The 115,343-nt window shown below is 36.3% G+C and carries 109 protein-coding genes and 2 pseudogenes (1 of these 111 cut by a window edge); 28 read left to right on the top strand and 83 right to left on the bottom strand.

All coding sequences use genetic code 11. The annotated features are described in order from the left end of the window. The 3 genes from ACQKN2_RS01325 to ACQKN2_RS01315 all read left to right on the top strand — a co-directional run. A protein-coding gene (locus ACQKN2_RS01325; RefSeq protein WP_427413314.1) for a tyrosine-type recombinase/integrase crosses the window boundary here: on the top strand, positions 1-983 show its 3' portion. The gene continues 223 nt to the left of window position 1, outside the view; only the last 983 of its 1,206 coding nucleotides appear in the window; the start codon falls outside the window, past its left edge; the stop codon is at positions 981-983. A gap of 425 nt (positions 984-1,408) precedes the next feature. Next, positions 1,409-1,516: a YjcZ family sporulation protein gene (locus ACQKN2_RS01320; protein WP_082172721.1), complete on the top strand. Its 108-nt coding sequence runs from the start codon at positions 1,409-1,411 to the stop codon at positions 1,514-1,516. Between the two features lie 635 nt (positions 1,517-2,151). Beyond that, positions 2,152-2,745, top strand: coding sequence for a YdeI/OmpD-associated family protein (locus tag ACQKN2_RS01315; RefSeq protein WP_427413500.1), 594 nt, complete (start codon positions 2,152-2,154; stop codon positions 2,743-2,745). Positions 2,746-2,889: 144 nt separating this feature from the next. On the opposite strand, the pseudogene ACQKN2_RS01310 reads toward ACQKN2_RS01315, so the two are convergent. The 16 genes and pseudogenes from ACQKN2_RS01310 to ACQKN2_RS01235 form a co-directional block, all read right to left on the bottom strand. After that, a pseudogene (locus tag ACQKN2_RS01310) lies at positions 2,890-3,507 on the bottom strand (NUDIX hydrolase). A 70-nt stretch (positions 3,508-3,577) separates the two neighbouring features. Continuing rightward, entirely contained in the window at positions 3,578-4,234 is a 657-nt protein-coding gene (locus ACQKN2_RS01305) for a GAP family protein (RefSeq protein WP_427413313.1), read from the bottom strand. Positions 4,235-4,257: 23 nt separating this feature from the next. Continuing rightward, positions 4,258-4,998, bottom strand: coding sequence for a MerR family transcriptional regulator (locus tag ACQKN2_RS01300; RefSeq protein WP_427413312.1), 741 nt, complete (start codon positions 4,996-4,998; stop codon positions 4,258-4,260). Positions 4,999-5,016: 18 nt separating this feature from the next. Then, a complete protein-coding gene (locus ACQKN2_RS01295; RefSeq protein WP_370047503.1) occupies positions 5,017-5,166 on the bottom strand; it encodes a hypothetical protein in 150 nt (49 codons plus the stop codon). Positions 5,167-5,422: 256 nt separating this feature from the next. Next, positions 5,423-6,016, bottom strand: a complete 594-nt coding sequence (gene lepB / locus ACQKN2_RS01290; RefSeq protein WP_427413311.1) for a signal peptidase I — start codon at positions 6,014-6,016, stop codon at positions 5,423-5,425. Between the two features lie 238 nt (positions 6,017-6,254). Then, positions 6,255-6,488, bottom strand: coding sequence for a hypothetical protein (locus ACQKN2_RS01285; protein ID WP_427413310.1), 234 nt, complete (start codon positions 6,486-6,488; stop codon positions 6,255-6,257). 14 nt (positions 6,489-6,502) lie between these two features. Next, a complete protein-coding gene (locus ACQKN2_RS01280) occupies positions 6,503-6,706 on the bottom strand; it encodes a hypothetical protein (protein ID WP_427413309.1) in 204 nt (67 codons plus the stop codon). Between the two features lie 253 nt (positions 6,707-6,959). Beyond that, entirely contained in the window at positions 6,960-7,397 is a 438-nt protein-coding gene (locus ACQKN2_RS01275) for a TetR/AcrR family transcriptional regulator (RefSeq protein ID WP_427413308.1), read from the bottom strand. A gap of 817 nt (positions 7,398-8,214) precedes the next feature. Further along, positions 8,215-9,027, bottom strand: coding sequence for a hypothetical protein (locus ACQKN2_RS01270; protein ID WP_427413307.1), 813 nt, complete (start codon positions 9,025-9,027; stop codon positions 8,215-8,217). A gap of 33 nt (positions 9,028-9,060) precedes the next feature. Further along, a complete protein-coding gene (locus ACQKN2_RS01265) occupies positions 9,061-10,581 on the bottom strand; it encodes an aldehyde dehydrogenase family protein (protein WP_427413306.1) in 1,521 nt (506 codons plus the stop codon). Between the two features lie 14 nt (positions 10,582-10,595). Beyond that, positions 10,596-11,141, bottom strand: coding sequence for a hypothetical protein (locus ACQKN2_RS01260; RefSeq protein WP_427413305.1), 546 nt, complete (start codon positions 11,139-11,141; stop codon positions 10,596-10,598). Between the two features lie 21 nt (positions 11,142-11,162). Next, positions 11,163-13,109, bottom strand: a complete 1,947-nt coding sequence (locus ACQKN2_RS01255) for a primary-amine oxidase (protein ID WP_427413304.1) — start codon at positions 13,107-13,109, stop codon at positions 11,163-11,165. A gap of 152 nt (positions 13,110-13,261) precedes the next feature. Beyond that, complete coding sequence (locus tag ACQKN2_RS01250) at positions 13,262-13,453, bottom strand: hypothetical protein (protein WP_427413303.1); 192 nt, start codon at positions 13,451-13,453, stop codon at positions 13,262-13,264. 87 nt (positions 13,454-13,540) lie between these two features. After that, positions 13,541-14,086, bottom strand: coding sequence for an N-acetyltransferase family protein (locus ACQKN2_RS01245; RefSeq protein ID WP_427413302.1), 546 nt, complete (start codon positions 14,084-14,086; stop codon positions 13,541-13,543). A 35-nt stretch (positions 14,087-14,121) separates the two neighbouring features. Then, positions 14,122-14,649 carry a cysteine hydrolase family protein gene (locus ACQKN2_RS01240; protein WP_427413301.1) on the bottom strand — a complete coding sequence of 176 codons (528 nt, stop codon included), beginning with the start codon at positions 14,647-14,649 and terminating at the stop codon, positions 14,122-14,124. 288 nt (positions 14,650-14,937) lie between these two features. Next, on the bottom strand, positions 14,938-15,870 hold the full coding sequence (locus ACQKN2_RS01235) for a stalk domain-containing protein (protein WP_427413300.1): 933 nt from the start codon (positions 15,868-15,870) through the stop codon (positions 14,938-14,940). Positions 15,871-16,062: 192 nt separating this feature from the next. Here ACQKN2_RS01235 and ACQKN2_RS01230 point away from each other — a divergent pair, with 192 nt between their 5' ends. Next, positions 16,063-16,494 (top strand): hypothetical protein, encoded by a 432-nt coding sequence (locus tag ACQKN2_RS01230; RefSeq protein ID WP_427413299.1) that lies wholly within the window; start codon positions 16,063-16,065, stop codon positions 16,492-16,494. Here ACQKN2_RS01230 and ACQKN2_RS01225 read toward each other — a convergent pair. After that, a complete protein-coding gene (locus ACQKN2_RS01225) occupies positions 16,474-18,246 on the bottom strand; it encodes a glycerophosphoryl diester phosphodiesterase membrane domain-containing protein (protein ID WP_427413298.1) in 1,773 nt (590 codons plus the stop codon). The two genes, ACQKN2_RS01230 and ACQKN2_RS01225, sit on opposite strands and share 21 nt — an antisense overlap. A gap of 257 nt (positions 18,247-18,503) precedes the next feature. On the opposite strand from ACQKN2_RS01225, the gene ACQKN2_RS01220 reads away from it, so the two are divergent. Continuing rightward, positions 18,504-18,722 (top strand): hypothetical protein, encoded by a 219-nt coding sequence (locus ACQKN2_RS01220; RefSeq protein ID WP_427413297.1) that lies wholly within the window; start codon positions 18,504-18,506, stop codon positions 18,720-18,722. 83 nt (positions 18,723-18,805) lie between these two features. Here ACQKN2_RS01220 and ACQKN2_RS01215 read toward each other — a convergent pair whose 3' ends face one another. Both ACQKN2_RS01215 and ACQKN2_RS01210 read right to left on the bottom strand, forming a co-directional pair. Continuing rightward, entirely contained in the window at positions 18,806-20,380 is a 1,575-nt protein-coding gene (locus ACQKN2_RS01215; protein ID WP_427413296.1) for an amidohydrolase, read from the bottom strand. 11 nt (positions 20,381-20,391) lie between these two features. Beyond that, on the bottom strand, positions 20,392-20,943 hold the full coding sequence (locus ACQKN2_RS01210; protein ID WP_427413295.1) for a biotin transporter BioY: 552 nt from the start codon (positions 20,941-20,943) through the stop codon (positions 20,392-20,394). A 533-nt stretch (positions 20,944-21,476) separates the two neighbouring features. Here ACQKN2_RS01210 and ACQKN2_RS01205 point away from each other — a divergent pair. Continuing rightward, positions 21,477-21,686: a hypothetical protein gene (locus ACQKN2_RS01205; protein ID WP_376076707.1), complete on the top strand. Its 210-nt coding sequence runs from the start codon at positions 21,477-21,479 to the stop codon at positions 21,684-21,686. A gap of 29 nt (positions 21,687-21,715) precedes the next feature. Beyond that, the gene (locus ACQKN2_RS01200) at positions 21,716-22,702 is read left to right on the top strand and encodes a DUF2167 domain-containing protein (protein ID WP_427413294.1); all 987 of its coding nucleotides are present in this window, start codon (positions 21,716-21,718) and stop codon (positions 22,700-22,702) included. Positions 22,703-23,010: 308 nt separating this feature from the next. Here ACQKN2_RS01200 and ACQKN2_RS01195 read toward each other — a convergent pair whose 3' ends face one another. From ACQKN2_RS01195 to ACQKN2_RS01175, 5 genes are all read right to left on the bottom strand, one after another. Further along, positions 23,011-23,673, bottom strand: coding sequence for a TIGR04104 family putative zinc finger protein (locus ACQKN2_RS01195; RefSeq protein ID WP_427413293.1), 663 nt, complete (start codon positions 23,671-23,673; stop codon positions 23,011-23,013). Next, positions 23,660-24,175, bottom strand: a complete 516-nt coding sequence (locus tag ACQKN2_RS01190; RefSeq protein WP_427413292.1) for a sigma-70 family RNA polymerase sigma factor — start codon at positions 24,173-24,175, stop codon at positions 23,660-23,662. Before ACQKN2_RS01190 ends, ACQKN2_RS01195 begins: the two co-directional genes overlap by 14 nt. Positions 24,176-24,557: 382 nt before the next feature. After that, positions 24,558-26,006: a tetratricopeptide repeat-containing diguanylate cyclase gene (locus tag ACQKN2_RS01185; RefSeq protein ID WP_427413291.1), complete on the bottom strand. Its 1,449-nt coding sequence runs from the start codon at positions 26,004-26,006 to the stop codon at positions 24,558-24,560. Between the two features lie 459 nt (positions 26,007-26,465). Then, the gene (locus ACQKN2_RS01180; RefSeq protein ID WP_427413290.1) at positions 26,466-27,674 is read right to left on the bottom strand and encodes a hypothetical protein; all 1,209 of its coding nucleotides are present in this window, start codon (positions 27,672-27,674) and stop codon (positions 26,466-26,468) included. Beyond that, on the bottom strand, positions 27,667-28,173 hold the full coding sequence (locus ACQKN2_RS01175; RefSeq protein ID WP_427413289.1) for a sigma-70 family RNA polymerase sigma factor: 507 nt from the start codon (positions 28,171-28,173) through the stop codon (positions 27,667-27,669). The genes ACQKN2_RS01180 and ACQKN2_RS01175 overlap by 8 nt, the downstream gene beginning before the upstream one ends. Before the next feature lie 170 nt (positions 28,174-28,343). On the opposite strand from ACQKN2_RS01175, the gene ACQKN2_RS01170 reads away from it, so the two are divergent. From ACQKN2_RS01170 to ACQKN2_RS01160, 3 genes are all read left to right on the top strand, one after another. Then, entirely contained in the window at positions 28,344-28,784 is a 441-nt protein-coding gene (locus ACQKN2_RS01170; protein ID WP_427413288.1) for a MerR family transcriptional regulator, read from the top strand. After that, entirely contained in the window at positions 28,771-29,124 is a 354-nt protein-coding gene (locus ACQKN2_RS01165; protein WP_427413287.1) for a DUF4260 domain-containing protein, read from the top strand. Before ACQKN2_RS01170 ends, ACQKN2_RS01165 begins: the two co-directional genes overlap by 14 nt. Positions 29,125-29,196: 72 nt before the next feature. Next, a complete protein-coding gene (locus ACQKN2_RS01160) occupies positions 29,197-29,526 on the top strand; it encodes a YrdB family protein (RefSeq protein ID WP_427413286.1) in 330 nt (109 codons plus the stop codon). A 117-nt stretch (positions 29,527-29,643) separates the two neighbouring features. Here the strand turns inward: ACQKN2_RS01160 and ACQKN2_RS01155 are convergent, their stop codons facing one another. From ACQKN2_RS01155 to ACQKN2_RS01125, 7 genes are all read right to left on the bottom strand, one after another. Further along, positions 29,644-30,591, bottom strand: a complete 948-nt coding sequence (locus ACQKN2_RS01155; RefSeq protein WP_427413285.1) for an MBL fold metallo-hydrolase — start codon at positions 30,589-30,591, stop codon at positions 29,644-29,646. Positions 30,592-30,695: 104 nt separating this feature from the next. Continuing rightward, positions 30,696-30,917 carry a hypothetical protein gene (locus ACQKN2_RS01150; RefSeq protein WP_427413284.1) on the bottom strand — a complete coding sequence of 74 codons (222 nt, stop codon included), beginning with the start codon at positions 30,915-30,917 and terminating at the stop codon, positions 30,696-30,698. 11 nt (positions 30,918-30,928) lie between these two features. Next, on the bottom strand, positions 30,929-31,996 hold the full coding sequence (locus ACQKN2_RS01145) for a DUF4367 domain-containing protein (RefSeq protein WP_427413283.1): 1,068 nt from the start codon (positions 31,994-31,996) through the stop codon (positions 30,929-30,931). A 2-nt stretch (positions 31,997-31,998) separates the two neighbouring features. Next, on the bottom strand, positions 31,999-33,444 hold the full coding sequence (locus tag ACQKN2_RS01140; RefSeq protein WP_427413282.1) for a HAMP domain-containing sensor histidine kinase: 1,446 nt from the start codon (positions 33,442-33,444) through the stop codon (positions 31,999-32,001). Beyond that, complete coding sequence (locus ACQKN2_RS01135; RefSeq protein ID WP_427413281.1) at positions 33,441-34,139, bottom strand: response regulator transcription factor; 699 nt, start codon at positions 34,137-34,139, stop codon at positions 33,441-33,443. The genes ACQKN2_RS01140 and ACQKN2_RS01135 overlap by 4 nt, the downstream gene beginning before the upstream one ends. Positions 34,140-34,509: 370 nt before the next feature. Next, entirely contained in the window at positions 34,510-35,526 is a 1,017-nt protein-coding gene (locus ACQKN2_RS01130) for an inorganic phosphate transporter (RefSeq protein WP_427413280.1), read from the bottom strand. Positions 35,527-35,541: 15 nt separating this feature from the next. Next, on the bottom strand, positions 35,542-36,162 hold the full coding sequence (locus ACQKN2_RS01125; RefSeq protein ID WP_427413279.1) for a DUF47 domain-containing protein: 621 nt from the start codon (positions 36,160-36,162) through the stop codon (positions 35,542-35,544). 743 nt (positions 36,163-36,905) lie between these two features. Between ACQKN2_RS01125 and ACQKN2_RS01120 the strand changes: the two genes are divergently transcribed. The 3 genes and pseudogenes from ACQKN2_RS01120 to ACQKN2_RS01110 all read left to right on the top strand — a co-directional run. After that, complete coding sequence (locus ACQKN2_RS01120; protein ID WP_427413499.1) at positions 36,906-37,673, top strand: sulfite exporter TauE/SafE family protein; 768 nt, start codon at positions 36,906-36,908, stop codon at positions 37,671-37,673. Between the two features lie 122 nt (positions 37,674-37,795). Next, a complete protein-coding gene (gene nhaC, locus ACQKN2_RS01115; protein ID WP_427413278.1) occupies positions 37,796-39,178 on the top strand; it encodes a Na+/H+ antiporter NhaC in 1,383 nt (460 codons plus the stop codon). Positions 39,179-39,371: 193 nt separating this feature from the next. Further along, positions 39,372-40,067 (top strand): annotated as a pseudogene (locus ACQKN2_RS01110) (copper amine oxidase N-terminal domain-containing protein); the annotation flags it as partial. A 438-nt stretch (positions 40,068-40,505) separates the two neighbouring features. Here the strand turns inward: ACQKN2_RS01110 and ACQKN2_RS01105 are convergent. Then, positions 40,506-41,132 (bottom strand): hypothetical protein, encoded by a 627-nt coding sequence (locus tag ACQKN2_RS01105; RefSeq protein ID WP_427413277.1) that lies wholly within the window; start codon positions 41,130-41,132, stop codon positions 40,506-40,508. Between the two features lie 296 nt (positions 41,133-41,428). Here ACQKN2_RS01105 and ACQKN2_RS01100 point away from each other — a divergent pair, with 296 nt between their 5' ends. Then, a complete protein-coding gene (locus ACQKN2_RS01100; RefSeq protein ID WP_427413276.1) occupies positions 41,429-42,313 on the top strand; it encodes a LysM peptidoglycan-binding domain-containing protein in 885 nt (294 codons plus the stop codon). A gap of 508 nt (positions 42,314-42,821) precedes the next feature. On the opposite strand, the gene ACQKN2_RS01095 is transcribed toward ACQKN2_RS01100, so the two are convergent. From ACQKN2_RS01095 to ytaF, 4 genes are all read right to left on the bottom strand, one after another. Then, positions 42,822-43,337, bottom strand: a complete 516-nt coding sequence (locus tag ACQKN2_RS01095) for a hypothetical protein (RefSeq protein ID WP_049663462.1) — start codon at positions 43,335-43,337, stop codon at positions 42,822-42,824. 630 nt (positions 43,338-43,967) lie between these two features. Beyond that, positions 43,968-44,690 carry an LCP family protein gene (locus tag ACQKN2_RS01090; RefSeq protein WP_427413498.1) on the bottom strand — a complete coding sequence of 241 codons (723 nt, stop codon included), beginning with the start codon at positions 44,688-44,690 and terminating at the stop codon, positions 43,968-43,970. Between the two features lie 234 nt (positions 44,691-44,924). Next, entirely contained in the window at positions 44,925-45,575 is a 651-nt protein-coding gene (locus ACQKN2_RS01085; RefSeq protein ID WP_427413275.1) for a DUF1232 domain-containing protein, read from the bottom strand. A 173-nt stretch (positions 45,576-45,748) separates the two neighbouring features. Next, positions 45,749-46,381: a sporulation membrane protein YtaF gene (gene ytaF / locus ACQKN2_RS01080; RefSeq protein ID WP_427413274.1), complete on the bottom strand. Its 633-nt coding sequence runs from the start codon at positions 46,379-46,381 to the stop codon at positions 45,749-45,751. An 810-nt stretch (positions 46,382-47,191) separates the two neighbouring features. Between ytaF and ACQKN2_RS01075 the strand changes: the two genes are divergently transcribed. Next, on the top strand, positions 47,192-48,646 hold the full coding sequence (locus ACQKN2_RS01075; protein WP_427413273.1) for a copper amine oxidase N-terminal domain-containing protein: 1,455 nt from the start codon (positions 47,192-47,194) through the stop codon (positions 48,644-48,646). 300 nt (positions 48,647-48,946) lie between these two features. Here ACQKN2_RS01075 and ACQKN2_RS01070 read toward each other — a convergent pair whose 3' ends face one another. Next, on the bottom strand, positions 48,947-49,897 hold the full coding sequence (locus ACQKN2_RS01070; RefSeq protein WP_427413272.1) for a sensor domain-containing diguanylate cyclase: 951 nt from the start codon (positions 49,895-49,897) through the stop codon (positions 48,947-48,949). A gap of 609 nt (positions 49,898-50,506) precedes the next feature. Here ACQKN2_RS01070 and ACQKN2_RS01065 point away from each other — a divergent pair. The 4 genes from ACQKN2_RS01065 to ACQKN2_RS01050 all read left to right on the top strand — a co-directional run bounded on the left by ACQKN2_RS01065 (position 50,507) and on the right by ACQKN2_RS01050 (position 53,036). Further along, on the top strand, positions 50,507-51,697 hold the full coding sequence (locus ACQKN2_RS01065; protein ID WP_427413271.1) for an MFS transporter: 1,191 nt from the start codon (positions 50,507-50,509) through the stop codon (positions 51,695-51,697). A gap of 21 nt (positions 51,698-51,718) precedes the next feature. Further along, the gene (locus ACQKN2_RS01060) at positions 51,719-52,132 is read left to right on the top strand and encodes a hypothetical protein (protein WP_427413270.1); all 414 of its coding nucleotides are present in this window, start codon (positions 51,719-51,721) and stop codon (positions 52,130-52,132) included. Between the two features lie 146 nt (positions 52,133-52,278). Further along, a complete protein-coding gene (locus ACQKN2_RS01055) occupies positions 52,279-52,476 on the top strand; it encodes a class I SAM-dependent methyltransferase (RefSeq protein WP_427413269.1) in 198 nt (65 codons plus the stop codon). Then, positions 52,473-53,036: a class I SAM-dependent methyltransferase gene (locus ACQKN2_RS01050; RefSeq protein ID WP_427413268.1), complete on the top strand. Its 564-nt coding sequence runs from the start codon at positions 52,473-52,475 to the stop codon at positions 53,034-53,036. The genes ACQKN2_RS01055 and ACQKN2_RS01050 overlap by 4 nt, the downstream gene beginning before the upstream one ends. 121 nt (positions 53,037-53,157) lie before the next feature. Here ACQKN2_RS01050 and ACQKN2_RS01045 read toward each other — a convergent pair whose 3' ends face one another. The 26 genes from ACQKN2_RS01045 to ACQKN2_RS00920 all read right to left on the bottom strand — a co-directional run bounded on the left by ACQKN2_RS01045 (position 53,158) and on the right by ACQKN2_RS00920 (position 80,698). Then, on the bottom strand, positions 53,158-53,571 hold the full coding sequence (locus ACQKN2_RS01045) for a GNAT family N-acetyltransferase (RefSeq protein WP_427413497.1): 414 nt from the start codon (positions 53,569-53,571) through the stop codon (positions 53,158-53,160). Positions 53,572-53,718: 147 nt separating this feature from the next. Further along, the gene (locus ACQKN2_RS01040) at positions 53,719-54,324 is read right to left on the bottom strand and encodes a zf-HC2 domain-containing protein (RefSeq protein WP_427413267.1); all 606 of its coding nucleotides are present in this window, start codon (positions 54,322-54,324) and stop codon (positions 53,719-53,721) included. Next, complete coding sequence (locus ACQKN2_RS01035) at positions 54,314-54,829, bottom strand: RNA polymerase sigma factor (protein WP_427413266.1); 516 nt, start codon at positions 54,827-54,829, stop codon at positions 54,314-54,316. The genes ACQKN2_RS01040 and ACQKN2_RS01035 overlap by 11 nt, the downstream gene beginning before the upstream one ends. Positions 54,830-55,021: 192 nt before the next feature. Beyond that, positions 55,022-55,345 carry a YnfA family protein gene (locus ACQKN2_RS01030; RefSeq protein WP_427413265.1) on the bottom strand — a complete coding sequence of 108 codons (324 nt, stop codon included), beginning with the start codon at positions 55,343-55,345 and terminating at the stop codon, positions 55,022-55,024. Between the two features lie 669 nt (positions 55,346-56,014). Then, positions 56,015-56,584 (bottom strand): hypothetical protein, encoded by a 570-nt coding sequence (locus tag ACQKN2_RS01025; RefSeq protein WP_427413264.1) that lies wholly within the window; start codon positions 56,582-56,584, stop codon positions 56,015-56,017. 144 nt (positions 56,585-56,728) lie between these two features. Next, the gene (locus ACQKN2_RS01020) at positions 56,729-57,604 is read right to left on the bottom strand and encodes a LysR family transcriptional regulator (protein WP_427413263.1); all 876 of its coding nucleotides are present in this window, start codon (positions 57,602-57,604) and stop codon (positions 56,729-56,731) included. Positions 57,605-57,877: 273 nt separating this feature from the next. Further along, positions 57,878-59,587 (bottom strand): phosphoenolpyruvate--protein phosphotransferase, encoded by a 1,710-nt coding sequence (gene ptsP, locus ACQKN2_RS01015; RefSeq protein ID WP_427413262.1) that lies wholly within the window; start codon positions 59,585-59,587, stop codon positions 57,878-57,880. After that, positions 59,584-59,850, bottom strand: a complete 267-nt coding sequence (locus ACQKN2_RS01010; RefSeq protein ID WP_427413261.1) for an HPr family phosphocarrier protein — start codon at positions 59,848-59,850, stop codon at positions 59,584-59,586. Before ACQKN2_RS01010 ends, ptsP begins: the two co-directional genes overlap by 4 nt. After that, a complete protein-coding gene (locus ACQKN2_RS01005; protein ID WP_427413260.1) occupies positions 59,847-60,551 on the bottom strand; it encodes a glucosamine-6-phosphate deaminase in 705 nt (234 codons plus the stop codon). The genes ACQKN2_RS01010 and ACQKN2_RS01005 overlap by 4 nt, the downstream gene beginning before the upstream one ends. Positions 60,552-60,595: 44 nt before the next feature. Continuing rightward, the gene (gene nagA, locus ACQKN2_RS01000; protein WP_427413259.1) at positions 60,596-61,741 is read right to left on the bottom strand and encodes an N-acetylglucosamine-6-phosphate deacetylase; all 1,146 of its coding nucleotides are present in this window, start codon (positions 61,739-61,741) and stop codon (positions 60,596-60,598) included. 213 nt (positions 61,742-61,954) lie between these two features. Continuing rightward, positions 61,955-63,898, bottom strand: a complete 1,944-nt coding sequence (gene nagE, locus ACQKN2_RS00995; RefSeq protein ID WP_427413258.1) for an N-acetylglucosamine-specific PTS transporter subunit IIBC — start codon at positions 63,896-63,898, stop codon at positions 61,955-61,957. Between the two features lie 263 nt (positions 63,899-64,161). After that, the gene (locus tag ACQKN2_RS00990; protein ID WP_427413257.1) at positions 64,162-65,109 is read right to left on the bottom strand and encodes an ABC transporter permease; all 948 of its coding nucleotides are present in this window, start codon (positions 65,107-65,109) and stop codon (positions 64,162-64,164) included. After that, entirely contained in the window at positions 65,078-66,001 is a 924-nt protein-coding gene (locus tag ACQKN2_RS00985) for an ABC transporter ATP-binding protein (RefSeq protein ID WP_427413256.1), read from the bottom strand. Before ACQKN2_RS00985 ends, ACQKN2_RS00990 begins: the two co-directional genes overlap by 32 nt. A gap of 5 nt (positions 66,002-66,006) precedes the next feature. Next, positions 66,007-66,702, bottom strand: coding sequence for an ATP-binding cassette domain-containing protein (locus tag ACQKN2_RS00980; RefSeq protein ID WP_427413255.1), 696 nt, complete (start codon positions 66,700-66,702; stop codon positions 66,007-66,009). 10 nt (positions 66,703-66,712) lie between these two features. Then, positions 66,713-67,069 carry a GntR family transcriptional regulator gene (locus ACQKN2_RS00975; RefSeq protein ID WP_427413254.1) on the bottom strand — a complete coding sequence of 119 codons (357 nt, stop codon included), beginning with the start codon at positions 67,067-67,069 and terminating at the stop codon, positions 66,713-66,715. After that, positions 67,066-67,845, bottom strand: a complete 780-nt coding sequence (locus tag ACQKN2_RS00970; protein ID WP_427413253.1) for a hypothetical protein — start codon at positions 67,843-67,845, stop codon at positions 67,066-67,068. Before ACQKN2_RS00970 ends, ACQKN2_RS00975 begins: the two co-directional genes overlap by 4 nt. A 578-nt stretch (positions 67,846-68,423) precedes the next feature. Continuing rightward, entirely contained in the window at positions 68,424-69,974 is a 1,551-nt protein-coding gene (locus ACQKN2_RS00965; RefSeq protein ID WP_427413252.1) for a hydantoinase/oxoprolinase N-terminal domain-containing protein, read from the bottom strand. Next, the gene (locus tag ACQKN2_RS00960) at positions 69,967-71,070 is read right to left on the bottom strand and encodes a DUF917 domain-containing protein (protein ID WP_427413251.1); all 1,104 of its coding nucleotides are present in this window, start codon (positions 71,068-71,070) and stop codon (positions 69,967-69,969) included. The genes ACQKN2_RS00965 and ACQKN2_RS00960 overlap by 8 nt, the downstream gene beginning before the upstream one ends. Next, positions 71,067-72,335 carry a cytosine permease gene (locus ACQKN2_RS00955; protein ID WP_427413250.1) on the bottom strand — a complete coding sequence of 423 codons (1,269 nt, stop codon included), beginning with the start codon at positions 72,333-72,335 and terminating at the stop codon, positions 71,067-71,069. The genes ACQKN2_RS00960 and ACQKN2_RS00955 overlap by 4 nt, the downstream gene beginning before the upstream one ends. A 133-nt stretch (positions 72,336-72,468) precedes the next feature. Next, positions 72,469-74,070: a PucR family transcriptional regulator gene (locus ACQKN2_RS00950; protein ID WP_427413249.1), complete on the bottom strand. Its 1,602-nt coding sequence runs from the start codon at positions 74,068-74,070 to the stop codon at positions 72,469-72,471. Between the two features lie 137 nt (positions 74,071-74,207). Next, a complete protein-coding gene (locus tag ACQKN2_RS00945) occupies positions 74,208-74,381 on the bottom strand; it encodes a hypothetical protein (protein ID WP_427413248.1) in 174 nt (57 codons plus the stop codon). Positions 74,382-74,579: 198 nt separating this feature from the next. Continuing rightward, the gene (locus ACQKN2_RS00940) at positions 74,580-75,455 is read right to left on the bottom strand and encodes a hypothetical protein (RefSeq protein ID WP_427413247.1); all 876 of its coding nucleotides are present in this window, start codon (positions 75,453-75,455) and stop codon (positions 74,580-74,582) included. A gap of 235 nt (positions 75,456-75,690) precedes the next feature. Beyond that, a complete protein-coding gene (locus ACQKN2_RS00935) occupies positions 75,691-76,449 on the bottom strand; it encodes an ABC transporter ATP-binding protein (protein ID WP_427413246.1) in 759 nt (252 codons plus the stop codon). A 3-nt stretch (positions 76,450-76,452) separates the two neighbouring features. Beyond that, positions 76,453-78,771 carry an ABC transporter permease gene (locus tag ACQKN2_RS00930; RefSeq protein WP_427413245.1) on the bottom strand — a complete coding sequence of 773 codons (2,319 nt, stop codon included), beginning with the start codon at positions 78,769-78,771 and terminating at the stop codon, positions 76,453-76,455. Next, a complete protein-coding gene (locus ACQKN2_RS00925) occupies positions 78,756-80,066 on the bottom strand; it encodes an MFS transporter (RefSeq protein ID WP_427413244.1) in 1,311 nt (436 codons plus the stop codon). The genes ACQKN2_RS00930 and ACQKN2_RS00925 overlap by 16 nt, the downstream gene beginning before the upstream one ends. Positions 80,067-80,068: 2 nt before the next feature. Continuing rightward, complete coding sequence (locus tag ACQKN2_RS00920) at positions 80,069-80,698, bottom strand: TetR/AcrR family transcriptional regulator (protein WP_427413243.1); 630 nt, start codon at positions 80,696-80,698, stop codon at positions 80,069-80,071. A 256-nt stretch (positions 80,699-80,954) separates the two neighbouring features. Between ACQKN2_RS00920 and ACQKN2_RS00915 the strand changes: the two genes are divergently transcribed. Further along, positions 80,955-81,818, top strand: a complete 864-nt coding sequence (locus tag ACQKN2_RS00915; protein ID WP_427413242.1) for a pentapeptide repeat-containing protein — start codon at positions 80,955-80,957, stop codon at positions 81,816-81,818. Positions 81,819-82,046: 228 nt separating this feature from the next. On the opposite strand, the gene ACQKN2_RS00910 is transcribed toward ACQKN2_RS00915, so the two are convergent. From ACQKN2_RS00910 to ACQKN2_RS00890, 5 genes are all read right to left on the bottom strand, one after another. After that, entirely contained in the window at positions 82,047-82,334 is a 288-nt protein-coding gene (locus tag ACQKN2_RS00910; RefSeq protein WP_427413241.1) for a hypothetical protein, read from the bottom strand. 261 nt (positions 82,335-82,595) lie between these two features. Then, a complete protein-coding gene (locus ACQKN2_RS00905) occupies positions 82,596-83,228 on the bottom strand; it encodes a type 1 glutamine amidotransferase family protein (protein WP_427413240.1) in 633 nt (210 codons plus the stop codon). Between the two features lie 75 nt (positions 83,229-83,303). Continuing rightward, positions 83,304-84,266 (bottom strand): helix-turn-helix transcriptional regulator, encoded by a 963-nt coding sequence (locus ACQKN2_RS00900; RefSeq protein WP_427413239.1) that lies wholly within the window; start codon positions 84,264-84,266, stop codon positions 83,304-83,306. A gap of 463 nt (positions 84,267-84,729) precedes the next feature. Further along, positions 84,730-85,137 (bottom strand): hypothetical protein, encoded by a 408-nt coding sequence (locus ACQKN2_RS00895; RefSeq protein ID WP_427413238.1) that lies wholly within the window; start codon positions 85,135-85,137, stop codon positions 84,730-84,732. A gap of 151 nt (positions 85,138-85,288) precedes the next feature. Continuing rightward, complete coding sequence (locus ACQKN2_RS00890; RefSeq protein WP_427413496.1) at positions 85,289-86,680, bottom strand: PLP-dependent aminotransferase family protein; 1,392 nt, start codon at positions 86,678-86,680, stop codon at positions 85,289-85,291. Positions 86,681-86,892: 212 nt separating this feature from the next. On the opposite strand from ACQKN2_RS00890, the gene ACQKN2_RS00885 reads away from it, so the two are divergent. Together ACQKN2_RS00885 and ACQKN2_RS00880 are read left to right on the top strand one after the other, a co-directional pair. Then, positions 86,893-88,125 (top strand): MFS transporter, encoded by a 1,233-nt coding sequence (locus ACQKN2_RS00885; RefSeq protein WP_427413237.1) that lies wholly within the window; start codon positions 86,893-86,895, stop codon positions 88,123-88,125. A 550-nt stretch (positions 88,126-88,675) separates the two neighbouring features. Further along, positions 88,676-89,779 carry a hypothetical protein gene (locus ACQKN2_RS00880; protein ID WP_427413236.1) on the top strand — a complete coding sequence of 368 codons (1,104 nt, stop codon included), beginning with the start codon at positions 88,676-88,678 and terminating at the stop codon, positions 89,777-89,779. An 82-nt stretch (positions 89,780-89,861) separates the two neighbouring features. Here ACQKN2_RS00880 and ACQKN2_RS00875 read toward each other — a convergent pair whose 3' ends face one another. Next, positions 89,862-94,337, bottom strand: coding sequence for an endonuclease (locus ACQKN2_RS00875; protein WP_427413235.1), 4,476 nt, complete (start codon positions 94,335-94,337; stop codon positions 89,862-89,864). Between the two features lie 433 nt (positions 94,338-94,770). On the opposite strand from ACQKN2_RS00875, the gene ACQKN2_RS00870 reads away from it, so the two are divergent. Then, positions 94,771-95,025, top strand: coding sequence for a hypothetical protein (locus ACQKN2_RS00870; RefSeq protein WP_427413234.1), 255 nt, complete (start codon positions 94,771-94,773; stop codon positions 95,023-95,025). On the opposite strand, the gene ACQKN2_RS00865 is transcribed toward ACQKN2_RS00870, so the two are convergent. From ACQKN2_RS00865 to ACQKN2_RS00815, 11 genes are all read right to left on the bottom strand, one after another. After that, positions 95,000-96,715, bottom strand: a complete 1,716-nt coding sequence (locus ACQKN2_RS00865; protein ID WP_427413233.1) for an FTR1 family iron permease — start codon at positions 96,713-96,715, stop codon at positions 95,000-95,002. The genes ACQKN2_RS00870 and ACQKN2_RS00865 overlap by 26 nt on opposite strands. Beyond that, on the bottom strand, positions 96,690-97,949 hold the full coding sequence (efeB, locus tag ACQKN2_RS00860) for an iron uptake transporter deferrochelatase/peroxidase subunit (RefSeq protein WP_427413232.1): 1,260 nt from the start codon (positions 97,947-97,949) through the stop codon (positions 96,690-96,692). Before efeB ends, ACQKN2_RS00865 begins: the two co-directional genes overlap by 26 nt. A 31-nt stretch (positions 97,950-97,980) precedes the next feature. Continuing rightward, entirely contained in the window at positions 97,981-98,847 is an 867-nt protein-coding gene (efeO, locus tag ACQKN2_RS00855) for an iron uptake system protein EfeO (RefSeq protein WP_427413231.1), read from the bottom strand. 162 nt (positions 98,848-99,009) lie between these two features. Further along, positions 99,010-100,209, bottom strand: coding sequence for an MFS transporter (locus ACQKN2_RS00850; protein WP_427413230.1), 1,200 nt, complete (start codon positions 100,207-100,209; stop codon positions 99,010-99,012). Positions 100,210-100,220: 11 nt separating this feature from the next. After that, positions 100,221-100,649 carry a MarR family winged helix-turn-helix transcriptional regulator gene (locus ACQKN2_RS00845; protein ID WP_427413229.1) on the bottom strand — a complete coding sequence of 143 codons (429 nt, stop codon included), beginning with the start codon at positions 100,647-100,649 and terminating at the stop codon, positions 100,221-100,223. Positions 100,650-100,908: 259 nt separating this feature from the next. Then, positions 100,909-101,859 carry a nuclease-related domain-containing protein gene (locus ACQKN2_RS00840; protein WP_427413228.1) on the bottom strand — a complete coding sequence of 317 codons (951 nt, stop codon included), beginning with the start codon at positions 101,857-101,859 and terminating at the stop codon, positions 100,909-100,911. Positions 101,860-102,048: 189 nt separating this feature from the next. Next, positions 102,049-102,582, bottom strand: a complete 534-nt coding sequence (locus ACQKN2_RS00835; protein WP_427413227.1) for a hypothetical protein — start codon at positions 102,580-102,582, stop codon at positions 102,049-102,051. 64 nt (positions 102,583-102,646) lie between these two features. Next, positions 102,647-103,654 (bottom strand): FecCD family ABC transporter permease, encoded by a 1,008-nt coding sequence (locus tag ACQKN2_RS00830; RefSeq protein ID WP_427413226.1) that lies wholly within the window; start codon positions 103,652-103,654, stop codon positions 102,647-102,649. Then, positions 103,647-104,648, bottom strand: a complete 1,002-nt coding sequence (locus tag ACQKN2_RS00825) for a FecCD family ABC transporter permease (protein WP_427413225.1) — start codon at positions 104,646-104,648, stop codon at positions 103,647-103,649. Before ACQKN2_RS00825 ends, ACQKN2_RS00830 begins: the two co-directional genes overlap by 8 nt. Positions 104,649-104,673: 25 nt before the next feature. Beyond that, positions 104,674-105,591, bottom strand: coding sequence for an iron-hydroxamate ABC transporter substrate-binding protein (locus ACQKN2_RS00820; RefSeq protein WP_427413224.1), 918 nt, complete (start codon positions 105,589-105,591; stop codon positions 104,674-104,676). 14 nt (positions 105,592-105,605) lie between these two features. Continuing rightward, a complete protein-coding gene (locus tag ACQKN2_RS00815) occupies positions 105,606-106,394 on the bottom strand; it encodes an ABC transporter ATP-binding protein (RefSeq protein ID WP_323646389.1) in 789 nt (262 codons plus the stop codon). 148 nt (positions 106,395-106,542) lie between these two features. Here ACQKN2_RS00815 and ACQKN2_RS00810 point away from each other — a divergent pair, with 148 nt between their 5' ends. Both ACQKN2_RS00810 and ACQKN2_RS00805 read left to right on the top strand, forming a co-directional pair. Continuing rightward, entirely contained in the window at positions 106,543-107,589 is a 1,047-nt protein-coding gene (locus ACQKN2_RS00810) for an NAD(P)/FAD-dependent oxidoreductase (protein ID WP_427413223.1), read from the top strand. Between the two features lie 516 nt (positions 107,590-108,105). After that, a complete protein-coding gene (locus ACQKN2_RS00805; RefSeq protein WP_427413495.1) occupies positions 108,106-108,852 on the top strand; it encodes a class I SAM-dependent methyltransferase in 747 nt (248 codons plus the stop codon). Positions 108,853-109,017: 165 nt separating this feature from the next. Here the strand turns inward: ACQKN2_RS00805 and ACQKN2_RS00800 are convergent, their stop codons facing one another. Both ACQKN2_RS00800 and ACQKN2_RS00795 read right to left on the bottom strand, forming a co-directional pair. Further along, complete coding sequence (locus ACQKN2_RS00800; RefSeq protein WP_427413222.1) at positions 109,018-109,605, bottom strand: WHG domain-containing protein; 588 nt, start codon at positions 109,603-109,605, stop codon at positions 109,018-109,020. A 4-nt stretch (positions 109,606-109,609) separates the two neighbouring features. Beyond that, positions 109,610-110,332 (bottom strand): MBL fold metallo-hydrolase, encoded by a 723-nt coding sequence (locus ACQKN2_RS00795; RefSeq protein WP_427413221.1) that lies wholly within the window; start codon positions 110,330-110,332, stop codon positions 109,610-109,612. Positions 110,333-110,590: 258 nt separating this feature from the next. Here ACQKN2_RS00795 and ACQKN2_RS00790 point away from each other — a divergent pair, with 258 nt between their 5' ends. The 3 genes from ACQKN2_RS00790 (at position 110,591) to ACQKN2_RS00780 (ending at position 113,452) form a co-directional block, all read left to right on the top strand. After that, a complete protein-coding gene (locus ACQKN2_RS00790; RefSeq protein WP_427413494.1) occupies positions 110,591-111,721 on the top strand; it encodes a DUF418 domain-containing protein in 1,131 nt (376 codons plus the stop codon). Between the two features lie 268 nt (positions 111,722-111,989). Beyond that, complete coding sequence (locus ACQKN2_RS00785) at positions 111,990-112,850, top strand: histidine kinase (protein ID WP_427413220.1); 861 nt, start codon at positions 111,990-111,992, stop codon at positions 112,848-112,850. Beyond that, positions 112,847-113,452, top strand: coding sequence for a response regulator transcription factor (locus ACQKN2_RS00780; protein WP_427413219.1), 606 nt, complete (start codon positions 112,847-112,849; stop codon positions 113,450-113,452). Before ACQKN2_RS00785 ends, ACQKN2_RS00780 begins: the two co-directional genes overlap by 4 nt. Before the next feature lie 58 nt (positions 113,453-113,510). On the opposite strand, the gene ACQKN2_RS00775 is transcribed toward ACQKN2_RS00780, so the two are convergent. After that, entirely contained in the window at positions 113,511-114,866 is a 1,356-nt protein-coding gene (locus ACQKN2_RS00775; protein ID WP_427413218.1) for a PepSY-associated TM helix domain-containing protein, read from the bottom strand. Positions 114,867-115,343 lie beyond the last annotated feature (477 nt).

The raw sequence follows: 115,343 nt of genomic DNA, 5'->3' as shown, positions 1-115,343 counted from the left end.
ATGATAACCTAACTGTCGGACAATGGCTAGATATGTGGTTTGAAATGAATAAAGGAAAATGGAAACCTGCTACAATTGAACAACGTGAGATTTTTATAAAGCTTTATTTAAAACCCTATCTAGGGTCATATAAGATACAAAAACTAGATAAAAATATTTATCAAAAAGTATTTATAAATGCCTTAGAAACAAAATTAAAGCCTTATTCAATTCATTCCTTGCATAAGACTTTTAGGACTGCCATTAATGCAGCTGTAGCAGATGAAATTTTATTACGTAACAAACTACATGGTGTTGCCCTACCCTCTATAAGAAATAGAGAAGCTGAAAAGAATTACCTTACACCATTGCAACTAAATATATTGCTAGATCATATTAAGCGTAACGAAAATATAGCCTACTATACTTTATTTTTAACAATTGCCTATACTGGCATGCGAAAAGGTGAAGCTTTGGGGCTTCAATGGCGTAATATGGACTTTGATAATCGAACAATCACTATTGAGCGTCACAGAGGAAATAACGGTATTGGAACCACAAAGACACAAAACAGTGAGCGTACCATAAAAGTTGATGATATTGTCTTGCAGCAGTTAAAGAGTTATAGAACGGCTGTCAAAGCTTTGTTGCTATCATATGGCCGTAGATTAAATGATAATATTTCGAAAGATGACTCTTTTGTTTTCATATCTCCTTATAATGGTGAACCTTTCATTCCCACAGGGTTAAACGCAAAATTTAATCGTGCAGTAAAGGCAGCTGGACTTCCAGCGACTACAATACATGGATTACGGCACACACATGCCACAATTTTGATGAATAACGGTATCCCTGTTAAAGCAATTGCTGATCGTTTAGGAAATACGCCTGAAATGATTCATACTGTTTATGGTCATGTTCTTCAGGAGTTGGAGGAACACACTATATCAGTATTTAGTCAAAGCTTAAAAGAAAATGGGGCTAAAAGTGGGGCTAATATATAACAAAAACTCATCTAACTCTTTATATATCAACGTTTATAGATATTCAATTATTTTACCAAATGTAAAGTGACCTAAGCGCACATTTCGGGGGCAAGATTGGGGCTATATAATTTGGTGTTTAATGTGTAGGATTGGGGTTAATTCTCCAGTCCTTTTTATTTTCCCTTCCACAAAAAAACTGCCACATTTATAAGAACATGGCTAATCTTCACAAACTGCTAAATATTTCCTCATAGGCACCGTCAGCATCCATTTGGTTAACCTCCTATTAAGGATAATAAAAAGCCACGACTCATAGCGAGTATGACTTTAGTTAGTACCTAAACAGTGTATTTTTAAATCTTTTACTAAGCATCCCTAAGACAAATATCTCAGTTCCGTTTGACAACTGTACATATAATAATTTATAGAGAGGAGGCTATATTATGTCTGAATATTACGGAAGTGGAACTGGTTCAGCATTTGCGCTAATTGTTGTTCTATTCATTCTTCTGATTATTGTCGGCGCTACTTTCATGAATAAAGGTTATTAATACCCAATACCTCCTATATGCTCATAACTGTTGTAAGGAAATACTAATTTAACCTTACACCTTCAAATCTTTACTAAGGGTCACTATCCTCCGGGTGATCCTTTTAAATTTTCCTCTTTCAAGATTCTGTGCCTTATGCCCTCTCGGAAAAAATTTGCTCCAAGCCATAGAGCCCCCCTATTTGCATGTTAACAAACCAAATAAAATAGACCCTTAACAAATATTTATTAAGAGAGCTTTATAAAATCTTAATTTATCACTTATCTCCAACTGACTTTAATAAATTCACAAAACAAATGTCGATTCGTATTTGTCATCTAAATTTCAAAGTTATTAACGGATAGTTTTTCCCTTCCATATTTTTTGTTAGCTCAAAACGCACGTCTTTTTCGCTTCTTTTCGTCTCAGCGATATTAATATCTGTTCCTGGGAGCTTTTCTCAAATTGACGGCAATCAAATGGCAAAAGCACAATACTTCAACATTTGCCCATTATTTGTATCTAAAAAAGAAGCACTCGTTCCACTGAAGTGTTTTCCGTAATGAGCGAAATTAGTTCCCTATTTTTAGCTAGACATGACACTAATTAATGTTTTATTATAAATCGATTAGATAATTGTAGAGGGGTGTTCCTTGATGACAAATAGTAGTATGAATCCGAAGGTTGATGAATTTTTAAATAAAACTAAAAAGTGGCAGGAAGAATATTCGGTGTTGAGAAATATCGTTCTTGACTGTGAGCTGACTGAAGAATTTAAATGGATGCATCCTTGTTACACGCTTGGAAACAAAAATGTCGTGTTAATCCATGGATTTAAAGATTATTGTGCGCTTCTGTTTCACAAAGGTGCCTTGTTAAAGGATACCCATGGGATTTTAATTCAGCAAACGGAAAATGTACAGGCCGCGCGCCAAATTCGTTTCACTAGCGCTCAAGAAATAGTTGGAATGGAAACCATCATAAAAGATTATATTCATGAAGCCATTGAAGTTGAAAAAGCAGGTATAGAAGTGCCAATGAAAGAGCATAAGGAATACATCATTCCTGAAGAACTTCACAATAAATTTAATGAAATGCCTGCCTTAAAAACGGCTTTTGAAGGATTAACGCCAGGGCGACAAAGAGCATATATTTTAAATTTTTCTCAGCCTAAACAATCCAAAACTCGCGTGTCAAGAATTGAAAAATACACACAGCACATTCTCGATGGCAAAGGATTAAATGATTAAGTTTCTTATAGTTGTTTTACACTATAAATATAAAAGTCCAATTTCTTAAACATTATTATTAAGAAATTGGACTTTTATCATTTTATAGAAATAGTACCGATTGTTTATCATAGTTAGTTCAACGCTTTCATTAACTTATCATTATTAATCAAATATTGTATCTTTAGTAGGGTCCCTCAAAAATTCAAAAAGCATTTTGATTTGAGTATCTGTATTTCTCCCTAAAGAAAGCTTCGGTAAATGATCTTCATTATAAAATTTTACTCCTTTTGTTTCCAAACCATTTCTTGCTTGCCCGCCAATAATCTCACATTGAACAAATAATTTATAATAATGATATGGTTGAGGTGGATGAGGATGCTTATTCATATCCAATAAAGCAAGCAATTTCGTAGGAACTACATCGTATCCAGCTTCCTCTTTAATTTCTTTCACTATGTTTTCACTAGGCGATAAACCTATATCACAAAAACCACCTGGCAAAGACCATTTATCATCAATTTTTTCTTCTACCATTAGTATTTGATTGTTTTGAAATACTACTCCTCGAACATCTATTTTAGGTGTTTGATAACCCGTTTCATTCGTAAATAAATCCTTGATTTTTTTCATTTCTAACCCAGTGTATTCTCTCATTATCTGAGCACTTAAATTTCTTAATTCTTCTTAACGTTCAATATCGTAAACATCTTTTGAAAAAGTTAATCCTGCCTGGGAAATTGATTGTATCTTCTTAGCCCATTCTAACCATTTATAACTCATGGCGAATACCTCCCTTTATTAAAATCAACAAAATGATAGACGCTGTAAAAAAAAGAATTATCCGTTACATTCACAAATAATCAATAGTGTAAAAAATTAATATCACCCCTACTATACACATCATCCAGGATAAGGCAGAACTTGAACTGCTTGTTATTTTATTCCGAAGATTCACTAAGGTAGGGTTTATCCACTTTCCAAACAATTTATATCCTAAAAATATAAACAGCGCTGGTAGAACCATAATAATATTGTATGCTGCTATAATTGGAAGCCACTGATGAAAAGGCATATTTATTGTCGTTAATAAGCCAATAGCGGCAAAATACGGTAAAGCCATGCCTGCCTCAATGATAAATGTTGTAATACCAATAATAATAATTGAGAATATGCTTTGAGTTTTAGGCTTTGGGATATTACTTTTTTTATTAGCAGGGATAAAAAAACTAGCAGTAAATAATATCACCCCTACTATAAAGATGACCCAGCTAACTATTTTATTTTGAAAAATGTTAGAGAATGCTTCTATAATAAAATTTAAGCCTAACATCATGACGATACCTAATGAAAAATAGAGTAGCCCAACCGTAAGAAGATATGCTAATAATCTTGATGTTAAATTTCTATTGTCTGTTAAAACGAGAAATAGAGTAACACCAATAATCGTAGGGCTTATTGTATCTAAAAGAGCTAAGCCACCCAAATAAATTAATATATCTGTTCCCATCTTTCCCTCCACATTTCAAATAACTATGATTTATGTCCGAGATAATATATATATGCCTTTTCCATAAAGTTAAGGATTTCCTTATCCAATGGATATAAATTATATTTTTCGGATTCCTCAGGTGAAATTCTAATGTCCCAAAGTTTATCTAAAAAAGCATCTTCGTCATTAAAGTCTTCACCTTTTTTTACATCCATTCTCTTAATGATATTTTGTATTCGTGTATGACTATAACCAAGGTGCATATGTTTTTTTAATTGCCCTACTAAAGCAATCCACTCTAAAGAGTCTGGATCACTACTACCCATTTTCGGAAGTTTTCCTAGTACTTCCGTGTTTTTAAAATTTAATGTATCTCGATTATTTTTTAACACTTCTTTAGAATCCTCATTATTATATAAATCCATAATTTTTTTAATCCTAAATTCTTCACCATCAATCGCTATACCGTTTATTAGTTCCCTTAAACTAATTTCTATCTTTGAAAGACGGTCCTGTTCACTTATCACATAAGATAGTTGTTTAATTAAACTATTGGACCAATCCCATTCTTCGGACTCTAACATCATTTTAATCTCACTTAATTGAAATCCTATAGTTTTAAAGAATTGTATTTGCTGAAGTTTCTTTAACTCAGTGTATGAGTATAACCGATGACCTCCTTCAGTTTTTGAGACAGGTTTCAGAAGTCCAATTTTGTCATAATATCTAAAGGTTCTAACTGATACACCACTCAGTTTTTTAAATTCGTTAATATGAAACAAGTTAATACCCCTACTTTCTTATTCATTTGTTTTATTAAAAAACATGGTTTTTAACAAGTAACCAATTCCTAAGCCGATTAGTACCCCCGGAAAAGCATTATCAATCAATAAACCGACTCCTGCTCCAATAATAACGCAAGCATAAATAATAATATCGTCTTTCTTCATAATAGGATTCTCCTTTTAAATGAGTGTTAAAGTAAAAGCTCTACTAACAGTATAAAAGATGACGTAAGGTCACTTTCAAGTCATTTAAACATCCTATTGCATAAAATTTGAAACTGGCCCAATGATACCCTTTGTGTGTCTGCTTTCCACAGATGTTAATTTAACAAATGACAATACAAAAAAACCACTCATTGTGGAGTGGTCATGTTTATTATCTTTATCATGTTTTTAGACTTTGGATAAGTCTTGTTCAATTCTAGTTAAAGTTAAGGTCAATATGCTTAGGCGGCCAACAGACGATACTTGTTGTACCCATTATTTTTTCTTTAGGGATGAAACCTACCACAGGATTTCTACTATCATTACTTACACGACGATTATCACCTAATACAAAATAATGTCCTTCAGGTACCGTAGTTTCACCTAAGAGTTGATCTAGCGTAAAATCATAAGTGAGTGATCCAGTATCTTTTAATTCCTTCTTGAATTGTTCTAAATAAGGTTCACTGAACTTCTCTCCGTTTATGTATAATTGATCATCCTTATACTCGATTTTATCTCCTGGTAGACCAATGATACGTTTAATAATATTTTCTTCTTCATTTTTGTTAAGAAGAACATTTTCAACAACAACAACGTCAAATCGATCAATAGACTTAAATTTCGGACCGATTCTGTTAATAATAACACGGTCGTGGTCTTCAAGTGTCGGCATCATAGAAGCACCTTTTACGAGTACTGGCGTAAATAAAAACTGTTTGATGACAAACGACACCAATAAAGCGAATGCAATCGCCTTTATCCATTCAACTAACTCATTCTTTTGTTTTCCCTGTACTTTTTCTTCCAAAATTTCACCTCCTACTATTTCTCTTATTTAATACGTAAAAAAGTGGAAAAAGTTTCAATTTTCTATTCATATAATTAAATATTTATTCTCAAAAAACATCAAGAAATCATTTTATGCGATTGATGCTATATCCATTAGTATCGCTACCAGAAACGATTAAACGACCTGAGCACTTAAAATTCAGCACTCAAGCCGCTTCATACATCTTTTATCCCCTGACCAGGTTAATTCAGTCATTCTAATATTTTCTTATTTCATTGGTTGTTGCAATAGAACTTAAAATACCTATTGTCCCGAGAACTAACAACGATTTCGAGGGACCAATAATTCCCAATGTTAATCCTCCAACTCCTACGACAGTTGTAAAAAACCTACTATATTTAAGTTTTGATGTTGTTACTTTCGACGTTTTCACATTTACCCCACCCATCTTATTTACCTTAATCAAAGCAGTATCTAATTGTTTAATCATTTAAATTACCTCCGTTAGAATTGATTTAATAAATAATCAATAACTGGATTAATTAATAGCAAGAAGCTGGAGGCCAATACATATACGCCATATTTTTTCTTTGTTAAAATACAAAACAAGCCAATAATAAATACCACAATTGCTAGTCCAATTGATATGTAGCTGAATATTCCTAAATTATTATTTTGTTGCAAGATATCTAATATTAAATTTTTCAAAGCAAATACCCCCAATTTTAATGTTTGTTTCTGCTAGTTAACACAATGGTCAATATTAGTATTTTTGTTTGCTAAAGAAGACGAATTTGCAAAAATTTTATCTATTGAACTTTCGAGTAGAAAATTGAATATTTCGCATTTGTTATAAACTAAATCTGTTTTCATCGCTGCGGTATATAAAAGTGTACAAAAGATTCCATATGCTCTTTCCTTGGAAATTCTCACATCTAGATTTGAACGCTCTAAAGCATCCTCAAAAAAATTTCTTATCATTTTCTCTTAGACTTTCAATTTTTTCTTTAGGTAGCTTTTTTAAAAACAAATGGTAATCTGGATTATTGAAATTATATAATGTAGGATGCTTTACATACTCTTCAAAAAGCCCGTTCATAGCTCTTTTAAACCCTTCTACACCTGAGTTAGTCTTTATCATAGAGTGCCATTGTTCTTTCAATTGATTTTGAATCATTGACAGTACTTCTAGAAAGAGTTCTTCTTTTGATTTATATAGCCTGTAAAAAAATTCAGTTGATATGCCAACTTCATTCGTAAGTGTATCGATGCTAGTTAATTTGTACCCTTTCATTTTCCAACTCTGAGCACAACTTTCACGTAACTTTTGTTTAAGCAATGGAATTTCTTCATCAGTAAAATTTTTAGCCTTTAGATCGGTTCCTCTAATTAGTATCATTTAGATCAGTCCCTTTCATTTCGTACTTTAATTGTAAGAATCGATATTCTCTTTTTTCTTACTCATTCCTTACAAGTTTATTAATTTTATAAAGCTAAAGGTGAACTAAATTGAAAAAGTAGAAATATGGATTAGGCTTAATCAAGCTGAAAAAAGCCCTCCACAGAAGATTGCGGAAGGCAAAAGAAATATTTTCATTCGAAACTTGTCCTTATAAATATTTAAAGGGAGACAAGCTTGCCTCCCTCTCCATCAAAATTTAATATAGGGCGGTTTATCAAAACCCCCGCCTCGTGCCAATACTTCTACCGCCGTCATTTTCCCAACGATCAATGTCCCAAACAACATCAACATCTTCCCTGCCGTCATGTATTTCTCCGTTAGGAAGGGTACCAGTTCTTACTATAGAAATAATACATCATCCTTTTTTTATCAATTTCGCCTTGGCGTAATTGAGTCCGGATTTTGAATTGTGCCAGCACAATTCATTCCTTTCAAAATCCATGACATCCGCCGGAGGCTTTATCTTCATTCAGTAGGTGTTTGACTGAATGAAGATAAATATTCCATGTTTCTATTTTATGTAATGTTTTTTGTTTTGTTCATCGCCAAATATGGAGGGTTGGAGCTAATAATCCAACAGCCACAGAACATAGAACATAGAACCATTTAAGTATCGCTGAACTGCTTGAAATCGTTGTTCAGCATTTACTTTTGTCATAAAAAACCCCCCGTAAAAGTTAGATTGATGTCTAACTTTTACAGGGCAGTTCACATTAGTATGTTTTTTATAAGAAAGAGTGAAAGCTTTGAGGGGCTAATAAGATAGAAACTTTCGTTTTATATTTTTCCAACCTAAAAATTCTTTTATATATTCAGCAGGTGTAATTACAAGTAAGCTTTTAAATTCTTTGTAATAATGTGAAGGATCATAGTAACCATATTGGTCAATGTTTACAGGTGTCTCTTCAAAAGAAAAATGTTGAAGTAAGAGTTGAATACGTATGAATTTACTTAGTTTTTTTGGTCCAAAACCTGTTTTTTTGTAGAAAAGTTCTCGGATATATCGCTCAGAATAACCTGTTTTATGCTGAATTACATCTGGTAAGAACAGCCCATAATTTTCAATAATAGAATCAAAACAAGTAGCGAATATTTCATCACCCAAGCTTTTTTCCTTTTTTTGAGAGCAAAAATACTCATTACAAATCTGCACTCTTTGTTCGAAATCTCCTGCTTCAAAAACAGCTTGTATAAATTTAGAGTCTAGTGTGCAGCCTAATTCAACATTAACAAACTGTTGTTGAACAATTTGTTTTAATGCGCAATTGTATTGAATAACTGTTTGTTTTGGATTTAGACGAACACCAAAATATTTACCTTTTGGGGTAAATGAATAAATTTCACGTGTAGTCGGGGTATTCCCTAAGACAACCTTTTGATCTTTGCCCATGTAAAACATTAAATCTTGGCAAGCATCAGGAATGACATGAATATCACTATTAATGCCTATTGGTTCAAACTCATAATAAAATAGTATATCCTGGTTTAACTTGCTGTTTGGAGTCAGTTCTCTATAAGAATACGTTTTTTGGACCAATTCAGGTTGGATTGGATAATAGCTACTCAATAAGCCGCCCCCTCACTTCACTCTTAGGTAAAATTAAAAGAATCCTTGCGCCTGTTCATTGTAACTAGCTAAGACACATTTAGTTGATTGATACGATTCTAAAGCTTTTAAATGATTTTCTCGACCGACGCCTGACTTTTTGTAGCCGCCAAATGCTGCACCAGCAGGGTATTGGTGATACGTATTTATCCAAACACGTCCTGCTTGGATCTCTCGACTCGCTTTATAGGTAACGTTTGTATTACGTGACCATACAGCTGCCCCTAATCCATACATCGTATCATTTGCAATTTCAATCGCTTCCTCGAAGGTTTTAAACGTAGTCACTGCCAATACAGGACCGAAAATTTCTTCTTGGAAAATACGCATTTTGTTATTGCCTTTAAAAATAGTTGGTTTAATAAAATAACCATCTAAATTATCAAGGTGATTTTCGGCGCCACCGATTAAACATTCTGCGCCATCTTGTTTGGCAATTTCAAAATAAGAAAGAATTTTTTTATGTTGTTCTTCTGAAGCCTGTGCACCCATCATTGTTTCAAGTTCGAATGGATCACCAACTTTAATTTGCTTTACTCGTTCAATGGCTTTTTCCATGAAACGATCATAAATAGACTCATGGATCAAGGCTCTAGATGGACAAGTGCAAACTTCACCTTGATTTAAAGCAAACATAACTAATCCTTCAATCGCCTTATCTAGATATCCGTCATCAGCATCCATGACATCTTCAAAGAAGATATTAGGAGATTTGCCACCTAACTCTAGTGTAACAGGAATTAGATTCTCAGATGCATATTTCATAATCAGTTTGCCGACATCTGTAGAACCCGTAAAGGCCACTTTGGCAATACGAGGGCTGGAAGCTAACTCTTTCCCTGCCTCTATACCAAAACCATTAATGACGTTTAATACACCTTTTGGTAATAGGTCTTGAATAAGTTCAACTACGAATAAGAATGATACCGGCGTTTGTTCTGCTAATTTTAATACAACACTATTTCCCGCAGCAAGTGCTGGCGCCAATTTCCAAGCTGCCATTAAAATAGGAAAGTTCCATGGAATGATTTGGCCAACTACACCAATAGGTTCTTGGTAATGATAAGCTACTGTATCCTCATCAAAAGGTGTCATTTGCCCTTGTTGTGCGCGAATGGCACTTGCAAAATAGCGGAAATTATCAATTGCCAATGGAATATCAGCATACATAGTTTCACGAATCGCTTTCCCATTATCCCAAGTTTCTACCCTTGCAATTTTTTCAAGGTTTTCTTCCATACGATCAGCAATGGCTTGTAAGATACGTGCCCGTTCTGCTACGGGTGTTTTCCCCCAAGTTTTTTGGGCTTCATGAGCGGCATCTAATGCTAGCTCTACATCTTCTTTTGTTGAACGAGCTACACGTGTAAATACTTCTTTCGTGATAGGCGTAATATTATCGAAATACTCTCCATTTACAGGTGCTACCCATTCACCACCAATAAAATTGTCATATTTCTTTTTAAATTGAATTCCAAATTCTTCAATATTCGGTTTAACATTTACCTTTACCATAATTATCGACCCCTTTAATGATGATTATGATGCTGTTGTTCTTCTTTGACAGGTACCTCATTTTGAATCTCAAAACTACTTAATACTAGTACACAAATTATTAAACCAGCCACAATGTAAATATGCTTTGGAATGGCTTTTATAAAGATAGGAAACATCTCACGATTCCATACACCGATAGAAATGATAGCACTTACAATAAACATCATTGTAAAAAAGATAATGCTTAACGTTAAATATTGGGTGGTCATTAATGTTAGCATTGCGCCCATCATTGCTCCCATAAAACTAGATCCTACACTTTCCATGAATAGGTACATTGGTAAGCCTATTGACAGTAAATAGCCTAATGCAATAGAAATAATAATAGATGCTATTGCACCTAGTACCATATCGGGAAGCCAGGTAGCCATATTCATCCCAACAGCAGTACTCATTGTCATAGAAATCAGCATTATACAGCACTTGGCCATGCCATGATTAGCAAAACGCTGTTTTAATAAACGGTTAGTGATTACCGTAAAAGTAACAATCACCAACATGCTTAGGAATGGTAGCATATAATCACTCCTTTAAGAGTTTCATTGTATATGACAAGACGAAGTTGTGTGACACTTCTTGTCCGGTCTAGGAACGTCTAATGCTGGGTTTCGATCAAAGAATCCAACTGGTTTTAATTGGAAATTAATATATGCAGTTGGCATTACAGGCCAATCTTCAGGGCGCGGAATATGATGATGGCCCATTGTGTACCAAACGACGATATCTTCATCATCAATTGAACGGTTATTCTCAACGTATTTTGGAAGTCCGTCTCCTCCAGCATGTTGATTTGGATACATACCTGTTGCATATTTTTCATTTTCATCAAATTGCGTAACGTGTAAATGATGTTTAAGGAAACCAGCACGTTTCATAACGCTTGCTTCTTCATGAGCAAATGGGAAGCAATTTTCGCCAGGCAAAATTTTATATCCAACAGGTTGATTCACTCGGTTAAGTGAGTTTTTATTGATAATTTTCCAAGTACGCTGAGTTTTTAAATCTAAATTACGTAACGCTTCCTTCTCCGTTTTAAAGATACGTGAAACAGGATAGAAACCATTGCTATTCGGATTGTGTTCTCCCAATGTTTCTGATACTGTTTCTGTTTCAACTACTGAGTTATTTTCACCATCTAACATCGTATCAAGTCGGAAATTAAAGAAGTGTTGATGATGTGATGCGTTTAATCCTGGAGAAATCTCAGATCCATATTTTGTTTGGATGCCATCTTCACATGTACCAGTGCTTAAAATACCTGTTAGTTTGACTTCAGCTTCAATCGTACCGTCTTGGTAGAAACTCCAATAGAAGCCGTAATCATAATTTCCAACTGTACAGAAGAATGAAATCACTAGTCGACGTGAGCGCCGTACTTCTACATGGCCTGTACGCCAATCTGTATGTTTCCAACCAATCCCGTAATCTTCTTCGTGTAAGCAAATCGCATTTTTGATCGTACGCGCATTTCCTTTAACATCAGCTACAACACCATCAAAGTATTGAATTTCGCCTAAGCAGTCGCAACCTAGTTCTAACGAATTGGCTAATTGACCCATTCCATATTCACCAGCATCAAAGGCATTTTGTGTGTTATGCGAAAATGTTGGTTCACCATAAGGGACAACCATTTCTGATAATGCTGCACGATAAAGAACTGGACGATCCTTGCCTTTGTCATGGTAATTAATTGTGTATAATACAAGGCCCTCACGTGGTGTAAATCCATAGCGGAAACTCCACTTTTGCCATTTGATCAAATTACCTTCAATTGTAAAGCTTGGACCTTCAGGTTGAATGATTTCCAATGGTTTTAAGTCATTTCTAAATACAATTGATTCATCAACTTCAGGATGGTAATTACCTGATGTTGTTGGAATTGGACGTGCCCCGTGATCTTCTACTTTGTAAACTTCCATTTTGTTTAGGTCTACATACGTTACAATACCAGTTAAAGGGTAAGCATATCCGTTATCTTCTAGTGAATGTTTTTGCCAACAAATCGCACGAAGTAAGCGTTTATCTTCATGTTCCTGAACGCCAAAATTCCCTGCTGACCAAGGATCCACCATGATTAAATCAGGATTATCAATGCCACGTTTCTGTAAAGCTGCTACAAAATCAGGGTGGCTCTTTACTAATTCTTCACATTGCTCAAATTCCTCTAAGGCTACATTTGGTTGTACGCCAGGAATATATTCGTAGGAATCAACTTTTTCTGAAGTTAAATTTACAACTGCTTCAAAGGTTTTCAATTCTTTATCATCTAAAATCACTAAAAATACTTGGCGGTCTACAGTATTACCTGGTTTGTAATTTAGTACTTCTGATTTTTTAGGTTCATGTAACATCACCGACATAAATCGTACATGTTCAGACAACTGTTGCTGTTCCTTGACTAATTGAACAGCTTTTTCAATTTCTACTTCAGATAATGGTGATAATGGGTGGCTTAGCTCAATGTTTGGATTAACCTTTACTGACATTCTATCAACCCCTTATAATTTGTTCTCTTTAATTATAATCAGAAAATTCAGTGAAGTGATTGTAAATAACGGCATTTTTATAGATAAGTCATTTTTAGCTAAAAATATACAGTATTTTCTACTTTAAGTGTCATTTATTCTCGCAAAAAATACTAATTGAGCTGTTTTACATAATCACTAGTAATCCACCAATCTATTTGGAAGCGATCAGATAGGAGACCACCATTTAGACCGCCTTCCATCTTGCCATAGCGATTCTCAATATACGTATCACAAACTCTATGTAATTTCGTTAAATTCAAATATGCATTACGTGTTTGCAAAGGAACGTATGTCCAGGTCATTTCTCGTAGCCAATTTGAGAAGCAAGTTGTTTTTGTTGTAAAAAAAACAGCTAAGCACCTATTTGCTTAGCTGAGTTTATTTTAAAATTATGCCTTAATTCTTCCCATGACAATCGTATTATAATAGTTTCCATCTGAAAGGAGTTTATCATTTTTTAAGACGCCTTCAACTTCAAAGCCAAGCTTTTTATAGAGCAAAACCGCTTTGTCATTTGTCTCTACAACAGTCAAGGCCATTTTTTTAATGTCATTAGCGTCAGCCCACTCTATCGAAGCATTCATGAAATTTTTTCCTATCCCATAGCGCCAAAATTCCTTTAAAACACCTACACCAAATTCTACTTTATGAGCAATTCTTTTAAATGGCGAGCCCGCACATCTAGAAAATCCGACAATGCGATTATCAACCACTGCCACTAAACACAAATTTCTTGGACTTTCTGTGTCTTCCTTAATAATCGCTTCAAATCCTTTCGCATCGATAAAACCTTCCCCTTGTTCCCTATCGAAGTTTTCCGTTTCTCCATCAAGTTGTAACCTTAAATCTGATAATGCTTGGGCATCTTCGATATCGGCGGATCTAATTGCATACTGAAGTTCATTGACAATAAATTCTTGGCTGTTTATGAGCATTATTGAAACCCCTCTTTACTTCATTTCTCTTTACTTCATTTGAAAAAAGTACATGGCTGAATGTTCACGAATCGATTGTGCCAAACGGACTCGTGGTGCTTTATAATTTGCTGTGCGGTTAATACGTGACTATGTAGTGTGGTATGTGCACCTTCAACTAAAATATTATGATGGTATCCATGGCTGTAAGCATTTCGAATGGTCGTATCAAGGCAAAATTCTGTCTGAGCACCAGCGAAAATAAGCTGCTCAATTTGTTGTTCTTGTAAGTATTGTGCTAATTCCGTTTGATAGAATGCATCCCACGTTGTTTTTTGAATCACTTTATCCTCGGGTTGTCGCAGAAGCCCGTGATATAGTTCCCAGCCTGGCTTACCAAACGCAAAATCGTCATCCTTATTTGAATCCGTATGTTGGATGAAAATAATAGGAACTTTACTATTCCGGGCCCAGGTTATTAACATATTAATATTATCTAACACTTTTTCATAATCAAATAAGTAGTTTTCACTATCTAAAAAGAATGCTTCCTGCATATCCACGATAATTAATGCCTGCTTCATATAGTTCTCCTAATCTGACTTTAATTATCTTATTGTACAAAAATTCATTTTCTATTTAAAGAGAATTATGAGAAGAATAGCGCATCACCATAGCGTGTGGTTGATTTCCGTTCCGAAGAGCGCTTTCTTGGGGCCGTTCAGTCGAAACGGAAATCAACACACAATAAAATAACCAACTACAATGCTCATTTTTATGTAGTTAGCGTTTCATTTTCGCTTCTAATACATCTACTAATTAAAGAAAAACCCCCTCCACAGCACGATGCCATGAAGGGGATAAACAACATTTTATTTCATTAATTCTTCAACAAATTCAACTGGTACATATGTTTTTGTTGGTTCTAATAAAGCTGGTGCTACTTTAAAATAACGAAGTGCTTTATTATAGCCATATTCTTTTTGACCACGAGTAATTGTATAAGATAATGCGCCTTTAGAAATAATTGCGCCTTTTCCTGTTGATTCTACTTTAAAGCCTAACTCTTCGGCAATTAAACGTAATGGTACCATTTTAGTACCTTCAACCTCATAAAAGTCATTGTTAATAATTTCTTGTACAGCAGCTTTAGACGGGTCTACATGACCAGGCTCTTGTGCAATCGTATCTAAAACGACAACTTTTGAAGGTGGTGTTTGTGCTGGAATGCTCATTGTTGTAATTGTGTAGAACACTAGTAAATGTTGCTCTGCTAAATCCTTAGCTTTCACTTTTTTACCAGATAGGCTAAGTAATTCCGTCTCTTTGCCAACATTTAGTTTTAACGTGTTATCAGTGTTCACTAATTCTTTATTGAAAAAGTCTACTTCAACAATTCCCATTTCTTTTGTTTCAACAATAATTACTTCAGGGTTATATTGTGGTGGATAGATCATAAGCATTGGCTTATTTGCATACGTGTAAGCTGTTATTTGATCACCCTTTTGTAGTTTAACTTCTTTTCCAGTATTATCGAAAACTAATGTCTCGTCATTTACGACAAAAACATTTGTATTTTCGTTCTCTTTTACAGTGTAATAGGTTGCATCCTCACGTTTTTCAACATTCTCAATTATTCCAGCTATTTTTATAAAAGTAGGTTGAACTTGTGGATTTTGCTCCTTATTATCAGTAGCGTTCGTCACAACTGCTTCACCTTCGTTTGCTGATGCGGTTGGAGCTACTATAGCGCCCCCGATTAATAATGCTGACATGGCAAATGGTACGACTTTCGTCATTTTCATAAAAAAGCATCTCCTTCATATCCCGAATTCATAGTAGTAGTCGGTTATAAAAGAAAAAGGTTACAATATTGCCAAGTTTTTTTCGCATTCCCCTAAAAAAGCCGCGATTCTTTTACGATGAAGAATCGCGGCTTTCACTTATACTGTTTGTGTCGGTTCGCGGGTAATCGCTTATCTTCCGCGGGTATTTGCATGCTTCGCGCGGGTATTCACTCACCTTCCGCGGGTATTTCCATGCTTCGCGCGGGTATTCACCAATCTTCCGCGGGTATTTCCATGCTTCGCGCGGGTATTCACTCACCTTCCGCGGGTATTTCCATGCCTCGCGCGGGTATTCGATCACCTTCCGCGGGTATTTCCATGCTTCGCGCGGGTATTCACTCACCTTCCGCGGGTAATTTCATGCCTCGCGCGGGTATTCGATCACCTTCCGCGGGTATTTCCATGCTTCGCGCGGGTATTCACTCATCTTCCGCGGGTATTTCCATGCTTCGCGCGGGTATTCACTCACCTTCCGCGGGTATTTCCATGCTTCGCGCGGGTATTCACCAATCTTCCGCGGGTATTTCATTTAATCAGGTGTTACATGTACTCCATATAAATTTAAAACATGAATTGAAATAGGTTTAGTATACGTTGTAAAAAGTATTCACGCTCATTTTGTTTCGTTCGTATATCCAAAGCTATATCGGGGAGATCGGTAATGACTCCATTGACATTTTTCCTAATAAAATCATGTAATGACTGATTATTATTCAATGTCCATACGAACAAATCAATTTTTTGCTGCTTCATCTCTGAGATTAGTTGGTCTGTTACCCATGCTTCCTCAAGTGAAATAAAATCAACTGTTTCATCCATCGGCCCGATATTTAATGCATAGACAATCCCAACACGTAAGTTCGGCGCCAATTTTTTTAACTGTGACATCATCTGTGGATCTGATGATTGCACATAATACCTATCGAGAACCTTGTAAGCCTTTAGTTTTTTTACTAACTTGGGCAATACATCTTCCTTTTCTTTACCATGAACTTTTAATTCAATCAGTAAGGAAACATTTAGTGCCTTTGCTATTTCAATAAAATCATCTAATGATGAAATTTTGTCGTTAAAGCCATTAGCATGAATTGTTAACGTCTTTAATTCACCGAGCGTCATATTGGCGATCACACCATTTTTACCTGTAAGTCTTCTTAATGTTTGATCATGAAATACGACGAATTGTCCATCAACGGTTTGTTGAATATCGATCTCGATTAAATCTGCACCCGAACTTGCTGCACTGACAAGGCCGCTAATTGTATTTTCCACATTCCCTTTCGTGTAGCCACGATGTGCAATAATTTTTGTATCTGGTGCATAGACACTTTTCTCTAATGAAATAACATTCATCACACTTAATACGATGAAAACAACCACAATGATGAAAGTTAACGGCTTATAGCGCCTTTTCTTAAATTTCGGTTTAAACCAAGACTTCCTTAAAACAGGCAAATTATACAGAAAAGCCACCATTACTTGTGAAAACATTGCTTGTAGTAAACTAAATAACACTACAAAAACCATTTCTAAAAAAGCGAGAGTAATCCCCGCTGTGACATGTGCTGTACTCGGTATCAAACGCTCCAAAATATATAATGGCAAGGTGCTTATAAGCGTAATTCCAAGCATTACAAGTAAAAGAACCGAAACAAGCATTGCTAATATTCCAATGAGTTCAAACAAGCCCCGCTTTGAAAAACGCCAGCTCTGTATCAATGAACGAATTATTGATATTTTTGGCTGGATTGTAAAAATCGGCAATGCCAAAATGCTTCGTATCCCCACTATTATTAAAACAATTACAACAGCAGCATAAAGTAAACGACCAGAACGACTGCTCATTATTTCATCTGTCAAAAAATGAGGAATGGACATTATTTGAGTTAACGATAGTGGAAATATAAATGAAGCTAATGGCCACAAAAGTGCAATATATATAAATAAAAAAATAACTTGAATACTAAAAAATGAAATAACCTTCCGATTAAGCTGCTGCCATATGTGTAGAAATCGATAGCGAGAACCTCTTTGTTGATGAAAGGCCATTAAAAAAAGAAAGCCCATTTCATAATAAATAAATAGCAAAATGAGCATTATTAAAAGAATGATCATTGAGATGACAAAGGGATGCCCCATAAAACTTTGAATATTTTGTTCAGTAATATGTGTGTACCCAGTAACTCGTAGCATTAGCTTAAATACGATAGCTGTTACAGGAACAATTAATAAAAACTGAAATAATCTAATCAGTGCGAAAACCTGTATATAATCAAAGCGATACATATAAATATTGTAGATGGCTTGTCGCATTACTTGTCCCGTTTTGTGCATTTACTCACCCCAGTCATACCTATCGTATCCCCTATCTTAAGCATCTTTGCGATTTTTATAAGCTTTTCCCTATAGGATATGTAAAGCCACTTATTTCAAATACTTTTAGCTCTTGAAATACAATTTGTCCCATATAATATGCGAGGAAAAATAATAAGATTTCTGTATTTATGGTGTCTAAAAATATTTTCTTGAAACTTTTTTGTAGGTAACTCGGTAAATAATAAAACCGATACATTTTAAGGGGGCAAATAATTATGAGACATACAATGTTTAACTTTGGAGATATCATTAGTACAACCGTCATTCTTATAATTTTCTTCGGCATTTTTTTCGTGATGATACATATGATTAAAAAAATGAAATCGACAGTTCCTCTGCCTCCTGAAGAAACACTTCAGCAAAAAGTAGATGACTTAACAACACGGGTGAAAACGCTAGAGAATCGAGTGGAACGTTTATCAGAAAGAAAGTAGCTCCAAATAAGAAAACATTAACGTGAAGGGCGTCATTACAGCCAATCTCTTTCTTTTTGTTAAATGAAAAAACGCTGTAAAGTTTATTCTTTACAGCGTTTTTCATAAACGATACGGCCATCCACAACCGTATATGCGACTTTTACTTGTGGAATATTTTCGATTTCTATCGTAAAAAGATCCTCTTCTAAAATAGTGAAGTCTGCTGTGTAGCCCTTTTCAATCTTACCTCGAATGTGGTCTTGAGCGATTATTTGTGCAGCTCCTACAGTATAGAGTCGTACTGCCTCAAAACGTGATATTTTCTCCTCTGGGACGTAACCGTTATGGGATTCTCCAAAATTCCGTCTTGTTACTGCAGCGTATATACCATATAAGGGGTTTGGCACTTCAATCGGAGCATCACTGCCACCCGCAACGACTAATCCGCGATCAAGTAGTGATTTTAACGGATGCAATCCTTTTGCTCGTACCTCCCCTAGCCTAGCTAGTTCTGCTGCATACTCGCCCTGCACAAATTGCGGCTGCATATCCACTGCGACAGGCAACGCAGCAAGCTTTTCTAAAATTTCTTCATCCACCAAGCTACAATGAATAACACGATCTAATTGACCTTCACGGGGCGGATAAGTAGCAAATACGTTTAAAATTGTTTCAATGGCTAAATCTCCAATGGCATGCACTGCCACTGTTTGCCCATGCTGACGTGCAAGTTGAACATATTGCTCTAATTGTTCTGATGAATGGACAAGCATACCGCAATTGCCTGGCTCATCACAGTATGGTTCCCGTAAGGCTGCAGTACGTCCTCCAAATGCACCATCTATAAAAATCTTCATTGCACCAAACTCTAAATACGGAGAAGATGGTTCTTCCATCTTGGCAACTTCTTTAAATACTGTGTGGTGTTGTAATAAATGGACCTTAAACGATTGCTCTGCCTCGACAATCTTGCGAAAAGCATTTATTGGTTGATGTGGAGGCCCGTAATAGCTTAAATCCTCAGAATGACCACCCACTAAGCCATATGATTGCAAAGATTTTATCGACTTCTCAAGAGCATCCTCGATATACTCGGGCGTAATATGGGGCATATGGTTTACAATCATATACAATGCTGCATCTTTTAAGACGCCTGTTAGCTGTCCATCCACCTTCTCAATGACGCCACCCTCTGGTGATGGTGTGTCTTTTGTAATTCCTGCAAATGCCAATGCTTTGGAATTAGCTAAAATTAAATGATGACAACTGCGTTTAATTATTAAATGAGCTTCTCCTAGAGCATCAAGCTCCGCTAATGTTGGGAAAATTGGCACTTCAAATTGTGTCTCATTAAGCCCTATCGCGATTACCCATTGATTTGCGGGAACTTCCAGCATCCTTTCACGAATAATGGCTAGTAGCTCGTCCTTACTTCTAACGTTCGATACATCAATATGCTTTAATTTCTCCCCGTAGCCAATAATATGTAAATGACTATCGACAAAGCCTGGATACATCACATTTCCTTGTAAATACCGAATAGAAGTAGCATGTGGCGACAAGCTACTTACTGAGCCTGTCGCCACAATTTTTCCTTCTTTAACAAGGACTGCTTCAACTGTTTCGCCAACTTGTGCCATCGTGTAAATTTTTCCACCTGTCCATAACGTTGCCAAAACAATTCCTCCTATGCAATCGCTTCAATTAAGTGTGCTCGCTCTAGGCGACGACGAACAATTACGCCAAACCATCCTGCCAAAACCGCTTTCACAATACCTACAATGATAAACGGTGCCGCACCACCCATAAATGCTGCTGTCCAAGTTAAATCTCCAACGATTTTTAACCAAGTCGTTCCAAATGCCAATGTCACAACCATCCCAATTATGTTCGCGATGATAGCTTGGACAATTGTAATACCGAATTTATCTAAATAGAAGCCCATAATGATTGCTGAGACAAGGAATCCGACAATATAGCCTCCTGTAGGACCAACTAAAATCCCAAATCCCCCTGACATACCACTAAATACTGGAAGACCTGCCGCTCCAAGCAAAATATAAATCAATACTGACAACGTTCCAAGTCTTGTTCCTAAAATCGTTACGACTAAGCCTACTGCTAATGTTTGTCCTGTTATTGGAATAAGTGGTAGCGGAATCGTTAATTGTGCAAGAATAGAAATAATCGCTGCACCAAATGCCGCTAACACATAATGATATGTACTACTTTTTTTCAAACTAAATTGCCTCCCCTTGTACGTTAACTATAAATGAAAATAAGTTAACACAAAGATAAAGCAAATGAAAACTGTTGTCAATCTATTTTAAAAAATTACTATAGTGAACTAGCAATTTCTTATCATAAAGGCCATTACCAAAGTGGTGTATTCATGGGATCGTCCGCTTGTAATTCAAACAAATCAGGAGTTATTTGATAAACCGAGAAAACCACACCAACCTAATATAACCCAACCTAATTCCATAAAAAGGTTATCGAAAAATGCGTAAATATGATCAGTCGCATATCCATATTGAACGCACGGTTCATTAACAATCTACAATTAATGTTAGTTTTTTGACTATAATTAGTCCATTTGGATTAAAAACTGTTCGAAAAAAGACCCGTATCTCGAAAACCAGGAATGGGTATTTAAGCTGGCAAGCGGCAGAAATTGTACCATCATATTTTCAGTTGGAAGAATATGCATTGTAACAATTTGGGTTATATGGTAACCTACTTAAGTATTTTTCCATTATAAGGAGGTAAGTTATGTTTCGTACTGGTATCATATTTTTAATTTTAGGGTTAGGTGCATTTATACTGCCGCAATTCGGTCTACAATTCAAATTATTTACCGTTTTTGGCGACATTTTTGGCGGAGGCGAAACCTTTGTCGAAATTGCTCTTGCAGGTATAGGCGCTGTCCTAGTATGCATGCATTTATTTAAAGGAAAGAAGGACAAGTCGTCCGCAGCGTAAGAACATGTGATTTTTGGGAGGAAGTTATTTTGAAATCGTTGATTGCAAAACTATTAAAATCAGTAACTGTTATGACTTTAATTATGATGGTGTGTGCGGTTCCCGCATTCGCCGAAGAGGAGTTGAATTGGGTAGAAGGTAGTGGACAGAAAGTTGACGTAGGGACCAATTTAGCGGAACTGGAGTTAGGCAGTGATTTTATTTTTCTTAATGCCGAAGATACGAAAAAGTATCTAACGCAGGGCGGAATGGAACCGAGCGGGTCAGAAATCGGTGTGGTTTTCCCAAAGGATGAAAAACAGACTTGGGCCGTTTATTTCGAATATGAAGAATCTGGACATATAAAAGACGACGAGAAAACAGATATCGATGCTGATGCTTTGTTGGACAGCTACAAAGAAGGTACGGAAGAAATGAATAAGGAGTTAAGCCCTGAAAATCAGTTATTCGTTGATAAATGGGATGTTGCTCCATTCTACGACAACCAATTACATAGTTTGTCGTGGTCTTTATTGGCGCATGATAATCAGAACAACGGTGTTATTAACTACAATGTGCGAATTCTATCCCGCCAAGGCTATATCTCAGCGATACTCGTCTCAGATCCGGCGAATTTGCAGGCCGATCGTATAGTGTTTAACAACAAGATCCTAAAGCAATTTAACTTAAAGCAAGGTCAGCGCTATGAGGATTTTGACAAAAAAACCGATAAGGTAGCTGAATACGGCTTGACAGGATTAATTCTTGGAGGCGCGGGTCTAGCGGTTGCCAAAAAAGCGGGCTTGCTTGCTATACTCATCCCTCTATTGAAGAAGTTCGGGATCATAATTGTGGTGGCCGTCGGCGCGATTTGGGGCTTTATTCGAAAAAAATCAGGGTTGAAGAAAGAGCAGTCGGAGGAACAATCGACACAATCTGAACAGCCAGAACAATCGGAGCAACCGACACAATCTGAACAACCAGCGCAATCAGAGCAAACGGCGCAGGACCAGGAGACTGACAAGCAGAAAGTTTAATTTACAAGAGTAGTAACCGCTAAACGTTTCGCGGACGTGGATATTGAAATATTTCAAAAATAAGAATATCAAAGCCCTTCCTAATCGCTCGATAGCCGAGTGATTAGGAGGGGCTTTTCATATCGTTTATTCATTTAAAGAAGCACCTAATAAAATAGTTCGAATCCGATAGCGAATAACCATGGAGCCTCTGTTCTTTGAGATAATTGCAGCTCGAAAAGACGTTACTACGTATGAATATGTACTGCTCTTTTTCGAACTAAATCGCCTCCCATTTGCGTTAAGAGCTAGCAATTTCTCTTTACAAATTACCAAAGCGGATCGTTGATAGGATCATCTTCTTGTAAATCAAATACATATGGTGCTAATAGACGATAATAAATAAAAACACCTGCTAAAAAGAAAATAATCCCTATAGAAATATTATCAATAAAATGTTGCATCAAAGCCATAAGAGGAATTGGAAATGCTAAAATCCCACCCATTTGCATAGATTTTTTTGTGCGATATTGTTTTTTCCCACAATAAGGACATTCGATTTGTCCATTTTTCCGGTACATTTTTCGAGCTTGCTTCTCTGACCAAGTTTCCCCACACTCAATGCACACCGGTAGGCCATATCCTTTCTTTATTAACACCCATTTAACAAAAAAAGCAAGCCCCACCATAAAGCTAAAAATTAATATGCCTTTTACTAAATCGTATTGTAAAATTGTCCATAGGCTCCATGTATCCGCTTCTTGCTGTAAGCTAGCTGCCTGGTGACTTCCTGAATTTTTAGTCTGTGATAATAAATAACTAAAACCAATGACAAACAACGTAAACGTTGCAAGCACCACACGATATTGCCACGGACTACTTCTTCTTTGTTTAGTTTTACTACGTGCTTTCTGGGCAATTTCCTGTTTTTTATCATCTGTAAGCTTTACATCTCGAAGTTCTTTTAGCACATCTTCTTTAAATTGATTCATGGCGTAACACCTCCCAATCATAATCACCGATTGCTGTTGCAAGTTGCTTTCTAGCACGTTGTAATCTTGTACGTATTGTTGCTTCTGGACAACATATGAGCTGTGCAATTTCCACTGTCGTCATATCCTCAAAATAATAGAGAATCAGCACTTCCCTATAGGCTACGGATAATGTAAACAAAGCTTCTACTAGCTCACGTTTTGTGGACTTAGCAAGTAATTCTTTTTCAGGCGTGACTGCTGTCGTTCGCCCCGTTATTTTTTCAAAGAGTGTCAGTCGTTTACTTTTCCAGCTACGCAAATAATCATGGCTTCGATTGACCGTCATTTTCACTAAATATGTACGTAATGATGATTCTTGACGAAATTGCTCTTGCTTTTGATAAAAGGCGATAAACACATCCTGCACAATGTCCTCAGCTGTTGCTTCATTTTTCACATATAAATAAGCAACCTTTAATAAATAGTCACCGTGCTCTGCAATAATTTTTTCAATATCCATCGTTGTCCTCACCTTCTTTCTAAACTACTGACGGACGCCGCTTCATTTCCGATTCACTTTTTCAAAAAATTTTTCAAAAGAAAAGAATCTGCAAAACTCCAACGACTATACGTTGGAATGAAGCAGATCCTTTATGATTGATCTAACACTCACAATATCAATTATGCCCCGGCAAAATGACGTCCGAAATAGGCTTTGAGCCAACAAATGTTTTTTGTGCGAAAGTGCAGTGCTAACGTAGCGACAGCCGCTTCGCTTTCGCGCAGATAAAAACCTGTTGCTGCTGTCGCTCCGAAAACACTTGTAGCTGACGCGTTGCTTTCGCTACATAAGACAGTGTTGAAAGAAGTTATAGTCCGTCAGTACTCATCATCTGACTTGTTTAGTTACGATTCCCCACACCGCTATATTGATTAAAAACAGTAATTTGGTTACGACCATTGCGCTTTGACGTATATAGTGCTGTGTCTGCATTATGGATAAGCTCCTCGACAGTGGCAATCTGTCCTTGTTTATTCGTACTTACGCCAATACTAAATTCCAACTGAACTGTCTCACCATTGATTGTTAAGGACATGGAGTTTAATGTTTGATAGAGATTTTCCGTTATCGTTTGAATGGATTCACCCTCCTGTAATTGACAAAGAATAATAAACTCATCTCCGCCAAAACGAGAAACGATCGACTCAAATGATTGAAAATAATCCTTTAATGTAGTTGCAGTAATCGTTAAAGCATCATCACCAAATAAATGGCCATTTGTATCATTTATTTCTTTAAAATGGTCTAAATCAATCATCATTAATGCTAATTGCTGATTTTCTACTGAAGCTTTCTCCAGCATTTTTTCCGCATTCTCATCAAAATAACGTCGATTATAAATATTCGTTAATGGATCAATGTAAGAAGTTTTTTCAAGTTGTTTCTTCTGGTCATCGTACTCCATCTCAAATAATACATGTGTATAATTTTCCCTTTGTATTTCTAGTAAAATGTTAATATATTCCTTTTGTATCGAGCACAATACTAGTTTATTCCCTTGCTCTTCTATTAACTTTACCAAAGAATTGTAGATCGTTTGAAGCATAGATAAATCATTATTTTGTAAGGCATAATGTTTTGACTTTTGGTACAAATCGATGGCCTCGCCAATGCGTCCCTCTTTTTCACAAAGCAATGCATAGGCATTCATAACCTCCAATTGTAACTTGGAATAAGGTGGTTGCTGAATCATCACCAGCAGTTCCTGCAATAATTCATTCGCTTCATCAAATTCCTCCAACCAAATTTGTGCGACAGCTAAGTTTATTTTTGAATACATAATCCCTGTATACGGATTTTCATGTTTTGTCTCAAAAAAGTTAGCATAATATAAGCTCTTTAATGCAAAATCCTTCGCTTTTTGATAGTTTCCAAAAGAGTTTTCTAAGTCGCTTAAATTATTATAAATCTTCCCTATACTTTCTATATGTTGAACACGCTCAGCAATTTTTAGAGCCTTGAACATAAACTCTTCAGATTTCTTTAAATGGCCAAACGTTCCCCAGTAAACGGCCGCTAAATTATAATGATGGATTAAATCGGTATCATCGCCATATTGAAAGGTTAATTCACGATATTGCTCAAGCACACTGATGGAAACCTGCAAATCACCTGTTTGAAAATAGCTTGCACAGCGATATCGTAATAACCGGATTGCCTTTTTATACATACCAAGCGCAATTGCACTTTCAATTGCGGCACTACTTAATTCTATATATTCTATAAAGCGATTCGCATCATACAATTCATTTAGCGTAATCCATAATTCTTCAATCTCCTGTGTGTTCATACCGCCCCTCCTTAAAGTAACCCTATTTCTTTAATACTATCTTTATGTGCATAATATTACAATTCCTCAGACTCATTTATTTTCAAAATAATGAGTAAAATTAACCTCGATATAACAATCAATGATTCATTTCTCCTAAAAAGATGAAAGCCCCTCTGTAAAAATGACTCTTTTATTTAAGAAAGTACAAAAACTATTATTTCTCGACAAATAAAAAAACAGCCTCTTCTCGAAAGAGACTTGAAGAATGTTGGAATGAGTATAGGTTAATGCGGATCATCACAATAAGGTGGGGTTGATTTCCGTTACGGCTGATTCCTGGGGCGCTCAGTGGCCACTCCAATCAATATATATATTAAAATACTTACATGATAAGCCTCACCATGAAGACTTTACAGTTTCGCCGTTCTCTCAGAAAATGCTAAATGGTGAGGTCTGCCTATTTTATTATCATACCGCTTAATGTAAAGACTCTTCAATACCTAAAAGCTTCTTTAACTCTTCCGACCTTTCTTGACTAAGATGTACCGTACCGTAACCCACTTTATACAAATAAAGTGATTGACCGTAACTACCCCAGACATTTACACGAACTCCCTCTAGCATAAATGAATAATCTGGGGGGCTTCCTATATCTTCAATAGGCTGCCACTCTGTTTGTCGAAAGAATTGCATGACTTCCTGTTCATTTTGAATGTTGAGCTTAGTCGTAACGGTTGGTTCAACAATTTCCACATGGTTTAATACGCCGTAGTGTGTGACACTTCCATTTTCATCAATGGACTCACTCCTATTTGATTCTATAGTGACATAATCTCCTTGCTTTACTGGAAAATCATCTAAAACCGGATACCAAGTTGCTTTTGGGTACTTATTTATGAGTTGCTCTTGCGAAAGTTTTTCTAAGTCCTCTGGAATAGCCCCATCAACAAATAGAAAGGCATTGGATTCTACTTTTATGACTGTTCCCACATACTTAATTCCATGTGAATTACTTGAATAATTCTTGATTTCATTTTGCTCCTGAAACGTTTTTACCTGCTCTGCAAAATGTTGATCAAAATAGCGAATAGCATCTTGAGCGGCTATTTCTTGTACTATACCGTTTGGGAGTGTCGGGTATTTCCCCAGGTAAAAGGAATCAAGCTTTTTTTTAGCTGTATACATCGGTAACAAAGGCTCCACATACGTTTTAAAGTAGTTCTCGATTCCCTTCTCTTTAAAAAGCTCAGCATATTCCGGTGATTGTTGTAACATAACAAGCTCGTCATAATGCTCCTTCCTAACAGCCTTTAGCTCTGCTTCAGAATATTGGAGACTAAGTGATTTCGCATAATAATAAGGGGCAACTACCTTCTTGTAACGTTCTATTGCCTCTTTTGTATAAAATTCCTCGTCTTGTTTGCCCCAATTGATGCGCATTATATTTTCAAAATGGGTAAGCTGTGTATCGTTAAACATATTTGCAGATTGTTTCGTTTCCTTATTCAGTAGCTGTACCATGACAAATCCAACGAAGCAAACCGTCACAATTGCCGTTAAAAGCGCGAAACGAATGGGCCTTTTAGGTTTGACATCTCTCTGCTGTAAGACACGATTTTTGACTCGCTCTTTACTCTCTACCATATCCCCTGCCACTTTCACCAACTCTTTTTGCCATTCATTCATGTCCAAGCACCTCCCATTCCTCCTGCTTTAGTTGAGACTTTAAAGTTTCTCTTGCCCTTTTTAACCTTGTCTTAACAGTGTTTTCTACAATTCCTAGAACCTGTGCTATTTCGGCAATCTTCATCTCTTCATAATAGTAAAGAATGATTGGCTCTCTATATGTTAGCGGAAGTTTTAAAATAGCTGCCCCAATATGCGATCTTTCCTCCGCTTCAATCAGTGTATCGCGCTGTATGTTAGCCTTCTCAGGGAATATTTTTTCTTGTAAAATTAATTTTTTATAATGCCAGCTTTTTAAATAATCCTTGCTTTTATTAATCGTTAACCTAGATAAATAAGCACGTAGCTGTCCACGTTCCTCATAATCATGCTGAGAAAATTTTATAAAAACCTCCTGCACGATATCCTCTGCCGCGTGTCTATTTTTCACATAAAAATAGGCGAGACGCAATAAATGCTCTGCATGTTCATCCATCATTTTTTCAAATATGCCGTCCACCTCCCCCTGTACACTATAAACGACTGCCAACAAATGACCGTTTCACTTAATTATCAATTATGCCTCGGCATAATTGCGCCCGGAATAGGCTGAAAGAAGTTAAAAATTTTAATTATCGTATTGACCTTGGAGCATACTCCAATGTTAGGATAAATTCAGGAGGTGCTCACATGCATATAAAACAGTTTGCAGCTAAGTATAATTTATCTACTGATACCGTGCGTTACTATGAAAAAGAAGGATTGCTACACCCAAATAAACAGGACAATGGCTATCGCGTGTATGATGTCACTTGTGAACATACAATAAAGTTCATTTTAGTATTAAGACAGGTTGGCTTTACATTACAAGAAATCAAACAGCTCCTTACACTAGAGCAAAAGCCGATTTCAGATTCTTGCAATCAAGAAACAGTACAGCTATTCTCAGCAAAGATCGCCCATATTGAGCAGCAGTTATTTTTTTATCAGCAAGCACTACAATCCTTACAGCTCACTCAAACATTATTGGCTGAAGGAAAATACGCTGAAAATAAGTTAGTCATCGGCTCACTTATCGAGGATATGTATAATAAATTACAAGAAGGAAGTGTTCATCATGAGACTACGTAAAATTATCTCATTGGAATATTTAATAGCATTTTTAGTAACTGTATTTTTCTACCAGCATTTTGAATTTTCGTTGCTATATTTTGTACTACTTTTATTACTACCTGATATAACGATGTTAGGCTACATAGTAAACACTAAAGTTGGCGCGTTATTTTACAATATTGGCCATAGTTTAGTCCTGCCAGCCATTCTCTTGATTTTAGGCTTTGTCACTGTATCATCACCGCTATTAATGGCCTCTATCATTTGGCTAGCTCATATATTTTTAGATCGTGCACTAGGCTATGGTTTAAAATATGATGAAGCCTTTACAAACACTCATTTACAACAAATAGCTTAAGTTAGAAGTTGCGACTCTATCAGTAAGCAGCATTTTAGATCATTTCAAAAACCGACTTTTCGGAGGGATCATATGGTGTTGAATATAGTTCTTCGCTTTCTATTAGAAATTTGCGTGTTAATGGCTTTTGGATATTGGGGTATACAAACTGGGAAAGGCATGTTCTTTAAGCTTTTACTTGGAATTGGAGCACCCGCTTTGTTCGTAGTTCTTTGGAGTATGTTTGGTTCACCCAAAGCAACATTTCCATTGAATGGGATTTGGCATTTTATGTTTGAGTTCGTGATATTCTCTCTAGCAGTCATAGCTCTGTATGCTGCAGGAAAAACACAATTAGCTACTACATTTGCCATACTAATCATTATTAATCAGATTTTATTGTCCGTATTTCATCAACGCTAAAAAATCCACTTTTAATTTCTATCAGCGGGTGTCACGGAATCGGAAAGGAGTTCTTTGTGCAGTACAAAGCCGATTCCGGACGCAATTATGCCGAGGCATAATTGATTAACGGGATTTTTAGCTTTTTTGAAGGTATGTGTATATCGTTGTAAGGTTCGCTTTAATACCGTTTACTCCCTTCCACTCCCTATACTTTTTAGGTAAATCAAATTCAGAAATAAAATCTTCCAGTGACAACTTTCTTTGAAGGGCATCTTTTGCGCGTTGAATCATGAAAGATAAATAATCAATTAACGTATCGCATAAAGTCAAATCTGCAACATTACCATGACCAGGAACAATTATATTTATATCGATTTGTTTAACTCGCTTTAATATGATCAAAAATTCTTCAGGATTATAGATCGGTACGTGTAAATCTTCTGTCGCTAAATCCCCCATAAAAGCTATTTTTTCTTTAGGTAAGTACATCAATGTATCACTCGGTGAATGTCCCCCGCCTAAACAGTAAAATTCCACAGTTCTATCGGAACCAGTGATGGTCAATCTTTCTTCAAACAACATGGATGGTAACACAATCTGTAATCGAGATAAATCATCCAATACCTTCGACATTTCCTGATATTGGTTGATTAAACTCCCTTTTATAACGGTGTCCTCTGTTGAATCGATTTGATTTTTTAGCTGAAGCAGGTAATGTTTCATGTCCTGCTTTTCCTTCTCGTAGTCTTCAATTTTATTCTTTTCTTTGCACAATTTCTCCGTTACATATGTAGAAATAATTGTTGTATCTGAAAATATTTGATTCCCAAAAACGTGATCCCCGTGATAGTGACTGTTCATCACATACTTTACTTTCTTACCCGTTAAACTTTCTGTTTGGCGTCTTAACTCTTCCCCTGCTGAAGGCGTACTTAGCGAATCAAAAACAAGAAGTTCGTCACCTAAATCAATGATTCCCGCATTACCCCAAGCACCTTGACCTGGTTTAGCAATGGCTGCATATACGCCATCACATAAAGTATGCAAAGTAAAATAGTTTGTTTCTACAATCACTCGTTCCATTCCAGTCCCCCTAGAAGTTTTTACATATTATAGCATTTGTACTTGTAGATAAATCAAGATAAAAAAAGAAAATCCACTCTTTTTCATAGTGGATTTTCCTCATATTAGATGAGTCGCTTAATTTTCGTTTCATATAGCGCAACAATTAGTATGCCACCAAGTATAGGGATTAAAGAGCTAAAAATGAAATAAAAACCTTCATCACTGTATTGTCCTAAGAAATGAAATTGCAGCCACGGAACACCGTATGTTTCACCTACACCGTATAAAAAAACTGTGCTAAATAAAAACAATGCAAGACATTTGATACATTCATTTCTTTTCATTACAATTCACCTCATTTAACGATGGTCATTTGTTTTGCATAGGCTGCGAGGTCTTCAATTGTTCGCTCAGGGTTATTATTCATAATGCTATATTGATAGCCATTTTCCTGCCAACTAATATAACGGAATTTTTTCTCATCCATAAAAGTTCCTTTTTGACCTCGGATGTCCATTTCTTTTATGCCTGTGAAAGTCTCATCCTTAGTATCATTACTATTAGCTTTTGAAACTGTAACTAAAATATCTTGCTGATCATCCTTTAAATAATTAAAGGTATACACTGAATGGTCTTCTTGCATTTTCTCTAATGAAATATCCTCCAAAGTTAGTCCATTCTCTGCTGGCACCATTAAAAATTCGCCAAGCTGTTCTTTCACTGTTTCCAGTGTTACTGACTCAGGTTCAGGTACAGTAATTTCTTCTACTTTTGCATCCTTTGGGACATCTATTGTAAATTGTGCATCGTCGATTTTGGCGTTTTCATCCATTTTAGTATACTCTGACGTCATTTTATTTCCAGCACTATTCGTTACTGTTTTTAACGTTACCCATGTTTTTTTATCAACCCATACTTCCATATCACCTATTAATGTATCATCTTTTTTCGCTTTCGCCACGATTTTATACGTATCTCTTCCAGCAATCTTCTCCTCCCCTGAAATTTTCACATCATGTGTATCCTTTACTAAATTAAATAGTGATTCTGCCTGATCTCTTGGCGATGGGAATGCACCTAAACTATCTTTGCCAATATCCATTTTATGAACAGTGTTTTTTACAACATCATACATAATAATCTGTGAACCATTGTTGACTGTGATGATATGCTCACCATTGTCAGCTGTTATCTCAATACGTCGTTTATCATCTTTAACCCACTCTTTGACTTGAGCCTTTCCACCAACATCATCCATATCCATCTTGTATTCAGCATAATAAGTAAGTGGTTCTTTCGTTTCCTGTAATGCTTGATCGATAATTTCTTGTGGTGAATAGGATCCCTCCGTGCTACAACCCACTAAGCTAAATGTTAATGCGGCAACTAAACCCGCTGCTCGTAATGATTTTTTCCAATTCATGATCAATTCTCTCCTTTAATTGGTGGCAACCAGCCCAGTACAGCTGTTCCATAGCCTTCTTTCGATACAAGCTCTACTGTCCCACCATGCTTTTCTATTATTTGTTTTGCTATATTTAACCCTAGTCCAGTGCCTCGCTCCCCAGCCTTTGTTCGTGCTGAATCTGCTTGGTACATGGGCTCAAATAACTTCTCAATATCCTCTTTTTTTACACCTTGCCCGCTATTTTGCAAGATTATATACATACCCTCTTGCTTTTTTAGAGCTGGCCGTACAAAATCAAAGCTCCATACCGGACACTCTCCAGCATTCACGGCTGCTAAACCTATCGTTGTACCTACCTCTCCATAGCGCCAAGCATTACTCATTAAATTGTCGATCACCCTTTGAAGCTGCTTCGGATGCACTGCATACATTCCCTCTATATCACAAGTAACTTCAAGCATAAACCCTTGATCCTTGCATAACTGCTCATAATCAGACAGCGCCATTTCAAAAAACTCCGCCCCATCTACTGCTACAAGTTCTAAATGATAGCTTGTCGATTGCAGTAAAGTGTACATTAGTAAATCCTCTAACATATGCTTCATCGTTTCAGACTTTGTTAAAATAATCTGTCGATACTCGACTTGCTGTTCTTCTGATAACGCCTTGCTTTGTAAAGATTCAGCATATGCTTGAATAGCTGTAAGAGGTGTTTTTAAATCATGGGAAATACTTGCAATCATTAACTCCTTTTGCTGTTGTTCAGCTTTTAAGTGAGTACGCGCAGTTTCAATTTCGTCCTGCATGGCGAGAAAGGTTTGAGCAAGTTCCCCAATTTCATCTTTTCTTGCCACTAAATTTGATTCCCCATGCTCCCCCTTTGCAAAAGCACGCATTTGCCGCATCAGTTCATGTAACGGTCGATTTAATTTACGGTTAAGCAGCATCATAACTGCAAAATAAATAAGGAGAAATAACAATATAGAGCTAGCTATTACAAGCCATGAACGACTTTCTACTCCTTTTACCCAATCCGTCCTAACTAATTGAATCTCATAAACCCCAAGCAATTCTCCATCTTGATAAACAGGTTCTTTATAAGTGAAGGCATTGTAATTTTGCTTTAGCTCATATAAACCTTTAAAAATACTATCTTTAGTATCAAACCCTGATTTCAATGGATTTGATGAATACAAAATTAAGCCTGATTTCAAGTAAAGTGTAATTGCAAGATGATCATTCGTTAGTGTTTCAACATCTTTTATATCCGCTTTTTTTGTATAATACATAGGATTTTCGAGAACAGATTTTACTTGATTGAGCTCTGTTAATTTTTCGAAATACTCAGCAACGTTTTTATCTTGATAATAGGCATTAATCCACACATAAAGGCTATAAGCACCTGTTATCGGTAACACCATCACAATGAAAAAAGTGATGAGTAACCAAGTTTTAATTTTCATAGCGGTTCACCAATAAACCGGTAGCCCTTGCCCCAAACTGTTTGTATATAATACGGGGTTTTGACTGGATCCTTTAACTTTTCTCGTAGCGCCTTTATATGTACTGTGACAGTAGGTGTTTCAAAAATGCTCGCCTGTTGCCAAATATGCTGATATAACTCTTCTTTTGAAAAAGTTTGGTTTGGGTTTTTCGCAAGTAGTTTTAACAGAGCGAATTCCTTCTGTGTTAAGGCAAGCTCTTTATCATCAAGACGCGCTGTTTCCTTTTGCCAATCAATTTTTAAGCCGTGTGCAAAGGATGTTACATCTTCTGTTATTTCTTTTTTCGTATAACGTTTCCAGCGACGTAAGTGTGAGGCTACACGTGCTTTTAACTCCTCTAAGCTAAACGGTTTCGCAATATAATCATCAGCGCCCTGCAAGCCCTCAACCTTATCTGCCTCTTCTTTACGCGCACTCATCATTAAAATAGGAACATCACTTTCCCAACGAATATTTTGGCAAACAGTAAGACCATCCATCTCAGGTAACATCCAATCGACTAACACTAAATCAAAAGAATCTGCTTGAAAATCAGCTAGCCCTTCGAGTCCTGTTGTTGCCCAAGTAATTTGGTAACCCTCTTGCTCAAGCGTATCCTTCACAATACGTCCAATCGCCGTATCATCCTCAATCAGTAATAGCTTTTCTTTCATCTGTTTTCCTCCTGTACTAACCTTACTATGTAAAAAGACATTTTTTCTGAACTTTATACTTTCTTTATAATTACCATAGATCTGGCTATCCGTCACTTCTCGTTTTTATATCAGCAATTCGTCTCTTACATTTGTTTCCGTCGCTCTAGGGAGTCCTTTCCGTCACCTGCATTTCTTTCCGTCGTTCCAGTCGGCCCTTCTGTCGCTTTGCCTCTTCTTTCCGTCGCTCTGGGCTGGCTTTCCGTCGCTTCGCCTTTTCTTCCCGTCTCTCTACCTGGACTTTCCGTCACTTCGCCACTTCAATCCATCGAACCTATTCGACGAATCAAAAAAAAAGGAATGCACGCAATTTGTGCATTCCCTCATTATGTTAGAACAATAAACTTAAGATAAAGTAAATAGCTGCAGCCATGACTGCGGAAATTGGCATTGTGATTACCCATGTTGTCACAATTTTTCGCGCCATTCCCCATTTAACACCTCTTACTCGATGTGCTGTACCTACACCCATAATAGATGAAGAAATAACATGTGTAGTAGATACTGGTAAGTGAATTAATGTCGCACCGAAAATGATGGATGCAGAAGCAAGGTCAGCTGCAACACCATTGACTGGACGAATTTTCATAATCTTACCGCCAACTGTTTTGATGATTTTATAACCACCTACCGATGTACCAAGACCCATCGCACATGCTGCTGCAAAACGTACCCAGAAAGGAATATCGTCTGTGTGATGCAGGCCTCCTGCAATTAACGCGAGCGTAATAATCCCCATCGCCTTTTGCGCATCGTTTGTACCGTGAGTAAATGATTGTAAAGCTGCTGTACCAATTTGCATTGTCCGGAAGCCTTTATTCGTTCGATATAAATTCATATCCTTAAATAGTACTTTAAATAAAGACATCATTAAGAAACCAGCTGCAAACGCAAGTAGTGGTGAGAAAATAAGCGCCTGAAGGATTTTTATAAAGCCACTATAGTTCAATACATTAAAGCCTGCTGCTGCAATTGCAGCACCTGCCACAGAACCGATCAATGTATGCGATGAACTAGATGGAATTCCAAAGTACCATGTTACTAAATTCCATGTAATCGCTGATAATAATGCCGCTAAAATAACGACAGAACCTGTAGTATCTCCAGTAAAAGCATTTAAGCTGAACGGGTCAACAATATCCTTTGTTAATGCTTTTGCTACCCCAACGAATGTTATAGCTCCGATGAAGTTCATAATTGCAGCCATATAGATTGCTGTACGTGGCTTCAATGCCCTTGTTGATACAGAAGTTGCGATCGCGTTGGCTGTATCATGGAAGCCGTTAATAAAATCGAACACAAGCGCGAATATAACGACTAATATTGTTAACAGTAATATCGTATCCATTTCGTACTCTCCATCTTACGCGTTACGCATAATTATTGTTTCAATTGTATTTGCTACTGTTTGACAGTAGTCTGCAGTGTCTTCAAATTGTTCGTATATACTCTTGAAGACCATGATGCGCATCGGATCTTTTTCTTGAATAAATAATTGCTTCATTGAAGAGCGGAAAATTTCATCACATTCACGCTCATAGTCCTTAATTTGAATAGCATGTTTACGCATTTCAACAAGCTTTCTACTATTTAATAGCTCCATGGCTTGGACCATTTCGTCTGTACTTTTCGCAATATATGTTAAGAATTGACGCATCGGGTCTGTAACTTCTGTTAAATTATACATGTCAAAATGAGCAATACAGCCTTCCATACCATCAATGACATCATCCAATTTATTAGCAAGTGCTAAAATATCCTCACGCTCGATCGGTGTCATAAATGATTTATTTAGCATGACGATAAGCTCGTGAATCAATTTATCTCCACTTGTTTCATATCGCTTCATTGTGTCTGCGATTTCTTTTAGTGAATCTATATTTTCAATACGTGCGTTATGAGCGTAATAAATACCTTCTTTAACGTTTTTAGAAATGTTTAACAATGCCTTAAAAAATGGATCTTGCTTGTTTGAGTTGAACATTGTGTTCCTCCTGTTGAATGAATATTGTCGATTTCTGCAATCATCATAACAAAACTTTCACATATTTCTACAGATTTTTAAACAAAAACGAGTTGAATTTACAAAAATGTAATATATAATTTGCCACAATTATTTCTAGGTACTTTTCCAAGTTGAAAACGTTGGAAACTCAATAACAAAAATTATCGATTTTTCTTTAAATATAACCATTTTTTCTTTTATTTTTATAAAAATACTTGAAAAACTTTTTTTCTTTCTATTTTTTTCATCTTTATAAATGTTAAGGAATTGTAAACGATATTTACAATCAATTATGCCTCGGCATAATTGCGTCTGGAATCGGCTTTGTGCTTAGGCCTACACGACGCAGGTCAGTTAGCCGTTATCGCATGGATGCGATGATGTTAGGCTAACATCCTATATTGAACTCCTTACCGATTCCGTGACATCCGCCGGAGGCTTTGGGCCAACGTGATGTTGGTCACTCAGTCGTGTGTTGTTGCTGTCGCTTCGCTTTCGCACAGTTAAAACCGTGTTGCTGTCGCTTCGCTTTCGCACAGTTAAATTGCCACAGGACGTGGCGTTCCTAGACTGAGTTCCTCTATTTCAGCGGGTGTTTGGATACTCGCTGAAAGAAGTTAAAAAGAAAAGTTACATTGTCATTTATTACAATTCGCAGTACTGTTATAAGAAAAGTGTAACTTACACAATATGCGTTAAAGAAGGTTGTGAGTATCATACATATGGACATCGATTTACTATCACTTGTCATACTTTTAATACTGGGCTTTATCGCATCCTTTTTAAATGCGATTGTCGGTGGCGGAGGATTAATTTCATTGCCTGCGCTTTTGGCGGTTGGTTTACCGCCAAGTACAGCGATTGCCACAAACAAACTCGCAAATACAATTAGCAACGGGACTAGCATGTTAACTTTTTTACGAGCTGGCAAGGTCGATGTAAAAAAGAATCGAAACATAATACCCTTTATTTTTATTGGTTCGTTCATTGGTGCCTATACTGTGCATCTTGTATCACCAGCAATTTTAAAGCCTCTAATGCTTGTTATGCTCGTCCTTGTTACCACTTATACGGTTTTTAAGAAAGATTGGGGACAGCAACCTGAAGAACGGATATTAAGTACTAGGAAGAAAATCATCTTTGTTGGCGCTTTTGCAGCTGTTGGCTTTTACGATGGTTTCTTCGGACCTGGCACTGGTTCTTTTTTTATTTTCATCTTATTAATGATGGGTAATGATTTCTTGCAGGCAGCTGGTAATGCTAAAGCCTTTAATTTCACATCGAACTTAGCTGCACTGGCTATGTTTTTACTATTAGGAAAAGTTAATTTTTTATACGGCCTACCGATGGGCTTTGTCATGATTTTCGGTGCCATATTGGGTTCAAAATTTGCGTTGAAACGTGGGACAAAAATGATGCGTATTATTTTTATCATCATGACTTGTACATTAATTGTCAAAAATGCATGGGATTATTTTAGTATCCATTAAGGAAAATACCACCTATTTAATTGACAATATTTATCAATCGATTGACAAAATTTATTAGCGTGCTATAATACTTTTGGGCTTCACCGCATTGAAGCGGAGAAGTAACTGTTAGGAGGATTAGCATGTTTCGAATTGAAGCAAAGAGTAACCCTCGATTTATCGAGGCAACCTTTATTATATTTTTAATTATTACCACGATGGCATTCAGTATTGGGTTTTTAAAAGCGACACCCCATATACCTATTTTTCTTGTCATTTCACTTTTAATAGCTTATGGATTACTTAAAAAAGTTCCTTTTCGTGAGCTTGAAGCTGGGATGGTTGCTGGTGCAAGTGCTGGCCTTGGGGCAGTTTTTATTTTCTTCTTTATTGGTATTTTAATTTCAAGCTGGATTATGGGTGGCACAATTCCAACACTCATCTACTACGGTTTTTTAACAGTTTCACCAAGCTTTTTCTTTGCCATCGTATTTTTGATTTGTAGTATCGTCGGTGTTTCAGTTGGTAGTTCTTTAACTACTGTTGCGACTGTGGGCGTTGCCTTTATGGGGATCGCCGGTGCAATGGACATTTCTTTAGCTATTACGGCTGGTGCAATTGTTTCTGGAGCTTTCTTTGGAGATAAAATGTCTCCCCTTTCGGATACAACAAATCTTGCATCTGGTACAGTAGGTGTAGATCTGTTCGAGCATATTAAAAATATGGGTTGGACAACGATTCCAGCTTTCGTGATCTCATTCGTCCTTTATGCAATAATATCGCCAACAGGTGGAAATGCTTCATTTGAAACGGTTGAGCAATTTAAAGAGGGATTACTGTCAACTGGACTTATTCATTGGTATACATTATTGCCAATTGTTGTTCTTGTTATTATGACTTTTTATAAAGCGCCTGCACTTATTACACTTGCAGTCGTCTCAATTATTGGCGTTGGACTTGCCTACATACAAGAACCGATTGCCCTATCAAATGTCTTTAAAATCCTTTTTGAAGGCTATGTATCTAGTACGGGTAATAAAGGTGTAGATGCATTACTGTCTCGCGGTGGTATGAACAGTATGCTCTTTACAATTGCCTTAGTCTTATTAGCATTAACAATGGGCGGACTATTATTTACGCTCGGCATTATTCAAAGTATTTTAGCGAAGGTGGAGAGCTTATTTAAAAGTGCTGGCTCTGTTATTACAGGTGCAGCCATTACGGGGATTGGTGTAAACACATTAATTGGTGAGCAATATTTATCCATCCTACTAACTGGTGAAGCATTTAAAGCACAATTTGAGAAGGTAGGACTTGCCCCAAAAAATTTATCCCGTGTTATGGAGGACGCTGGTACTGTAGTCAATCCTCTTGTTCCGTGGAGTGTTTGTGGTATTTTCATTGCTAGTGTACTAGATATACCAACAACATCTTACCTGCCATTTACCTTCTTCTGTCTACTCAGTCCAATTTTGACAATCATCTTTGGTTGGAGCGGTAAAACATTAACAAAGCTTGAAAAATAAGATTGGTAGCTGATGAATATCGTCAGCTACCTTTTTTTCTATTATTTCATCCTTTAACTCTACAAATAACAATTTGACCTTTTTCAAATTGATATCCCAGATTACTAGATTGATTGAAATAAAATAATGATAATTCATTCCATAATCTACAATAGTGTCCAACCTAAATCTTTCGTAGCAAAACGGACAAACACAAAGCTATCACAGTGATGCAATTATTCAAAATGGCGTAACGCTAGTACCACTGCGAGGTGTATTTGAAACATTAGGTGCAACAGTGAACTGGAATGCGAAAGATAAAACGATTACAGCGAAAAATAGCACGAAAACGGTTTGGCTAATGGTTGGTTCAAAAAAAGCTAAAATTAACGGCAACCCATTAGCTGTGTCAGTAGCACCGATTATAAAATCAGGGACAACATTAGTGCCATTACGCTTTATTAGTGAAGCATTAGGAGCGACAGTTTCTTGGGATCAAGATTCACATGATGTATCAATTTATGCAGAAGGATCTTCGCAAGTAGAGCGCTCACATTGGTTAGGCTATTACTATAATTCAGGCTTTACAGGATCAGGTGTAATAACATCACTTCGTATTGATAAAGTGACACCGACAAAAATTACATTTACATCTGTTAATGGCTATCGCTATGACCCTACAAATGGAAATTTATTTGGCTACCAAATGCCATGGCATTTTAACTATACAACACGTGACGCACAGCTATTTTCTGATGATGTGGCATCATATGAGTTAAATGGCTGCTCATTTGATTTAGTTAAATATTATGATGAAATCCATGTTGAAAATATGTACGGCTCTTGCAATCATTTAGGCCTTGCCGAATATGAAGGCGAATATACGGAATATCGACAGGTAGAAAAGTAAAGTTAAGCACTTATAAAAAGCCAACGGAGGTATCCTAACATTAAATTTAGGAATACCTCCTTTTATTATGTTTTTATACCAATTAATAAAATTCTTCTTTTTTAAACAAATTCTCTCTATATCTTAATTTAAATCCACAAACGTAGGCGTAAAATAACTTACCCTTCTATATGAAGTTACTTAGTTAAATTTCAAGCTAACCTTCTTAACAAAAAAATGAAATGAGTCATAAAGAACATTAATAATTAATGTTCTTTATGACTTATGTAAAAAAACCGCACTTACTTATGATATGGTTCTCCGTAACGCGGTCAAGTGCGGTTTTTATTTTATGAACATTATTCAATAATTCCTAATAACATCGCTGATGCTAAAATTTACTTTAATGGCATGGCACAACTCTAGGAATTTTTACTATTACCTTGAAATTTACTTTTATTAAGCTTCTAATGTTTTATAAATCTTTTTGACTCTTTTTAATTGTGGTGCTGTTAGGTATTTCTCTCTTTTTCGTAACACTTTCAATAATTCCTCTTTATTTTCATCTGTTACGGCTAAAAGCGTACTTTCCGAGTGCTGAGGAATTTCCTTTGGTCTGCAGTTCTCAAGGTGATGGAGTAATATTGGAAAAATCACATCATTGTTTCCCTTACTGACAGCTGCTAGCTTCGCAAGGGTTAGGAAACCTTTATCAATTGTAATAACTGAACCAACTTTCATAGCACTTTTTAATATATTAAGATGAGCCATAATGGTTTCTGATGCTCCCTCGGCAATCGTTGCTAATGCCGTCATTCCGCCCCAGACCAAACGATTATTACGGCTTTTTAGCAACTCTATAAAAGTCAGGACATACTTACTTATGAGTTCTGGTTTAACTTGCCCAATTTCGTACGCTACTTTAATACAATCGTATTGAATCTTTTTATCTTTGCTTTTTAGGTTTTCAATTATTTCTTCTATGCCCGTATAATTTTCTTCATAAACTAATTTTTGTGCCAGCTCAATATTTGGCTCTTCATCGTTTCGACTTAGTTGAGAAGCTAACAGGTTCACAACTGACATGATTATCCCTCATTTATTAAATTTATTTAATGTATATACATTATCACATTTAGCCCTTAACGAATCAGTTAACCAAATAAATTCAACCTCTCCATTTTTGCATTAAATCGAAGAACATTCTTTAGATAATAGTTATCTTCATCAAGGAAATAGTATCATTTAATATTAGCAATATTATTGCAATATAAATGCCATGGACGTAATCAAATTAACACCTCCTTGTTCTTTTTCTCAGAAAAATCTATGTTACGATTATTTTAAATTAACAACCAAGAACGAACATGGAGGATAAATGAATGCTTAAAAAAATTATTTCAATTGTACCAGTGGCAATGCTCTCGGTAACTTTAAGTGCTAATGTTCAAGCTGCAACGATTACCGTACAAAAAGGTGATACCCTTTGGGATTTATCACGTGCAAATAATACATCCGTAGAAAATATCAAAACGTTGAATCATATTACTACTAACCTTATTCACCCTGGCGATGTCCTTACCATTGCACAACAATATACAGTTAAGCAAGGTGATACATTATGGGACATAGCCTTAGATCATCAAGTAACCGTTTCACAAATTAAAGAGTGGAACCAATTACATAGTGACCTCATTCATCCAGGTTTAAATCTATCCATCATTGATGGTTTAAAAACTAGTACGGCTGTAACTGAAAAACCAATTATGCCAGCAGCACATGAATCAAAGGAAACTACAACTTCAGCAACAAATAAAACAAATTCAATGGATAGTAAACCTGAAGCAACCACTCCATCAACGAGTAATACACATGCAATTGATAGTAAACTTGAAGCAACTGTTCCATCAACAAGTAATACAAATTCAATAGATAGTACACCTGAAGCAACTTCTCCATCAACAAGTAATACAGCTTCAAAGGAAATTATTGTGGAAGCTTCAGCCTATACGGCTTCATGTGAGGGATGTTCCGGTATTACAGCTACTGGAATTAACCTTAAAACAAACCCAAATGCAAAGGTCATCTCTGTTGACCCAACTATCATTCCACTTGGTAGTAAAGTTTATGTAGAAGGCTATGGTGAAGCAATCGCAGGGGATACTGGCGGAGCCATTAAAGGAAATCGAATCGATGTCTTTTTCCCTTCTCAACAAGATGCAATTAATTTTGGAGTAAAACAATTAAAGGTTACAATATTAAACTAATATATCTAGTAACATCCTCCTTCTAAATCAAAACAGCCCAACTATTTTAAGTTGAGCTGTTTCTTCTTTTATTTATTAATAAATTTCATGACCAATAAAACCGCCTTTACTTATGATACGGTTCACCGTAACGTAAATAAATGAGGTTTTCGATCAAATGTACACATACATTATTCTGGCCCTAAGCATGTCAGCTATTCGCTATTAGTCGCTGCTTTACTATCATCTAAAAAGAGAGATAGAACAGAACAGCATTTACGTTTCCTATAGGTAAAAACTATAGAATATTCATTCTATGAAAAAGGCGAATAAATATTTACTACCCATTCTTTCAATGGTTAACTTTACTGCCGAGTCTAAAAAACTAGAAATATGATATGGCCCAGATGTTATCCTTCTGATTAAATAAAAAACTGATTCTTAACTATCTATAAGCTATGGGATCAATTCTCTTTAAGTTTACGTAGATAATTATATTTTAATCCTTTCTAACTTTTCCAATGAATTGTTACTTTTCCTCTTGATCACCATTCTCACCCTTATTTATTGCACGACCGCCGCCACCAACCGCATGCTGCTGCTTCGTATTAGAACTTCCTATGGCTGAATTAGTTCCTCCCGTACTATCTAAACCGCTTCCGCTTGCTATCTGAGTAGCTGACGACTGTTTTTGACCCTGATTTATCTGATTATTGATGATGATAACAATTTCTTCGTCACCATCCCAGTCTTCATGCTGTTCGTGAGGTTCAGTCTGCTCCCCCTTCATACCGCTGTTTCTAGCTACCCCTTGTGCTCCCACACTTTGCTGTTGATCGGTATTCGAGGAATCTATTGCAGCATTACTACCAGCTGCACTATTTCTTCCTGCCCCACTTGCAATTTGCGTGGTATTAGGTGCACTAGTGAACTGATTATTTATAACAATTACAACCTTTAACTTATCCGATACAGGAGCATCAGTCCTAATTTCTTCTCCATCTTTTTTTACAATAATCCTTACTTTTTCATTTTTACTTTCCATACCGCTTTGTATTTCCTTAGAATTAGACCCATCATTACTATCTTTATGACCTCGTTGATTTGACATTATACCACCTTCTTTTCGATTTAGAATAATATATCTTATTCGAAGAAGAAATTTAGATTTAGTCAAATACATTAATTTAGCTAAAGTATTATTTGGATAATATCTTTGTGTATAGCATTCTACAAAAATCTACCCTTGGCGAGGTGTATGTCTAACCGCATTATCCAATAAAATGTTCACGTATCGCTCCAATAGAACCTTGCTATCCAGAGGAACTTCTATTCTCTGCTTTACCACTATTCTGTTCTCATAAGGAGTTCATTCTTTTTATACGGTCCACTATTTGGGGAGTTGCTGTACTATTTTTAAAAACCTCACTTACTTATGATACGGTTCATCGAAATTAATGTTAAATTGACGTTTTCCCTTTCTCTATGATCAAAAAATGAAAGAATTTTAGATATGTAGCATTAGTGATTTTTGTCCAACAAAAGATTGGAATGATGTAGGAACTAATATAATAACAAAAGAGTATGTTTTGAAAAAGTTGTTCAAAACATACTCTAATTTTAATGTGTATTTCCTGCTAACTACTTAATTCGTTTGAAGAAATGGAGAAAGTCGTCATTTTTCACTGTCCTTCGATGATAAAAACTCCTCTAACGCCTGTTTGTTCTTATCTAAGTTAATATCTAAAACATCTCCTACATTCGTACGTTTATCATCATAAGAATTTGCAATAGGAATTCGTAAAGTGTCCATACTAGATTTTCCATTTACAATTCCTTTTCCAATGGTAAGGATTGTTTTATTATCAACATTTGTATCAAAGTATGAATCTGCAACACCAAGTATTTTTGGCAAATTCATTAAGCTTGAAACACCGATCTGTTCTTTCACCTTTGTCAAAACCTCTTGCTGGCGTTCCACTCGCCCAAAATCACTTAAACGATCGTGACGGAATCGTACATAGCCTAATAACTCGTTACCATGTAAAGTTTGTTTTCCAGGATTTAAGGTCATACCAATTCCATAGGACATTTCATAAGGAATATCAACTTCAATCCCATCCGGTGCTAAAAGATCTATAATTTTAGGGAATCCTTTAAAATCCACGAGAGCATAGTAATTAACATCAATATCAAAATTTTGCTTAATTGTTTTCCTTACTAGTTCAGGACCTCCAAAAGCAAAAGCAGAATTTATTTTATTCATTCCGTGCCCTGGGATGTCAACATACGTATCTCGCATGATAGAAATAAGTTTTACATCATTCGTCGTTTGATCATAGTGTGCAATCATTAACGTATCTGATCTACCGTCCTCATCTCTAGCGTCACTTCCCATTAATAGCACATTAATTTGACCAAATTGCACATCTGCACCTTCAAATGGGTCATACGCCTTTTCGTTATCTTTAATATGACTATCGTCTGCCATAGCCAATCCGCTATTGTATTGATACACCCCATAAATAATCCCTGCTACGATTACTAATGCGAATGTTAAGAACAAATTCCTTAGCCATTTACGGCTCTTTTTGCTTTTTCTCATCAATATCCACCTATCATTAAAGCTAAATTATTTTTTAAGTAATGCCTTTGTAGTAAGTTGTACAGCTATTGCATCGTCTAAATAACCAATCGGGAATAAATAATCCGGTATAACATCTACAGGGATAATAAAATATAATAATGTACTTCCAATTACAGTTAGTTCAAAAATTGTGCCCTTCCCCAATGTGAATTTCTCGTATAACTCTTTTAATTTGCTGATAAACGGACCTATGCTTCCAACACTCTTAATTTTTTCATCAAAATCCTTAAGTATCGAATTTTTACCTTCATCTGTTTGCGCATAGAATCCATAGCTTTCTAATTTCTGTTCAACATTTGCCACCGAAAATTCATCATCGTAAACATTTGAAGACTTAAGAAAAGCTTGTATTGAGTCAACAGACGTATGGATATCTGAATCTGGTTCTGGCTCTTCTTGTCTATGTTCAATTGGGTATCCTGCTGCTTCAAAAAGATTGATTAACGGAACGCTAAGGCAGTCAGCAAAATTTTCTAAATGTTGTGGTGTCGCCTTTCTTTTTCCATTTATTATCCGTGAGATCGTAGCTGTGTCGATTCCAGTGAGTTCACTAAACTTCCGCATAGATAATGAACGTTCTTTCAACAACTCCCTCAGCAATAAACCTAGAGTATTACTGTTTCTCTGTTCAGCCATTTTCGATTCTCCCTTCTTATAATGACTATCTTAACTTAATGCAGTTGTCTAAAAGGATATGAAATTATCATTCTCAAGAAGTGTATTATTACATTGACATTTTGTCAACACTTTAAATCTATTATGCCCCGGCATACTTTCGTCCGGTTCCTTCCCGATTCCGCTGAAAGAAATTATAAGAATGCTCCAATAGCAACTATTAACAGAATTACACCACTAATAATTGTTCCAAATTGCCCTAAAGTAAAAGAACCGATTCGAACATCTGCTACTTTACTTCCTAACTTAACCCCTATCCAAACAGTAATAAAACTCCCAATTGCAGCAGTGATCGAGATGACAAGCGGTGAAAGACCGAGTAAACCTGCACCTACACCATTCGTAAGTGCATTCGCCGATAAGGCTATGCCAAGAAGTATCGATTCTCCCCATCCAATTTCTCCAGACTTATTGAAGTGAGCTTCCTCAGGATTTTTTAAAATGTCTTGAACATTTTTGGACTGTATTTTATTGTTACTACCTACTATTGAAGTCTCTTCTTTCCGTGGTTTAGCTAAAAGAATAATCCGAATCCCGATGATAAATAATAATAACGCACCGATGATCACAGGCAGCATACCTGGAAGAATTTTAGAGAGCCAAACGCCAAATGTAATGCCTCCCATACTCATTAGAAAACAAATGACCGAGATTACTATATTTTTATCAAATCTAACGTTTATCTTCCGAATCCCATAAGAAAGTCCAACACCCAAATTATCAATACTGGATGAAAAAGTAAAAGCCACGATCATTAACCAATTCACATAACCACTTCCCTTGTTTTTTTATATCATATTATTCGTGTTGACAAATTGTGCCTATTCACCCGAAAAATGTTGACAAAAAAACAACAAGACCTTGGTAACACAATACAACGTACTAAATAATATATCTAAAACTTTGAAAAATATTGGCTTATCACCATTACATGAGGGTGATATTTTTTTGTTTAGCTGGGACGGCTACCGCTCTAAAGCAAACAAATTTACACACGCCAAAAAGACCTAACGAAATATTTCGCAAGGTCGGATTGGATATAGTGAAATTACCATTGATGAACAGTTGGAAGCTGCTCTTTCGTATTCGTATGGTAAATTGCGTTAAAGAAGATGGCATACTACTTTCAAAACCCTATTCATACTCGCAATGACGGCAACCATATTCAAATTATATCCAATAAGTTTAGCTACCCTCCAATACTGAATCTATTGACAAGCCTACATTAAATTAAGTCATGTTCACTTCACTAACCATATAACCATTATTATCTGCATCTTGATCCACCATATATTTAGGGTAAAAAGTCGCTGATTGTCCATCTATTATAAACTGCCACATAAAATGTACTATCCTACTACATTGTTCATTAACATCCATCAATAATTTATTAAAAATTAAAATTTATACTAATTTTTTATAAAGGGAAATTTAATTTCCATCAGCTACTTGGTATTTTTTACTTTAAGACACATCCTTTCAAAACTAGGAGAATATATCCTTTTGTTGATTTTATAGTTATTTATTAATATATTTTTTGTATAATAATACAATATAATTTTAAAGGAGTGGCATTATTGAAAAAACATATTTTAAGTTTATTTCTTGTGATGTTTGCTATGATTGGATTCGCTTCAACAAGTCATGCATCAAGTACGATTAATTTAGAATCTGGCAACACACATTCAAACACCCTAACATCTTCAAATGAATCACAGTGGTATCAAATTAATACTAAGCAAGATAATAGCGATCTTAATATTTATTTAGAAAATACCACTGCGCCAATCAGATTCTCTCTATATGATAGTAATAAAAATTTAATTGCTTGGAATGTCTCTTCTTCTTTCCAAACTTTAAAAGCTGGTACATACTATATTGAAGTTAATGCTTACGATTGGGGTAATAGCTATTCTAGCGGTTCTTATGAAATTAAAGCGACGTATAGTAGTGGAAATGTAACTCATGATTCGACTACATTTGAACCTAATGATACGCGTGAAAATGCTTTCCCTATTCAGTCAGGAAAAAAGATTTCTTCTTTAATTTCAAATAATAATGATGTTGATTTTTACAAATTTACTACGAGTGTAGACAATGGTGATGTTTATATTTATTTAGCAAATACATCTGCACCAATCAAATTTAACCTATATGATAGTAATAAAAATTTAATTGCTAGCAGTAACTCTTCTCTTTTCAAACCTTTAAAAGCCGGTACTTATTATATTGAAGTTAATGAATTCTATTGGGATAATCATTACTCTTCTGGTACGTATGATTTAATTGCGACTTATTCTACAAATTCTAAAGAGCACAATCCATCAACATTTGAACCTAATGATACGCTAGAAAATGCTTTCCCTATCAAATCAAATGCTCCAATCAAATCTCAAATGTCAAATAGCAATGATATTGATTTTTATTCAATTACGTTAAATAAAGAAGGAAATGTTAACATCTCGTTATCCAATACTTCTGCGCCAGCACGTTTTAAAATTTATGATGCAAATAAAAAATTACTGGATTCTAGCTCACAGTCTTATTCAAAATATTTAGCAGCTGGCACATACTATATCGAAGTTTACGCTGACTATTGGGGTGATCAATACTCTTCTGGTACGTATACTTTAACTGCTAGTTATCCAAATGCAACAACAAAAAGCAACGAGATTTTATTATATTTAAATAGTAAAACAGCCTATATTAATGGTAAAAGTAAAACACTTGCTGTTGCACCTTTCACTAAACAAGAAACAACCTTAGTTCCTTTACGCTTTGTAAGTGAAGAGCTTGGTGCAAAAGTTAACTGGAATTCTAAAAATAATGAGATTACAGTACAGTTAAACGGTTCAAAAATCGTATTAAATACTGATAGCTATTATGTAACTGTTAATGGCAATTCTAAGAGACTTCAAGTAAAACCTGAAGTCATTAATGGCACGACGTTTGTTCCACTTCGCTTTGTAAGCGAAGAGCTTGGTAAAACTGTAATGTGGAACGCTAAAAACAAGAGCATTTTAATTAAATAATCACAATACATTTCTCTAGTAAACAAGGCGCTTACTTTGTTTACTAGAGATTTTCTATTGTTGTCAAAAGAATAGCTTTAATCTAGATGGTTCTTTTAATAAACCTCCTCAGGCCACCCCCTTAAAGCGTACCCGGAACGCAAATCAATTCCTTCTATTATTGCAAAAAGTCATCATTTTTCTCTTTCGAGAAATGATGACTTTTTATTATGTCCCTGGCTCTCTTGTCATAAGTCACTTACTCATGGTGAGGTTCTCCTTAATGCATTTAAGTGCGGTTTACTGCGTCGAAATAAAAGACTAAACCTTTTCCTTCAATAATTTTCTTTTCTTTTTATTTTTATACATCTTCGCATCTGCTTGGCTAAACAACTGCTCCATAACGCCGAAAGAGGAGTTGCTATATTCATATCCGATAGATATTTTAATCGATGAGAACGGCAAATCTTTATAGTCTTTTTGCATTTTCATCTCAACGTTTTTTAAATATTGCTCGACTTGTAAAACGCTTTTATTTGGAATAAGAATAGAAAATTCATCACCACCGATTCTTGCTATAAGCATGTCATTATCTGCATAAGCTTCCAAACAAGCTGCTGTTTCACAAACTAATTTATCCCCCATTTGATGACCGTATTCGTCATTAACACATTTCAGCTCATCTAAATCTGCTAGGACTACTGTAATCGGGTCGTTGCGTTCGTTAAAATGAGCCATCTTTGCTTGAAAATAATCACGATTATACAAATTTGTTAAGGCATCATGCGTAGATTTGTACTCTAATTGCTGTTGTAATACGACTTTATCATTAATATTTCTAAATAAACCTTGTATAGCTACAAACTTGCCATCCTTATAAACAGGTGTAGCATTTTCTTCAGACCAAATATACTCCCCTAGATGATTTTTCAAGCGTACCGTAATAGGCTGGTTAAAATTAAGTGTCCCTAATGATTTCTTTACTAAGATCTCATAATCATCTGGATGGACGATTTCAAAAATTTTATCAGGATCTTGTACATGATCTCTTAATGCATTTGGACCAAGGAGATTATTGACAGTAGGACTTAAATATAAATATTTCAACTTAGGATCCGTCTCACAGTAATATAAAATATCACGTATATTTTCAACCGATTCCACCAGTGGTTCTAATAACTCTACTTTTTGTTGTAGCTTAGATTTTTGATAATGTAGGCGTAAACATATTAGTAAAAGTCCTATTATTATGCCCCCCAAAAAAATCCACATAAAAAAACCCGCCCTCATTTAAATTGTGCAATTAAATTTTGTAATTTAATTTTCCTGAAAATAACAACCGCATCCACTTTCCGAATTTTGCAACATAAAGTAAATTATACCTCCATTTCACCTATAACAAAAGGCTTATATATTATTTTTGTATAATGCTTCCACTTAATGAAGTAAAATAATGAATTAATTGAGTAGCTGCACAATAGTTATGAAGAATCAGATGCCGAGGTTGATGAATTCAACTCATGCAAACAAAAAAACCCGCATTAGATGAAACAAGCAAAATTATTAGGATTTTACCACCTAAAACACAGATAAATCAATACTTTAGGTGGTCTTTCATTTTAACCGCACTTACTTATGATACGGTTCACCGTATGGTAAATAAGTGCGATTTTACATACATATTTTTTAATACCTACTTCTATTAAAAGAACTAAAGTGTGCTCTCTTAAATAGTGTTCTGTATCCTTGTCAATTCTGGTAATCAATAACCTCTATTTGATTAAAGGAGGTTTTTCCTCACAAAAAGATTTTATGGTATGATGTTTAGGCTGTATATCTACTATGTGACACATTTACATTCATCTAAGAAAAGAGGTATTTATGCATCCTACGAAATTATCCAAGCGACATTGGTTGCTCATCTTAACACTTACTCTATTAACATTTGTTCTAGGGACAAGCGAATTTGTTATTGTCGGAATCTTAACAGATATTTCTTCAAGCCTTCAGATGACAAACGCAAAAGCAGGCACACTCGTTTCTGCGTTTGCACTCACGTTTGCCATCGCCACACCATTAGTGATGTCAGCAACAAGTCATTTTCCAAAGCGTAAATGGATGTTGTTTTTGATAGGAACTTTCATCGTCTTGAATGCTTTGTGCGTAATTTCGACGAGCTACATCATGCTTCTTACACTTCGGATTATGACAGCGATTGTAACAGGAGTATTAATCTCTCTAGCCATGATTGTTGCAAGTGAAACAATGCCGATTAAAAAACGCGGACTTGCTATATCATTCGTTTTCGGCGGTTTCACACTTGCAAATGTAGTTGGAGTGCCAATTGGTATTATGATCGCTGAACGATACGGCTGGAATGCCACTTTCATGTTAACCACTTTCTTAGGAGGATTGGCGTTTTTGGCATCCTTTTTTATCTTACCTGATAAACTTAGCCAAATTCGAAGTTCGATACGGGATCAATTTTCATTAATGACCAAGCCACGAATTTTGATGGCTTTTTTCATTCCTGCTCTCGGGTTCGGCGCAACTTATGCCGTCTTTACGTACCTAGTTCCTATCTTGAAGGAAATGGGGGCACCAAATAATTCTATTGGTTTAATCTTATTTGGTTACGGATTTATCTCGATTTTCAGCAACATTCTCGCCGGTAAAATTGCCAGCCATAATGCAATAGGTCGCCTTCGATTTGTTTTTCTCGTGCAAGCATTTGTTCTGACAACTTTATTTTGGACTACAAATCATTTTATTTTAGGTTTGGTAAACATAGGATTAATGTCTTTGATGGCCATCCTCTTAACAACATCTACTCAGCTTTATTTAATAGACCTCGCCGGAATTTATCATCCAAATGCTACAGGACTCGCTGCTTCACTTATGCCAGTGGCAAGTAATGTAGGTATCGCTTTTGGTTCTGCATTAGGCGGAATTGTATACCATCAAGGAAATTTGATGAATGTAACATGGGTCGGTGGAGTAGTTGCAGTCTGTGCAAGTCTGCTAACTTTCATTAGTCATCTATTAGACCAAAAACAAAAGATATCAGCATAAAAATGATAGGAGCAATCATCCATGAGTGAAATTTATTCTACAACGATAATTGCTGGGCTGGGTCTTATTGTTTTAATCGGTATAATTGCACACTTCCTTATGGTAAAACGAACGCAAAAAGATTTCTATCTTGTGGTAATCGTATGTAGTTTTTTTATGTTATGTGCGCTGTACTTGGTTGTTACAGGATTAATAGACATTATTAATAATAGCCTTGAGAATTATCAAACCGCCGAAGGTATTTGTGAAATTGCGTTTTTTGAAGAAAGTGGTGGTCGTTTTGGTTCACATTCGAACTACTATAATATTTACATTGACGGTTTAAATATTTCGGCAGATGGCCATGAATTTTCTTACTTAAAAGAAGAAACGGTTGCCTGTAAAGTGACTTATTTAGATGCAACAGATACTTTAGTAAAAATACAAATCAAATAGGCAAATTCGCTTACTTAGGATACGGTTCACCGAAACTATTACTAATCTGGTCCCCCATATTCCAATGTGGAATCAAAACTAATCATTTTACGCATTTCTGTTCAATTAAACTCTCTGGTAAGCTCAAACAAAGGAGATGAGGGACAATGACAACAAAATGGAATGCCCTTTTATATGATCAAAAGCATGGTTTTGTTTCAAGACTTGGAGGAAGCTTAGTGGATTTGCTTGCCCCACAAAAAAATGAAGACATTTTAGATGTCGGCTGTGGTACAGGTGATTTAGCCCATGAAATTACAGCTCTTGGTGCTAATGTTCTTGGGGTTATTCCTCCCACGACATGATTACCACTGCACAGCAAAAATACCCAGACATTACGTTTCACACAATGGATGCAACAGCACTTCACCTAACAAATCAATTCGATGCAGCCTTTTCAAATGCTGCATTACATTGGATGAAACAACCGGATGAAGTCATTCAAAATATTTACCGTTCACTTAAACAAGGTGGTCGTTTCGTCGCTGAAATGGGTGGACATGGTAATATCGCTTCTATTGTTTGGGCGCTTCAAAAAAGTATGGAAGAATACAAACTATCTTATATCGAGGAATATTTCCCGTGGTATTTTCCAACTGTAGAAGAATACCAGTCGAAGTTGGAAGGTGCAGGATTTACAGTTGAAATGATTTCACTATACGAACGCCCAACACCGCTTCATGGCGAGGATGGGCTAAGGAATTGGCTAGTGATGTTCAGTACTAATATGCTTCAGCATTTATCGGAAACTAAAAAAGAACAGATTTATGCAAAATGCGAAGAATTATTAAAGCCAACGTTTTATCAGGAGCATCAATGGATTGCTGATTATTGCAGATTACGCTTTGTAGCTGTAAAAAAATAGCATTCATTTTATACAACAGTAAAAATCTGACCATCTCTCAAATGAAATCGCAGTAAACATTGGCGTATCATGTAGCGCAAAATAAAACGCTTGGAAAATATCCAAGCGTTTTTCTATCTATTTATTTGTTTGAAATTCCCGACTGCATTTCGTAATTCCTAACGAGCATACCGTTTGATTTGATCATGCCAAACTCCTCATAATAAGGAACTAAGTCATCGTCACAACACAAATCAACCATATAGATATCATCAAGTTCCTTTAACATTCGTTTGACTAATTCCTTGCCAATACCTTTGTTTTTATACTCTGGCAAAACTTCAAGGAACGGAATATAGGCAGATAGAACCCCATCACTGATAGCAGTAATAAATCCAACTACTTGATTCGTATGATCGTCTAATGCAATAACTACTTTACTACTGTTTTTTAGCAACTTTAAGTGAGTTTGAGGATTTGGTGGATTCGGCCAATCCACAAAAAAGCCATTCAACATATCTTCGGAAATTCCATCAAGAGAATTTTTGTATATCATCATATATCAGCTCCTAAATTATTTTGAAAGTTTTTAGGTAGATGATAGATATCAAAAGTAAAGTAGCAAAATTGCGACCTCCAAACTTTTTGGCATTACTATTTAGATATTCGATTTAAATTCTAAAAACCCTCTAATATGTTATTTTTAAACTACATTAATGAAAAATTGGCCTTTTTTAACTTTAATCTCGAGGTAGTAGTTTACGTTCTTCTTTAGTCCCTCCAATTTCTTGCTTTTCCCGGGCGATATGTGAAATTCATCTACTATAACATGACCATTTGCATCTTTAATTCTTAGAAGTACTTCACTATCATTATTTGCATCATTTACGATTTCTTTGTTCCAAAAAATACTATCAAACTTAAAATACTCTTCATTGCCGAAATTTACGGCATTCCACTCTTCCTTATCATCTGTTACATTTACAATTGTCATATTCTTTGGGAAAAAGTAATCATGTACAACCCCCACATCTTGAACAACTTGATAGCCTATAATTGTGAGCATAAAGGTAAGCAAAATGGAAATGAAAACTTGAATACGACGCTTTTTATTAATTCTTTTAAAAGGCGCCTTTGCTGCCATGACTTCTTCTGGCAGAATAGTATTTGTTGGCTGCTCCATCACTTCTAGGTACAGTCGGCACTCTTCACAATGATGGATATGTTCCTCGACAACTCTAGAAGTATCTTCACTACAAATACCATCAATATAAGAGGGGCATAAATCCTTTATTATATTACAGTTCATCCTGATCACCTCGGATCCTTTCTACCAGTTTTAATTTGGCTCGATAATAGGTTACCCTTGCCCAGTTCTCGCTTTTATCAAATATCTCTCCAATTTCCTTGAAACTAAGATGGACGGAAGTTCTAAGCAAAAATATTTCACGATACGGTTCTTTTAATAGATGAATTTCTCTATGTAATGAAATAAATGTATTACGTTTTGCAAACTCCACTTCTGGTGACGCCGCATTAGATGGAACATCCAACCCCATTTCCATCATTTGTTCTACACTACTATGGCTAAAACGTTTTTCCTTTTTTAAATGGTTATAGTATGTATGCTTTGCAATTTGGCATAACCAAACTGACATCTTACATTCACCGTTGTATCGGTCAATTGACTTCACAGCTTGATAAAACGTTTCTTGCGTCAATTCCTCAGCTAAATCGACATTCGTTGTTAAACAAATAAGAAACCGTTTTACTTCATCTGCATACGATTTGTAAATTTCACTTAAATCCTCCACTTTCCTCCCTCCTCTCTCTAGACTTTTAACGGTGGACACTTATATATAGCTATTAAAGAAGATTCGTTACAAAAATTTTTATTTTTTTCAGCAGGTGTTTAGACACACATTAAAATAAAAAATCCTTCACAATGATGATTTTACTCAAATTGTGAAGGCTCATAAAAATAGTAGAAGGTCCTATTCTCCCTATCATGAACGAGGTAATAAAATCACCATCACACCAATCAAACAAATACCTGCTCCAACCCAATCCAAAGTGTCTGGTTTTTCTCCGGCTATTCCCCAGCCCCACAAAATAGAAAGAACAATAAAGACACCTCCATAGGCTGCGTAGACTCTTCCAAAGGTTGGAAAGGATTGAAAAGTAGCGACAACTCCATATAAAGCCAACGCAATCCCACCTAAAATGCCCCAGTAAAATGGTTTACTTTCTCTTAACCAAAGCCAAATTAAATAGCCGCCTCCAATTTCGCCAATACCTGCGAGGATAAATAATAATGTTGCACCAATCATTTTTTTCACTCTTTCTATAAATATTTAAAAGAAAATTTTCATTATCTGCTCTATTATACATAAAAGCACGTTCACATTAACGAAATCAAAAAAATTCGCTTATCTCCTTAACAACCAAAAGCAAGAGGTTGTTTATTTTAACGGGAGAAATTCGAAATATTGTAAGCAGATATCGCTTTATTGTTTTTTACTACACTCCCTTTTCTTTTTAAAAGAAAATAACCTACCATTAATTTGGTAGGTTAAAGGAAGTTTATCTTTATTTCAATGTTTTTATCTTCTCGGATTAGTTCAGTACGTTCAATAATTTCTTTAGCAAGTTTGTTCAATTCCTTCTTGCTAGTGTCTACCGAAACCCGTGCTTACTTATACCGTTGGATTGCATTAATTCGGTCTTCATCAATTCTAGAACCCTCAACAACTGCAAGTGATTTTTCAATAGATCATACTTCTTCTTTATTAACTTGAATTTGCTTATTTAATTTTACTTGTTTGGCTCTTAATTAGTTTTTATCACCCATTCCGTCAACATATAAGTCAAAGAGCCCCTCTTCACAACTGATAAGATTATAAAAAAATGCAATCCTAGTCATTTCCTCTATTCCTATGTTCCAGTATTCCTTATGGCGCTATAATAAGGAAACTCACGATAGAAGCCTATAATAACAGTCACTTTTCATTTTCATAATACATATATAAAGTCCCTGAAATATCAGAAACGTAAGCAGTTTTAGATTCAACAATTTTTCTCGTATTTAGTAAATAAGCATAAACTTCATCAAAATATTTTTGACTCTTTCCGCTAGAAGTTGTTTTGAAAATTAGCAAAGCGTTATCAACTTTACACATAGTTTTTGCTTGTGAAAGCAATTCCTCAATTCTTTCATGATTTCGAACATTCATTATCCCAATAATATTAGATGGCGTATACTCACGTTCACAAAAAAGCTTGTCCAATGTTTCTTCATCTTTTTTGAAATAGTTTTCACGTTCTAGGTGTAATACAAAGTCATGCCAATACTCGCCATCATAATTACCCCACCATGTTAAGTCCATTGGTCTATTCGTAGCGTTACAAGTGTCTTCTGTGTATGGGAAAAAACCCAACATTGAACCTAACCTTGAAAAACGCTCGATTTCAGTCATAGTAAATGAGTGTTTTCCATGATGTATTGTTAGATTAAAAGTATGATAGTTTCTAACATATCCATCAAATAATTTCATTAAATCCAATTTCATGACAATAGCCGCCTTTCAATTATAACCCCCAACCGCATGACAATAATTCTCTTTCTAAAGATAATCTTTCCGAGGTTAGGGAAGTGTTTGAAAATAAAAACAACGCCCAAATGTTTTTAAACCAATATTTTCAAGCCTTATTTATTAGTATTCTAGTGATATCTTCCCTTCGTAGACGGAATGACAAACTGCTAAAAACGCCTCTATATCCGCTGTAACATATTTCGTTAAAAAATAGGTATCCGAAACAATATGGGAACATTCCTTTAACGAATAACTATGAAGTAATTGCTGGTGAGATTCTGCCTCTATTACACTTTTTGGTAAAAAGGCAATCCCTAATCCTTGCTTGACAAAGTTTTTTATTACTTCTGTTTGATTAATATTCATTATTTTATAGCCTGGGAATTGTTGTAGTACTTGTTGAATGTCTTGCCAGTAAGGTGCATATTCATGTGTTAATATCGTTTCTTGCTGTAAAAGAGTTCGTGCATCTGTCGCCCTTTTGGATATCGGAGCAATCAATTGAAGCGGTTCCTGTGCGAGAAGGACCGTGTGAATGTCACGTGTCGATGTTAATTTTGATAAACCGATATCTACTTTGCCTGCATGTACCGCTTCCCCGATTTCATTGGACTTTAACAATTCGATCGTTAGTTGAATGGAAGGTTTTTGCTGCTGAAATGCATGAATGATGACTGGTAATGTAGAATTAGCTATTTGTGGTGCAACACCAATTGTTAACTGAGACGTGAAACCATTCAAGAAGGAAACTGTATGTTGTAAACCTTCATCAATCGTTGCCATTATTTTCTCTGCGTATTGAAGGAAGTGAGCACCGATATGATTTAATTTTACTTGCTTCCCCTGTCTTTCAAAAAGTGTTGTTTGTAGTTCTTTTTCTAAATGCTGAATATGCTTCGATATTGTTGATTGTGTCATAAAATGTTGTTCTGCCGTCTCACGAAAATTCTCTGTTTTCGCAGCAACAATAAACGTTCGCAACCATTCTGTTTCCATAAATTGCCCTCTCTTGTTTTTCATGGTTCATCACCAAAACGTGGGTTGATTTCCGTTCCAGCTGGGCGCTTTCCTGGGGGCGACCGATGAGCCGCTTCACTCGCGATGCTCGCTCCAGGGTCCTTCAGATTCCGCGTCACCACGGACACCCTTGCTCTTGGATAACCTCTACTTCTGTCTTCGGGGTTCGGGACTTACACCCTATAGTTCATACGCATGCCGGGCGCACATAAAAAAGTAGTTGAAGATCTCCATCTTCAACTACTTTTTCAATTAATGAATAGCTTGCTTCACTCTATCTAATATTTCATCAGATGTCGTTAATTGTAATGCTTCTGTTGCTAATGCTCGCATATCCGCAACGGATAAATGTTTAATTAAGGAACGCGTTTTTAAAATGGATGTTGCACTCATAGAAAATTCATCTAGACCTAAACCAAGTAATAGCGGTACAGCATATTCATCCCCTGCCATTTCACCACACATACCAGCCCATTTCTGTTCTTTGTGAGCCGCATCAATGACCATTTTAATCAAACGTAAAATCGCAGGATTATAAGGTTGATATAAATAAGATACTTTTTCATTCATACGATCCGCTGCCATCGTATATTGGATTAAATCATTTGTACCAATCGAGAAGAAGTCCACTTCTTTCGCAAAAATATCTGCCATCACTGCTGTTGATGGAATTTCGACCATAATTCCAATCTCAATCTCACTTACCGCTACGCCTTGTGCAAGTAGGTTTTCCTTTTCTTCTAAAAGAATCGCTTTCGCGTCACGGAATTCTTGCAAAGTCGCGATCATAGGGAACATAATTTTTAAGTTACCGTAATTGGATGCTCGTAATAATGCACGCAATTGTGTGCGGAAAATGTCTTGATACTCTAAACATAGACGAATCGCACGATGGCCTAGGAACGGATTCATTTCTTCTTGGAGCGGTAAATATGGTAAATGTTTATCCCCACCAATATCGAGTGTTCGGATAACAACCGCTTTACCGTCCATTCCTTCTAAGACCATTTTATATGCGGTAAATTGCTCTTCTTCAGATGGTAAGTTGTCTCGTCCCATATATAAAAATTCTGTACGATATAAACCGATTCCTTCACCACCGTGACGTAAAACGCCGTCTAAATCATTTGGTGACCCAATGTTCGCAGCTAGTTCAACTTGAACGCCATCTGTAGACATCGTTTTTTCGTTTCGTAATGTTGCCCATTCTACTTGTTGAGCAGTAAAGTCTTCCGCTTTTTTTCTATAGGTTGCAACCACATCTTCTGTTGGGTTCACAAGTACATCCCCTGTTAAACCATCCACGATTAATAAATCACCATCTTGAATGGCCTCAGTTGCTGTACCTGTTCCTACAACGGCTGGAATTTCTAGTGAACGTGCCATAATGGCAGAGTGTGATGTACGACCACCAATATCCGTTGTAAAGCCTAGTACAAAATTACGGTCCAATTGTGCTGTCTCAGAAGGTGTTAAATCAGTTGCTACAACAATCACCTGTTCATTAATATTGCTTGGATTTGGAATATGTACACCGAGCAGATGCGCTAAAACGCGGTTTGACACGTCTTTAATATCTGCAGCACGCTCACTCATATATTCGTTATCCATACCTTCAAATAATGATACAAACATCGTTGAAACTTCATTCAATGCATATTCAGCATTCACAGCTTCTTCAGCAATTTTTTGTTTGATCGGTCCAATTAATTCTGGATCTTTTACGACAAGTAGGTGTGCACCGAAAATGGCTGCTTCTTCCGCACCTAACTTTTCATGCGTTAGCTGTTGAATAGCGGCTAACTCTTCTGCTGTTTTTTCAAGCGCGGCCATTAAGCGTTGCTGCTCTGCATCAATATCCTGAATAGTTGTTTTCGCAAACGATAAATCCGGTTGTACTAAACAATAAGCTTTTGCAATGGCAATGCCGTCAGATGCGGCAATACCTTTGAGTTGGTTCATTGTGCTAGCCCCGTTTCTGAAATTAATTTTGTTAATGCAGTAAACGCTTGTTCTTCATCCTCCCCCTCTACGTGTAAAGTAAATATTGAACCTTGTTTTAGGGCTAATCCCATAACACCTAAAATAGATTTTAAATTGGCCGTTCTTTGTTCTGTCTGTAACTCGATAGAAGAAGCAAATGGTGTAGCTGCTGTAACTAATTGGCTAGCTGGACGCGCGTGAATACCTAGTGGGTCTACTACTGTAAATTGTTTTGTTTTCATTGTTCATTCTCCTCTTTTTGTAAATCTGTTAATATAATGACATTAGGATGTTTTGTTAATACACTTGCCGGGACATCTTCTGTATTTTCAGATGCAAGAACGCGTTCTAATACATCACGTTTTGCTTCTCCTACAGCGATTAACAAAATGCACTTAGCGCGCATTATTGATTGAATTCCCATCGTAAATGCTTCGGTTGGAACGTCATCAATTGAATCAAAGAAACGTGCATTCGCTTGACGTGTTGATTCTTCAAGCGTTACAAGATGTGTCAACGAATCAAATGATGTGCCTGGTTCGTTAAAGCCGATATGACCGTTTTGTCCGATCCCAAGCAATTGAAAATCTAATGGATGCTGCTGTAATAATGATTCATAGCTTCCCATTTCCTCTGTAGGATTATTAGCTAAACCATTCGGTAAATAAGATTCTTTAAATGGTTTGTTGTGAAATAAATGTTTGTACATATAATATGCGTAACTTTGGTCATGTTTAGCACTTAGTCCAACGTATTCATCTAGGTTGAAGCTAATACAATTCGTAAAATCGATATCAGTTTCACAAATTTTACTATACAACGGTTCCATTGTACCACCTGTAGCTAGACCGAACGTTGTAGCACCTTCATTTTTAGTATTCACGATAATGTCTACAGCACGAGCGTATAAATCTTCTTTTGAAGCAAAGCGTTCCAGTCTCAATTTCCTATTCCCCCTTATTTACTTTTTAAACTAGCATCGAAATCTTACGCTTCGTAGATTACTTTGCCAGCCTTAATTGTTTGTTGCAACATTAAGTGTTCATCCAGAATTACAACATCTGCATCAAATCCTTGTTCGATTTGTCCTTTGTTCGTCAATTTTAGTTGTTTTGCTGCATTGTAGCTCGACATTTTAACAAGTTCTTCTAACGTACAGTTCGTGATGAGTTGCATATTCCGTACAGCTTGGTCCATTTTTAATACACTACCAGCAAGGGCTCCATTTGATAAATGCGCTCCACTTTCGGAGACGTGAACCATTTGACCACCTAAGTCATAATCTCCATATGGCATCCATTTTGCTCGCATTGCATCGGTAATTAAAATAATACCATCTGCTCCTTTTAAACGATATGCCATCTTCACGGCGTCCTTGTGCATATGAATAAAATCAACAATGATTTCTGCCTTAAGTTCCTCTAATAATAATACGCCACCAACAACACCTGGATCTCGATGATGGAATGGGCGCATTTGGTTGTATAAATGTGTGCCTTGTGTTGCACCATGACGAACCGCTTCTTTCATTTGTTCAAATGTTGCATCAGAATGACCAATTGATACGACCACACCGCTTTCTGCAATTGCTTGAACTACCTCAAATCCATTTGGTTCTTCTGGCGCCATTGTAATTTCTTTAATTTTATTGGCGCTTATGTGTTGCCACTTTGTAAAAACTGCGAAATCAGGTGGTACAACATGTTCAATCGGCTGTGCACCTACACGCTTTTTCGATATAAAAGGACCTTCTACATGAATACCTAGAAGTTCTGCCTCATCTGGATTTGAAGTAAACTGCGCAATATTTTCAAGGGCACGTTCAATATTTTCATAGCTTTGTGTCATCGTCGTTGCTAAAAAGCCTGTTGTGCCTTCTTTTGCAAGAGATTTCGCCATCGTATGAAGACCTTCAATCGATGCATCCATCGTGTCCATTTGAGCAGAGCCATGAATATGCATATCGATATAACCAGGGAATAAAAATTTCCCTGTACCATCTAATAGTTGCGCATGATTTGCGTTAATTCGCTGCGCAATCAGTGCAATTTTCCCATCCTTCATGAAAACATCGACACATTCCTTTCGTCCTGTTGCATTGACGACTGTGATGTTACGGATTAATAAATTCATTAAAAACATCTCCTAGGATTGATAGAAGATACTGTCCTAAAAAATAGTATGTTTGAAGTGATCCTATCAATGCTAATATTTTGATATAGCGATAATATCCGCGTAGATTCCTGTGGGATAAACATATGCTTTCCCACAGAAAGTAAAGCGGATTTACGATTAGAGCATGTTCATTTTATTAGATGGACCTTTTTAGACAGCATCCCTTATTTGTTACTTCTTCATCGAAATAATGTTATGAGAACCTGCTCGTTGGAAACCAGTTTTTTCAAGTGTAATTTCTTGCCCCATTAAACTTGTGAAAACAACTGGTGTGACGATAGACGGTACTTTGTCTTTAATACCTTCAAAATCAACTTTTAATAATGTATCGCCACGTTGAATTAATTGCCCTTCTGTCACCAGTGCTTCAAAACCTTCACCATTTAAAGTGACCGTATCTAAACCGACATGAATTAATATTTCTACACCTGTATTAGATTTTAAGCCGATCGCATGCTTCGTTGGGAAAAGCATTACTACTTGACCATCAAATGGCGCATGAACTGTACCATCCTTTGGATGAATACCAAAACCTGGCCCCATTATACCTGACGAGAACACTTCATCTGGCACGTCAGATAACAGTATTAAATCTCCTGTAATAGGCATTTCAAAATCATTGGAAGGATTTATTCCTTCTGCTGCTGCTTCTTCAACAGGCGCTTCTTTTTGTAAATCTACATTTGAAGGCGCTGGATTCCCCTTTTTCAGGCGATCTTTCATGGCTTCTGCCAAAAACTCTACAGATGTACCGATAACCACTTGTACATTCGTCTTACTGATACGCATAACACCACGTGCGCCCGTTTGTTTTAATGTTTTTTCATCCACCTGATTCGCATCATCTACAGTCATACGAAGACGTGTTGTACAGTAATCAACTTGCTTAATATTTTCTTGTCCACCCAATGCTTCGATTGTATGGAAAGCACGTACATCTAAATCATCCGAAACAGCTGAAGCAACATCTGCCCCTTCTTCATCATCGTCTTCACGACCAGGTGTTTTTAAGTCTAATTTCTTGATTAAGAAATAGAAAACGACAAAGTAAATAGCCCCGAAACCTAAGCCCAAAGGAAGTAATAGCCATGGACTATCTGCTAAACCAAAGTTTAAAAGATAGTCAATTAAACCTGCGGAAAAAGCGAAACCATCACGGAATCCAATAAGATAGGCAACGGCAAGCGAAATACCTGTTAAGACTGCATGGATCCCATAAAGTACTGGCGATAAAAACATAAATGTAAACTCAATAGGCTCTGTTACACCTGTTAAAAATGCTGTCAACGCGATGGATACGAACATACCCCCGACTACTGCACGATTTTTCTTTTTCGCTGCAAAGTACATCGCAAGACACGCTGCTGGTAATCCAAACATCATAATTGGGAAGAAACCTGCTTGGAAATGTCCTGCTGATGGGTCTCCTGCTAAAAATCGATGAATATCTCCTTTGACAAGTTCGCCTGCAGCATTTGTAAATTCACCAAAGTCAAACCATATGATTGTATTAATAACATGATGTAGACCGACTGGAATTAATAGACGATTTAAGAAGCCATATAACCCAACACCAAGTGATCCAGCACCGATTAACCAGTTTCCTACTGAATCGATACCACCTTGAACTGGTCCCCATACAACAGCTAAAATACCACCTAAAATCGCCATAGTGATGGACGTTATAATTGGCACAAAACGCCGTCCTCCGAAGAATGACAGCCATTCTGGGAATTTTACATTATAGAATTTGTTATAAAGCAAGCCTGCTGTAATACCTGCAATAATACCACCGAATACCCCCATATTCAGTTCTTCATTTACAGATCCTAGTACTGCGACTAACACTAAATGTGCAATGGCGCCCGCTAATGCTGCACCACCACTATTATCGTGTGCTAGGCCCATCGCAATACCGATCGCAAATATAATAGGTAAATTACCCAAAATCGCATCACCAGATGCTGCCATAATACTTGCAATATGCTTAATAACGTCATTTGACACTGCACCAAGCATGTCGTCAGAGCCTAAGCGTAACAATATTGCGGCTGCTGGTAATGTAGCGATTGGAAACATTAACGACTTACCGATTTTTTGTAAGAAAGCTAACATTATTTATCCCCCTTTGGTATAGTTGTCTAGACCACTTAATAGAAAAAAAAAGCGTTTTCATTAAGTTGCTTTCAATTATATTACCACTCGTACAAAAAATAAACATTATTTTTGAAATTAAGGAAGGGATTCAACTATTTTAAATTCAATTACACCTAAGCATAATTTATTTATAGGGATGTATATCGTATTGCCATTGAAACAAACTGTAGCCCAATTGGAAGCTTTTCTTCAACCAATTGGGCTACAAGTTCATTCATTTTTTACGCTGTGACGTCACGTTTCATAAAGGACATATAGCTGATCACAAGGAAAACAACAGCATAAATCGCAAGGATTGTGAGTGAGAATGGCATTGTGATATCTGGTACTATAAAATTACCAGTTTCATACTGTGTTAAATCTGAATGTGTTATCCAAATATATTTAACGATTTTAAATCTACTTAAGAACATCACAATCATTCCACCTGTAAAGGATAAGAACATCGTTAAGCCAATCGCTAAAGAGCTTGAACGGAAAACTGAGCCCACTAAGAAAGCAAATAATACTGACATGACAAAATTTCCGCCCGAAAGTAAATAGTGATATGCCAAATCATTCCATACAGCTTTTTCAACAACCTGACCGTTGACCATTTCTAACTCAACACCCGTTGTACCACCAAATAGTATTAACCCAACTAGAGCGCTTACTATCACATTAACAGCAATTAAGAATAGCCCAAATATGAATGTTGTAAGTAATTTCGAGGTTAATATTTTTGCACGCGAAACCGGACGCGTTAAGAGCATTTTAATCGTACCAGTAGAGAATTCACTAGATACAATACTAGCTGCAGTAATAACCGTAAATAATGTCACTAAAGTCAGCATGCCACCTGCAAATGACATAAAGCTTGCTACACTTCCATCTTCTTGAGACGGCACATCATTTGCTAATCGATACTCAGAAATAGCAATTTGCTCTTCAAAGTGTTTTTTATCCTCTGCCGATACATCGTCACCTTTCATCATTTCTTTATAATCATTAATAGCATTTTGTTCACTTTCCTGCCACTTTATATCCTCTGTCGTTTTTGTTTCATAGTATTTCATCATAATACCAGGACCAATAATAAAGAGGATTAATAGTGCGACCATTGCCCAAGTTCCTTTTTTATGCCATAATTTCATCCACTCATTTTGAATTAGATTCAGCAATTTGGCCACCTCCTGTCATTTCTAAGAATTGATCCTCCAACGTTTTATGATGTGGTTGAACGGCAAATATCTGAATTGCTTCATTAACAAATTGCGAAATAAGTTTCGGTATATCCTCTTTCTTTATCTCTACAACATAACCACTATTTTCGGCCACAAAGTTGTAATCGAGCTTTTGTAGAAGCGCTGCAGCCTGATCATTTGGTGTAGCTTCAATATAATAAAACGAAGATGTTTCAACGTTGATATCACGAATATCGATAAGTTTTCCATTTTGTATGACAGCTACTCGATCACACATTAATTCAATTTCAGATAATAAATGACTGGAGACAAATACAGATACTCCATCCTCCGCTGCAATTTTACGTAAATACATACGAAACTCGCGGATACCTGCTGGGTCTAGACCATTTGTTGGTTCATCTAAAATTAAAAATTTTGGTCGATGAAGTAGTGCCTGAGCAAGTCCTAAACGCTGACGCATCCCTAGCGAATACGTCGAAACCTTTTCATGAATACGATTTTCAAGACCGACCTGTCTAACTACCTCTTGAATACGCTCTTTTGTAACGCTTTTATGCATACGCGCAAAGTGCAGTAGGTTTTTATAGCCCGACATAATTTTATACATTTCCGGATTTTCTACAATTACACCGACTTTACTAATCGCTTCCTCATAATTGTCCTTTAAGGAAATCCCATCAATAATGACTTTTCCTTCTGTTGGATTCATAAGACCTGTCATCATACGAATTGTCGTCGTTTTCCCTGCGCCATTTGGTCCTAAAAATCCAGTGATTTGCCCTGGATATAAATCGATATTCAATTGCTGAATCAATTGCTTACCACCAATAGTTTTTGATAAATTTTGCAATTGAACAATTGGTTGTATTGTCATAAATTTCACCCTTTCTTATAAAACGCCTTCATCCATTGCACAGCATCCTTATTCGAAACATCTCGAATCGTCTCTACTTCCTCATGTGCAACGATCGAACCATTTTGCAATAAAATGATTTGATCTAGAATAGGCTCTACTTCATATAACTCATGCGTTGATAATAATATTGTTTGGTGTTCAATATCTGTAAATTGAATTAACCCTTTAATCAGCTGTTCCCGAACAATTGGATCCAGACCAGAAAATGGCTCATCCATTAAATAAAAAGGTACTTCTCGCCCAAGCGTTGCGGCCATTTTCATTCGACCACGGTTCCCCTTTGATAATTGCCGTAGCTTCACATTTTTATCAACTTGTAAAAACTCTGCAACGATACAAGCCTTATCATACGAAAAATCTTCGAATTGAGAGGCATAGTGCTGAAAAAGCTGCTCACCTGTGTAAAAATCAAAAAACAAATCAATATCTGGTAAATAGGCAATTTTATCAGCACTTCTACGTGTAACAGGCGTTCCATTTAGCAATACCTCACCACTTGATGGACGTAAAATGCCGGCCAACACTTTTAATAGTGTCGACTTACCACTACCATTTTCTCCAACAAGACCAATGATTTGTCCAACAGGAATGGAAAAAGTCACATCTTGTAAAATAGGCTTTTTCATATAACGAAAAGAAACATTTGATAGCTGTAGCATTTATTTCACCTCACGATTTATTTTGTAAAACAACGAGCATCTCTTCCTTTGAAAACCCAAGTGCTTCAATAGAAGTTAAAAAATGATCTGCCAGTTGATTTTTCATCTCTTCCCGTAAAAGAGCAATTCGCCCATCATCGGTTGTAATAAATGTACCTTGACCTCGTTTGGTTTCCGTTATATTCATCGCTTCTAACTCCTTATACACCCGTTGCACAGTATTTACATTGACACCTGTTTCCACTGCATATTCTCGAACCGAAGGAAGTCGATCTCCAAGCACTAGCTTCCCTTTCAAAATGTCCCCACATATTCGATCTACGAGCTGGCTATATATGGGCTTATCACGTGAAAAGTCGATTGTCATCGTAAAACCACCTTTTCAAGCCACTTTGTCGCTATGATAAATAAGATCGCTACCAAAATGATCGTAGCTACTTCTTCTACGACATACATTGTGCCCAAGCCGAACTGGAATGATGGTGACTGTGGAAAAATTTGCTCCAGAATAGTTAAACGAATCCCTATATGATGGAAAATTTTATCATAGAAATCACTTTCTGTAAATTTAAACCATAAATCCATACTAATGAAAAAGGTAAACATCGTGATCACAATAGAAAAACCACCAATAAAGTGTTTCATTTGGAGATTCATTGCTAAAAATAGTAGCATGATCACAAACATCATCAATTGGAACATAACAATCACTGCAACAAAAAATAAAAGCAATAAAAACATTTGCGCGAAGTTTCCTATAAATTCCTCTTTGACTTTGTAAATAGCTATACTCATAAAAATTAAATTGAAGATAGCGTATCCAATTAAGGAAAATGCGATTTTCACACCTACAAGCTGAGCAATGGAACTAGTTGAATGCAGCCATATCTCTTTGCTCTTTAAGTCATGACGCATACTAGCTAGAAATTGTAATACTGAATAAAATCCACCTAAGACAAGTACTAGTATCGAGAAGGCAAATGACAGCTGATTTTCCATCGTAAATTCAACACTAAACCGCCTTATTAAATATGGAACTACCATTGACAGCATAAGCCCTATAAAAACCCCTGCAAATAGCCATGTCCGATAAAGCACCCATTCCTTTTTTAAAAGCCCTGCGAATTTTTTCAAATTAAACACCTCGTGTTATAGTGTACTAGTTGAATAGTACACTATGACTTTTATGTTTGCAAGTATTAAATGCAAAAAAAAGGAAGAACCTTTAAATACAGGCTCTTCCTTTATAAAGTTAAGTTAAAAAAGTATACCTCTTCAGCAAAGCGAGGGGGTGATTTCCGTTCCGACTGGGCGCTTTCCTGGGGGCGTCCGATGAGCCGCTTCGCTGCGCTCCAGGGTCTCATCTGTGACGCTGATCCCCGAGGAGTCGCCCAGTCTCCACTCCAATCACCCCACTTCACCAAGGATGAGTTTTATCATGGTATTCTTATTTATAGTGATTAGAAATAACCTCAACATTATGTGATTTAGAGCAAAGGCGAAGAGACAGCTTTCGCACAGAAAACGTTTGTTAGGGAAGCGAGTAGCCTTAAACGAAAATTAAACTCTTACTTTGTCGGAAATCTAAAGTACTATTTAACCTACCTTCTTAATCTCATTGACACAATAGTTTTAAACAATAAAAGAAAGAGCCTCTAAAATAAGGCTCTTCCTTGATTTTATTCGATAGTTTTTGTCATTGATTCAGTTGAAAGCTATTGCTAACCCATTTTCCCAACTACTTTAACCTTTAATCTCGTTGCATTTTCCGGGTGGTAGGCAAGGGGTGTTTCTTCTACTTCCACTAATTCAATCGTCTCAGAAAGGGCTCCAGCTAATACAGCTTGTTTCACTGCTTTTGCTTGAGCATCCTTCAATGAAATCTCACGTGGCTCTTTAGAATATATATAAATTTGTTCATATTGACCACTAATTTGAGCAATAGAGGCACCAATCGCATTAGCTACAGTCCCATTTTCAAATTTAACAATATTGGAGACTCCTCGTAGAGTATCTGGAACAATAATACTGCCTCCACCAACTAATACAAGCTGAACATCTTCTGATGAAGTTTTCATTTTATCAATGGCTTGCTCAATTAACGATGATATTTCTAATTGAGCTTCTTTTGCGAACTCTTCATCAATATGCATCACTAAACAACGATCACCAACATTAGCTAATCCAAGACGAACAGCAATGTCTGTTGTCGTAAGAGTATTCCCTCCGAAAACAAGTGCTTCTTCAGAAATTTTGTACCCGACGCTATCAGGTCCAACCGTAATTTTCCCGTTGTTTACTCGGACAATACTGCCTCCGCCTAGCCCAACAGAAATAATATCAGGCATTCTAAAATTTGTGCGAATATCCCCTACTTCTACTGCTACCGAAGACTCCCTTGGAAATCCGTCCTGTAAGACCCCAATATCAGAAGTCGTTCCACCAACATCTAAAACCATCGTATCTTTAATTTTTGCTAAATAAGATGCGCCACGTATGCTGTTCGTCGGTCCACATGCAATCGTTAAAATCGGGAAATGTTTAGCATAATCGATTGACATTAAAGTTCCATCATTTTGGCATAAATAGACTTTGGCATTGAAAATCCCTTCACCTTCTAACGCACGAACAAAGCCTGTCGTTGTCGTTTCAATTACTTTGCATAATGCCGCATTTAAAATGGTTGCATTTTCACGTTCAATTAAACCTACCGAGCCAATCAACGACGAACAGGAAACAAGGAAATCTTCTCCATAAACATCTTGTATAAGACTGCGTACCCTCAACTCTTGATCATTTTTTATGGAAGAAAAGACGCCAACGATCGCTATAGATTCTACTTTGTCACGCCAGTCCTCTAGAAGCGTTTGAATTTCACCTTCATCAAGCTCACCTAAAAGTTGACCATCGTATTCATAACCACCATGGACTAAGGCATAATTCCCCGATAGTTTTTCAATCATATCTTTTGGCCAAGCAGTATATGGAAGTACAGAGGCAGTTGCAGGGTATCCTAGACGGATTACACCAACTTTAGCTAATTTTTTACGCTCTACAATGGCATTTGTACATTGCGTTGTTCCTAACATTGCATGCGTAATTTTCGTTTTATCAATGTTCGATTCTTGTAATAGGTTTCGTAAAGCTGTTTCAATACCAGTTTTAATATCTATACTCGTTGGCGATTTAACACTATGAATGAGATTACTATGTTCATCTAAAATAATGGCATCCGTATTCGTCCCACCAACATCGATTCCAATCTTATACATGTTCAGCTACCACCTTTTTAACCAATTCCTCAATTGGAGCATAATCGTAATCATAACCAAAATAGTTTGGACCTACTGTTTCTATTCCTTTATCAGTCCGCCATTTTTCATTGGCTGGCAATCCAATTACTCGGACACGCTTACCGTATTTTAAACTTTCCGTTGTCACTGGCAATAAAGTTTCATAATCTACTAAACAAATTAAATCAGGGGTCATTGCTACAACTTGATCATTTTTCTCAGCGATAAGATTTTCATTTTGAAAATGAACCTTCATATTTTCGTTTTTATTGACTTCCATACCTTCCAGAATCATTTTTCCAAGGTTAAATCCACCCTTCGTTTCTCGAATTACATCGACAATTTTACCTTGGAATAATTCATAACCAGAAACTAGCTGTAGTAATTCTTGCAGTTTTTCTTTCACATTTCTATTTTTGGAAGCAATAATTTCACCGATTTTTTCTGAAAGGGAAATGATATGATGAACGCCGCTCTGTTTAATCTGAGCTCCAGTCGTTGGGTACAAGCTAACTAAAGAGCTAGCGCCCATTTCAACTGTTGCTGAGCGTGCTATTCGTTCTGTCCATTTATTATTAATCGTTTCAAAAATCCCGATATTTCCTTTTTCATCTGTAATAGCCATTGGTGTTGCAGATATCCCATCTAAATTAAAGGTCACCATTTGCAATTCTGGAAATGCACGCCCCATTCCATCACAATCAATGAGAGGTATATCTAGTTGTGCCGCTACGACAATCGGGATCATCGAATTCACACCGCCTGCTTCCATTGGAAATGTTCCTGTAATCTTTTCTTTCCCAATATATTTCGCGAGCTTCTGAAAAACTTTAACAAACTCATCTCCTCGTGGAAATTTCTCAACTAAAACAGAAGGTGCCCCCATCATAGCTGCTGGAATGAAAAAGTCTTCATCTTCAATTTCATCCACTGAATACAATTTTACTGGTCCATTTTTTTCAATGGCAGAAAGAGCCATCATTTTCCCGATATAAGGGTCCCCCCCTCCGCCTGTTCCTAAAAAGGCTGCTCCAATCGCAATATGTTCAATAGCTTCTTTATCTAAATATCTCATCTATTTTCCTCCAATATGATAGTCTTTTGCATTGATAGACGATAACCGAAATAATAAATAACAAATGAAATAACAATACCAATTAGAGGCTGATTAGGTAATTGCGGCATGCTTGGGAATAACGATAAAACAACCGGAATACTAGCAATAACTGCCCCAACTAGCCACGAGAGAACACCTAAACGATTGACACCGTCTACTTCCTTCCAGCTTGTTTGATCCCCTTTATTTATCACCCAATAAGAGGCAATCATAACGCCTGCAACTGGAGGAATCATCGCTGATAAAATCGACATTATCGGTGTAAAGTAATTTAAAATACCGATCACGGCAAGTAAAGTACCTACCGTTCCAGCTAGGCCAATCGCCATTTTTTCTTTGTCCTTGGCAATGTTAAAAACATTAATTAAGGCGATTCCTCCAGAGATTGCATTCACCAAATTGGTTTTCCATGTAGCTAAAATCAAAGCGATCCCACCGATTAATTGAGTGACAATATTCAGAAAGACAGCAGTAATATCACTTGTTTGATAAGCGATAGTTAAAACGGCTCCAACACCAATCATCAATACTCCAGCTGGAATGATTCCAATTGTTGCTGCTTTAAAAACATCAGATCGTTTTTCGGAATATTGAGAATAATCACCTGCGATCACTGCCCCAAGTGCAAATGAACCGATCGTTATAGCTAGTCCATCCGAAAAACTCATGTTATTTTTAGGTTTGTAGTCCATGATAAGCTGTAGAGTGTCACCAGATAAAGCTTGCACTAAACCTAGTAGACAAATGACAATTAAGAAAGGAACTGCAATATAACTTAAGACACGTAGCACTTTGATGCCATAAACAGCTGAAACTACCATCACCAAACCACTAAGTAAAGAAGCTATGGGAATAGGTACATTCATATCATACTTTGTTAATAAATTAGCTAGCGCAACTCCGCAAACATTGGCTTGAATGCCAAACCAACCTAAGCAAGCAATCGCCAAAATAATAGAAAGAATCGTCCGTGATCCTTTTTTACCAAACACTTGTCCAGCGACATGAACAGTTGGCTTTCCTAAATCACTACTTTGCATTCCTTGAAAAATCATGATGATTACTACAATTGCATATCCAACAAAAGACACGGCTAATGCCTTCGTTAAACCCATACCAGAAATCAATGTATTCCCAACTAATAAGCTTGGTATACAAATCATTGCTCCTGCCCAAATAATCCCTAAACTATACCAAGACTGACCTTGCCCATCTTTCTCCATATCGTCCCCTCCTTTTGTTGTTAGATCATTAATTAATGTTTTTTATTATAAAAGAAGGGATAGACGTACGTCTTTTTCAAAAATGAAAAAAAAGTCTGAATTTTTATCTTTTTGGACAAAAATCCAGACTTTTCTAACCATTTATTAGGCGATAAATCATGCAGGCCATATATACATCGTAAAATTCCGAATAAACCGTTACATCGTTTCCGATTAGTTCACTAATTTTTTTGATACGATACTTTACTGTATTTTTGTGAATGAATAAATTTTTTCCACATTCATCAAAACTACCATTTGCATCTAAAAGAAAAGCCATTAATGTATTTAGGGACTCTTTTTCATTTAAAATCGGCTCAATAACGGAAAGGGATTCTTCAATCATTTCTTCTCCCTGTTTACTTAAATCAATGGCTCGCTGCATCGATCGAAGTTCAGCGGCAGTAAACAATTTGCGCATTGGATAGATGGTATGAACTTTCTTTCCTACTTGATTCACCAATTGATACATTTGACGTACAGCTTTAGTATTTTTCATTTTAGGTGAGTAAACGATTTCTGATAGTTGGGAGTAGTAATTTGTTGTTTCAATAAACTCAGTCGCTATCTCATATTCATGAAGTTTGTACAAGCCATTTCCTAAAAGAACAATAATACAACGATCAATGCATTGAATCACTGTCGTTTGATAATATTTTGAAAGTTGCTCTTCCAGTTCATCCCTAATTTTCTTCTCTTCTGATACATCGTTAATATAAATTAACCACATCATTTGAATAGCAGAAACATCGATATTTAGCATGTTGGCTAGTCTTCGCATTTTGTTGCTTTCATCATTAATAATCGCTTTTACTAATGCATATTCACTCACTTCATCATGCTTGTCTCCCCAAAGATTAATGGCCACTTGGACAACTTCACTTATTTTTTCAATAGTCTTTGCTGGTAATGGTGTGTTCTCTTTAATAACAAACAGATAAAGCTGTTCTCCATTTTTTTGCTGAATACTTTTATATTCAACGACACACGTTAAATTGCTTCTTTGTAATTCTAGTTTTCCCTTTTCCTTATTCAGATGACCTTGTGAAAATTCCTGTATGACTTGCCAAACATCTAAAGATGAATTTCTAGGCCACATCACTTGGTTGACAATATCAAAACTACTATTAGTCAGTACAATATTAGCTTTCAGGCGATCAGATAGCATTTTCAGTGTGATTTCTACACTTTGTAAATGCTCTGGCAGTAAGGAGACTTTTTCTAAAGTTTCCTTCACAAACTGATCATTGACAGCCTGATTACTAACAATCGCTTCCATCACTTCATAAATGACTTCATTATAACGTAGAGAGTAATCATTTTTTGGCATACAAATAATGATAAAACCTTGAGAGTCTGCTAATTGCAGTACCTCCTCTGGAATTTCAGGCAAAACAATTCCTACATAATATAAAATAAGACCCAATTCGCCAAGATCATGTAAGTGTTGAATGGTTTTACATTGTTGTTCAACACTATCTCTAATTGAATAAAAAGAGCTAATAACTAGCTCTTCCGCATACCACTCTTCCTGAACAGATTGGATAATCGTAGATAAAAAATCTACATTCGAAACTTCTAAGACAGATAAAGAGGAGACCGTACGATTAAGATTAATTTTACCCGTTAATACTTCTGCCCCTCTAAATGATGGCAATTGTAGTATATCTTTTACCGTTACCCCATTTTTCTTCACCACTACTTCTTGTTATATTTTTATGTACTATCAGGTGTGTTTTTTAAAGAAGTCAATAATAAACCTATATTTACCCAATCAACACACCACGTTTTTCAAATAATTGCTAACAACATACTTTGAATCCCAACTTACCGTTATTTCTTTATCATTTCTTCAATTCCATCAATTAAAATACCCATTCCCAACAGTATGAAACCTATAGAAAATAAATATTTAAAGTAAATAGAACTGTTATATCCTAATGCGTAGACTAATCCAATTAAAATACAGATTATACTTAAAATAATAATGCTATTTCCAGCTTTCATAAAAGGTACATCTCCTATGATTTTATTTTAAATATACTCTAACCTGTAAAAATGAAAATAGTTGCTTCACCCAGTCATTGTACTATATTGTTTCTGAAACGGACTCAACAGCTGAATCAATTTTCTTTTATAAAGTTCCTGATTTGCTGAATTTTTCTTTACGATAATATTTTACTTCATGTAAACTTCTACAATAAATTATTCCTTAGTGAAAAATTTGGGGTCAATTTGATCAATAACTGAAGTAATAGTATAAAAAGAACTTATTTTCCTTTTGTCTTCATATGTTAATTCCGTTTGACTATTTTTAATAGAAACTAACCAATCATTTTCTATCTCACTTATGTTTTTTCCGTATATTTCTTCTATTTTTTTAGCCAAGTCCTCTTCGTTGTATATTTGTTCAAACTTTTCTAATCCATAAGTGTCAATCAAATAAGTAATAAAAGAAGCTGAATGAATATAGCTCATCCATTGAAGGGTGTACTCTTTTTGGTTTGTAAGGGATGGGCGAAAATAGGCATCGTCTTGATTCAGATCTATCAACTTGCTAATTGGTATGAATTTGTTTGAATCGATAAAGTACTTCATAAGCTTATGGGTATATGACTCATTTTCCCCATACTTATCTGCCATATAAGTAGCAAAACCCTCCTGCGTAAAATAGCCCCTGCTTTTATCAAAATTGTTGCCATAACCAAGTAAGGAATGTGTCAGTTCATGGACAAGTGGATATTGATTTTCCATAATGTCATATAGTTGAAGTTCCGATTTCAAACCCCAAGATACTCCATTTCCTTCATTGAGAAATACATTTATTCTCTCTGAAGGAACATATGTAGTGTGAATTGAATTCTGAATTTCTTCATAGGCATTAAGGAGTTCGTCTTTTATTGATTCTACTTTTTCTTGTGGAACCTTTATTTTATTAATAATCTCAAAGGTAATTTTCCCATCCGGTGTAACAACAATATTTTCATCAGTTTTTCCTTTAGGAACAACTGAATCCTGAGTACAGGCTGTTAATAAGAATATCAATATAAATATAAGGAAGAAGCTTCTAAACTTAAACATATTACCTCCTAAAAAAGTATTTTCCAGTTAATACGAATTCCACATCCAAAAGTTTCATTCTTTTCGAAAAATAATGACAACTATAATTTGTTCGTACAAATAAAAGCAGAGGTTGGTTCGTAAACCAATTCCCCTGCTTTTCTCTAAAACCAATCATTTCTTGCCAACTCGATACGTAACTACTAGAAATCTTACATTTTCCATTGTGAGATTTAGTGTTAGTTGATACGGCAATTTATATTCCTATTTCCCACATTTTCTCCGTTACTTTCCCTATTCTTCCATCAATATCTGTACCGTCAAACTTCGGAAGCTGTAGCTCACTGACGATTTTTCCGTCGAGCATAAACATTATGCGTTCCGTACGCGCTGCAACCTTTGCATCGTGAGTGACAAGCATAATCGCAGTACCGCCCGCGTTAATTTCAGAAAAAATGTCCATGATCTCCTGGGCTGATTTTGAGTTAAGTGCACCTGTAGGCTCATCGCCGAAGATAATTTTCGGGCTGTTCAAAAGTGCACGACAAATCCCCGCGCGCTGAAGCTGCCCTCCCGAAACTTGTGTAATGTCCCGCTCTTCAAGCTCAGCGATACCAACCCTCTTCATAAGCGCTCTTGCCTTCTCTGAAATCCTTGCAACGTTTTTTCTGTTATCACGGATAGATGGTAGAATAATATTATCAAGAATATTTAGATTTTTAAGCATAGTTGGCTGCTGAAATACAAAGCCCATTTTAGTTCTACGTATATCTGAAAGCTCAACCTCTCCAACTGCCGATAAATCACTACCATCAAAAGTAACCCTTCCACCATCAACGCTGTCCATGCCGCTCAATGCAAACATGAGCGTTGATTTTCCCGAGCCTGAGGGTCCCATGATCGCAACAAACTCACCCTCGTTTATTTCAACAGACACACCGTCGAGAACATTGTGTTTTTCATCGCCCTCGCCAAAAGATTTTACAATGCGTTCACCGATTATAAGATTTTTCATAAGCTACTCCTTTATATTTTCGGATATTTTTATTTTCCCAGCGCCCAATGTGCCAATGATGGTCGTGAAAAGTACCGAGCAAATCATCAATAACGGACAAAGCACGTACGCCGAAAATGGATTGATTGAAAAACTGAACGATGACGCCCCGAACGAGGAGATAACTGCACCTGCAAGTACCTCTCCGAGAGTGTTTGCCAGGAGGGTACCAACAATTATTCCAATAATTGATACAAATACCGCTCGCGAACCATACTGCATCGTAATATCCGAGTTTGTAAAACCTAATGCTTTCATGACAGCAATCGAATATCTATCCTTTGCGACAAGCATCTTCATAAACAATAGTGTCACTAGGACCGTTATTATGACCGCAATAGCAATTGCCGCAATGGACGCCTTTTCAACTGATTTTATTGTCGAACCGAATGTTTGTTTAACAAATTCATCAATATTGGAGATTTTAGCAAAAGTAAATCGGTCCGCATACTTAGAGATTTTCTCATCGACAAGGGTTTTATCTGAAAGCTTTGCACAAATAACGCTCCACATTATATTTTCCGAACTGTCGGTAAAAATAGCCTTTGCCGTTTTACCACCGTTCGTAATGTCGGAATAAATGCCACTTACTGTGAGCTTATTCTCCTTCCCCTTCATTATGACCGTAATGGTATCGCCGACCTTTTTGCTCATTTCTTCGGCGTTCAAAGCCGAAAGTGCAATTTCCTTTTCTATAGTGGGTGCTCTTCCCTCTGTATATTCGATAGGGAATATCGAATGGTCGCCAAGTTCGATTTTTATATTTTCCTCCGAACCGTCTTCCATTATTGTTTTGAATGTCTTTGTTGTGAGGATGGTATACTTTGAAATGGAACTGTCGCTGTTCATATAGTCTAAAACATCTTCAGCTTTTTTAGAGATTTGATCAGTTTGTTGAATATCAATACGAATATCGTAGTTTCCAATACCCATATATTTAATGAAGCTTGTTGAGGAAATCGTGTTGTATAGGTTTTGTGGAACAATAATGATAAATGCTGAAATGACAAGTACTGCAAGCATTGTGGCATACAGTCTTTTCCTTGCGAGTACATCTTTGATACCAAGGAAAATATTCGTATTAAACAATTTATTTTTGTTCAGGCAAACACGCTTTGTGCCTGTGCTTTTTTCCTGCGAAATGCCAAAGCGTATCGCTTCTGCAGCAGATATTTTCCGAAAGCGTCTCAGCACTCCGCTTACATAAGCGATTATTGCAAGGTATACAAGTAAAATGCCGATGATCCCTAAAGATGTGGCAAAAGAAGAGTTTTCACTTTCTCCCATATAAAGCTGGATGTTTTTAAGAAGCATGTTTTTGAACATCAACGAAAGTGCATAACCGAGAATACTGCCCCCTGCCGCAATTGCTGCGTACTTCGCAAGATAAATTTTCTTAATGTCGGAAAGGCGTAGCCCTATTGCCTTCATAACACCAATTTCACGGTAATCGTCTTCGATTTTCGCAATGAGTGTAAAGCGGATACACATAAATGCAATAGCAACGACCAAAACGCTGATAAGAAGTATAACTGATATCATGATCCCGTCAGAAAACGCGTTAATTGTTTTGAAAAGTGGAAATGTAATCGTTGGTCCGTTCGCTTCAAGGCCTGCGGAGGCATAAGCAGTTTCAAATTCACCGAGCGCCGATAAATCCTTTAATCTAAACTCAATCAAATACTCCATACTTCCAAGACCTTTTATTTCAGCGTAATCATTTTCACTAACGAGAAATCTTTTTGAAGAAGACAGCATAGAATTCATCTGTGAATCCCGGAGGAATCCCGCTACAGTAAATTCCTTTCCACCTATTACCGCTTTATCACCGACCTTCGTAATGGTGTCCTTCATATAGTTTATTGGAACATAAAGCTCGCCGTCGGATACGTTAATAATGTTTCCATCAAGATCGAGAAGATAATCAAATTTTTCACTTTGCATGCTAAAACCATTGTCTTGAACATTATTCGCAAGTGAACGATCCCCTAAAATAATTTGACTGTTATCCAAGTTGAGAAACTCAAGCACTTGAAATTTGTCGACATTGCTGTTTTGCTCAGCAAAATTTGCAAGCCGGACAGTATCGATATCCCCCGAGTGCATTTGCATAAAATGCGGTGTTTTCGCCTGATTCATAAGTGAATCGATAGCACCAGAAAGATTTATGATAAGTATCATCGATAAAGAAACGAGCATAGCCGCCGCAGCGACAAATAACGTTGTTGTCAGCGTTATCAGTTTGCTTTTAGAAATGTCATTACGGATTAATCTGAAATACATACGTCACCTCTGTTTTCAAGCTTTTTCACTGATTTCAAGTTGAACAATATGAATGAAGTAATACTTAATAATATTCCAGCGATTATGATGAGTAAGCCCGTTCCTCTACCTTGGCCAGTACCGGTAATTTTCCCTACACTATCAGCAAGAAATCCGCCGTCAACTAGCAAAGGAGTGAACACATAATCCGCAAGTACTCCCGAAAGCGCATAGGCCGCTACAAATCCAAGTTGTGAAATAACCCCTATAAGTGACCATGCTCTGCCCTGAACGGCATTATCAATGTTAGTACGAACAAGAAAATCCAAAGTTGAGTTTGCAAATGGCATCATGGCAAAAAAGAAAAAACCTGAAATACAGATCAGCGCTATATTTTCTCGAAGTCCGAATATCGCCATAAATATCCCTTCAAAAAATAGTGCAAACGAAAGAATTTTCACATACCCTCTTTTTATCGGAAGAAATCCGATGATCACACTGGATACGAGCATCCCCGTAGCGACAATAGTTTCCACCGTTCCTATTACAGAACTATTCGTAAAAGTAAGCAACATCGGAATGGAAAGTGTTTCAATAATGCCAAGATAAAATGTCAGCACTGATGTCATGATGACAAGAACGAGTATACCTCGATTTTCAGAAACTGCACGCCAACCATCTTTGAACTCCTTGAAAAATGATTGTGTCTGTTCGTGTTTCTTTGAAGCAAGACCTCTTCGTACAGCAAGCGCTGATATAACAGTTACAAAAAATGTACAGATGTCGATGACAAGCAAAAGCTTTATATCCGAAACGGTGAGCAAAAATCCCGCAATGATGGGTGAAATCAAAAATTTCGCAGAACCCGCTACTTGGACTAAACCACTTGCCTTTGTGTATTGTTCCTCGGTCAGTAAATCCGTAACCGTAGCCTTGTATGCGGGATCAAGCAACGATGAAAACACCGAGCTTATTGTAACTCCCACACAAATCTGCCATAGCAGTGCTTCCCCGCTAAGCATACAAATAAGAATATACACAAGTCCTATCGCTGAAAGACTGTCGCCTAACACCATTAAAAGTCTTCGATCATAACGATCCGCAAGCACTCCCGCCACAGGGCTTAATAGAAGCGAAGGCATAAACGCAAGTAAGGTGACAAGTGCCATTGCCGATGCCTTACCCGTCTGCTGGAAAACATAAATACCAAGCCCAAACGCTGTAAGCCCGCTTCCTATTGTTGAAATCAGCTGTCCTGACCAAAGCAGAAGAAATTTTTTGAAAAAACCTTCGGAATTAGCCATCGTTGTTTCCATTTTTATTCACCCCCATTGCCAAACATTTTCATCATGTACATAAGGCTTCTACTTTCAACACCGAGCAGTCTTTCTACGTTGAAGACAAATGCTGGTATACGAGAAGCACGTTCTTCATCGGTCAACTCAACCATATCATCATCAAAAACGGTATTCGTATAGGCTACAACCATTTCCATACATTCATACGGATACGGCGTACTGAATAATCCTTGCTCAATACCCTCACGGATTATTTCCGTCAGTATCGGTGGCAGGCCGTTCATAATTACCTTTTGTATTTTCTGATGCATAAGCGCGTTCTGAGGCTTATGAATATGGTCAATAATTTCCTTACCGTTTCCGCCACTTATGTTTAATGCCATTACAACACGGATAATACGCTCGTAAACAGGGATGCTCTTATTTACTGCAATTTCTTTTGCAGCACCTAGAATTTGGACATTATACCGCTCAATTAAAGCGTCCATAATATCCTCCTTCGACTTGAAGTGATAATACAGCGTTCCCCGTGCAATGCCAACTTTTTCAAGAATATCGTTAGTACTTGCGCCATCAAAGCCCTTCTGACCGAAAAGCTCATCAGCCGCATCAAGTATTTCATTTCTACGCTCTATCGCTTCTTTTCTCATTTTCACTCCTCCTCACTAGACCGACTGTCTGTCGATAAAATTATAGCATTTTACAGTAAATTGTCAATACAGTATTCCTTTTTTGTAAAAAACTATCATTTTTTCTAATCATATAGAGTTGAACGATAAACATTTTATAGAGAATATTGAGGCCTCCCCGATATGTAAAAATCCCCCACACAAAAATATCCTTTTAATGATAATAAGTGATAGAATTAAATGTAAAAAGTTTATGCGTTAAGAGAGGAAAACAAAAATGTCTGAAGTAAAAAAAATGGATTTTACAATAGGAAAAAAGATACGTGAAAGCTTACAGGCAGATTGCCAAAGCTGTTTTGGTCTATGCTGCACGGCTTTAAATATTGCTGCTTCTAGTGACTTTGCTATTCATAAAGCAGCTGGGACACCTTGCCCTAATCTACAATCAGATTATAGCTGCCAAATTCATAGTAACCTTAGGGATCAAGGGTTTAAAGGATGTACAGTTTTTGATTGTTTAGGAGCTGGACAAAAGGTTTCACAAACAACCTTCCATGGACAAGATTGGCGACAATTCCCTGAAGTTTCCGAGAAAATGTTTCGTGTCTTTCCGATTATGGAACAACTTTATGAAATGATTGCCTACGTAGCAGAGGCTTTATCGTATAAGGTAGATTCATCCCTCTATAACAAACTACATATACAATTAGAACAGCTACAGCGTGCAACAGAGCTAGAAGCTGATGCATTACTAGCAATAGATATTCCTAATTTCCGACTGCCCGTGAATGTTTTATTGTTAGAAACAAGTGAGCAAATTCGCCAAAGCCATATCGTAAAGATTGGAAAAAACGCTCGAAAGTATGACAATCGTGGGGTTGATTGGATGGGGAAGAATTTTAAAGGCAAGGATTTAAGAGCAACCGATCTTCGAGGATCTTATTTAATTGCTGCCAATCTACAAAATGCAGATTTAAGAGGGGTTGATTTTATTGGCGCGGACTTACGTGATGCCAATTTACGCGGAGCAGACCTTTCAACAACTATGTTTTTAACCCAAATGCAAATTAATTCAGCACAAGGCAATCATCAAACAAAATTACCTTCCCACCTGAAACGTCCGTCTCATTGGGATCACTAACTTCTAAAAAGGGCAGTTGAATGGTAATTTAATCTGCAGACACCGCCATTTGAGTTACCACCACAAAAACTTAAATAAAACCATTTTGAAAAAAAGGTAAGTCAAAATGGTTTCTTCTCTATTAGAAGTATGTCTTGTTTGTTCAATTTGTGCTAAGTTCTTCAACAAAACCACCTGTTACTTTAAGTGCATTTCTTCACAATCTTATCGTTTTATTAAAGAACCAATTTAATAATATAATTTCTTTTTTACTTTAAATTGAGGACTGGTGATTAATTTTGCTTTTGCAATTCCTTTTTTAAATCTTACATTGTTTAACCAGTCAATAATTGCATTAGCATCGTAATTTGGGTGAATTTTTTCTCCATTTTCTAATGCCCAATATTCTGTATTCTTTCCCTCGTCAAAAATCCAATTTATAAAGTCCTCCTGAATACTATTCATCTTCCTACCTACTTTTGTTGAACAAGAAATGTATTGAATAAAATCATTACCAAAGTCAATTTTTATAATCATAAGAGTTTAACTCCTTAAAATAGTTTTGAAATTAGGGCTATTAGGGGTATCGTCAGGAAAATGCGAATTTACAACGTTAAGGAAATTTCAATATTAAATAGGGATTTAGTTACCATTTCTATTTATAACAACTTCAGGGATGCTTTGTAATTTTTTACTTCTATAAACAATTTTTAAGTTATATACAAAAAACATGCTTTGACATTGTCTAAAGCATGTTAATTATTTATAGTATAAAACTGCTAAGTTGATTTTTTTAGCTCATCTATTTATTGAATTCATTAACTGGAAAAAGTATTCAGAGTTATGAGTCTTATTTAGATTATACCATGCTTGTAATGTATCGGGTGTAAATACATCTAATTTTTTCAGTACTTCCATAGTAAATTCCAGAGGTGCTACCCCTGATGCAGTAATCAAATTCTCACCTGATACCGCAGGTCCCATCTCATGAAATTTTTCTCCTTTATAATTAGGACAGACCATTTTAATATACTCTAAGTCATTGCTTGTGTGTTTTCTAGAATCTAAGTATCCCATATTCGCAAGAGCCTCAGTTGCACCACAAATTGCAGCAACAATAGTACCAAGCTTTAAAGCTTCGCCAATTCTTCTTAAGATAGGTTGATGAATATCTTCTCTCCAAGTAGTCCCTCCAGGTAAGACTAAAAGATCTTTACTCTCAAGCGTACATTCATCAAGAGAAATATCTGGTTGTATGCACAGTCCTCCCATTGTAGTAATCATTTCTTTATTAGCTCCTACTGTAACTACTCTTAATGGGGCTAAATCTTTTTTGAAATATCTTCCAGAGTTTAATTCAGCAATCAAATACCCATATTCCCAGTCTGACATTGTATTAAATACATAAAGATACACTTTTTTTGTTTGCATTCAATAACGCTCCAATCTCAATTAATATAGCCTATTATAATATAACTTCACTGACAGATAACGTCAGGGAAGTTATCATACTTGATGGAATTTTATTAATTCCGACAGAACTTCAATAAGTCTTTTCTTTAGACTTATTGGCTCAATAACTTGAATAGATTTACCATACGGTAAAAGTAAATAAGGTACATATGTATGTATAATATCCTTTTCAAGAAGAAATACTGCTTGATTTGAAGTACGTTCTTGTAAATAATGTCCTAAAAACCAATGTTGGCAAATATCTCCCAACGCCCCTGTATTCCCATTAATAACTAAAGAAGTAATCCCTTCCTTATCTTCTATAGTTGGAAGGAGGTTTTTCATAAAAAAGTCACGTGCTGAAAAATTTTCTGGCCGGTTAAACTTATTTTCGGTTAGCATTAGACTTTCAATTCGATCTACTCTAAAACTACGGATATCATTCCTAAGATGACAAAATCCAATCACATACCACTTATTATTCCAATAGATAATTCTATACGGATCGACCAATCTATAATTTAATTGCTTTTCGCCACTTTTATGGTAAAGAATTTTTACTGAGTACCCGTCAGCTACGGCCTGCTCCAACTCCTTCAAAAAAGGTTCCATAGAGAGTGAACTTAATCGACTTATTACTTCAAGACTAGTTAAATGTTGATTTATCTTTGTTTCCTGCTCTTGATTTGAGTATTTACTTAGTTTTGAAATGGCCCTATTTAGTGCTTCACCTCCATAATATCCGGCTTCTTCTGCAAAAACAGCAGCGTGAAATAGTGAAGTTTGCTCCTCAAAATCAAAAAAAAGAGGAGCTTCAATAAAATTATTTAATAAAGTATATCCACCGTTATGTCCTGTGTCTGAAATTATAGGTACACCACTTGTTGAAAGTGTATCAATATAACGATAAACAGTCCTTATATTCATCTCTAACTTTTCTGCAATTTGTTTTGCAGTAATTTTTTCACCTGAACTAAGCATCCATAGAATTGCTAACATATTGTCAATTTTAGGCATATAAATCCACCTCTATTTGGAATTTACTATCTATCATATAAGTTTATTTTACTTAATTAGTAATAAATAAATTTTACAGTATTTATCATTAGAATTTAACTTATTTCCATGAATTAGACTATTCTGTCTTGTTAATTTAAGTATAATTCTTCATAATCTAATTCTATTTTTGGGCATAACTCATCAACTGTGTTATTCAACAATCTGGCCCGATTGTTGAACAACAAGTTAAATAACACTATTCAACTAAACTGCTCCGTTAGCTTAATAAGAAATGTATTCCCTTTTGCTATGTAGATATTGACCATACTCCCATTTTCACGATATTCCGTATCAATATATGCAAATATCAAATTAACGAAAACTTTAACTAGACCTTTTTCATATAGAGTACTACTTTCTGGAGCCCACATTACTTTCTATTCTGTAAAGGAAGATTTACTGTCGTTTTAACAACCATCTCTTAATACTTTTTTATTTTTTTTAGAATTATATAAAGAATGCCGTTTAAAAAAAGTAAAAATATACATTGCACAAATGTGATGTACAAGATCATTAAAAAATCTGCGTGTAACACCAAGGTTTCGCCAGGAGGCTTTTCTTTAGACGGGTCTATAATTAGAACAAATGAAACAATAACGGATAAAAAGTAAGCAATATAAGCCCAAAGCATATGCTCATAAAATTCAAGTTTGAATTTACTAAACCAAAGAACACTATTGATAACTACAATAATTAAAGGAAAAATTATAAATTTAAAAAGTGCTATATCAATTATGTTAAATAACATCGAATCATAAAGGATTGGAGCTACACAAACAATAATAATATTTGTAATAGCTACGATGATCGAATTTTTGTGTTTATACATTTTTTCACACCTTTTACTTTTTTATCTTCCTCACTACTTAAACGAAATAAAATAATAAAGGTTTTCTTTCTTATTTTGATTGTTATAATCCTCTAATATACAAGATTAGGGTCCTCTTTTTAATACCGATTTGGTGCTACCCCTAATAAGATTACAACCAAATTTTTGCTAGTTGAGATACTCCTTTTATGATCTCTTCTTCACTTAAATTACCCAATCCAAGTAAAATATGTGGATATTGTGGTTTATATTTCGAGAAAGTTTGTGAGCAAGGATTAACTGCTATTCCGTGTTCATATGCCCTTTCAATTAACATTTTTTCACTCATTTTTGTTTTAACTTCAATAATAACGTAAATTCCTGAGCTACTACCTTTTATTTCAACATAATTTTTAAAGTGTTTTAGTAATTCCCTATTCAATAGATTCATTTTACGTTTATACAAAGCTTTCATCTTCCTTAAATGTGAGTACCAATATCCTTCATTCATAAAGGTCGCCAATGTTCTCTGATGAATAGATGAGGATGTTTGCTCGAGCAAAGGAAGGATCTTTTTATATTCACTTACTAGCCTCTTTGGCAAAACCATATAACTAACACGGATAGAAGGTAGCAATGCTTTTGAAAAAGTTCCTAAATAAACCACCCTATCATTAGAATCTAAGCTTTGAAGAGACGGTATAGGTTGATGGATGTAACGAAATTCACTATCGTAATCATCCTCAATAATATATCCTTCCACCCTTTTTGCCCATTGAATTAACTTTAATCTTTCATTGACGGGGATAGTTACTCCATATGGAAAGTGGTGAGTAGGAGTGACATATAAAAGTCTAGAAGGTGACTGTAAAAGGCGATCGACTTGAATGCCTTGTTCTGTTACCGGGATTGGATCAATGATAAATGATTGAAGCGCAAATAGTTCCCTTGCCACATTATATCCAGGGTCTTCAACTGCCAGATATTGATAGTCCTGCTTTAGCAAAAGCGTCAAAAGTAATAATAAGTGTTGTGTACTACTGCCAATAATAATTTGTTCAGCAGAAGTATTAACCCCTCTTGATTGGAACAAGTAATCTACTAGTGCCTTTCTTAATTGAATATCGCCTTGTTTTTCTCCGTATGAAAACATGCTAGAGTCTTTAATGACTTTGTTTGTAAGCATTCTCCATGTTTTCAAAGGGAAGTTCTCTTGATCCACTGTCCCGATTTTAAAGTCAATCGTTTTTATGTCAGTTTGATTCTTTTCATGATGCTGTTCTTTAATGGGTTCATAATTAAGCGTCTCATCCGATACATTTGCATCTACAAAAAACCCCTTTTTGTTCTCACTTCGAATATACCCTTCCGATTGCAATTGTTCATAAGCTAGCTGAGTTGTGTTTCTGCTGACCTCTAGTTGGAGAGCAAGTTGCCTAATCGATGGCAACTTTGTATTCCACTCTAATTTACCAGATAAAATCTGAGTTCGTATGTATTGATAAACTTGTTGGTACATAGGCGTGTTACTTTCTCGATTGATATTAAATATTAGTTCATTCATCATTGAAATACCTCATCTGTCATTTGTGTTTATTGTAAACTGTACCTTTCAGAAATGACAGTATAAATGAATAATGAATTTAGAAAAAATTTTGATTTGGAAGGTAATATTTATGTACATATCTTGTTTGATTGTAAGGGGACTCAACTTTATAGCAGTACAAATTCAAGGAACCTGCACTAGGAATTTAATTGTTGTAGGAGGTGGAAATATTGGATAAACCCCGATTATGGACAAGGGATTTTATCAGTATTGCCATTACTAATTTTCTCGTGTTTACAACATTCTTTTATTTATTGGTCACACTACCGATATATGCTTTACAAGAATTGCATGGTGCCGCAACTGAAGTAGGACTTATTACTACAGTTTTTTTGATTGCATCCATCCTAACACGCCCATTTGCAGGTAAATGGATCGAAAAGGCAGGAAAGTATATTGTTTTTATAAGCTCCCTCATTGTTCTTTTCGTTGCTTCAACTTTGTATTTTATACCGCAATCTTTGATGGGCTTACTAATGCTACGCTTTTTTCATGGAATTGGCTTTGGAATGGCCACTACGGTCACTGGCGCAATTGTGGCCGATCTCATACCGGAATCCCGCAAAGGAGAAGGAATGGGGTACTATGGATTAACGCTTAATCTTGCTATGGCTATTGGTCCCTTTTTAGGTTTGACTGTTATGCAACAAACAGCGCCAAATGCAATGTTTATCATTAATGCATGCTTTGCTCTCTTTGCACTCGTTGCAGGATTGTTTGTTAAATTACCTAAGAAAGTTATTATGTCAGAACAGGAAATTGAACGAAAAACAAGTATGAAAATTGGAGATTATTTGGAAACTTCCGCCATTCCTGTATCATTGGTTTCAGCTTTCTTTGGATTGATTTATTCGGGAATTATTTCCTTCGTATCCTTATATGCTAAAGAGCAAAGTTTAGTGGAAGCTGCTGGTTATTTCTTTGTTGTGTACGCAGTGGTCCTTTTAATTTCACGTCCTTTTACTGGAAAATGGTTTGATTTATTTGGGGCAAATATGATCATTTATCCTGCTATTTTATGCTTTGCAGTCGGTACGTTCTTACTGAGTATTTCGAATACGCCTTTGTTATTTCTAGCATCAGCAGCCCTTATTGGTGTTGGATGGGGAACTGTGTTTCCCAGCTTTCAAACCATTGCCATTCAAGTAGCACCCCCTAAAAAGAGGGCCTTGGCTACGGCTACATTCCTTTCTATCTATGATTTTGGGTTCGGCATTGGATCATTTATCTTTGGTATTGCCGCAGCTAAAATTGATTATGGATCAATTTATTTTTATTGTTCATTCCTTATATTAATCGGAATTGGTGTTTATTATTTATTGCATGGTAGACTATCTTCACATTCTATTGTGAAAAAGGTAAAGAAAGAGATTGCTAAGGGTATTTTTGGCCAAACGCAATGATTCGTGAATATGTTGCGTTTGTTGTTATGCATAAAAAATATGTTCATTTTCACGATATTGCCAAGTAAATTCGATTCTTTATTGCAAGTTTAGGATGACATTTTGTGTAAACGTATGTCATCCTAAATTTGATGAATCTACTGAAAATGCACTTTTGAAAAGAATAAAAACGCCACTTCAACTTAAACCTTGAAGTGGCGTTTTGAGTACTCTTCTTTTTATCCAATGTTCGATCGCACACTTCCATATCTGCTAAATTCGGATTCAACATGACATAATTGCAAATCACGATTCCACTCACAACAAAAAAATAATCTATGTCTGTGTGATTCATCAAAATGAATACACTCTCCTCATTAAGCTTCCATAATCTCACTATCAGCATCTCCTTTATGAACTTGTTAAAATACTTCTTCTAGTAAATATATAGATTTTCACCAATAAATATTGGTACTTTTTAAAAAATATGTAGATACTAAGATGTGACTAAAGGTAGAATTATAAATGATAGATTATGACTATATTAAAGATTAAATGGAGGTTTATCAGGATGTTGAGAAATTTGTCGATCCTCTTACTGGTATGTTTATTAGCAGGATGTTCGAGTAATGAGGTAGTTTCTAAGAAAAACGAAGAGGCTTCTGAGAAGCGAACAGCAGAGCAAGCTCTCCCTCAATCGAAAGAAGAATGGCAGAGTACGGTAAATACAAGTGCATGGTATGAGCAAACGAAATCTAAATTCCCTGTAGCGGCTGAACAATTTGTCGATTTTGATGGAGATAAAATCCCTGAATATATTTTTGGTTATAGTGACCAAACCCATTATGGTTACATTGTAGGGAAATATAATAGAACAAATAAAACTTGGGAGAACTGGAGTGATCTACACTATGAATATCCAATTTATAACGAGATTGCATTCCATGGAGTACTAAATGGACCAGACGATAAAGAAATACTCATTGCGAGTGACTTTCAACCAGGAGTCAAAACGATTGGACATGAAGTAAACCTTATTAAGGCTTCTGATGATAATTCTCGTGTCATTTTGGGCTTCAAAGCATATGCAGGAAAAAGGGAGGATATAACTATAAATCCTACTACAAATTCCTTTCATTTAGTTGGGACAGAATTAAATCAAACCTATTTACTAAAAGACGATCATCTATTAGCAAATAATGAAAAAATATTGCTCGAAACAGGACTTCCATTAATACATAATGAAGCATTTATGAAAGCATTAAATAATAGTTTCACAAAAACAGGGATTTCCTTTATGGACACTATTGGTGATGGCGTTCAAAAGAATAAGGCAATAGCGAAAGAAGAATATGTTGAAGGTGTTTTATGCAAATCGTATGAAGATTACTCAATTTGCACTACATTTTACGATGGAAACATAAACGACGCACCAATTACACATGTTCTTTTATTTAACTTTAAACAAGTAACGGCAAAAGATATTTCAAAAGCTATAAATCAAAAAGTGACAATAGAAGCAAATGATTTCACGGATACCATTGGCCAAATACTATTTTTCGCAACATTTACTGTTGATGATGTAGTATTCCATGCTGAATTCGATGGATATACTGAAAAGGCACTTTTGAAAAGAATAAGTATTCAAAACCCTAAAGAGCACTACGAATTTTAGTAGAATTAAAAAGAACTTAACAAAACTAAAACGCCACTTCAACTTAAACCTTGAAGTGGCGTTTTGAGTACTCTTTTTTAACTTACCATATCTTCTCCACCCATTCAGGATGGTCTATAAATGGATTTCGATTGCCTTGGATTTCGTAAATTTTTTCATTTCTTTGTTTTTCATATTCATCTACAGGATCTTGCTTATGCCATTGTAAAAGAACTGAGAGTTTACCGTGATAAGGAGCTGTTCCATTATTAACTTTGTCGTTTAATTCAAGATCTACCTTATCTCCAGCTTCATAACGAGTGGCCATATATAATAGAATACGAGCTACATCACCTTTTACGCGATTAGGTGGTTCGAATGAATCTGAATCTTTCAAGCATCCATTACAGCCAGCCACTGGACTGCCGCCATTGTCAAAGTCTAAATTTCCTCTTGAGCTATTAACTTGTACATCGGTTGGTCGTAAATGATGGATATCTGTTCCTGGTCCTTTAGTTGTCCCAAAGTTACCGTGTGATTTTGCCCACGTATGCTCTCGGTTCCAGTTTCCTACATTGCCACCACTGTTTGTTTTTGGACTAGATTTCCCAGAGTAAAATAAAATGACATTACTCTGATTACTAGGATCTTCATCCGTATACTTTAATGCATCCCAAACCTCATCATAAGAAAGAACCTTTTGTTCAGAAATGATATCATGAAGAGCCGTTTTCAGTGCCTGGCCTTCCTTGTTATAGGCACCTGTATAATAGTCATTAGCAATGACTGTTACGCTGAAACTTGTAGTGACACTTTTCTTTCCATCAAATGCTGTAACGCCAACAATATGACTACCCTCTTCTAAATTGAGTGTTAATACCTTTCCATTTATAGTGCCTTTTGTGGCAGTAAATGAAAGTTCATCGCCATCAGGATCGGAAAAATGATTTGTTAAATCAATTTTAATTTCCTCTCCAATAGCTACAGTTTTGTTGGTAATAGGCTCTTTAATGATTGGTTGATTGTTTTCAGCAGGCAAAGAAGGATTTACAATGGGTTTCCCCTTCGAATTTGTAAATTTAATTTGCTCAGGAGCTGCACCCTTTTTATAAATTATCGATTGTATATCTAAATTTTCAGCGCCTCTAATTTCACTGACATATTGACCTTCAATTGTGAGTGTTTTCACGCTATTGCCTTTAAGGTCGATAATCATCCCTGCTTTCACAGGACTAAGGATAACATCAGTCGTCTTAAAGCCTTCTCCATGTAGTTCTGCATAGCCACCTTTAAGGAACACACCTTTTGGAATTTCCGATTGAGCATCTAAATGAAGTGCTATACTAGGTTTATTGATTGTTAATTTGTTCTTTTTGAAGTTCTTATAGTCATATACTATTTCTGGTTTAATCGGTTCAACATTTGAATTGTTATTAACATCAATTTGAACCATTACTGGATCATGGTCACTTGCACGACCGGCCATGTCCGTAAAATCAGCATTAATATGAAGAATATCCACATCTGTTTTCTCTGCCAGATTGTTTGACACTAGAATATGGTCTAATACTTGTGAATTCCCCTGATATACATATGTGTAACGATCAGAAGCCTCTACTTTATTAATCATATTCGTCATCAATTGACCTTCATGGATTTTAAGTGCATCCGCAAATTGATAATCATTAAAATCACCTAAAGAAACAATGTTTGCATCTGGATTTTTTGATTTAACGTCTCCAACAAAATTAGAAACAATATTAGCGATTTTTTTACGCTGTACTTCACTTCCGTACTGTGGAGGCTGAATCGAACCAAATAAGGGAGTATCTCCACTTTTAGAATTCCAATGATTTGCGATCACAATTACATCTTCATCTTGGAATTCAAATTGTGCCGCTAAAGGTTTGCGACTACTATTAAACGCTTCATTTGCTGGATCAATACGCCCAGGGTTCACTGTTAATTTCCCGTCTTTATAGCCAACAGCTGTTGTAGCATCCCCTGCCGGAATACCTTCCTTTAACTTCACTCGCTCTGGATTATAAAGGAAGCCAACTCGAATATTCGCATCTGGTGCTCCACCATCTTGATTGTTAATTGGATCGATATTAACATACTGATACTCGACACCACCTACACCTTTAATAGCGTCAATTAATCTTTGATAACTTTGATCCGCTTTTGAATCTCCTGCAGATGGCCCGTTATTATCTTGCACCTCTGTTACACCAACAATATCAGGACTGCCCATATCAATACCAATGGCTCTTGCTAATTTTTTCGCTTTATCATCAGTAGTAGAAGTTTTGTTATTAGAGAAGTTCTCCAAATTATATGAGGCAATTGTTAACTTATCTTCTGCCTTTACTATTTTTGTTGTCTCAGGTGATGTATTTCCTTTTTCATGAGCTGCCTTCATCTCATCTAAAGAAGCATAGATTTTAAAGTTTTGATAGGAATAGCCTACGATTCCCGTAATTGGCCCTTTAAATTTATCACCTGTAGCCACTTCAAAATCACGTGCAGCCCCATTCGGTTCAAGTCGGAATTGAACTCTGTTTGGATTTTCATTTTCTTTCTCATGCAATACCCCACCGTGAATTGTGTTTGTTGGTTCACCCTCAAGTACTGTTACTAAATCTCCATGCTCCTGTGGTGCTACCGCTTTCACGTTTCCAACTTCTACTCTCATGCCTTCGATACTTTCCCAAAAATCAATAGCGTCGATTGTTGGATTAAAAATTTCAAGCTGATCACTGTCGATCTTACTAAAAGACATTTTTAACTTATCGATTCCAATTGCTTTTGGTAAGGCTACACTACTTTTAATGACTTCTACTTTTCCGTCTTGATCGTCACGCACATTAATTTGTGTTGTTTTTAAATCTGTTTGCTGCCTGTCATCATAGCCATCGTATGCATATTCGCTTACTTTACCTTTAACAGATACTAAATCCCCTACCTTTATTGGCCATGGTTTTTTTCCGCTGTACAGAAAAATACCTTCAGAAGTATTCGGATCATGATCAGCCAATTCATCTGGCGTTTGAATCGTATAGTACCAATTATTATTTAACGTGAATGAATACGTTACGATTCCTTCAATTCCTTCAACTGTTTTACCATCAAATGTTGTAGCGTGCCCAGCACCTTGAATATCATGAATTTGTAATTTATCTGCAATGCTATAATCAAATGTAGTTATATTACTAAATGAGCCATCTTTAGCTTTAACGATTGTTTTTAATGTAGTATTTTTGCTAATCTCAATTGGTGTCTCATATTTAAGACTTTTATCAGTTGGCTTCGTACCATCTAATGTGTAATAAATTTCTGCATCTGCTGTCGGTGTTGTTAAAGTCACTGTTGTTTTGCCAACAAACGTCCCACTTCCAGGTGATGCGCTAGCAGGCATTAGTGCTTTACTATCCACGACGATATCTGCATTTGATCGAGGAATCACCTGATAATCTTTATCGAACTGTTGAACAATACCAGTAATAGATTCATAGTTTGTACCGACAGTTAAGCCAAGCGAATTTGTTTCATCTCGTACGAGGAAATTCGTTCCGTCATTTGCAGTAAAGTTTGCCCACCCTGCACCTTGTTGAACATCTGTTAGCGTAACATTTTTCACTGTTACTAGCTGCGATTCACTATCTTCATTTATTTGAGCACCTGCTACTACCTTTGGAGTAGGTACACCTGCATTTTCAACTTTTTCAACGATTGTAGCACCATCTAATTGTAGTAAACCACGATAGTCTGCTAACTTACCTTTTAACGTAACTTCATCCCCGACAGACATAGCTAGACTAATGGGTCTTACCGCAATACCACCTGTCTCATCTTGAACTGAAAACGTATTTTTCAAGCCCGCTGCAACTCTACCTTTGATCGTTACCGTTTCACCTACACCTTTATTCCGAGCATCTCCAATTGAGAGAATTGCCGGTACTTCGGGGTCAACAGGACCACCTGAATTGCCATCCATTACGTGTTGGCCTAAATTGGAGAAATTATCTACCGGGAATGAATCCCATTCCGATGCTGCATTAAAAGGATCATTAATAGTTGTATCACCCGTCAAAACTGAACTTTTCCTTACTAAAGTTACATCTTTAGCAAAATCCGCTGAAGAACCAACTTGTCCAATAGAATCGACTATGTCACTAGATTTCCTTAATACGACTGGATCATTTCCATTGAAATTAATAACCGTTGTATTTTCTAGATTCCCTTTTGCTTTAATGTTTGGATCTGCATCTTTATGATATAAAACATACGTAGCACCGTTTTCTAGAGTACCTGTCAAACTTACTTTATTCTTCGCGCTAGCTTCTCCGTTCGTATGAAGCTCTAGCGTATAATTACTTAAATCAACCGCGGCGCCTGTACCATTATAAATTTCAATTGCTTTATTGAAGGAAGTTCCTTCAATATACTCTGAAATGATTAAATCCTTTGCAAGTGATTCAGCATTTACAGTGATTGGTGCTAAAGGTGCGGCAATACTTGCGACTAAAGTTGTTGCTAAAAAGGCGTTTAATGGTTTCTTCCAATTCTTCTTTGACATCAAGTCAATTCTCCTTTCAGTTTTAAGAATGATCGTTTTTTTGCAAAAGATACTTTCGCTTTGGGCCTATACCGTACAGACGACATTTATCGCATACGATATGTCGTAAATGGTCGAACTATTCGGAACATATTTCCCCATTACATATATATGTAAACATATTATTATTAATTCACTATTTTTATAGTATTTATATTATGTAAATGAATTGTAATAATAGAAAACACAACTATTACAGGGAATTTAACAATTTATAACATAATTTTAACATACAAATTAAAATTAACACTTACCTAATTTGCTTAATTATAAAAAACGGGCTAATTGATTTACGCCAAAAGAAATAGCCTCTTAACAAGTTATTTGTCAAGAGACTATTTTCTATCTTCCTACTACTTTTAATCTAGCAACACCATTTCGTGGAGGCTACCTTTTGGCCCAAGCGGTTCATCAGATGCCCCCAGGAAGCTTTGCTCTGTGCGAAAGCGTAGCGACAGCAACAACAAATGTTTTCTGTAGCGAAAGCAAAGCGGCAGCTACAAAGCGCCCAGTCGGAACGGAAATTAAACTCCACGCTTTGTCGAAAAGCGAAACATTACTGCAGATGACACCTTATCACAACAAAAAAGAGCAGATGAAAGTATATTCATCTGCCCTTCTATTTATTTCTGTCTCTTTTTATAAATGATCGTAACGACAACAAGTAAAAGTAAAATCGCTTGTCCAATCATTGTTTCTACTGTTGGATAGAAACCAATGATGTTGACAACTGGCAAGCCATCTACAATAGTTGTTGAAACTGAATCCCTCAGCTGCAATGTATGCAGACTGACACCAATAATTTTAAATGCCAATACGTAGATTAACACCGTTGCCACAGCGAAAAATTTATGAACTGGAATTTTCCCACTTGCTTTAAATAATACAAATGCAAAAATAGCTAATATCACAAGTGCTACTACGATACCTAGCACAAACTGAGATGTCTCCATTTTAGGTGCAATTCCTGCGTAAAAGACAAGTGTTTCTGCCCCTTCACGGAAAACGGATAGGAAGCTAATTGCTGCCATCGTAAACACCGAGCCCGATGAGATAGCATTACCCATTCGTTTGGAAATATAGCGATTCCAGCTTGTCACACTCGATTTACTATGGAGCCAAATACCTACTCCAATCATCATTGCAGCGGCTAGTAAACCAATATAACCTTCCATGAGCTCTCGACTTGTATCAACTGTCGCTGATTGGAAAATCGTCGACATTAAAATAGCCGCTACCGCTGATAGTAAGATCCCTACGAATGCACCGATATATATCCATTTGCGCATTGTTTTTTGTCCAGATTTCTCTAAGAACGATACTAATGCCATAATAATAAGCAGTGCCTCTAAACCTTCTCGCAGTAAGATTAATGCAGCATCCCACAGCGTATAATCTGAGTCACCATGAATCAGCTCAATTTCAGTGCGGAAATTATCCAGCTTACTTTTTATTGCTTTAACATCGACGTTAGACTTCAATAAGTCACTAACGATGATTGGCATATCACTTTCAATTTTTGTATACAGGCTGCCATTACGTGTTGAAACATCTATTTCTACACTTGGCCATATTTTAATGAACTCTCGAATTTTATCAGAGGCAGCCTTGTAGTCACCTGCATCGATAAAATCATTCGCTTCATCAATATAAGCAATCAATGTTGTTAGAGAATACTCTCCTTCTACAACTTTCGCCGTATCATTACCTGCTACAAAATCTTCAATTGTTTGTTTTAATTCTGCATATTGTGAGTGCATTAATGCTACATCTGGCTCTTCAGAAGCAAGTGTGATCCGTATAAATGCCATCTGTGTTTCAATCTGCCCGTACATAGCAATACTTTGCTCTCGTACAGGACGTTCGATTTTTTTCCATTTAGCATTAAAATCCTTATACGCTGCGTCGATTGTAGTTAAATCACCACTTGCTAAGGCATCTTCAAATGCTTTCATGATTGGTTTAAATTTCATGCCGAATTCTGCTCGCTGCGCCGATTCATCTACAGGATTCTCAAGCTTTTCTAATGCACGTAAGGAATTAGACAATTGAGACAGTGCCTTTAAACGTTCATCCTTAGCTGTAGCCTCAACTGCTTGCACAAGAATATTATCAACTTTTTCTTTTGCTTCCTTTTGCTCAGATGTGACCGACGCCCAGTCTGTAGAAAACTGTTCAAGGGCTTGCTCAGCTTCAGATTCCTTATCCTGCTTCGTATTCATTAGCGCATCACTAATAGAAATGTATAAGTGACTATAAGATTGCGCTGCCTGTACTGGTACAGCAAGTGCCACAAACAGGCAAAGTACTAAGCTACAGCGTGTTAAAAAGTGCTTCACCTATATAACTCCCCTTTTGTACACCAGGGAAGCAAGCGAACACTGCGCTGCCTCGATGTGTAGTATACTCATTCATTTTATCCAAACGTCCTAAGCTATTTTGAACTGTTATAAATTGGGCTGGGTCTTTTTGAAAAGAAACAAACATGAGTCCCGCATCATGCGCACCTGTATTCGTCATAACACCTGATGCATAAGAGTAAGAGCGACGTAAAATACGTGCACCTGATTTACGTGCCAAATGCACATGTGACGTATCTGGCATAATATACTTACCGTTGCTATCCTTCGCCTCTACATCGAAATCATCGAACTCTTTCTTTTTACCAAAAGGTGCACCGCTATCGCGATAACGACCAAATGTTGCCTCCTGATCTTTCAAAGATGTGCGATCCCATGTTTCAAGATGCATTTGAACTTTACGTGCGACTAAATAAGAGCCGCCTTTTAACCAGCCTTTATCGACCCATACAACTTTATTTAAATCTTTGTCATCGGCAGTCGATGGATTTCCAGTGCCATCTTTGAATGCAAATAAATTTCTCGGTGTTCCTCCACCAGCTGGGAATGAGTTAAAGCCTGCTTGAGACCATTTAATTTCTACCTTACCAGATGCTGCACGAACTAAGTTACGTACTGCGTGGAATGCCACCTGTGGGTCATCCGCACATGCCTGAATACAAAGGTCTCCACCTGTAAGTTCTTTTTGAAGCTGATCTTTTGGGAAATGTGGTAAATCATTTAATTCTGCTGGCTTCAAATGTTGGATACCAAGCTTATCAAACAAAGATGGGCCGACACCTATTGTGATTGATAAATTAGAAGCGTCTAAACCTTCTGCTTCACCTGTATCTCCTGTAGGTACTCTAGTATTTGTTGTTAAATCTACCATTAATTCACCATTCATTAAACGTACAACAAGAGGTGTCCATTTTTTGAACAACTCTTGTAGGTCTTTCTTTGATGTAAATAAAACATCTAAAGAAGCAAAATAAATATTTGTCTGAACTGGTGTAATAATGCCAGATTGATGTTTTCCATAAAAATCAATTTTATTACGTGCAGTCGTGCTATCCGCAACAGGCTCGAACACATCGTAGCCCATTACTTTCATAACACCGCCTAAGCCAGAAGCACCGATAGCTATACCAGCTGCTCCGATACCTGTTAGCTTTAACATGTCACGTCTTGATATTTTTTTATTCATCCATTTTTCATCATTTGACGCTGTCATTTATTATCACTCCATAAATTACTTTAAAATATTACTCCAAAATAATACCCATTTGACTTAATGGTTCTCCAAGTTGATTAACTGCTGCTGCAAGTGCTTTTGTGTCTTCTTCAGTTAATTTTTCGTAAGAAACATATCCGCCATCAGCAGTCGCATGCTTTGCCAATAAATCATCTACTGCTTTGAATTTTTCATCTAATGTTGCTACTAAGTCTTTGTCTTTCGCTTCTAATTTTGAACGTAGGATTTCAAAGATTTTTTCTGCACCTTCAATGTTTGCTTTGAAGTCATAAAGGTCTGTATGAGAATAGATTTCTTCTTCACCAGTGATTTTAGATGTTGATACTTCATTTAATAAGTCAACCGCACCTGTAATCATTAAATCTGGTGTTACTTCTACAGTTTGAACTAATGCATGTAATTCTTTTGCGTCTGCTAGTAATTGATCTGCAATTGCCTCGTAGCCTGCAGTTTTATTTTCTACCCAAAGCGCATGTTCCAGCTTATGATAGCCTGACCATTCTTCTTCGCCCTTGCCTTCTTCTTGGATATCAGCTAAACGACCGTCAATACGTGGATCCAGGTCACCAAAGCTCTCTGCGATTGGCTCCGAACGCTCAAAATACATACGTGCCGGTGCATAGGCTGCTTTTGCTTTTTCAATGTCACCAGATTTAAATGCATTGACAAATTTTTCTGTTTCTATTAAAAATTGATCCATTTGCTCTAATGCAAATGTTTGATAGGCTGTTAGTTCAGTAGATAAATCAACCTTTGTAGCTTTTTCTGCTTGCTCTGTTTCAGGCTTATCTTCTTTTTTAGCTTCATCTGTATTACCACAGCCCGTCATAAGAATGCCCCCTGCGACTAATACTGACAATAATGATGTTTTTTTCATGCTAAGTACCTACTTCCGAAATAGTTTATATTGAGAATGATAATGATTATCAACTATAATTGCAAGAAGTATTTTCATTTAAAGAAAAAAACGACATTTTATAGTTAATCTAATTAGATAACTAGAAAAATATCGTTTTTTACACAATATAATTATTTTAAACTATAAGATTTTCGCTTGTTTTATATTTTCATATTTTCCATATAAGAAATAATAAAGGATAATTGACACTAAAATAACAAATACCATCGCAAAGAAAATGGCACTGTACCCCGACGTCGGAACGAAGAATCCTAAGAAATAAGGACCAACACCTAAACCTAAATCATATAAAATAAAATATGTCGATGTCGCAAGTCCTAAACGCTCATTTGGTGTAACTTTAATAGCTATTGCTTGCGCTACTGAATTGAAATTACCATAACCAATCCCTATGCACGCTGCGGCTAATAAAAATACAACACTACTTGTCGCCGAACTAAAGGCATACATTCCGATTGCAAAAATAACTAAACAAGGGTAGATAACAATGTTCGCACCTCTAGTGTCTAGTAATTTCCCAGTAAAAGGACGTGTCGCTAAAATAACAATTGCATATATAATAAAGAAATAACTTCCCGCTGTTACCAAATCAAGCTCTTTTGCATAAAACGTCATAAATGACATAACCCCTGAGTAGGCAAAGCCAATAACAAGCGCCACAAGAGCAATTGGTACAGCACGCATTTCGATAAAATTAGTGAGCTTAAAGCCTGTTTTCTCCGCCATCTCTTTGGCCTTTTTCGGTGCATCTGGAACGGTTACGATAAAATACATCAAAAAGCATGCAATAGCTAATACGGAATCGACAGCAAAAATCATCCGATAATCTTCAAACAACTGCGTTAGAAGAATACCTACAAACGGTCCGATAGCAGTAGCTAAAATAGCACTTAAGCTGTAATAACCAATACCTTCTCCTCGACGATCAGACGGTAAAATTTGTGCAATAATTGTTCCTGTCGCCGTACTAGCCATCCCAAGTGCAATCCCCTGTACTAAACGATTGAGCATTAAAAGCGGCAAATTTGTCGCGATAAAATAAGACATCGTTGATAGCATAAACAATAATAATCCACAAAATAATGTTTTTTTGCTACCCCAATCCCCAATAATACGTCCTGTCCCAAGACGACCAAATAAAGTACCAATAATAAAAATACTCGATACAAGCCCTGCCGTACTAGTCGAAGCTCCAAAATGCTCAACCGCATAGCCTGCAATCGTTACCATCAATAAAAAAAATATTAATGTAATGGTAAAATTAATAAGTGAGACGATTAAAAAGTCCTTCGTCCAAAGTTTATGTCTAGTTGCTTCCACTTTTTTCTCTCCTACCGATTGATGTTTGCACAAATGTTCGCTATCACTTGTGTCGCAATTTCAATATCCCGCTCTGATACCCCTGCGAGTGCCTGTTCCATAGTTGGTTTTAAATGCGCTTGAATTTCTTGCACAATCTCTTCACCATTAGCCGTTAATTGTACAAGCTTTTCGCGCTTATCCCTACCCGCTACCGTTTCCACGTAGCCAAGCTCCACAAGCTTTTGTACAAGCCTTGTCACACTCGGCTTTTCAATAAACATGAAATTCGCAATATCAACAAATGAATGTGGCCCTTTATCCTTCAATAACCGAAGAAGAGCCCATTGAGAGCTATACAGCTGATATTTCCCTAACTGCTCATTCACTAGATTGATAAACGGTCTGTACATTAAGCGGTACTGATTAAAAAATTCTTGTTCGATCGTCAAAAATACCACTCCTTTTTAATTAGTTAGCCTAACTAACTATATACCCTGAGTTTTTATTTGTCTAGTAGGAATTAGCGAGAAATTTGGCATTTTGAACGGTCTATCTGTCGTGGTCGGCTTCCTATCCACGATTTTGAGCGGGCTATCCATCTTTCTCGGATTCCTATCCACGATTTTGAGCGCTCTATCCATCTTTCTCAGCTTCCTATCCACGATTTTGAGCGCTCTATCCATCTTTCTTGGATTCCTATCCACGTCTTTGACCGAGCTATCCATCTTTAATCCAATATTTCCTATGTTTTTTTATTCCTTCCGCTTTCAAAGGTAATTTCTGCAATAGCCTATACGCTAGATTTGGTGAATCTATTGCGAAAAATTCACAAAAGCTTTTATTTGTTAACGAATTGCCCACTAACAACTTGTAATCTTCAAGCGTTCTGAAAATAGCCTCCTGATCGATTAATCCGCATCGTTGACAAGTCCATTTGTTATTGTAATAACTCATTCGCTGTCCATTTAAACAACGTACACATAAAACGCCTTTTACAATATCTCGAAAAGGAATGGTTATTTCTCTTTTAATGGGCATATGCCTGGACAATAATTTCGTAGCAAAAAGAAAGAGCTCATCTGCATCTAGCATCACCTCTTTATTCTGTTCAAGCCATTTCCTTACATGATAACGTAATCCTGAAACGTGAAAAATTGGTTGTCCTTTTAAACTTTCTGATAAAATAGCATTTTTCGTTGCCAAAACGACTGCATAATGAACAGGAACCTCAACTTTGTACTGCTGTAACAACCTCTTTATCCACTCAGCATGTCGTCTAACTTGATGAAAAGGATCAATCATTCCCTCAACAACACCTTGAGCAGTAGTTCTTGTAAATTGAGTAAAAGACTCATCGAATTCAAGAAAGCCTGTTATATTTTTTATTTCTAGTATTAATATAAAATGGGGGCATAATAATATAGAGTCTATTTGATGTGTATTCCCGAAGTGATTAAGTATTTGTAAATCATGAAGGAAATAATGTGGGTTGGGCAAATTAATTTCAAGCCATTCTGCATCTACTCGCTTTTCTCCAGCAAAGCCAGCCTGTATACGCATTAACTTATCATAATAATTCATGTAGTCTACATGTGTACTAGGCAACCTTCGTATCAATGCTTCTAGAATTCTATGCATTTGTGATTGCTGTCGTGCTAATAAAATCATTGTCTCATCCCTCCTGTATTTATTATATTAATAATTACCGTTATAAAAAGAGGTTCCAAAAAACTTGAAATACTAATTGTACAAAATAAATTTTCAGTCAATTTTTTTAGATAAAAAGACCGGAAAAATCGCCTAGATTTAGAACTTGCTACTATTTATCTGCTCCATATCCCCACTTTGACGACGCTACTATCGATCATTTTTTGCCTTTTTATCCACGTCTTTGTGCGCTCTATCCATCTTTCTCGCCTTTCTATCCACGTCTTCGAGCGGGCTATCCATCTTTCTCGCCTTTCTATCCACGTCTTCGAGCGCTCTATCCATCATTTTCGGCTTTCTATCCACGTCTTTGAGCGCTCTATCCATCTTTCTCGGCTTTCTATCCACGTCTTCGAGCGCTCTATCCATCATTTTCGGCTTTCTATCCACGTCTTTGTGCGCTCTATCCATCTTTCTCGCCTTTCTATCCACGTCTTCGAGCGGGCTATCCATCTTTCTCGGCTTCCTATCCACGATTTTGAGCGCTCTATCCATCTTTCTCGCCTTTCTATCCACGTCTTCGAGTGCTCTATCCATCTTTCTCGGCTTTCTATCCACGTCTTCGAGCGGGCTATCCATCTTTCTCGGCTTCCTATCCACGATTTTGAGCGCTCTATCCATCTTTCTTGGCTTTCTATCCACGATTTTGAGCGCTCTATCCACGTCTTTGAGCGCTCTATCCATCTTTCTTCGTCATACTAAGCCCCCTGTCCTATCAACAAAAAAACAACCGAACAGCCAAAGCCATTCAGTCGTTTTTTCGTAATAAATATAAAAAATAAGGTGCGCCGATACATGCTACGACAATACCCGCTGGCACTGTCGCACTCGAAAGAGCTACGCGGCCGATCGTATCCGCTAGCATTAATAAACTTGCACCGATCAACAACGTGAGTGGTAAAAAGAGCTGGTAGCGCGGGCCGACAAGTTGCTTTGCAATATGGGGAGCCATCAGACCGATAAAGGCAATGCCCCCTGTGATCGATACAGCTGCCGCAGCTAATGCGACAGATACTACTAATAATTGCAAACGCTCTCGGCCGATATTTAAGCCTAAACCAACCGCCGTTTGTTCGGTCATCGCAAGTACATTTAACACATTTGCTTTATACAAAATAAATGGAATGCCTAGTACAAGCCAAGGTAATAAAGCCCAGAAAAATGGCCAGTCTGTTCCCCAAACATTACCCGCAAGCCATTGTGCGATAAATTGCACATCACTTCGCTCAGCAGAGGAAATTAATATTATCATTACACCAGATAAGGCAGAGGCTACACCTACTCCGACTAAAATGAGTTGAACCGGCTGAACACCCTCATTGCGTTTATAGGAGAAAAAATAAATACAGAGTGCCGTTAATAAAGCGCTGACAAATCCTATAAGTGGTAACACATACGCGAAATGAGGTAAATCACCATTAACAAGGAGATAAAATAGCGTAATCCCTATACCTGCTCCAGCATTTATCCCAATAATACCAGGGTCCGCTAAATCATTACGTGTCACGCCCTGCAAAACGGCACCAGCCAATGCTAACGCCATCCCTGCTGCTGCCAGCACAAACAATCTCGGCAAGCGAACAGAAAACAAGACGAAGGATTCTTTAAAGCTGCCATCTCCAAGCAAAATCGGTATTATGCGATCAATCGAAACCGAAGCTGCCCCCATTGAAATACCCATTACAAAAATAGCTATTGTTAATAGCATCCAAACCATTAGCCATCTACGTTGTTTTTTTCGTCCAATATTAAACAATTTGACGCCCTCCCTTCCGAACAAGAAGTAAGAAGAACGGAAGGCCGATAATTGAAATAATGGCAACTACCGGTGTTTCATATGGAGCATTAATCATTCTACCCGCAAAATCCGCTGTCACCATCAACCACCCACCGATAATAGCACTCATCGGTAAGACAAATCGATAGTCTGTCCCAACCATTGCGCGGACCGCATGTGGTACCATTAGCCCAACAAATGCTAAATTACCTACTAGCGCAACTGCGGAGCCTGCAAGAACTACAACTACAAACATCATAATTCCTTTAATGACTGTTGTTTTTTGTCCTAATCCAACAGCTACTTCTTCATTTAAACTTAAAATGGTTAGCTGACGACTAAACACAAAAGCTACCCCTAATCCTATTAAAATAATAGGAACGATTATTAAAGCTTGCCATGTAGTGCCAATTAAACCACCACTCGTCCACATCGAAACATCTTTTGAAATTTTAAATAATATTCCCGTTCCATCTGCTATTGCTTGTAATAGAGCGGATACGGCTGCCCCCGCTAAGACTAACTTTAATGGAGAAAAGCCATTCTTCGTTGAAGCCCCAATACCATACACAACAATCATCCCTACACCCGCACCTATGAAACATGCAAAAATAAACATATAGTACGAGGTATTTGGAATAAATGCCATCGTCAATGCCAGTGCCGCATTCGCACCTGCTGTGAGGCCAAGGAGCCCTGGGTCTGCTAATGGATTTCTAGTAACCCCTTGCATAATAGCCCCAGCAACTGCAAGTGCACTACCTACAAAAATAGCAGCAATAATACGAGGAAATCGAATTTCACGTAATACAGAATAGTGCTTGCCACCGGCTTGTCCGACAATCGCTTGATAAACATCTTGAATACTCGTATTAGCCGCGCCGATACAAAGCGAGATCGTAACTGTTACCGCTAATAAGATCAGTGTAAGCAACACCTGAAGCCAAAACGGAAAATATCGAAACTTTATCATTTGTCTTCGCTACTCTCTACTGAAATTATTGTAAAAATTTCTTTTCAAAGAAATCTAGTTGATATTCTAAAGTTTTTGGATCATTAAAGTAAAATGCATTGCCATTCACTTCAAATAAATGACCATTCTTCACCGCTTCTAAATCCTTAAACCACGCAGCATTTTGAATGGCGCTATCCTCACCTTTAAACGTACTAAATATTACATAGTCACCTGCATATTCATTTAATACCTCTGTAGAAATTGCGAAATAACCTGGTTTTAAAGCATTTGCTTTTACTTTTTCAGGCATTTTCAAGCCCATTTCTTGATATAAAATTTCTGTTCCACGACCCCAGTTATCTCCATACACATACATTTGTTTATTAAACATTTCTGCGACAGTAACCGTTGCATCTTCGCCGATTTTTTCTTTAATTTTTGTACCTGCTTCTGCAGCACGTTCTTTAAAATCTTTTACCCAATCAGTGGCTTCTTTTTCTTTATTCACAACTTTACCGATTTCGATATATTGCTGTAAATAATCAACTTTTCCATAAGTGAACAACACTGTTGGTGCGATTTCAGCTAATTTATCCGCATTTTCAATACCATTTAAACCAATAATCAAATCTGGCTCAAGCTCGATAATTTTTTCGATATCCGTATTCTCAACAACTACTGCATCTTTAATATCATCTTGGAAGTTTGGATTATCTGCAGCCCATGAATCAATCCCCACAACATTAACGCCAAGCTGTAATAAATCCCCAACAAATGAAGATAATACAACTACACGTTTAGGGTTTGCTGGTACTTCAACAGGACCAGATTCTGATTGATAGGTAATCGTTTCTGCAGATGCTTTATCTTTAGAGCCCTCATCCGCCTTCTCATCTTTATTGCCGCACGCTGCAAGCACTAGTACGACCATCATAAACATTGGTAATAACCACTTTTTCATAAATATATCTCCTTTTACACTGTTTGTAGTAAGTTATATGTAATGCACATTGGTTTATCTGTACGTGGATCCTTACCAATGACTGCATCAATATTAAACACTTTTTCTAATACTTCAGGTACTATAACTTCCTCTGCAGTACCAAACTTCACAAGCTCCCCTTTTGATAGTGCAACAATATAATCTGAAAACCGTGCTGCCTGATTTAAATCATGTAGCACCATAACTATTGTGCGTCCTTCTTCTTCGTTAAGCTTGTTAAGTAATTCTAAAACCTCTAACTGATGCGCCATATCTAAATAAGTTGTTGGCTCATCTAAAAAAATAATATCGGTTTCTTGCGCTAATGCCATCGCAATCCACACTCGTTGACGTTGTCCACCTGATAAGGCATCAACTGTGTTCAGACGAAAGTCATCCGTTTTCGTTACCTTTAAGGCCCAGTCAATCATTTCTTTATCCTTTTGCGATAAATTACCGAAGCCCTTTTGATATGGAAATCGACCGTATGATACAAGCTCTTCCACTGTTAAACCATGTGCACTTTCCGGACTTTGTGGCAATATGGCCAGTTCTCTCGCTAATTCTTTTGTATTCATCTCGGAAATATTTTGACCATCTAATATGACTTGTCCACTCTTATGCTTCAAAATCCTTGTAATAGCCTTTAAAAGTGTAGATTTACCACAGCCATTGGAACCAATGATGGTCGTTATTTTACCGTCTGGAATTTGTAGCGATAAATCATGCACAATCGTTTTGTCTTCGTAGCCGATACGAATCGATTCAACTTGTAAACGCACAGCGTAACCTCTCTTTCCTTTTTGTTCTTACCATGCTATGATAACGATTAACCGATAATGATAATCATTATCACTAACGTTAGTCTAGTTTTCTTATAAAGTTTTGTCAAACATTTTTTTATTAATTTTTTAGGATGTGGTGATATAAATGCAACATGTATACGATGTAACTATTATTGGTGGTGGTCCCGCAGGCCTATATAGTGCCTTTTATAGTGGTTTACGAGGATTGAAAACGAAGTTAATCGAGAGTCAACAACAGCTTGGTGGTAAAGTTTTGCTTTATCCTGAGAAGCTAATTTGGGATATTGGTGGTCACCCCCCTGTGTTAGGCGAACAATTTGCGAAACAGTTAATTGCACAAGCAAAAACGTTTGATCCTACCGTTATAACGGATACAAAAATCGATTTTATCGAGCGCCAAGATGATATTTTTGTTCTTCATACTGCACAAGGAGATAAACATTACTCTAAAACCGTTCTTTTGGCCGTTGGTGGTGGTATTATTAATCCTCAAAAGCTTTCACTAGAAGGTGCAGAAAAATATGAAATGACTAATTTACACTATACCGTGCAGTCCTATCGACATTTTGTGGACAAGGACGTTATTATTTCGGGAGGCGGAAATGCAGCGATCGACTGGGCAGTTGAACTAAGCCCTATCGCCAAAAACGTAACTGTTGTTTATCGTAAAGATACGTTATCTGCCCATGAGGCAACGATTCAAGAAGCTTTAGATGCAGGAGTAAATATTGAATGTAATACTAGTATTTCAAAACTAACGGCTAATGCTGACAAAACAGCGATTCAATTAGTGACATGTGAAAATACAAAAACAAAACAAAGCTATACGCGTCAAATCGATGAAGTCATTGTTAGTCATGGCTATAATAGAGAAGCATCATTAGAATTGGATCAAGCAATCACCATTCCTAAAAAAGATGATTACTATTTTGAAGGGAAAGCAACGGGAGAAACTACACAGCCAGGAATTTTTGCAGCGGGTGATATATTAGCGTTTGAAGGAAAAATTAATCTCCTTCTAGGGACTTTCCAGGATGCAGCAAATGCCGTGAATTCTATCAAAACGTATTTAGAGCCTACTGCCTATCGTCATGGGGTCGTGTCATCACATAATGAAGTATTTAAAGAGAAAAATCGCTCTATTATAGATAAGCACCTTATATCAAAATAAGTATTAAATGCAATTAATCACAAGAACCCCTCTTAAGAATTTACTCTTTAGAGGGGTTCTTATTATATCCAGATCATAAACTATCTAAAGAAACTTAAAAATGCGCCCATTTGTCTTAGCATACTAACTCCATTTGTTATTGTTCCCGCGTGGCCCATAATTGTATTTATATGCTGTGGTAATCTTCCAAATCTAGAAGGTTGGGGTTGTTGATTAGGATGAAAGAAAGGTTGCTGCCTTCTACCTTGCATAGGTGGGCCAAAACCTTGTCTATAGCTTGGTGGAAATGGTCTCATTCTAGAATTAGGCGGATAAAATGGCATTAATTCACCCCCTATCAAATATCTTTTTACTAGTATACGTCTGTATTTTTTTATTGTTTAGACTATCGGAGAAGTTGCTGAAAAATAAAACACTTATGTATTGTAAAAATCTTAAAATCTATAATTATTATTTATCTCTTCTTTTTCTGCAAAGGTTCTTCATGACAGCTTTGTCTCTTACAGGAACCAACCTATTTTTAATTTCATATTATACAAAAATACGAATAAAGAAGGGATTCCGATTCAAAATTCAATATATCTAGAATTTCTGTCTAAATTTGGTGTTGGCGGTGCCCATCCTGGTGGTATTAATCTAACAAAGGAACTATTCAAGGCAGAGAGCATTAGCAAAAACGCCTACATTTTGGATGTAGGGTGTGGTACAGGCCAGACCGCGGCCTATTTGGCGGAGCAATATGAAGCAAAAGTAACTGGTATTGATATCAATGCTGAAATGGTCGCAAAGGCTAAAAGGAGAATGAAAAAAAATCGCTTACCCGTAAAAATTATTAAATGCTCTATAGAACAAGTACCATTACGTGATCATACATTTGATTTTATTATTTCTGAATCTGTTCTTTCTTTTGTCAATAAACCTAATGCCCTAAAAGAAATTTTTCGTTTATTAAAGAATGGCGGCAGGTTTATTGCCATTGAATTCACCATCCATCAACCACTCGAAGAAAAAGTTGAAAAGGAAATTTTACAGTTTTATGGATTTGATTCTTGTTCAATGAAAAAAGATTGGGTAGCTTTGCTTAACGAGGCTGGTTTTAATAATATTCGTATACAAAAAAATAAATCCATCTTCTCAATTCCTGAACTTCATCACTCAAAGGATATTGCACCTGAACTTTATGAGGTCATGGATAAACACTTTGATATGAACTTAAAGTATGAAGGGATTTTAGACTATAGAATTTATTCATGTACTAAGTAGTTTGGAGATTTATTTCTAAACTGAATTTAAATGAAAAAGAGTAGCAGACTCGTTCAAAAACAAAACTCCTACTCCAACATCTTAGGGAATTAGACGATGAAGAATTCCAAAACGTCTAGTTTCCTTTAACAATTTATGAAAGACTCCGAACTGAATAAAACTTCCTTAGTCATTCTTATCTTCATTCATCGCAACCGTATGAATGCCCTCAATAAAAGTATTGATTAAGATTGTAAAGCTTTTATTGATGTCAAGTGGCATCCCGAATCCCTCCATCTGCTCAATTGAAGAGAATCCATGTAGAATACTACGTAATCCTCTGACCATATGAATCGCAATTTCTTCCTGTAAATGGTAAGCATCTAACACTTGAAGTACAAGTTGTACGACAGATTCTTTCGCTTTTTGTAGCTCTTGATCGTTCGCATCTGGAAAGCGAGTGCTAGCATCATACAACCCCGGATGCTCTCTAACTAGTTGAAGATATGCTTTACTAATTGCACGAATGGCGTCATCACCCGAACGTCCTACTGCAGCTTGTAGCATATATTCATGTAGTTTTTTTACACCTTGAATAGCTAATTTCTGTTTCAATTCATTTAAGCCATCAAGATGGTTATACAAAGACGGTGGCCGCACTTCCAATTTTTTAGCTAATAGCCCTATTGAAAGATGATCCAATCCTTGTTCATCAGCTATCTCTGTTGCCTTTTGTAAAATAATAGATAAATCTAACTTCATTCGACGGGACATTTTTTCACTTCCTATTTTGATTGTAAAAAGCTTTTTTTGCTTCTGCTATGGCAATGTTCAAAAGTTCTTGCGGTTGCTTTAACATCTTCCCATGCCCCACAGCAAGTAAACTTGGATTCAGATTGCTTAATTTTTTTGCACTTTTAAGGGCTGTCTCTTTATCCCATGTAGCTAGAGCAGGAAACGGAAACAACGGATTCATCATTCCCGATACTATTAACTTTACTCTCGTTACAAGGGCATCACCAGCAATTAAACTTCTATTACGTGTGTCGAAAAAAGAAATGGAACCAGGTGTATGCCCTGGAGTAGCAATCACTTCTAATGAACCTACACGATCACCTTCTTCAAGTAATACATCCGGTTTGGTTTTAATATTTTTTGGAATGCCTCCCCGAATAGGTGTGTTTTTTTCATTTGGTAGCAAGGTGCTATTCCCTTCCAATAGAAGCGCATCTCTAGAAGAAATGTACACCTGACTATCTGGTATTAATTCTTTTAACGTATCTAGCGCTCCGATATGATCACTATGTGCGTGAGTAAGGATGATTTTTGTAATTGGTTTACCAATATTTTCAGCCGCTTTTATTATACTTTTTGCACTATAGGGTAGTGCTGCGTCGATAAGTGTCAGCTCATTTTCTTCTTCTACCAAATAACAATTAACAGGAAAAACCCTCGGCATAAATGACAATTGAAACACAGTACCAATGTTTTCGATTTTCATTCTAAATCAAATCCCCTTTGCAAACTAATTGTATTTCCATTCTAACTAATCTGATTAGTTTTCGCAATATTTAAATAAAAAAATATTTAAATTGAAAAGCTAAAGGCTTTTTTTACGCTAAATCATTACCAGTTTTTAATCTCCTGATACACCATAAAATGACACCTGTCATAAAGAACCTTTGACTGGTGTGAATATGTTTTTTCCTTACGTTTTCTTATCATTAATGTAAGAAAACAAAGAAAGAGTGATTTCATGATGAAAGTTCAACAAAGATTACCCCTAATTGATATGTTACGAGGCTTTGCTGTATTAGGGACACTTGGCACGAATATTTGGATTTTTGCTTATCTTGGAGATATTTCGTATATTACTACGAGTAATTATTCTGGTTGGTGGTCATTGAACGACTTTTTACGAATGACAGTTCTATTTTTCGTAAACGGTAAACTCCTTGGTTTATTAACAATTATGTTTGGCGTTGGTCTGGAATTAAAATATCAGCAAGCCTTGCGAAAAGGAAATGCTTGGCCAGGGATGTACATTTGGACCATTGTATTTTTGTTTATGGAGGGGCTTATCCACTTCACCCTAGTTATGGAATATGATATTTTAATGAGCTATGCTGTGACAGCCATCATCGTTGCCTTTATTGTTAAATTTGGTGACAAAGCGATTAAACGTGCATTATACGTTTTTGGTAGTTTCCATGCAGTAATGATTTTGCTAATTTTAGTCAGTGCATTGCTGGGGGCCAACGCTTCCTTTGCTAGTTTCGATCCTGTCGTTAGTCTTTATGAGAATGGTACTTGGTTTGAACAAATACAATATCGTTTAACAAATTTTCTTTATTATAGAACGGAAGCTATTTTTATAATCCCAATGAATATCTTTTTATTTTTACTTGGCGTTAAGCTGATGAGAAATGGTGTATTTTCGCAAGATGACAAAGGACGTCAGGCGCGCCAAAAGCTATTTAAAATCGGTATTTTTATTGGAGTACCTTTAAACCTTCTAATCTTTATTCCTGGAGGAGCATTTGATTTACCTGTTCGTTATTTATTTGCACAAATCCTATCTATTGGATATATTGGTATATTAGGTAAAATGATAGAATATAAGAAGCTTGATTGGTTATGGACGAGATTTGGCGAGATTGGGAAAATGTCTTTAAGTTGCTATGTGCTACAAAATACTATTGCATCTATTATTTTCTATGGCTGGGGTTTAGGTTTAGGTGGAAAATTGAATAGCATTGAAGTTATTGGTATTTGGTTAACCCTTTCCCTTCTCCAACTTTTCATTGCACATATTTGTATCAAGCATTTTCATGTAGGTCCAATGGAATGGATTCGGAAACATGCCATTCAAAGTGTCACGCAAAAATAATCGACAAAGGTTGGTGTGAACTATAAAGATTTATCCAAGAGATCAGGCAATACATTATCTAATTATTGATGTAGTTTCGGTAATTTTTTTAGTCACCAAAGTATTAGGATCGCATTCTCAATTACCATTATTGGCTAAAATAATAATCCTTATCTTATTTTTAGTAGCTTTCTATATTGCTTTATGGAATCGAGATTGGCGTTTACTATTTGCTTCCTTAATAGGCTTTACTCTTATTATCATACTGAGTATTTACGAAGGTTCCGCTATGTTATTTTTTGGATTTATATTTGCTGATTTAATTGGGAGAGCTAAAAAGAAATGGCATATTGCTTTAGGAATGATTGCCATTGCCCTTATGTTTTTGATAGTTATTTGGTTTGAATCAGGAGCAACTCTCAAATTAGAATCTCAAGTATTTATACCCGTTATGATTATTCAGCTACTATTTCCAATGCTAATTTACTACGTAGAAAAGTCCAAAAAGTTACAATCAGAATTAATAGAGGTAAATACCCAACTTGTTCAACAAGAAGAAAGACAACGTATTGCAAGGGATCTTCACGATACGATCGGTCATACATTGACAATGATTAAAATAAAAACCGAATTAACTACTAAATTAGTCGATAAAGATACGATGCGTGTGAAAGATGAGCTAAATGATATTTTAGACACAACACGAACAGCGCTAAAGCAAGTACGAGAATTAGTCTCCGATATGAATTTTATTTCGTTAGAAAGTGAGCTTATTCATTGTAAACAGCATTTACAAACAGCGGATATCTCAATAAATATCAAAAATAACTGTCCAAAACTTCTCCTAGCGAGTGTAGAAGAGACGATGCTGTCCTTATGTCTGCGGGAAGCAACTACAAATATTATTAAACATAGTCAAGCAAAAAAATGCCAAATAGATATCAATACTATAAATGGAATTTTAAAAATAAACATTGTTGACGATGGTGTCGGCTTACATATCCAAGGGCATGGGAATGGACTTTCATCGATGAAAGAAAGAATGAATGCTCTTCTAGGAACTGCTTCCATTGAGAATTTACCGACAGATGGAACAATTGTGACGTTAACACTGCCTATCCAACACTACAGAATGGAGCCAACTACATGATACGAGTATTACTAGCAGAGGATCAACAAATGTTACGTGGCGCCTTATCTTCCTTGTTGTCGTTTGAGCCTGATATAAAAGTGATCGCAGAAGTTTCAGATGGTCAAAAAGCGTGGGAATATATTCAACATGAGCTACCAGATGTATGTGTTTTGGACATCGAAATGCCGCATCTTTCTGGGCTTGACCTTGCTGAAAAAATTAGACAGGCAAATTTACCGTGCAAGGTGATGATTGTTACTACCTTCGCACGCCCTGGCTATTTACAAAAAGCGATGGATTGTGGGGTACATGGTTATTTATTAAAAGATGAACCTATAGACTATTTAATTGAAACAATAAGAAAAGTAATGAATGGTGAAAAGGTCGTCAGTAGAGATTTAGCCGCTACGTTGTTTATGAAAGAACAGAATCCGCTAAATGAACGTGAAATTGCTGTTCTGCAGCTTGTAAAAGAAGGAATCACAACAAATGAGATTAGTAAAAAACTATTTTTAACGAAAGGTACTATTCGAAACTATTTATCCACCTCTATTCAAAAACTTCAAGTCGAGTCTAGACAACAAGCTGCTCAAGTCGCCAGTGATAAAGGGTGGCTTTAGAAAAAGAAAAGCGATACTGCATTCCTTATCTAACAGGACACAGTATCGCTTTAGCATATTAATTGACTTCTTTTTTATTTTTAGAGACCAAATTTATGATTATTTCTACAAGTACGACAGCAATTAAAGAAAGTCCAAATAGTGGCATCAGTATTCCTAAAATGATCATGAACATGATAAAAGGAATAGATACCTTTTGAGAGATTTTAGGTGGTGCAGATAGCATACCTTGTTTCTTTCGCAGTAGCCATGTTCTGAATCCCCAAGCAATAACTACTAAAAATGCTAGACATACTAGTAAATTGATTAATTTATTTGGCCAACCAAACAAATGACCTTCATGTAAAGGAATACCCCAAGTGAACCATTTAGCAAGAATGCCATAGTCCTCATAGCCAACCTTGTCTATAAATTTCCCGCTATATTGATCAAAATACATTGTCGTTTCATCATCCGGGCTAACATCAAGACCTGTGACACCTGTGTTACTAGATTTCGCAACCGTATAGACACCGTCTTCGCTAGTAGGATAAATAATAGCGTATGGTTTTGAGATATTCATTGCATCAATTTCATGTTGCAGCTTTTCCACACTTAGTTGGTTAGGGTTAGCAACATAGCCTGTATTTCCTCCCCCGTGATGGGCTGCATGTGCCGAGTCTGACATTGGAGGAGTTTCTTGACGAGTAGCCCAAGGAATCTCACTTACATCAGATGTAGGTGGCTGCTGTTGCAGTAATGGCGTGCCGAAAGAAGGATGATCTTGTGAAGCTTGGTAAATATATTTCCCCATAAACGCTGACCATGGTAAGCCTGTGAAAATAATAACTAGCATTGGAATCGTAATAATTGTCCCAACAAGGGCATGGAATTTTCTACTCTTTTGACGTTTGTTTGTCTGCTTTGTTTTCTTTAGTAGTTTTCCTTTAAACGTCATGTAAATGCCTGAAAGCATTAAAAAGATAGCCCAGCACGCAGCTAATTCAACTAAATAATTGACAACCGTTCCCCCAATAAATAAGGAACTATGGATATTTCTAATTATATTTGCAAATGTGTAGCCAGCATCCTGACCACCAATAATTTGGTTATGATCATCTAAGAACACATATTTCTCTTCGCCATCTGCATTTTTCATCGATAAACGTGTATTGTATGGCTCTTCTAATTCAATAATTTTATTTGTTTTGTAGCCAGCATATGATTCTTCTGCAAGTTTAACAGCATCATCAATGGATTGTACCTCGGTTTTTCCACTTTCACCAAAAAAGTATTTATCATATAACTGATTTTCAACATTGGTATAAAATAAAAAACCGATACCACTTAATGTTAGCGAAATAAGCAGTGGCGTAATAAATAATGCGGCATAAAAGTGCGTTCGCCAAAAGCTTTGATAAAACGTGTTTTTCATGTTGTATTCTCCAATCTATTTAATCAATTTCGCCTTGGCGTAATTGCGTCCGGATTTTGAATTGTGCATAGGCCTGCACGATGCAGGTCAGTTAGCCGTTTTCGCATGATGCGAAGGTTTTAGGCTAACATCCTTGTATTCTTTCCTTTCAAAATCCGTGACATCCGCCGGAGGCATTATCTTCATTCAGTAGATGTTTGGGCATCCACTGAAAAAGATCCACATCTGCATTCATCCACCATCTTCAGAGGTGGATGTCTTCATAAAAAACATTTACTGAATGAAGATGAGCGCAAAATTATTATATAGATAAAAAGTGAAATAAGAATGAAGTCCTAGGGATTATTTTATGACAAATATATGTATTCCTATTAATATAATAAGTTTATAAGAAATTAAGAGTAGCCAAACTTAACTTTAAAATTAAGCTATAGCTAAGAAGTTACATGGGGGTTAACTGCCCGTAAATGCCCGATT

Origin of the sequence: Lysinibacillus sp. NPDC093688, from assembly GCF_050280145.1 — a bacterium.
GTDB classification, from domain to species: domain Bacteria; phylum Bacillota; class Bacilli; order Bacillales_A; family Planococcaceae; genus Lysinibacillus; species Lysinibacillus xylanilyticus_B.
This window is presented reverse-complemented; position numbering and strand designations above follow the sequence as displayed.

Excerpts from the sequence above, each read along its gene's own strand:
- ACQKN2_RS01140 (WP_427413282.1), bottom strand. The coding sequence starts at position 33,444 with ATGAAAATTAAAACTTGGTTACTCATCACTTTTTTCATTGTGATGGTG.
- ACQKN2_RS01260 (WP_427413305.1), bottom strand. The coding sequence starts at position 11,141 with ATGCTACCATTCCTAAGCATGTTGGTGATTGTTACTTTTACGGTAATC.
- ACQKN2_RS01055 (WP_427413269.1), top strand. The coding sequence starts at position 52,279 with ATGACAACAAAATGGAATGCCCTTTTATATGATCAAAAGCATGGTTTT.
- ACQKN2_RS00875 (WP_427413235.1), bottom strand. The coding sequence starts at position 94,337 with ATGTCAAAGAAGAATTGGAAGAAACCATTAAACGCCTTTTTAGCAACA.
- ACQKN2_RS00900 (WP_427413239.1), bottom strand. The coding sequence starts at position 84,266 with ATGCCTAAAATTGACAATATGTTAGCAATTCTATGGATGCTTAGTTCA.
- ACQKN2_RS01185 (WP_427413291.1), bottom strand. The coding sequence starts at position 26,006 with ATGAACACACAGGAGATTGAAGAATTATGGATTACGCTAAATGAATTG.
- ACQKN2_RS00835 (WP_427413227.1), bottom strand. The coding sequence starts at position 102,582 with ATGGATAGAGCGCTCAAAGACGTGGATAGAGCGCTCAAAATCGTGGAT.
- ACQKN2_RS01170 (WP_427413288.1), top strand. The coding sequence starts at position 28,344 with ATGCATATAAAACAGTTTGCAGCTAAGTATAATTTATCTACTGATACC.
- ACQKN2_RS01155 (WP_427413285.1), bottom strand. The coding sequence starts at position 30,591 with ATGGAACGAGTGATTGTAGAAACAAACTATTTTACTTTGCATACTTTA.
- ACQKN2_RS00925 (WP_427413244.1), bottom strand. The coding sequence starts at position 80,066 with ATGGAAACAACGATGGCTAATTCCGAAGGTTTTTTCAAAAAATTTCTT.
- efeB (WP_427413232.1), bottom strand. The coding sequence starts at position 97,949 with ATGACAGCGTCAAATGATGAAAAATGGATGAATAAAAAAATATCAAGA.
- ACQKN2_RS01020 (WP_427413263.1), bottom strand. The coding sequence starts at position 57,604 with ATGGAAACAGAATGGTTGCGAACGTTTATTGTTGCTGCGAAAACAGAG.
- ACQKN2_RS01165 (WP_427413287.1), top strand. The coding sequence starts at position 28,771 with ATGAGACTACGTAAAATTATCTCATTGGAATATTTAATAGCATTTTTA.
- ACQKN2_RS01275 (WP_427413308.1), bottom strand. The coding sequence starts at position 7,397 with ATGATACTAATTAGAGGAACCGATCTAAAGGCTAAAAATTTTACTGAT.
- ptsP (WP_427413262.1), bottom strand. The coding sequence starts at position 59,587 with ATGAACCAACTCAAAGGTATTGCCGCATCTGACGGCATTGCCATTGCA.
- ACQKN2_RS01030 (WP_427413265.1), bottom strand. The coding sequence starts at position 55,345 with ATGATTGGTGCAACATTATTATTTATCCTCGCAGGTATTGGCGAAATT.
- ACQKN2_RS00935 (WP_427413246.1), bottom strand. The coding sequence starts at position 76,449 with ATGAAAAATCTTATAATCGGTGAACGCATTGTAAAATCTTTTGGCGAG.
- ACQKN2_RS00975 (WP_427413254.1), bottom strand. The coding sequence starts at position 67,069 with ATGACAATCGACTTTTCACGTGATAAGCCCATATATAGCCAGCTCGTA.
- ACQKN2_RS01065 (WP_427413271.1), top strand. The coding sequence starts at position 50,507 with ATGCATCCTACGAAATTATCCAAGCGACATTGGTTGCTCATCTTAACA.
- ACQKN2_RS01190 (WP_427413292.1), bottom strand. The coding sequence starts at position 24,175 with ATGGATATTGAAAAAATTATTGCAGAGCACGGTGACTATTTATTAAAG.
- ACQKN2_RS01235 (WP_427413300.1), bottom strand. The coding sequence starts at position 15,870 with ATGAAAATGACGAAAGTCGTACCATTTGCCATGTCAGCATTATTAATC.
- ACQKN2_RS01265 (WP_427413306.1), bottom strand. The coding sequence starts at position 10,581 with ATGGTAAAGGTAAATGTTAAACCGAATATTGAAGAATTTGGAATTCAA.
- efeO (WP_427413231.1), bottom strand. The coding sequence starts at position 98,847 with ATGAAAAAAACATCATTATTGTCAGTATTAGTCGCAGGGGGCATTCTT.
- ACQKN2_RS01010 (WP_427413261.1), bottom strand. The coding sequence starts at position 59,850 with ATGAAAACAAAACAATTTACAGTAGTAGACCCACTAGGTATTCACGCG.
- ACQKN2_RS01085 (WP_427413275.1), bottom strand. The coding sequence starts at position 45,575 with ATGGCTGAACAGAGAAACAGTAATACTCTAGGTTTATTGCTGAGGGAG.
- ACQKN2_RS00920 (WP_427413243.1), bottom strand. The coding sequence starts at position 80,698 with ATGAGAAAAGAAGCGATAGAGCGTAGAAATGAAATACTTGATGCGGCT.
- ACQKN2_RS00810 (WP_427413223.1), top strand. The coding sequence starts at position 106,543 with ATGCAACATGTATACGATGTAACTATTATTGGTGGTGGTCCCGCAGGC.
- nagA (WP_427413259.1), bottom strand. The coding sequence starts at position 61,741 with ATGAATTTATTAATCCGTAACATCACAGTCGTCAATGCAACAGGACGA.
- ACQKN2_RS01220 (WP_427413297.1), top strand. The coding sequence starts at position 18,504 with ATGAGACATACAATGTTTAACTTTGGAGATATCATTAGTACAACCGTC.
- ACQKN2_RS00955 (WP_427413250.1), bottom strand. The coding sequence starts at position 72,335 with ATGGAGAAAGATGGGCAAGGTCAGTCTTGGTATAGTTTAGGGATTATT.
- ACQKN2_RS01125 (WP_427413279.1), bottom strand. The coding sequence starts at position 36,162 with ATGTTCAACTCAAACAAGCAAGATCCATTTTTTAAGGCATTGTTAAAC.
- ACQKN2_RS01090 (WP_427413498.1), bottom strand. The coding sequence starts at position 44,690 with ATGGGAAGTGACGCTAGAGATGAGGACGGTAGATCAGATACGTTAATG.
- nagE (WP_427413258.1), bottom strand. The coding sequence starts at position 63,898 with ATGTTAGCTTTCTTACAAAAAATCGGTAAGTCGTTAATGTTTCCAATC.
- ACQKN2_RS00820 (WP_427413224.1), bottom strand. The coding sequence starts at position 105,591 with ATGAAAAAGTGGTTATTACCAATGTTTATGATGGTCGTACTAGTGCTT.
- ACQKN2_RS00795 (WP_427413221.1), bottom strand. The coding sequence starts at position 110,332 with ATGAAAATCGAAAACATTGGTACTGTGTTTCAATTGTCATTTATGCCG.
- ACQKN2_RS01305 (WP_427413313.1), bottom strand. The coding sequence starts at position 4,234 with ATGGGAACAGATATATTAATTTATTTGGGTGGCTTAGCTCTTTTAGAT.
- ACQKN2_RS01150 (WP_427413284.1), bottom strand. The coding sequence starts at position 30,917 with ATGAAAAGAAATGAATGTATCAAATGTCTTGCATTGTTTTTATTTAGC.
- ACQKN2_RS00880 (WP_427413236.1), top strand. The coding sequence starts at position 88,676 with ATGTTGAGAAATTTGTCGATCCTCTTACTGGTATGTTTATTAGCAGGA.
- ACQKN2_RS01045 (WP_427413497.1), bottom strand. The coding sequence starts at position 53,571 with ATGATATACAAAAATTCTCTTGATGGAATTTCCGAAGATATGTTGAAT.
- ACQKN2_RS01105 (WP_427413277.1), bottom strand. The coding sequence starts at position 41,132 with ATGTCAGTTGTGAACCTGTTAGCTTCTCAACTAAGTCGAAACGATGAA.
- ACQKN2_RS00825 (WP_427413225.1), bottom strand. The coding sequence starts at position 104,648 with ATGATAAAGTTTCGATATTTTCCGTTTTGGCTTCAGGTGTTGCTTACA.
- ACQKN2_RS01070 (WP_427413272.1), bottom strand. The coding sequence starts at position 49,897 with ATGTGGATTTTTTTGGGGGGCATAATAATAGGACTTTTACTAATATGT.
- ACQKN2_RS01320 (WP_082172721.1), top strand. The coding sequence starts at position 1,409 with ATGTCTGAATATTACGGAAGTGGAACTGGTTCAGCATTTGCGCTAATT.
- ACQKN2_RS01245 (WP_427413302.1), bottom strand. The coding sequence starts at position 14,086 with ATGCTCATAAACAGCCAAGAATTTATTGTCAATGAACTTCAGTATGCA.
- ACQKN2_RS01100 (WP_427413276.1), top strand. The coding sequence starts at position 41,429 with ATGCTTAAAAAAATTATTTCAATTGTACCAGTGGCAATGCTCTCGGTA.
- ACQKN2_RS00890 (WP_427413496.1), bottom strand. The coding sequence starts at position 86,680 with ATGAATGAACTAATATTTAATATCAATCGAGAAAGTAACACGCCTATG.
- ACQKN2_RS00790 (WP_427413494.1), top strand. The coding sequence starts at position 110,591 with ATGAAAGTTCAACAAAGATTACCCCTAATTGATATGTTACGAGGCTTT.
- ACQKN2_RS00985 (WP_427413256.1), bottom strand. The coding sequence starts at position 66,001 with ATGACAATACAACCAATTGTTCAATTGCAAAATTTATCAAAAACTATT.
- ACQKN2_RS01095 (WP_049663462.1), bottom strand. The coding sequence starts at position 43,337 with ATGGAAAGTAAAAATGAAAAAGTAAGGATTATTGTAAAAAAAGATGGA.
- ACQKN2_RS00945 (WP_427413248.1), bottom strand. The coding sequence starts at position 74,381 with ATGAAAGCTGGAAATAGCATTATTATTTTAAGTATAATCTGTATTTTA.
- ACQKN2_RS01315 (WP_427413500.1), top strand. The coding sequence starts at position 2,152 with ATGACAAATAGTAGTATGAATCCGAAGGTTGATGAATTTTTAAATAAA.
- ACQKN2_RS01230 (WP_427413299.1), top strand. The coding sequence starts at position 16,063 with ATGCTTCGCGCGGGTATTCACTCACCTTCCGCGGGTATTTCCATGCTT.
- ACQKN2_RS00930 (WP_427413245.1), bottom strand. The coding sequence starts at position 78,771 with ATGTATTTCAGATTAATCCGTAATGACATTTCTAAAAGCAAACTGATA.
- ACQKN2_RS00940 (WP_427413247.1), bottom strand. The coding sequence starts at position 75,455 with ATGTTTAAGTTTAGAAGCTTCTTCCTTATATTTATATTGATATTCTTA.
- ACQKN2_RS00785 (WP_427413220.1), top strand. The coding sequence starts at position 111,990 with ATGTTATTTTTTGGATTTATATTTGCTGATTTAATTGGGAGAGCTAAA.
- ACQKN2_RS01040 (WP_427413267.1), bottom strand. The coding sequence starts at position 54,324 with ATGAACTGTAATATAATAAAGGATTTATGCCCCTCTTATATTGATGGT.
- ACQKN2_RS00910 (WP_427413241.1), bottom strand. The coding sequence starts at position 82,334 with ATGATTATAAAAATTGACTTTGGTAATGATTTTATTCAATACATTTCT.
- ACQKN2_RS01025 (WP_427413264.1), bottom strand. The coding sequence starts at position 56,584 with ATGAAATTGGATTTAATGAAATTATTTGATGGATATGTTAGAAACTAT.
- ACQKN2_RS00840 (WP_427413228.1), bottom strand. The coding sequence starts at position 101,859 with ATGATTTTATTAGCACGACAGCAATCACAAATGCATAGAATTCTAGAA.
- ACQKN2_RS01120 (WP_427413499.1), top strand. The coding sequence starts at position 36,906 with ATGGACATCGATTTACTATCACTTGTCATACTTTTAATACTGGGCTTT.
- ACQKN2_RS01130 (WP_427413280.1), bottom strand. The coding sequence starts at position 35,526 with ATGGATACGATATTACTGTTAACAATATTAGTCGTTATATTCGCGCTT.
- ACQKN2_RS01160 (WP_427413286.1), top strand. The coding sequence starts at position 29,197 with ATGGTGTTGAATATAGTTCTTCGCTTTCTATTAGAAATTTGCGTGTTA.
- ACQKN2_RS00800 (WP_427413222.1), bottom strand. The coding sequence starts at position 109,605 with ATGTCCCGTCGAATGAAGTTAGATTTATCTATTATTTTACAAAAGGCA.
- ACQKN2_RS00965 (WP_427413252.1), bottom strand. The coding sequence starts at position 69,974 with ATGTATAAGATTGGAATCGATGTTGGTGGGACGAATACGGATGCCATT.
- ACQKN2_RS00780 (WP_427413219.1), top strand. The coding sequence starts at position 112,847 with ATGATACGAGTATTACTAGCAGAGGATCAACAAATGTTACGTGGCGCC.
- ACQKN2_RS00980 (WP_427413255.1), bottom strand. The coding sequence starts at position 66,702 with ATGCTACAGCTATCAAATGTTTCTTTTCGTTATATGAAAAAGCCTATT.
- ACQKN2_RS01295 (WP_370047503.1), bottom strand. The coding sequence starts at position 5,166 with ATGAAGAAAGACGATATTATTATTTATGCTTGCGTTATTATTGGAGCA.
- ACQKN2_RS01180 (WP_427413290.1), bottom strand. The coding sequence starts at position 27,674 with ATGAATGAATGGCAAAAAGAGTTGGTGAAAGTGGCAGGGGATATGGTA.
- ACQKN2_RS01285 (WP_427413310.1), bottom strand. The coding sequence starts at position 6,488 with ATGATTAAACAATTAGATACTGCTTTGATTAAGGTAAATAAGATGGGT.
- ACQKN2_RS01225 (WP_427413298.1), bottom strand. The coding sequence starts at position 18,246 with ATGCACAAAACGGGACAAGTAATGCGACAAGCCATCTACAATATTTAT.
- ACQKN2_RS01250 (WP_427413303.1), bottom strand. The coding sequence starts at position 13,453 with ATGACCTGGACATACGTTCCTTTGCAAACACGTAATGCATATTTGAAT.
- ACQKN2_RS01145 (WP_427413283.1), bottom strand. The coding sequence starts at position 31,996 with ATGAATTGGAAAAAATCATTACGAGCAGCGGGTTTAGTTGCCGCATTA.
- ACQKN2_RS01195 (WP_427413293.1), bottom strand. The coding sequence starts at position 23,673 with ATGAATCAATTTAAAGAAGATGTGCTAAAAGAACTTCGAGATGTAAAG.
- ACQKN2_RS01205 (WP_376076707.1), top strand. The coding sequence starts at position 21,477 with ATGTTTCGTACTGGTATCATATTTTTAATTTTAGGGTTAGGTGCATTT.
- ACQKN2_RS00775 (WP_427413218.1), bottom strand. The coding sequence starts at position 114,866 with ATGAAAAACACGTTTTATCAAAGCTTTTGGCGAACGCACTTTTATGCC.
- ACQKN2_RS01255 (WP_427413304.1), bottom strand. The coding sequence starts at position 13,109 with ATGTCAGTAAAGGTTAATCCAAACATTGAGCTAAGCCACCCATTATCA.
- nhaC (WP_427413278.1), top strand. The coding sequence starts at position 37,796 with ATGTTTCGAATTGAAGCAAAGAGTAACCCTCGATTTATCGAGGCAACC.
- ACQKN2_RS01050 (WP_427413268.1), top strand. The coding sequence starts at position 52,473 with ATGATTACCACTGCACAGCAAAAATACCCAGACATTACGTTTCACACA.
- ACQKN2_RS00960 (WP_427413251.1), bottom strand. The coding sequence starts at position 71,070 with ATGAGATATTTAGATAAAGAAGCTATTGAACATATTGCGATTGGAGCA.
- ACQKN2_RS01135 (WP_427413281.1), bottom strand. The coding sequence starts at position 34,139 with ATGAAAGAAAAGCTATTACTGATTGAGGATGATACGGCGATTGGACGT.
- ACQKN2_RS00895 (WP_427413238.1), bottom strand. The coding sequence starts at position 85,137 with ATGTATAAACACAAAAATTCGATCATCGTAGCTATTACAAATATTATT.
- ACQKN2_RS00915 (WP_427413242.1), top strand. The coding sequence starts at position 80,955 with ATGTCTGAAGTAAAAAAAATGGATTTTACAATAGGAAAAAAGATACGT.
- ACQKN2_RS01240 (WP_427413301.1), bottom strand. The coding sequence starts at position 14,649 with ATGAAGCAGGCATTAATTATCGTGGATATGCAGGAAGCATTCTTTTTA.
- ACQKN2_RS01060 (WP_427413270.1), top strand. The coding sequence starts at position 51,719 with ATGAGTGAAATTTATTCTACAACGATAATTGCTGGGCTGGGTCTTATT.
- ACQKN2_RS00905 (WP_427413240.1), bottom strand. The coding sequence starts at position 83,228 with ATGCAAACAAAAAAAGTGTATCTTTATGTATTTAATACAATGTCAGAC.